Origin of the sequence: Dysgonomonas sp. Marseille-P4677, from assembly GCF_016652235.1 — a bacterium.
Taxonomy (GTDB): Bacteria; Bacteroidota; Bacteroidia; order Bacteroidales; family Dysgonomonadaceae; genus Dysgonomonas.
The window spans coordinates 1-82,332 of record NZ_JAEPKU010000004.1; the positions used below are offsets into that span (position 1 = coordinate 1).

General features: G+C 37.7%; 60 protein-coding genes. 23 read left to right on the forward strand and 37 right to left on the reverse strand.

Annotated features, from left to right (window positions below; translation table 11 throughout):
• Nucleotides 1-116 precede the first annotated feature (116 nt).
• From JGH11_RS01885 to JGH11_RS01905, 5 genes are all read left to right on the forward strand, one after another.
• Nucleotides 117-3,185, forward strand: coding sequence for a glycoside hydrolase family 3 N-terminal domain-containing protein (locus tag JGH11_RS01885; protein WP_201109869.1), 3,069 nt, complete (start codon nt 117-119; stop codon nt 3,183-3,185).
• Entirely contained in the window at nt 3,157-3,996 is an 840-nt protein-coding gene (locus JGH11_RS01890; RefSeq protein ID WP_201109870.1) for a hypothetical protein, read from the forward strand. Before JGH11_RS01885 ends, JGH11_RS01890 begins: the two co-directional genes overlap by 29 nt.
• Nucleotides 3,986-4,663, forward strand: a complete 678-nt coding sequence (locus JGH11_RS01895; protein WP_201109871.1) for a M15 family metallopeptidase — start codon at nt 3,986-3,988, stop codon at nt 4,661-4,663. The genes JGH11_RS01890 and JGH11_RS01895 overlap by 11 nt, the downstream gene beginning before the upstream one ends.
• A gap of 85 nt (nt 4,664-4,748) precedes the next feature.
• The gene (locus JGH11_RS01900; RefSeq protein WP_201109872.1) at nt 4,749-5,465 is read left to right on the forward strand and encodes a hypothetical protein; all 717 of its coding nucleotides are present in this window, start codon (nt 4,749-4,751) and stop codon (nt 5,463-5,465) included.
• A 347-nt stretch (nt 5,466-5,812) separates the two neighbouring features.
• Nucleotides 5,813-6,052 carry a winged helix-turn-helix domain-containing protein gene (locus JGH11_RS01905; protein WP_201109873.1) on the forward strand — a complete coding sequence of 80 codons (240 nt, stop codon included), beginning with the start codon at nt 5,813-5,815 and terminating at the stop codon, nt 6,050-6,052.
• 85 nt (nt 6,053-6,137) lie between these two features.
• On the opposite strand, the gene JGH11_RS01910 is transcribed toward JGH11_RS01905, so the two are convergent.
• Nucleotides 6,138-7,160: an FKBP-type peptidyl-prolyl cis-trans isomerase gene (locus JGH11_RS01910; protein ID WP_201109874.1), complete on the reverse strand. Its 1,023-nt coding sequence runs from the start codon at nt 7,158-7,160 to the stop codon at nt 6,138-6,140.
• Nucleotides 7,161-7,419: 259 nt separating this feature from the next.
• On the opposite strand from JGH11_RS01910, the gene JGH11_RS01915 reads away from it, so the two are divergent.
• From JGH11_RS01915 to mutL, 11 genes are all read left to right on the forward strand, one after another.
• Nucleotides 7,420-9,252, forward strand: coding sequence for a DEAD/DEAH box helicase (locus tag JGH11_RS01915; protein ID WP_201109875.1), 1,833 nt, complete (start codon nt 7,420-7,422; stop codon nt 9,250-9,252).
• Between the two features lie 182 nt (nt 9,253-9,434).
• A complete protein-coding gene (gene dxs, locus JGH11_RS01920) occupies nt 9,435-11,381 on the forward strand; it encodes a 1-deoxy-D-xylulose-5-phosphate synthase (protein ID WP_201109876.1) in 1,947 nt (648 codons plus the stop codon).
• A gap of 11 nt (nt 11,382-11,392) precedes the next feature.
• Complete coding sequence (gene trkA / locus JGH11_RS01925) at nt 11,393-12,730, forward strand: Trk system potassium transporter TrkA (RefSeq protein WP_201109877.1); 1,338 nt, start codon at nt 11,393-11,395, stop codon at nt 12,728-12,730.
• 12 nt (nt 12,731-12,742) lie between these two features.
• On the forward strand, nt 12,743-14,200 hold the full coding sequence (locus JGH11_RS01930) for a TrkH family potassium uptake protein (protein ID WP_201109878.1): 1,458 nt from the start codon (nt 12,743-12,745) through the stop codon (nt 14,198-14,200).
• 15 nt (nt 14,201-14,215) lie between these two features.
• On the forward strand, nt 14,216-15,301 hold the full coding sequence (locus JGH11_RS01935; RefSeq protein ID WP_201109879.1) for a CapA family protein: 1,086 nt from the start codon (nt 14,216-14,218) through the stop codon (nt 15,299-15,301).
• 113 nt (nt 15,302-15,414) lie between these two features.
• Nucleotides 15,415-16,890, forward strand: a complete 1,476-nt coding sequence (gene guaB / locus JGH11_RS01940) for an IMP dehydrogenase (protein ID WP_201109880.1) — start codon at nt 15,415-15,417, stop codon at nt 16,888-16,890.
• Between the two features lie 136 nt (nt 16,891-17,026).
• Nucleotides 17,027-19,039, forward strand: a complete 2,013-nt coding sequence (locus tag JGH11_RS01945; protein ID WP_201109881.1) for a peptidylprolyl isomerase — start codon at nt 17,027-17,029, stop codon at nt 19,037-19,039.
• Entirely contained in the window at nt 19,036-19,902 is an 867-nt protein-coding gene (locus tag JGH11_RS01950) for a peptidyl-prolyl cis-trans isomerase (RefSeq protein ID WP_201109882.1), read from the forward strand. Before JGH11_RS01945 ends, JGH11_RS01950 begins: the two co-directional genes overlap by 4 nt.
• An 81-nt stretch (nt 19,903-19,983) precedes the next feature.
• The gene (locus JGH11_RS01955) at nt 19,984-21,363 is read left to right on the forward strand and encodes a peptidylprolyl isomerase (protein ID WP_201109883.1); all 1,380 of its coding nucleotides are present in this window, start codon (nt 19,984-19,986) and stop codon (nt 21,361-21,363) included.
• A 43-nt stretch (nt 21,364-21,406) separates the two neighbouring features.
• On the forward strand, nt 21,407-23,275 hold the full coding sequence (locus tag JGH11_RS01960) for an OstA-like protein (RefSeq protein ID WP_201109884.1): 1,869 nt from the start codon (nt 21,407-21,409) through the stop codon (nt 23,273-23,275).
• Between the two features lie 13 nt (nt 23,276-23,288).
• A complete protein-coding gene (mutL, locus tag JGH11_RS01965; RefSeq protein WP_201109885.1) occupies nt 23,289-25,127 on the forward strand; it encodes a DNA mismatch repair endonuclease MutL in 1,839 nt (612 codons plus the stop codon).
• A gap of 15 nt (nt 25,128-25,142) precedes the next feature.
• On the opposite strand, the gene JGH11_RS01970 is transcribed toward mutL, so the two are convergent.
• From JGH11_RS01970 to JGH11_RS02065, 20 genes are all read right to left on the reverse strand, one after another.
• Nucleotides 25,143-25,880, reverse strand: a complete 738-nt coding sequence (locus JGH11_RS01970) for a hypothetical protein (protein ID WP_201109886.1) — start codon at nt 25,878-25,880, stop codon at nt 25,143-25,145.
• Nucleotides 25,881-25,882: 2 nt separating this feature from the next.
• The gene (locus JGH11_RS01975) at nt 25,883-26,350 is read right to left on the reverse strand and encodes a DUF5034 domain-containing protein (RefSeq protein ID WP_201109887.1); all 468 of its coding nucleotides are present in this window, start codon (nt 26,348-26,350) and stop codon (nt 25,883-25,885) included.
• A 113-nt stretch (nt 26,351-26,463) separates the two neighbouring features.
• Nucleotides 26,464-26,916, reverse strand: coding sequence for a GatB/YqeY domain-containing protein (locus tag JGH11_RS01980; protein ID WP_201109888.1), 453 nt, complete (start codon nt 26,914-26,916; stop codon nt 26,464-26,466).
• Nucleotides 26,917-26,936: 20 nt separating this feature from the next.
• Nucleotides 26,937-28,235, reverse strand: a complete 1,299-nt coding sequence (gene ftsZ, locus JGH11_RS01985; RefSeq protein ID WP_201109889.1) for a cell division protein FtsZ — start codon at nt 28,233-28,235, stop codon at nt 26,937-26,939.
• 46 nt (nt 28,236-28,281) lie between these two features.
• The gene (gene ftsA / locus JGH11_RS01990) at nt 28,282-29,625 is read right to left on the reverse strand and encodes a cell division protein FtsA (RefSeq protein ID WP_201109890.1); all 1,344 of its coding nucleotides are present in this window, start codon (nt 29,623-29,625) and stop codon (nt 28,282-28,284) included.
• A gap of 56 nt (nt 29,626-29,681) precedes the next feature.
• A complete protein-coding gene (locus JGH11_RS01995) occupies nt 29,682-30,416 on the reverse strand; it encodes a cell division protein FtsQ/DivIB (RefSeq protein ID WP_201109891.1) in 735 nt (244 codons plus the stop codon).
• Nucleotides 30,413-31,783: a UDP-N-acetylmuramate--L-alanine ligase gene (murC, locus tag JGH11_RS02000; RefSeq protein ID WP_201109892.1), complete on the reverse strand. Its 1,371-nt coding sequence runs from the start codon at nt 31,781-31,783 to the stop codon at nt 30,413-30,415. Before murC ends, JGH11_RS01995 begins: the two co-directional genes overlap by 4 nt.
• Nucleotides 31,776-32,891 (reverse strand): undecaprenyldiphospho-muramoylpentapeptide beta-N-acetylglucosaminyltransferase, encoded by a 1,116-nt coding sequence (gene murG, locus JGH11_RS02005; RefSeq protein ID WP_201109893.1) that lies wholly within the window; start codon nt 32,889-32,891, stop codon nt 31,776-31,778. The genes murC and murG overlap by 8 nt, the downstream gene beginning before the upstream one ends.
• A complete protein-coding gene (locus JGH11_RS02010; RefSeq protein WP_201109894.1) occupies nt 32,888-34,135 on the reverse strand; it encodes an FtsW/RodA/SpoVE family cell cycle protein in 1,248 nt (415 codons plus the stop codon). The genes murG and JGH11_RS02010 overlap by 4 nt, the downstream gene beginning before the upstream one ends.
• Nucleotides 34,136-34,141: 6 nt before the next feature.
• Nucleotides 34,142-35,476, reverse strand: coding sequence for a UDP-N-acetylmuramoyl-L-alanine--D-glutamate ligase (gene murD, locus JGH11_RS02015; protein WP_201109928.1), 1,335 nt, complete (start codon nt 35,474-35,476; stop codon nt 34,142-34,144).
• 16 nt (nt 35,477-35,492) lie between these two features.
• A complete protein-coding gene (gene mraY, locus JGH11_RS02020; RefSeq protein ID WP_201109895.1) occupies nt 35,493-36,755 on the reverse strand; it encodes a phospho-N-acetylmuramoyl-pentapeptide-transferase in 1,263 nt (420 codons plus the stop codon).
• Between the two features lie 10 nt (nt 36,756-36,765).
• On the reverse strand, nt 36,766-38,217 hold the full coding sequence (locus JGH11_RS02025; RefSeq protein WP_201109896.1) for a UDP-N-acetylmuramoyl-L-alanyl-D-glutamate--2,6-diaminopimelate ligase: 1,452 nt from the start codon (nt 38,215-38,217) through the stop codon (nt 36,766-36,768).
• Between the two features lie 15 nt (nt 38,218-38,232).
• A complete protein-coding gene (locus tag JGH11_RS02030; protein ID WP_201109897.1) occupies nt 38,233-40,437 on the reverse strand; it encodes a penicillin-binding transpeptidase domain-containing protein in 2,205 nt (734 codons plus the stop codon).
• Between the two features lie 29 nt (nt 40,438-40,466).
• Nucleotides 40,467-40,793 (reverse strand): FtsL-like putative cell division protein, encoded by a 327-nt coding sequence (locus JGH11_RS02035; protein ID WP_201109898.1) that lies wholly within the window; start codon nt 40,791-40,793, stop codon nt 40,467-40,469.
• Nucleotides 40,794-40,816: 23 nt separating this feature from the next.
• Nucleotides 40,817-41,728 carry a 16S rRNA (cytosine(1402)-N(4))-methyltransferase RsmH gene (gene rsmH, locus JGH11_RS02040; RefSeq protein WP_201109899.1) on the reverse strand — a complete coding sequence of 304 codons (912 nt, stop codon included), beginning with the start codon at nt 41,726-41,728 and terminating at the stop codon, nt 40,817-40,819.
• A 2-nt stretch (nt 41,729-41,730) separates the two neighbouring features.
• Nucleotides 41,731-42,192, reverse strand: a complete 462-nt coding sequence (locus JGH11_RS02045) for a division/cell wall cluster transcriptional repressor MraZ (RefSeq protein WP_201109900.1) — start codon at nt 42,190-42,192, stop codon at nt 41,731-41,733.
• Nucleotides 42,193-42,505: 313 nt separating this feature from the next.
• Nucleotides 42,506-43,276, reverse strand: coding sequence for a 3'-5' exonuclease (locus JGH11_RS02050; protein ID WP_201109901.1), 771 nt, complete (start codon nt 43,274-43,276; stop codon nt 42,506-42,508).
• Between the two features lie 91 nt (nt 43,277-43,367).
• The gene (dnaN, locus tag JGH11_RS02055; protein WP_201109902.1) at nt 43,368-44,492 is read right to left on the reverse strand and encodes a DNA polymerase III subunit beta; all 1,125 of its coding nucleotides are present in this window, start codon (nt 44,490-44,492) and stop codon (nt 43,368-43,370) included.
• 178 nt (nt 44,493-44,670) lie between these two features.
• The gene (locus JGH11_RS02060) at nt 44,671-45,894 is read right to left on the reverse strand and encodes an isocitrate dehydrogenase (NADP(+)) (protein ID WP_201109903.1); all 1,224 of its coding nucleotides are present in this window, start codon (nt 45,892-45,894) and stop codon (nt 44,671-44,673) included.
• 17 nt (nt 45,895-45,911) lie between these two features.
• Complete coding sequence (locus JGH11_RS02065; protein ID WP_201109904.1) at nt 45,912-46,796, reverse strand: alpha/beta hydrolase; 885 nt, start codon at nt 46,794-46,796, stop codon at nt 45,912-45,914.
• 225 nt (nt 46,797-47,021) lie between these two features.
• On the opposite strand from JGH11_RS02065, the gene trpS reads away from it, so the two are divergent.
• The 4 genes from trpS to JGH11_RS02085 all read left to right on the forward strand — a co-directional run bounded on the left by trpS (nt 47,022) and on the right by JGH11_RS02085 (nt 51,288).
• A complete protein-coding gene (trpS, locus tag JGH11_RS02070; RefSeq protein WP_201109905.1) occupies nt 47,022-48,011 on the forward strand; it encodes a tryptophan--tRNA ligase in 990 nt (329 codons plus the stop codon).
• A 160-nt stretch (nt 48,012-48,171) separates the two neighbouring features.
• The gene (locus JGH11_RS02075) at nt 48,172-49,521 is read left to right on the forward strand and encodes a DUF4026 domain-containing protein (protein WP_201109906.1); all 1,350 of its coding nucleotides are present in this window, start codon (nt 48,172-48,174) and stop codon (nt 49,519-49,521) included.
• Between the two features lie 43 nt (nt 49,522-49,564).
• Complete coding sequence (locus tag JGH11_RS02080) at nt 49,565-50,503, forward strand: glycosyltransferase family 2 protein (RefSeq protein ID WP_201109907.1); 939 nt, start codon at nt 49,565-49,567, stop codon at nt 50,501-50,503.
• The gene (locus tag JGH11_RS02085) at nt 50,500-51,288 is read left to right on the forward strand and encodes a polysaccharide deacetylase family protein (RefSeq protein WP_201109908.1); all 789 of its coding nucleotides are present in this window, start codon (nt 50,500-50,502) and stop codon (nt 51,286-51,288) included. The genes JGH11_RS02080 and JGH11_RS02085 overlap by 4 nt, the downstream gene beginning before the upstream one ends.
• A 10-nt stretch (nt 51,289-51,298) precedes the next feature.
• Here the strand turns inward: JGH11_RS02085 and JGH11_RS02090 are convergent, their stop codons facing one another.
• From JGH11_RS02090 to JGH11_RS02125, 8 genes are all read right to left on the reverse strand, one after another.
• Entirely contained in the window at nt 51,299-51,532 is a 234-nt protein-coding gene (locus JGH11_RS02090) for a DUF4834 family protein (protein WP_201109909.1), read from the reverse strand.
• 123 nt (nt 51,533-51,655) lie between these two features.
• Nucleotides 51,656-52,471: a DUF4249 domain-containing protein gene (locus JGH11_RS02095; protein ID WP_201109910.1), complete on the reverse strand. Its 816-nt coding sequence runs from the start codon at nt 52,469-52,471 to the stop codon at nt 51,656-51,658.
• A gap of 5 nt (nt 52,472-52,476) precedes the next feature.
• A complete protein-coding gene (locus tag JGH11_RS02100) occupies nt 52,477-54,789 on the reverse strand; it encodes a TonB-dependent receptor (protein WP_201109911.1) in 2,313 nt (770 codons plus the stop codon).
• Nucleotides 54,790-55,032: 243 nt separating this feature from the next.
• Nucleotides 55,033-57,888: a sugar-binding domain-containing protein gene (locus JGH11_RS02105; RefSeq protein WP_201109912.1), complete on the reverse strand. Its 2,856-nt coding sequence runs from the start codon at nt 57,886-57,888 to the stop codon at nt 55,033-55,035.
• 169 nt (nt 57,889-58,057) lie between these two features.
• Nucleotides 58,058-59,173 (reverse strand): PepSY domain-containing protein, encoded by a 1,116-nt coding sequence (locus JGH11_RS02110; RefSeq protein ID WP_201109913.1) that lies wholly within the window; start codon nt 59,171-59,173, stop codon nt 58,058-58,060.
• Between the two features lie 229 nt (nt 59,174-59,402).
• Nucleotides 59,403-61,769 (reverse strand): TonB-dependent receptor, encoded by a 2,367-nt coding sequence (locus JGH11_RS02115; protein ID WP_236263828.1) that lies wholly within the window; start codon nt 61,767-61,769, stop codon nt 59,403-59,405.
• 241 nt (nt 61,770-62,010) lie between these two features.
• Nucleotides 62,011-64,929 (reverse strand): calcium-translocating P-type ATPase, PMCA-type, encoded by a 2,919-nt coding sequence (locus JGH11_RS02120; RefSeq protein ID WP_201109915.1) that lies wholly within the window; start codon nt 64,927-64,929, stop codon nt 62,011-62,013.
• 200 nt (nt 64,930-65,129) lie between these two features.
• Nucleotides 65,130-66,977, reverse strand: a complete 1,848-nt coding sequence (locus JGH11_RS02125) for a 4-hydroxy-3-methylbut-2-en-1-yl diphosphate synthase (protein ID WP_201109916.1) — start codon at nt 66,975-66,977, stop codon at nt 65,130-65,132.
• 454 nt (nt 66,978-67,431) lie between these two features.
• Between JGH11_RS02125 and JGH11_RS02130 the strand changes: the two genes are divergently transcribed.
• Entirely contained in the window at nt 67,432-69,375 is a 1,944-nt protein-coding gene (locus tag JGH11_RS02130; protein WP_201109917.1) for a sialate O-acetylesterase, read from the forward strand.
• Nucleotides 69,376-69,444: 69 nt separating this feature from the next.
• On the opposite strand, the gene JGH11_RS02135 is transcribed toward JGH11_RS02130, so the two are convergent.
• Both JGH11_RS02135 and xerD read right to left on the reverse strand, forming a co-directional pair.
• Nucleotides 69,445-69,990 carry a DUF3332 domain-containing protein gene (locus tag JGH11_RS02135; RefSeq protein ID WP_201109918.1) on the reverse strand — a complete coding sequence of 182 codons (546 nt, stop codon included), beginning with the start codon at nt 69,988-69,990 and terminating at the stop codon, nt 69,445-69,447.
• Between the two features lie 75 nt (nt 69,991-70,065).
• The gene (gene xerD, locus JGH11_RS02140) at nt 70,066-70,965 is read right to left on the reverse strand and encodes a site-specific tyrosine recombinase XerD (protein ID WP_201109919.1); all 900 of its coding nucleotides are present in this window, start codon (nt 70,963-70,965) and stop codon (nt 70,066-70,068) included.
• 82 nt (nt 70,966-71,047) lie between these two features.
• Here xerD and JGH11_RS02145 point away from each other — a divergent pair, with 82 nt between their 5' ends.
• Both JGH11_RS02145 and JGH11_RS02150 read left to right on the forward strand, forming a co-directional pair.
• Entirely contained in the window at nt 71,048-71,350 is a 303-nt protein-coding gene (locus tag JGH11_RS02145; protein WP_201109920.1) for a septum formation initiator family protein, read from the forward strand.
• Nucleotides 71,351-71,359: 9 nt separating this feature from the next.
• Nucleotides 71,360-71,719, forward strand: coding sequence for a hypothetical protein (locus JGH11_RS02150; RefSeq protein ID WP_201109921.1), 360 nt, complete (start codon nt 71,360-71,362; stop codon nt 71,717-71,719).
• Between the two features lie 107 nt (nt 71,720-71,826).
• Here JGH11_RS02150 and JGH11_RS02155 read toward each other — a convergent pair whose 3' ends face one another.
• The 6 genes from JGH11_RS02155 to JGH11_RS02180 all read right to left on the reverse strand — a co-directional run bounded on the left by JGH11_RS02155 (nt 71,827) and on the right by JGH11_RS02180 (nt 82,184).
• A complete protein-coding gene (locus JGH11_RS02155; RefSeq protein ID WP_201109922.1) occupies nt 71,827-73,074 on the reverse strand; it encodes a glycoside hydrolase family 5 protein in 1,248 nt (415 codons plus the stop codon).
• A gap of 106 nt (nt 73,075-73,180) precedes the next feature.
• Nucleotides 73,181-75,571 (reverse strand): beta-glucosidase BglX, encoded by a 2,391-nt coding sequence (bglX, locus tag JGH11_RS02160; protein ID WP_201109923.1) that lies wholly within the window; start codon nt 75,569-75,571, stop codon nt 73,181-73,183.
• Nucleotides 75,572-75,604: 33 nt separating this feature from the next.
• Nucleotides 75,605-76,432, reverse strand: a complete 828-nt coding sequence (locus JGH11_RS02165; protein WP_201109924.1) for a family 16 glycosylhydrolase — start codon at nt 76,430-76,432, stop codon at nt 75,605-75,607.
• A gap of 80 nt (nt 76,433-76,512) precedes the next feature.
• A complete protein-coding gene (locus JGH11_RS02170) occupies nt 76,513-77,403 on the reverse strand; it encodes a PKD domain-containing protein (protein ID WP_201109925.1) in 891 nt (296 codons plus the stop codon).
• A 22-nt stretch (nt 77,404-77,425) separates the two neighbouring features.
• On the reverse strand, nt 77,426-78,961 hold the full coding sequence (locus JGH11_RS02175) for a RagB/SusD family nutrient uptake outer membrane protein (protein ID WP_201109926.1): 1,536 nt from the start codon (nt 78,959-78,961) through the stop codon (nt 77,426-77,428).
• A gap of 22 nt (nt 78,962-78,983) precedes the next feature.
• Nucleotides 78,984-82,184, reverse strand: coding sequence for a TonB-dependent receptor (locus JGH11_RS02180; RefSeq protein WP_201109927.1), 3,201 nt, complete (start codon nt 82,182-82,184; stop codon nt 78,984-78,986).
• Between the last annotated feature and the right edge of the window lie 148 nt (nt 82,185-82,332).

The window sequence follows — 82,332 nt, forward strand, 5'->3', positions numbered from 1 at the left end:
TATCACATGTTAATCTATGTTTATTAATTTGTTTGTTTTTTCAATTAAAGTATATTCCTTATATTTTTGCTAAGAAAAACAGATGTAGATCTGTAAAATACTTTATATTAGCATACATGAAATTTAAATATATACCGGCAATCATTGTAATGTCCGCAACTGTTTGCCTGCAAGGAATAGCCTTAGAAAAAAAGAAAGTTACGCCCGGCATATACAAAACTGCAAATACTACAGAAATGAATCACTGGGTTGATTCAGTATTTAATCAGATGTCTGTCGATGAACGTATCGGACAATTATTTATGCCTGTAGTCGCAGGAGACAATACGGATGCAAATAAAAATAGGATACTTTCTTTTTTAAGTAATCAACATATAGGCGGAATCCTATTTTCGAAAGGAACACCAATTGATCAGGCTGAGTTGACCAATATGGCTCAGAATGCATCAAAAGTCCCATTAATGATTTCATTGGATGGTGAATGGGGCTTATCGATGCGCTTGGCTAACACAACCCGTTTTCCACGCAACATGATGCTTGGCGCTATACAAAATGATTCTCTTCTATATTATTATGGAAAAGAAGTAGCCCGTCAATGCAAACTAATGGGAATCCATGTCAATTTCGCCCCTACTCTGGATGTAAATAGCAATCCGAGCAATCCCGTGATAGGCAATCGCTCGTTTGGTGAAGATCCTGAAAAAGTTGCCAAGCTTGGCATCATGTATTCTAAAGGACTGGAAGCCGGGGGTATTATGGCCGTTGCGAAACATTTTCCCGGACATGGCGATACATCGACCGACTCTCATAAGGTTTTGCCAACCATCGCTCACCACAGGGATAGGTTAGACGAAATAGAATTAAAACCGTTTAATGAATATATAAAAAATGGCCTTTCGGGAATGATGATAGCACATCTCTATATTCCTACTTTGGATGAAAAGAAACAACCCAGCTCTCTCTCCGAAGCGGTAACTACAACCCTCTTACAAAAAGAACTAGGCTTTTCCGGGCTGATCTTCACAGATGGGCTTCAAATGAAAGGTGTATCGCAAGAAAGCGATTATTGCATAAGGGCTTTACAGGCCGGCAACGACATATTACTAGGACCTTTGAACACAATAAAGGAATATGAATCTGTAAAAAAAGCTGTTCAGGACAGCATTTTGAGTGAATCTCTTATAAATGAAAAATGCAAAAAAGTTCTTGCCTACAAGTATATTTTAGGAGTAAATAAGACAACCCCAATAGACACAAAAGAACTGACACATCTACTTAATACATCACAAAGTGAATGGATCAACAGAGAATTACATAAGAATGCTATAACAGTATTAAAAGATGATCAGAAAATAATACCGCTAAAAGAACTCGATAAACGAAAGATCGCTGCTATATCTGTTGGTGAATCATCCAACAATACGTTCCAAAACACGCTGAAAATGTATGCAGACATTACATGCTTCAATGTTTCTAATGGAGATGAATTGCTTAAAATAAAAAAAGTTTTGGAACCTTTCAACACCATTATTGTATCAGTACATAGTAATAAGGGAAACGCTAATGCCGCTATCCAAAATATAGGTCAAGGAAAAGAAGTTATTATGGCCTTCTTTATAGTACCATATCGAATGTCTTCATATTCCGCATCAATAAAAACAGCGGATGGAGTAGTATTAGCCTATGAAAATTCGGAGTTAGCCCAGGACTATACAGCCCAGGCTATCTTTGGAGGATACAAAACAGACGGAAAGATACCGGTAACCATAAAAGGACTGTTTAAAGAGGGCAAAGGCATTGAAACAAAGAAAACAAGACTGAGCTATGAAATGCCGGAAACAGTAGATATATCATCAGGCAGATTGAATAATATAGATACAATTGCAGAAGAAGGTATAAAAGCTGAGGCATATCCGGGATGCCAGATATTGATAGCAAAAGATGGTATTGTTATCTATAATCGCTCGTTTGGGACATATGAATATAAGGGAAATCAAAAGGTCACAAATTCTGATATTTATGACCTTGCCTCTATGACTAAAGCTACATCTACAGTTCCTGCCATAATGAAATTATATGACGAGGAGAAGCTTAGATTGAGTACCCCTATAAGTTCCTATGTATCCCCTCTGAAAGGCACTCCCAAATCACAAATCACAGTGCGTGAAGCTCTTTTACACGAAACAGGGTTACCGTCTTTCATTCCCTACTATATGGATGCCATAGACAAATCAAGTTACGACGGCAAGTTGTTCAATGGCTATGAAACGAGTCTTTATTCAGCACAATTCGACGATAATACATGGGCACGTACCGATTTTAAATACAAACCGAATCTTGTATCTAATACGGCAAAAGCAGGTTTCATACCTCTGGCAGACGGGTTATATATAAACAAATCTTATAACGATACGATTATCTCTGCTATAGCCAATTCAAAACTACGAAAGAGAAAAATATACCTATATAGCTGCCTCAACTTCATGCTCTTAAAGGAAGTGGTAGAGAAAGTATCAAAAGAAGACTTAAACTCTTTTGTTCAAGAAAACTTTTTCAACAAATTAGGAGCAGTAACAACAACATACAATCCATTAAAGAAATTTGATAAATCACGGATAGTTCCTACCGAAAAAGACGATTTTCTACGTAAACAACTTTTACAGGGATATGTCCATGATGAGGGTGCAGCTTTCATGGGTGGCATATCGGGCAATGCTGGCTTATTTTCAAATGCAAATGATTTGGCTAAGTTGTATCAGATGTGGTTGAACAAAGGCACTTATGGGGGAGAAGAATATTTATCGAACAAAACTTGCCAATTATTTTTTAATACAAAAAGTGCGACTTCCCGACGCGGACTAGGATTTGATAAGCCAGAGATGCGCACAAATAAATCAAGTCCAACCTCAGCAAGCGCCCCGGCAAGTGTATTTGGACATACAGGGTTTACAGGAACTTGTTTCTGGATAGACCCGGATAATAATTTAATTTTTATATTTTTGTCTAATAGGATTAATGATAAGCGAACACATAAAACATTAATGAGCCTCAATATACGCTCAAGAATACAAGAAGAGATATATAAGGCTATGCGTAAAGGTGATGCGCTACAATCCGAATCTACAAATATCAATGCAAATATTAATATAGATACCGATGATGACGACCAAACTGAAATTGAATGACGAAATAAAATCTTTCTTCGAAACAGATGATAAACAAATATGGGATCTAATTGCGCAGAATAGTATAGATGATCTGATTACAATCTTACCTCGTGAAGATGATACTACTTTAGACCTTATTATCAAAGAATTGATTTTATCCGGAAAAAGTGAGATACTGAATTTGTACAATTTTGCATCAACAAAAGAAGAAGATATTATTCTTCTCCGAAATCTCATACGTCTCATCTTCGCCCTAGACATAAATGACAACTATGAGGAAGTTCGCCTGGCAATCGCAGACAAATTATTCGACATTATACCCGATATGGTAGAGATTATTCAGAAAGAAACGGGTGGAAGGATAGATGAATCTACTTTGAACAGAGGTGCAATGCTTCGCACCTCCCTTATGAACCTGATCTATTATTATCACCAGAAAGACGATATAGAAGCTCTACATTTTGTTATCATCATGCGTTCGAAAATCACACTGGCTATCATGGGCAACTATAAGAATGTGCTGGGGCATGACATGATAGAATCGGCAAAAATAAAAGAAAAGATAGGAGATACTGGAGCCGCTCTGGGATTTTACAATTTGGTAAAAGACAGATTAAAGGGAGAATTACACTGGTTTGTAGAAAGCCCTGAGATGGGAGCAAATGAAGAAGATACGGTTATGCTACAATCTTTGAAAGAAGCGTTTGCATCGATAGACAGACTCAACAAAACATCAGAATTTGAGAAAGCATGTACAATAATTGATGAAATACTAAGCAGAGAATACGAAGAATTCAATTTTGAGGACGAAGAGGAGGATGAAGAATAAAATTAAGCTTTGTATCTTACTACTCTTTTCCCTATCAATATCTGCACAAAAGAGCAATAAGCCATCGACATTCGAAAGATATTTGCAAACAAAGGAACTTGTAAATGTTCAATTGATAGATTCGTCTATTCGCGCCGATCTTAAATATGCTACGACTGATAACTTTGCAAAAACAATTCTTTACGATACTTTGTTTAATATATATGCACATCCTGTAGCTGCAGAGAAACTTGCAAAAGCCCAAAAGTATCTGAAAGAGCTAAACCCGGAGTTAAGCCTACTCGTTTATGATGCTGTTCGTCCATTAAGTGTACAAAAGAAAATGTACAAAGTAGTGCAGAATACAAAATATGCTGCTTATGTAGCAAACCCATCCCGAACAGGATTACATAATTACGGTATGGCTATAGATCTGACAATCTGCGACAACAAAGGTCAGCCTCTTGATATGGGTACTTCTTTTGATTTTTTTGGCAGAGCTGCCGGAATAAACAAGGAGGCGGAACTTGTTGCAGAAGGTATCTTAACAAAACAACAAGTAAAAAACAGAAACCTACTAAGAAAGGTTATGACACGTGCAGGCTTTTTAACAATACGAGGAGAATGGTGGCATTTTAATGCTGTTTCTCTTAGTGAAGCAAAAAGATTATATAAAATAATAGAATAACAAATTCAGTATTTCAGGCATTCTATAACCCAAAAAACACCAGATTACTGTTTTGAAAATAATGCTATTTTAAACGATATTTGGTATGAAAAGAACTTACATTACATTACTGGTAACATTCTTATTCGCCTCGTTAGCAACTGATTCTTACGCACAATTTGTAGTTGCTCAGGATACAATCAGGGGCCAAATCTATTTCAGTCAACGCCCGGGCGATTTTAATAATTCAATCATTGTACCTAACGATTCTGTTTTCTATATGTTTCCACCCGATAAGGAAATTGATCCGTGGCGTTATGTCGACTTTTATTTACCATCACGTACTACAAAAAGAGGTTATATACAAGAGACACGGCTAATGCGAGTAGATGATTATGAGATAGTGGAAGTAGAAAGGCTGTCCTCGCATGGCTCTGTTTCATTCAAGAACGATGACGTTAGAATACAGATCACCGTTGCTAATATATCTGATAAAGATCCCTCAATCAAAAAACACACCGACGGAGGATATGTAGTAAATGGAAAACAGGCAAAAGGAGTTAACAAATGGCAAGTTCCAAAGCTGCGTTACCAATCCATATCAGTCACAATTAAAGGAAAAGTAATAATTTTCCCTAAACGGGTTTATGAACATCTGCTAAACCCCGAGTTAGAAAATATGGTAGTATACTACAATCCTGAGAAAGGGATCATTTACATCAATGCAAATAATGGTGGCATGAGTGCACCATACAATGTTTTATGGGCTGTTTCACAGAAAGGAGTTAGTAGTCCGTACATATTCGATATTTCTACAAAATAGTAATATTGTTTAGCGGCAACAACTTTTCTTAAAACAAGAAAATATAATCATTTATATATAAATACGTTAAATACATCTGCATCTATTATATACTTTTTTAATAGAACTTTCTCTCCTTCTTATTTGTTAAAATAAAATAGGACTAAAGATATATCTGACTTTGCGTACCCAATAGTTTAGCAGGTATACTAATCGAAAAATAGCCATACAAGTTTCTCCTTTACAAAGGAACTTATTAAGTATTTAGGATCAGCCAGATTCCATCTGCTGTATTCTAAAATATGACCAGATACAGCAAAAAGGATCTAGTTAATGAAATTGTCTAATTTTTTTAAATAAATTGTTTTATGGTAAAAAATGATGTTGTAAACAACGCCGGTAATATTTTTAAGCTACTTACCGACAAAGGAGACCTATCTATTAGAGAGATAGGTGACCTCACTCACAGTAAAGACAAAGTTATTTTTATGGCTTTAGGTTGGTTATTGAACGAGAATAAAGTTCGATTATTTGACAAGAATGGGTCATTATGCGCCAAAGCTAATAATCCCGAACTAACCTCTTCCCTCAGCGAAATTTATTATTAATAATCAAACACTTCACATACTAAAGAAAGCCCGAAACCTATTTGATAGGTTTCGGGCTTTCTTTGAAATATAATCTCTATATAGTTTATTTTTCGATATCGATCAATTCAACTTCAAATATAAGATTAGAAAATGGTTTAATAACTCCTTGATCTCTACTTCCATATGCCAGATCGTAAGGGATATACAATATCCATTTAGAACCCACAGGCATAAGAAGTAAAGCCTCGGTCCATCCTTTAATCACCTGACTTACTCCAAATGTAGCAGGCTCACCCCTATCGATACTACTATCAAATGTAGTACCATCAATCATTGTTCCTTTATAATGTACAGTCACTCTATCTGAGACTGTTGGTTTCGCTCCTGTACCTTCTGTTATCACCTTATATTGTAATCCACTAGGCAAAGTTATCACATCTGCTTTTGCCTTATTCTCAGCCATAAACTTATCTCCCTCTGCGATTTGGGCAGCGTACTGAGCCTTAGCCTCTTCTGCCTGAGCAGCCTCTTTTTCAGCTTGTCCTCTTTGAACAGCCTCTTGAACAATCTCTTCGGCATTATCAAGTATCAACTTATCTCCTTTTAGGCTATTTGAAAAAGCATCAACAAAAGCATCAACATTAAATCGTCCTTCTCCTCCTAATACTTCTTTAGAAAAATTCTCAGTCATAGTCGACAACTGGCTGCCAATGGCAACACCCGAATTAAACGCTGATTTACTTTTATCTTGTTTTATTGTTTGAGAAAATCCAATCAGAAACTCTGTTAGATTTACCGTATTGGCAGCAATTAGAGAATCTAATTTAGAATTAAGCTCTTTACTAAGTTTACTTTTCTTTGTTACATCTGCCTCTTTTTCTATTTGGGTAGTATAATCTGCTCTTACTGCCGCTGTATCTGCAATTACACCCATCTGAGTTAGATAGGGCGTTAGTCCGTTTTGAACCATATTCACACCAAGTGCATATGATACCGTATCAGCTTGCGTTTTCAAAACAGGTTGAGCAGGAACAATCTTAGCCGATGCTGCTTTCTTCTGTGCCGATAAAGCCAAAGGACTTAATAATGCACATGCTGTAAAAGAGAAAAGTAATAATTTCTTCATCTGGTATTCTTTGTTTTATTGATATTCTGTTTTATAGTTTCTATGAATGTGCCAGTACATATGGATGCAAAAATAATATTTTTTATCATTCTATTTCAATACTGAAGCAAAGTTATTGTGAAATGTTGTGAAAACTAGAAAACTAATCACTACCTTTGCGCATCCTTATTGGCTGACTCTCTTATGTCGAATGATTTTTTGGGGTGGGAGTATGCCTATAAAGGCTTATTTTACTACAAAAGATATTTGAAAATTTTTAATGAAAACATTTGAAGAGTTAGGGGTTGCCACGAATATTCGTAAGGCGATCGAAGAGATGGGATATGAAAATCCCATGCCAGTACAGGAAGAAGTGATTCCATACCTGCTAGGCGAAACAAGCGATATTATAGCATTAGCTCAAACAGGAACAGGTAAAACTGCTGCTTTTGGCTTACCAGTATTACAACAAATTAATGTAAAAGAGAATGTGCCTCAGGCATTGATTCTTTGTCCTACCCGCGAACTATGTTTGCAAATTGCAGGTGATTTAGCCGATTATTCCAAATACATAGATCATTTGAGAGTTCTTCCTGTTTATGGAGGTTCTAGTATTGAGAGCCAAATCAAATCTCTGAAGAGAGGAGTTCAGATTATCGTCGCTACTCCCGGACGATTGATAGACCTTATCAATCGTAAGACTGTAGATCTTACCAATGTAAGATATGTAGTTCTTGACGAAGCCGACGAAATGCTAAACATGGGCTTTACCGAAAGTATAGACGAAATTCTATCGAAAGTGCCGGCAGAAAGAAAGATGCTTCTTTTCTCAGCTACTATGCCAAAGGAAATAGCCAAGATTACAAAAAAATACATGCAAAATCCGAAAGAAATTACGATTGGCCGTAAGAATGAAGGATCAAACAATGTAAAGCATGTATATTACATGGTTCATGCCAAGGATAAATATCTTGCATTGAAACGTATTGCTGACTATTATCCTAATATATATGGTATTGTTTTCTGCCGCACTCGTCGTGAGACACAGGAAATTGCAGATAAACTGATACAGGACGGATATAATGCAGACTCCCTACATGGAGATCTGTCACAAGCACAACGTGACTACGTAATGCAGAAATTCCGTATCCACAATATACAACTACTTGTCGCTACAGACGTAGCAGCACGTGGTTTAGACGTAGATAGTCTTACTCATGTCATCAATTATGGATTACCTGACGATATCGAATCATATACTCACCGTAGTGGACGTACGGGCCGTGCGGGTAAAACTGGTACATCGATAGCAATTGTCCACGTTAAGGAAAAAAGCAAAATCAGGGAAATAGAAAAGATTATCAATAAAAAGTTTGAGCAAGGAGTTATTCCATCCGGTGAGGCTATTTGTGAAAAACAATTATTTAATCTGGTTGACAGGATTGAGAAAGTAAAAGTAAATGAAGATGAAATTTCAAATATCCTGCCTTCTGTATACAGAAAACTTGATTGGCTCGAAAAAGAAGATATCATCAAACGTGTTGTTGCACTTGAGTTTAACCGATTGATCGATTATTATCGCGAAGCTCAAGAAATAGAATCACCTTCAGATCGCTATACCCGAGAAGAAAGTTTCCCTCGCCGTAGAGATCGTGAACGTTCAGACCGTTCTTCAGGAGGTTCTCGTGGAGCAGAACGCGGATATTCCCGCCTATTTATCAATATCGGACGTACCGATAATGTAAATCCTGCAACATTGATGGGTCTAGTAAATGATTTCGTTCCGGAAAAAGTAAACATTGGACGCATAGATATCCTGCAAAACTTCTCTTTCTTCGAAGTTCCGGAAAAAGACGCTCAAAAAGTAATCAGTTCTATGAGCCGTCAGGAACAAAACGGACGACGCATCTCTGTAGAGGTTGCTCAAGGTGGGTCCGGCGGTGGAGATCGCTCCGGCCGCGACCGTGGAGGTTTCAGTTCACAACGTTCGGACAGGGACAGAGGCCCAAGGAAGAGCTCAGATTATAAATCATCCTCTTCTCGTTCATCAAAACCTTCCGATAAAAGTGGACATCGTAAAGGAGAAAGTGGCAGAAGACCAAAGTTCTCCTGATAAAAAGCTATATTATAAAGTATTAAATACGACAAGAAGCCTGTTGGTGTTTTATCAACGGGCTTTTTCTGTATGTTAAACATAGAATTTTAGCTAAATATCACCTATTAAATAGCTTTTGTTTTATATATTTGCTTGTTTATTACGCCAATAAACGGCAGTCTTGATTTGAAAAAACTATTATGGACGAACAAAGCAATATACCAATATTAGATAAAATAAACTATCCATCAGATATGAAAAATCTGAGTATTGAGGAGTTAGAAGCCCTCTGCTCCGATTTACGGAATTTTATCATTGATCAACTAAGTAACAATCCCGGACATTTTGGATCTAGTCTAGGTACTGTAGAGCTTACGGTTGCACTTCATTACGTCTACAATACACCTTATGATCGCATAGTATGGGATGTCGGACACCAGGCATATAGCCATAAAATACTCACTGGAAGAAAGGATAGATTTCATACCAATCGTCAATTTGGAGGTTTGGCCGGATTCCCCAACCCTACTGAAAGTGAATATGATGCATTCATTGCCGGACATGCTTCTAATTCTATTTCAGCAGCATTAGGTATGGCTGTAGCCTCTGAACTTAAAAAGGAGAACAGACATGTTGTAGCTGTAATTGGAGACGGCTCAATGACCGGAGGATTAGCTTTCGAAGCACTCAACAATGCCAATTCTCAGCCAAACGATATTTTAATTATCTTAAATGATAATGATATGGCCATCGACGACAATGTAGGTGGAATCAGAGATTATCTAGTAAAGATGACAACATCCCCAGCTTACAACAGGGTAAGAAATGATGTTTACCAAAAATTTAAGAAAGGTAACCTCATTACAGAAAAAGGTAAAAACTTTATACTAAGATTCAACAATAGCTTAAAGTCATTACTGACTAAACAACAAAATCTGTTTGAAGGCTTCAACATCCGGTATTTCGGGCCTGTAGACGGACATGATTTACGTAGCCTCGTACGTATATTGCAAAACATCAAAGATCTGAAAGGCCCTAAGATGTTGCACATACATACGATCAAAGGGAAAGGTTTCAAACCGGCTGAGGTATCGGCAACAGTATGGCACGCTCCCGGAAAATTTGATAAAGAAACAGGAGAACGCATTGTAGTAAAAAAGAAAGACCAGCCTCAGCTATATCAGGATGTGTTTGGTCACACTTTAGTCGAACTGGCAGAAAAGGATTCCAAAATTGTAGGTATAACTCCTGCCATGCCTACCGGCTGTTCCATGACTTACATGATGAAAGACTTTCCCGAAAGAGCTTTTGACGTAGGTATTGCAGAAGCACATGCTGTTACCTACTCAGCAGGATTGGCAAAAGAAGGCTTAATACCATTCTGTAATATTTATTCTTCGTTTATGCAACGTGCATACGATCAAGTAATTCATGATGTTGCTTTACAGAAGTTACACGTTATTATGTGTCTCGACAGAGCAGGATTAGTTGGAGAAGACGGACCAACACATCATGGCGCATTCGACCTCGCTTATATGCGATGCATCCCAAATCTTACTATTGCATCCCCTTACAACGAGCATTACCTACGTCATCTGATGTATACAGCTACATATAGCAATGAAGGACCGTTTGTGATCCGTTACCCTAGAGGGCAGGGAGAATTACACGATTGGGAATGTGAAATGAAAATGCTGGAAATAGGAAAAGGTAGAAAATTGAAAGATGGTAAAGATCTGGCAGTACTCACAATAGGGCCTATCGGTAATACCGCTCGCGAAGCGATTGAAACCGTTGAAGCGCAAGGATTCTCTATTGCCCATTATGATATGATATTCTTAAAACCACTGGACACTAACCTACTGAAAGAAGTTGCTACAAATTTTGACAATGTAATGACCATTGAGAATGGGGTAATAAGCGGAGGATTAGGAAGTGCCGTTTTGGAATATTTTGCCGAAAAGAATTATAAAAATATAAAAGTTACTCGTGTCGGTTTACCAGACGAGTTTGTCACTCATGGATCTATAAAAGAGTTAAACAAATTATGTGAAATAGACGCTCCCGGTCTGGTAAAACATATCGAAGCAGTACTAAGTAAAAAAAACATTGTCCAGCCAACACTGGAAGAAAAAGTATATAAATAGAAAAGGCATAAATGAGAATTGTAATAGCAGGGGCAGGAGCCGTAGGAACGCATTTAGCTAAACTATTATCTATAGAGAATCAGGATATCATTCTCATGGACCCTGATAAAGAGAAGCTAAATTTTCCCGGTAGCAATCTGGAAATGATAACAATGACCGGTTCATGCACATCATTAAAAGATCTCACAGAGGTAGGTATAAGAGACACCGATCTTTTTATTGCTGTCACTCCTGAAGAATCTGTCAATATTACAGCCTGTATGCTTGCCGCCAACATGGGTGCGAAAAAAACTTTCGCACGTATCGATAACTATGAATATCTATTACCAAAAAATAAAGATTTTTTCGAAAAGCTAGGTATTGGATCAATGGTCTATCCCGAAATGTTGGCCGCTAAAGAAATAGTTTCAGCATTGAAACGCCCATGGGTACGACAATGGATAGAACTATGCGGTGGAGCTATCATTCTTGTGGGTGTAAAAGTAAGAGAGAACTCGGAATTAGTTAATAAGTATCTTTACGACTTAGGCCGAGAGGATAAAAAATTCCATATAGTGGCCATCAAACGTAAGAATGATACCATTATACCTAAGGGAAGCGATCAGGTATTAGCCGGAGACATAGTCTTTTTTACAACAACTAAAGACTATGTGGAAGAACTACCAAGAATAACAGGAAAGGCTAGCTTCGATGTTAAGAATGTAATGATAATGGGAGGAAGTCGCATAGCCATCCGTACTTGCCAATATTTACCAGACAATACGAATATAAAATTATTAGAATCGGACAAAGAAAAATCATACCAGCTGCTTGAAAAGCTTCCCAAGAACGTTACTGTATATCATAATGATGGACGTAATGCCGAATTCCTTGTACAGGAAGGTATAAAAGATATGGATGCCTTCGTTGCTGTCACCGGAAATTCGGAAGCCAATATCCTCGCTTGTATGGCAGCAAAACGCTTTGGTGTAAGAAAAACAGTAGCTGAAGTTGAGAATATGGACTATATATCAATGGCTGAAAATCTGGATATAGGATCGATTATTAATAAAAGACTCATAACTGTCAGCAATATATACCGCTTTTTATTAAGTGCCGATATATCTAATGTTAAATCGCTAACCGTAGCTAATGCCGATGTTGCCGAAATAATAGCACGTCCGAACTCACGCATAACAAAAAAAGAAGTAAAAAAAATTACATTGCCTAAAAATGTAACATTAGGAGGGCTTATCCGCAATGGAGAGCCTATGATGATTGATGGCGAAACAATGATAGAACCCTATGATCATGTTGTAGTATTTTGTCTCGAAGATACATTGCGAGAAGCAGAAACCCTTTTCCATTAAATAAAATACAAGATGAGCAATTTCAATTATCGTTTCGTATTGAAGACAATGGGTTTTTTGCTTATCATAGAATCTCTATTCATGATGGCCTCAACCGTTGTGGCATTCTATTTTAAAGAGATGGTGGGTGATGCCATGCTCATAAGTGCTACAATAACTTTCTTCGCCGGTATTTTTTCTCGCCTTATAGGAACAGATAATTATCCAAAACCGATAGGTAAACGCGAAAGTTTCTTCATGGTAGCCATATCATGGATTATCCTTTCAGCTTTTGGCATGCTCCCTTTTTACTTTGGTGGAGCGATCGCAAATATAACCGATGCTTACTTCGAAACAATATCCGGGCTAACAGCAACCGGTGCCACTATACTAACCGATGTTGAACGTATGCCAAAAGCCCTGCTCTTCTGGCGTAGCGTCACACAATGGATGGGTGGACTCGGAATCGTAGTCTTTGTTGCTACCATATTACCAATGGGAGGTAATGCTTCTGTACTATACGATACCGAAGTCACCGGAATCGGCTACGACCGTTTTCGTCCGCGTATATCTCAGATAGCAAAACGACTATGGCTCGTATATGCTTTTCTTACTGCCATTCTCATCTTCTTGTTATGGGCCGGGCCAATGAATCTTTTCGATTCCGTTTGCCATGCTTTCACAACTATTTCTACAGCTGGTTTTTCCACAAAGCAGAATAGCATCGCTTATTGGGATTCGGCTTATATAGAATATGTAATCACTGTATTTATGTTTATTGGAGGAATCAACTTTCCTTTGATATATTTCTTTATGCAGGGAGATCCTAAAAAACTCGTCCAGAATGAAGAATTTAAATGGTATGTAGCCATAATTATTTTATCTGTTGCCATCATAGGAATTGCGCTCTATGTTTCAGGGCAAATGACCGGAATAGAAAAAACATTCCGAACATCTCTTTTTCAAGTTGTATCCGTATTGACGACAACATGCCACTCTACGGCCAATTTTATGAATTGGGGACCATTCTTTCAATTTATGGTTGTCATATTCATGCTTTTTGGAGCTTGTGCAGGATCAACGTCAGGAGGGATAAAAATAGTACGTATCATCATTCTGTTTAAAAACTCAATCAATGAATTTAAGCGACAAGTACATCCAAATGCAATTTTACCAATTCGTCTTAACGGGAGGGTTATCTCTATAGACATAGTAACCAAGGTCTTGGCTTTTATATTCCTATATCTGACTATTCTTATCGCTAGTTGCCTAGTACTTGCCCTTTCAGGAATGGGATTCGAAAACTCGCTTGGAGCCGCCGTATCCTGCCTTGGTAATGTAGGTGGAGGACTTGCCGAAATTGGAAATAATGGGCATTTTTACGATGTTCCAACCTCTTCCAAATGGTTTCTTAGCTTTTTAATGCTTACTGGTCGTCTCGAATTATTTACAGTATTATCTCTATTCATGCCAGCCTTCTGGAAAAGATAAACCTCTAATCCTATAATGAAAAAATACCTCACATTTCTTATTACTACACTACTTATTTCAACCTCCTTAGCCCAAGAGCAAAAAATCAGTTTTTTGTTTGCCGGAGATGCTATGCAGCACAAATCTCAATTGGATGTAGCCAAAACACCGGAAGGTTATGACTATTCCGCTTACTTCAAGCATGTAGCAGATGAAATAAAACGAGCAGATATTGCAGTTGTAAATATGGAAGTTACCCTTCCTGGAATCAATTATACAGGTTATCCTCGTTTCGGCTCACCTGACGAATATGCTTTTGCCCTCAAAGAAGCAGGATTCGATATTTTCCTGATAGCAAACAATCATATACTCGACAAAGGAAAAAAGGGATTAGAACGTACCATTACAATTCTCGACTCGATGAAAGTAAAGCATACAGGTGCATTTATTAATGCAGAGAAAAGAGATCTTTATTATCCACTTATGATGATCAAAAACGGGATTCGTATTGCGATGATAAACTATACTTATGATACTAACGGATATACAGTAACAAAACCAAATATTGTAAACTATATAGATAAAAAACAGATATTAAGAGACATAGATGCAGCTAAAACGATGAAGGCCGACATCATTATCGCCAATATGCACTGGGGAATCGAATATGTGTTAAAACAAAACAAGGAGCAGGAAGATCTGGCAAACTTTCTCATCAAAAATGGAGTCCATCTTGTTATAGGCGGACATCCACATGTAGTGCAACCAATAGATATAAGAAAAGAAAATGAAGAAATAAAAAATATAGTTGTTTACTCTATGGGGAATCTTATTTCGGGCATGAAACCCGTAAACACAACAGGTGGAATGATCGTAAAAATAGATATAAGTAAAAATGGGGATCAACCTATTAAAATAGATTCTCTTTCTTATTCACTTGTATGGGTTAATAAACTGATAAAAGATAAGGATACTCCTTCCTTTTTTGAATTATTACCCGTAGCTGAATTCAATAACGAAAAAGGGAAAGAAAAACTAGGTGAAGAATCATTTGTTAAAATGCAAACTTTCGCCACAAATGCAAAAAATGCCATAGAAAGCTTATGGAGAAAAGAAGAATAAATCCCTAACAACTTAATTATGTTTTATTATCATTAAAATAAAGAATAATCACTCTATATTCGCGAAAAAATAACTATATTTGCACGCAATAAATTTCAAAAGCTCTTTTATATATGTCTTTTATTGCAGATAAAGTAGTCATGGACGGATTGACATTCGATGATGTATTGTTGATCCCCGCTTATTCAGAAGTTCTCCCCCGCGAAGTCGATCTCTCGACAAGTTTCTCACGCAATATCAAATTAAATATCCCAATCGTTTCGGCCGCCATGGACACAGTCACAGAGGCTCAACTAGCTATTGCTATAGCACGAGAAGGAGGAATTGGTGTTATCCACAAAAACATGTCAATAGAGGCACAAGCCCAACAAGTAAGATTCGTAAAACGCGCTGAAAATGGAATGATCTCAAACCCGGTTAGCATACTACGAGATAAAACTGTTGGTCAGGCTCTTAAAATGATGGCTGAATATAAAATAGGTGGCATACCTGTAGTAGATACAGAAAATCGCTTAGTCGGCATCGTAACAAACCGCGACTTACGTTTTCGTCGCGATATGGCTGAATTAATCGATGACGTAATGACTAAAGATAGGATTATTACCACCAGACAATCTACAGACCTAGAGGCAGCGGCTGATATTTTACAACAACACAAAATAGAAAAATTACCAGTCGTAGATTCTGATAACAAGTTAATAGGACTGATCACATATAAGGATATAACAAAGGCGAAGGACAAACCTTTTGCGTGCAAAGATGAACGTGGACGCTTGCGGGTTGCAGCCGGAGTTGGAGTCACATCCGATACTCTGGAACGTGTTGATGCACTTGTCGAAGCCGGTGTTGATGCAATCGTTATCGATACTGCCCATGGACACTCGAAAGGTGTGGCCGATATGCTTAAGAAAGTAAAAGCTGCTTATCCTCAAATAGATATTGTCGTAGGAAATGTCGCTACAGGCGAGGCTGCCAAGTATTTGGTTGACGCCGGAGCCGACGGGGTAAAAGTAGGAATTGGCCCTGGATCTATTTGTACTACTCGTGTCGTAGCGGGCATAGGTGTTCCTCAATTAACCGCAATATATGATGTTGCAAAAGCGCTGAAAGGAACTGGTGTCCCATTAATTGCAGATGGAGGCTTACGTTATTCGGGAGATATAGTAAAGGCATTGGCTGCCGGAGGAAATTCTGTAATGATGGGATCATTATTAGCTGGTGTAGAGGAATCACCGGGTGAAACCATTATTTTCAATGGACGTAAGTTTAAATCTTATCGTGGAATGGGCTCACTTGAGGCGATGGAAAAAGGTTCGAAAGATCGTTATTTCCAAGATATGGAAGCCGATATCAAGAAACTCGTACCGGAAGGTATTGCTGCCCGCGTACCATTTAAAGGTACGCTATATGAAGTTGTATTTCAGATGAAAGGAGGGTTACGTGCAGGCATGGGCTATTGCGGAGCAAAAAATATAGAAGCATTGCATAATGCCAAATTTACCCGCATCACCAATGCCGGGGTGGCAGAGAGCCATCCTCACGATGTAGCAATCACTAGCGAGGCTCCAAACTACAGTCGGGGAGAATAAATAGACATAAATAATTTTATAATATACTCTGCATGTTCGATAAAACGTGCAGAGTATTTATTTTAGAATATTTTAAAACAAAATAAACCTATATTCGTGTATCTTTGCCTTTGGTTTATTTTAACTATTTAATTATATGAGTAAAAGGCTATTTATTTCATTTTTCACATTCCTTACTACACTTTGCATATTTGCACAGCAGAACGACCCTGTTGTTTTTAAAATTAACGGCACACCTGTATATAAATCCGAGGTAGAGAAAGCATATAAAAAAGGCGGCCCGGAAAATAATGAAACTATCAATGAGTTCGTAGAAAGATACATAAATTTCAAACTAAATGTAGCCGAAGCAAAGGCCGAACGTCTAGACACTACAGCAAGATATCAGCGACAATTCACTACCTACAGATCGCAATTAGCAATACCATATCTTCAGGACACAAAGTATGAAGATGAATATATCGCACAAATATACAATCGGATGCTGGAGAATGTGGAAATAAACCATGTTATGTTTCCTTTCGAAAGAGCAGAAATTGTTTTGCCGGCCGATACATTAGCCGCCTACAAAAAGGCGATGGAAGGCAGAGCTAAAATTCTTGAGAAAGGATTTGCCAATGCAGGATTTAATACTGAAAGATCCGGTGCCCGTTTTCTTCCGAAAGCCGAGTCCAGGAATGGATATATGGGATGGATTTCCCCATTCATGCTGGCTTCTAATGTTGAGGATGCAATATACAATCTTCCTGAAATGGAAGTGAGTATGCCAATACGTGCAGCCAGAGGGTATCACATTGTACAAGTATTAAAGAAACGTCCAGCTATGGGTTCAGCTGAGATAGAGCAAGTTATTTTCAACTTCACTCAAATACCACCAATGCTAAACCAAATAGATAGTGTAGGGAAGGTTGCATGGAGAGAATACAAAAACATCAAATCGGGCAAAGAAACTTTCGATGCTCTATGTGAAGAATTTACAAGAGTACATCAAACAGATAAGAAAAATTGTTATTTTGGAGTTGTCGGATTAGACTCTAACCTTCCTCTCGACTTCACAACAGCTGCTCTCAATCTGAAAGACCCTGGAGAAATAAGCGAACCAGTTATGTCAGACTATGGATTTCACATTATAAAGTTACTAAAAAGAATTCCCATAGCCAGCCTAGATGAAATAAAACCTCAATTAAGAGAAAAGATAATACGAAGCGATAAGGTTCAAAACCTAAGCAATGAAAAAAGACGTCTACAAAAGAGTAATTTCAACGTGAGAATCAACAATGATGCTTATGCAAAATTGATAGAAATAGCACAAGAAATATCTCCAAGAGATTCCGTTTTTCTTACACGAATCAAAAACCAAAATGAAATTATTATAGACATAGATGGAAAAAGAGGTTATCCAGTAAGCGAATTCGAAAAGTATATCCGTAACAGACAAATAAGCCAAAAGAAGAACATTGATGAACCTACGCTATCTCAAATAGAGGAAGCATCCCCGTATAGTCTATCCACTGACATACTAAAGGAATACCTCGAAAGTTTTACAAGCTTTTTACTCTCTGCATATGAAGATGATACTCTGGAGAAAAGATCTCCCAAATTTGCTCAAATTATAAACGCCATCTCAGAGGATCTCCTTTTATTTGAAGTAAAAGATAAAAATGTTTGGAAACGCTCCATGACAGACGAAAAAGGTTTAACAGAATATTTTTCTCAAAATAAAGCGAACTATTCATTAAATGATACAAAATATAAAGGATTAGTAATATATGCTCAAAATCAGTCGCTACTGAAAAAAGCAAAATCTATTGTTGATAAAACAAAGAAGCATGATCTTATTATTGAGAAAATTAAAAGCACTCTAAATAAAGATTCAATAACTGTAAAGATAGAACCGGGGTTATGGAGCAAAGGCGAGAATCCATATGTAGATAATAAAATATTTAATGGGGATGAACCTGCGCCATACAATGGCTATCCATATTTCTTTGTAACCGGAAAATTAATAGATACACCCGAAGATTTTACAGATGTAAGAAATAAGGTAGAACAAGATTATCAGGAACAGCTTGAGAAAGACTGGGCTACCTACCTCAAAAATAAATACACAGTTGAAATTAATCAATCTGTATTAAATACGATAAGATGAGAAAAATAATTTTCTACATATTTCCTATCTTCATGATCACTACATTGGGATCGTGTAGCAAAAACGGGACTGCAGAAGCCGATCAATCACAACAACCGATTGTCACAGTCAGAGACAAAACATTGTACCAGTCTGATCTGAATGAATTCATGCCTTCAGGTTTAACAGGAGAAGATAGTATTGCCACAGCAAAAGCTTTTATCGACATGTGGATTAACGAACAGTTGATATACGATAAGGCAAAGCAAAATATTGTAAATAGAGAAGACATTGAGGCTCTTGTAGAAAGCTATAGAAGGTCATTAATTACAAATACCTATCAGGAACAATTGTTGAAAGAACGCTTCTCTGGAGCAGCATCCGACAGTGAGATAAAGAATTATTATGAACAAAATAAAGATAAATTCAAATTAGAAAATAATATAATCAAAGGTTTATATCTCAAAATACCAGTAGATTCAAAACAATTGAGCAATTTTCAGAAATGGTACAAGCAAGGAACTGAAGCTTCTATCGAAAATATAGAAAAGAATACTTTGCAAAATGCTGTAGGATATGAATACTTTTATGACAGGTGGGTAGGATTGCAAGATGTTTTGGAAAATATGCCTCCTGCTGTTACCGATGCCAAAATATTTTTACAAAGAAATAAAAATCTGGAATTACGCGACTCTTCTTTTGTTTATCTACTAAATATAAAAGAGTATAAACTAGAAGGAAGTGAAGCCCCATATGATTATATAAAAGGGCAGCTTTCAGATATATATATTGAACAAAGAAGAGATGATTATATCAAACAAGTACGAAAAGATCTATATGATAAGGCTATTTCGAATGATGAAATTAAGTTTTATAAAAAATAGAATATAACTTCTTTTTTTACGTTAAGACAAAAAGTAATACATTATCACTATATTTACGGGATTTTTTAATTAAACAGACAAATGGTAAGAGAAGCCGGAAAATTTATTTTATTAGTCGTACTATTATGCTCAGGACTTTTGGTAAAAGCTCAGGATAATATTATTGACCAAATAATCTGGGTAGTAGGAGACGAAGCTATCCTAAAATCGGACGTAGAAAAAGCACGGGCAATGATATTATCCAGAGGCGAACGTATCGATGGAGATCCGTATTGCCTCATCCCCGAACAGCTTGCTGTGCAAAAGCTATTTCTCGATCAAGCTAAAATAGACAGTATCGATGTTCCTGCAGCCGAAGTTTCCAGAGGTGTTACCCGTCAGGAAAATATGGTGATTTCGAATCTGGGATCAAAAGAAAAAGCAGAGGAATATTTACAGGCTCCTATGAGTCAGCTTCGTGAAGAGTGGCGCGAGGAAATCCGCAACAACTATCTGGTATCAGAGGTAAAGAAGAACCTCGTTGGAAAAAAAAGCAAACTTACCCCATCTGAAGTAAGACGATATTACGCTCAATTGCCACAAGATAGCTTGCCATATATACCTACAACAGTCGAAGTACAAATAATAACCAACGAACCAGTTGTCCCTTTAGAAGAGATAGACAAGGTAAAAGAACGGCTAAGAGATTTTACAAACAGAATAAATGCCGGTGAAAGTTTCGCCACATTAGCAATAATGTACTCAGAAGATGGATCGGCTCAGAATGGTGGTGAGCTTGGCTTCAGTGGCCGTGCAAACTGGGTTACTGAGTTCTCGAATATGGCTTTTTCCCTCAATGATCCGAAGAAGGTTTCAAATATTGTAGAAACAGAATACGGCTTCCATATCATGCAGCTTATCGAACGCAGAGGGGATCTTATAAATGTACGCCATATACTATTAAAACCTAAAGTACCTGATGTTGAATTCAATAAAGTGATTGCCAAAATGGACTCCATCACTCAGGATATAAAACAAGGTAAGTTTACATTCGAAGATGCGACAGTACTTTCATTTGATAAGAACACTCGTAAAAACAACGGCTTAATGGTAAACCGCAGAGAAAGTTCAAACTATGGTACTCCGCGCTTCTTGAAAGAAGAACTACCTCCTGCTGTGGCAATTGCTGTAGAAAAACTAAAGGTAGGAGAAGTTTCATCTCCATTTAGGATGAAAGGGGATGATGGTAAAGAAGTAGTTGCAATAGTAAAACTTAAGAGCCGAATCGAAGGTCATATTGCAAATGTATCTGACGACTATCAAGCCTTGAAAGAAATAGTAGAAGAAAAGAAACATGAAGAAATATTAAGAAAGTGGCTCCAAAATAAGATAAAGGATACTTACGTTCTGATAGATGAAAATTGGAGAAATTGTGACTTCCAATACTCCGGATGGATAAAAGAAGAAGGCTTGAAAAAATAAAACAGATAACAGACACGTGCTTAATAAGACCATAAAATATTTGATGCAAAGGCATAGGATTCCTCTAGTGAGTGTTCTATGCCTCATTGCTCTTTATGCTTCGGCTCAAACGATGCTTTCACCTCAGCTGAATGTTGATATAACTCAAGTGCCTCAAAAACCGCAAGAGCCAAAGAAACAACAATCCTCCACGAAGGGAAATACAAAAGTTATCGAGATTGTCAATGCCAACAGATATCTACATCGCTCTAATTTCGATGCAGACATACTGAAAGATAGTGTTATATTTCTACATGATGGAGCATACCTTTACTGCGATAGCGCATATTACAACCAAAAACAAAATACATTCGAAGCATTCAGCAACGTCCGTATGGAGCAAGGAGACACCCTTTTCTTATATGGAAAATATATGCATTATGATGGTAACACGAAATTGGTGAAAGTTCGCGAAAATGTAAGTCTGGAACACTCTCCAAAAAGTAAAAGAAATCCAATTACTCTATTCACCGATAGTCTCAATTACGACCGTGCAATGAATCTTGGATATTACTTCGATGGCGGAATGCTTGTCGATTCCCTAAACGAACTTACTTCGTATTGGGGACAGTACGAACCCAACATACGCATTGCAACATTCAGGGACAGCGTAATTCTGAAGAACCCTAACTTTACATTGTATTCTGATAAACTTAAATACAATACAAATAATAAAACCGCCATTTTTACCACTCCTACGCAAATTGTATCTGATAGTGGCGTAATACATACAAGTAACGGGTGGTACAATACCGATACAGAAGAGTCTCTTTTACTCGACCAATCTACTATTATAAATAAAGAAGGAAACCAATTCCTGCGTGGCGATTCTATTTTCTACTATAAGTCATTAGGGTATGGTGAAGTATTTGGCAATATGTTTCTACAAGATACAGCCAAACAAGTCATCCTGATAGGCAACTATGGTTACTATAATCAGATAGAAAATTCGGCTTTGGCCACAGACTCTGCTTATGCTATAGAATATTCGCAGGGTGACAGTCTCTACATACATGCCGATACCTTACGATTAATTACAGTAACAGATACGCTTAAAACTAAACCGAATAAGTCCTTGTCAAAAATCGTACCTGAAGTTACTGACTCCACACTGGTAGACTCTGTGCATATAGAGCCAATACTGGGGGATACTTCGTTTTATGACAGACGCCGATTAACGGGTGATACATTACCTGTTTTTACTCCGGCATCTCCCCAACTAGATAGCGACACCGCAAAAAATAGTTATAGACTAATAAAGGCATATTACGGAGTCAGATTTTATCGTTCAGATATGCAAGGAGTGTGTGACTCTCTGCAATTCAGTGGCAAAGACTCTATTATTCATATGTATCGAGATCCTATATTATGGAATACGAATAGACAGCTGACAGGAGATACAATCGACATATTTATGAATGATAGCACTATCGATTATATGCATGTAAAACGATATGCTTTTTCAATAGAGGAAAAGGATTCTATTCATTATAATCAATTAAAAAGCAGATCCTTGAAAGTTTTCTTCGAAAACAAAAAGGCAAAACGAGTACTTGCTGAAGGCAATGTGGAGACAATTTCTTACCCTGAAGAACGAGATGGATCGCTAAATGGAGTATTAAATTGGCTTGAAAGTAGTTATCTCCAAATATTTATGGATGACGGAAAGTTCAAGAAGTTAGTAACCTGGCCCAAATCGACAGGAAAAACAACCCCTTTTAAGCTGGTGACTCCAACACAATTAAAACTAACAGATTTCTATTGGTATGATTATTTAAGGCCGGTAGACAGATTCGATATATTCCGTAAAGCATCGAAAAAAGCAACGGACATGAAGCCTAAGCGCTCCTCCATTTTCGATAGAGAAGAATAACTAGCAAGAACAAATGAGCGATATAATACATCTTTTACCCGATTCCATAGCCAATCAGATAGCTGCAGGAGAGGTTATCCAACGCCCCTCATCTGTAGTAAAGGAACTAGTGGAAAATGCCATTGATGCAGGAGCCGACAGCATACAAATTATAATTAAAGATGCCGGACGCACACTAATTCAGGTTATTGATAATGGTAAAGGGATGTCTGCCACAGACTCGCGTATGGCATTTGAACGACATGCAACATCGAAAATAAAATCAGCAGATGATTTGTTTGCCTTACGTACAATGGGCTTTAGAGGAGAAGCTCTGCCTTCTATTGCTGCTATCGCTCAGATAGATTTGCGTACCCGCACAAAGGAAGACGAACTAGGTACATCACTTCAGATATCCGGATCGAGAGTCGAGTCTCAGGAATATATCGCATGCCCTATTGGGAGTAACTTTTCTGTCAAAAATATATTCTTCAATGTTCCTGCCCGACGTAAGTTTCTTAAATCGAACGATACCGAACGCAGGAATATATTAACCGAACTAGAGCGCATTGTACTGGTTAATCCTGAAATAGAGTTCTCGTTTATAGATAATGATATAGAAGTTCTCAGATATCCGGTGAGCAACCTTCGCCAACGTATTGTAAATGTTGTAGGAAAGAACTTTAACCAACAACTTATAACGCTTGATATAGAAACATCGCTAGCAAAAATAAAAGGATTTGTAGGAAAGCCTGAATCGGCGCGTAAAACAAGAGCTTTACAATATTTTTTCGTTAATGGACGGTACATGCGACATCCTTATTTCAATAAGGCTGTAACTTCTGCATTCGATCCTTTGATACCATCAGGAGAAAGTCCCAACTATTTTATATATTTTGAAGTTGAGCCGGATACAATCGATGTAAATATCCATCCGACTAAGACTGAAATCAAGTTCGAGAACGAACAGCCTATCTGGCAAATATTATCGGCTGCGGTAAAAGAAGCCTTAGGTAAGTTTAACGAGGTTCCTACTATCGATTTCGATACTGCCGATGCTATTGACATCCCTATTCACGACCCATCTAAAAACGTAGGACAGCCCAGAGTAAATATTAACCCGTCTTACAATCCATTTAAGGGTCCTACATCAGGAACAAATTATCAGCGTCCGAACCATGACTGGGAACAATTCTACAAAGGTTTTGAGAAAGATAAGGGTAGCTTGGATGTAACAGAAAAACATGAAGATATAAGTCTTTTTAATCAGCCTGAAACTCTGGAGCAGCAGCAACCTTCTACTGTAACCGACATGGTTATACATTATCAGTACAAAAACAAATATATTCTCACTTCTGTAAAATCAGGCCTCATGCTTATAGATCAGCATAGAGCACACGTCCGTATATTATTTGACCAATTTCTAAATCAAATAAGACAAAAACGTGGAATATCTCAGCGAGCCTTATTTCCGGAAATAATCGAGTTATCCCCATCAGAAGCATCAATGATCCCGTATCTTATGGAGGATTTAGAGGCTGTAGGTTTTGACCTAAGTAATTTAGGGAACAACGCCTATGCAATAAATGGAACTCCGTCAGAAATCACGAATGTAAACCCAGTGCAACTTGTCCACAATATGATCAGTAAGAGTGTGGAAACCGGTAGCGATGTAAAAGATGAAATACAAGAGTCATTAGCTTTATCAATGGCGAATGCAGCAGCGATCCGATATGGACACCGTCTGTCAGATGAGGAGATGAACAAGATTGTAGATCAGTTATTTGCATCTCCTGCCCATAAACATACTCCTGATGGTAGGACAATTATCTCTCTATTGGAAGATGATGTTATAGAAAAGATGTTCAGATAAGACAAAAGATGTCTTTTATCTCCCCCAACCAAAAGATACACCTAGACTTACACCTATAGTAGATGTATTATTGCCTTTTATATGTATATCATTAATAAGGGATCTATCGTAATAATCATAAGCCATTGACTTAAACTCAGGTTTTGAAAAGCGATAGCGATAACTTAGTCCAAAGATTAAACTGGTTATTCTCGATATTCTATAAGATGATGATAGTTCTAAAGAAGCGAATTGAAGGGGAGTATCCTTAATATCCCAATCATAAGAAATTGTATACATATCATTGCTTCCCTTCTTCTTCAATATATTACTTGCTGATGTAGTAATTAAACTTTCAAAACCAATTCCTAAACGGGGAATCAAATCTATTTTTTTTAATTGAAACTTATAAAATAAGCCGAAAGACATTTTTGTACAAACATCTTCTCCTCCCCATGAATAAACGTCTCTTATATAGTAATTACTTAATTCGAACTCATTAAGAATATCTGTAGGATTATATCTGTTTTCTCCATGATATGCAGCTATGGACAAATCTGAATAGATCCCTATATTTTGGTAGCATCGCCAACTGAACCGAGCTTTTAGATCAGTAGAGCTGGCATATCCCATGCCTTTATTAATCTCAGTATTATCGAACCAATTGTTAAGTCTGAAATTTTGTTCAACCTCTGCATCCAACCATACTCTTTTATTCTGAGCCTGAGAGCCCAAACATACACAAAGTGTAGCTAATAAAAATATCTTCCTCATATTTAATAAAGATCTATTGGTGTAGTTTGAGACTCAAAAACCTGATTTGCCGTCGTTACAATAACTTTGAAAGAATAGGTTCCGGCAGGAATCTCCTTTCGCAACACATACGAATATGTAAGATCATGAGGCTTGTAGCTGGTTCTTATAAAGAAATCTGTAATATCACTTCCGGCAGGATGTTCATGATCGATATCTATATCACATGATATTGTTTTTGTCTCTATCTGTTCTACAAGCTGATAATAGCGGGGCTCATCCCCATCGGTCAATTGCTTCACTCCTATCATATAAGCTTCTTTCTTTATAGGTTCATCAGATATAATTGGATACTGCCCTTCATTATTAACATTATATATCTCTAAACCAATAAGATTTACATTTATAGGATCTGAATAATCCTCATCACATTTCATTGCTGTATTCAATATAAGGATAACCGAAAGTAATAAACTAATAATAAGTCTCATAGTATTGATTAATTTTGTGTTTAATAAATCTCTTAGAAATAGAAGGTTATAGTATAAAAACGAAAAAGCAAGATAATTATTATATCTTGCTTTTGTATATATTTTCAGAAAATTTACTTGCTCAGTAGCTTCTTTACAGTTTCGGAAATAGCTTTCCCAGCTGCAAGTCCGGCAAGAGCTTTAGTTGCAACTCCCATTACCTTACCCATATCAGCAGGAGAAGAGGCACCCACTTGCGCTATAATATCTGCGATCTTAACATCCAGTTCGTCTTGCGATAATTGCTTTGGTAAATAAGTCTCAATCACTGCCAATTCGGCTAATTCCTTCTCTGCCAAATCCGGACGATTTTGTCCTGTGTATATTTCAGCACTGTCGCGACGCTGTTTGGCCATCTTTTGAAGGATTTGAATCGCAGCCTCATCCGAAAGCTCATCATTCGCTCCTTTCGCAGTTTTAGCCTCAATAAACTCTTTCTTCATACCACGCAATGCTTCTAATTTCACCTTGTCTTTCGCACGCATTGCGTCCTTAATATCTTCACTAACTTTATCAAATAAGTTCATAATTTATATAATAAATTTGTTTATTCGTTAAAAAGGCCTCCTGGCTTCTTAGCCTCCGGCTTATATTCACTTGGATTAAACTTCTCGTCACGCTTAAATACAGGAGTATTCTCAAGTGCATCTACAATCTTATCATCATCCAGTTCATCAGTAGAAAGGATTATTGGCTTAGGGCTAAAGAAGGAGGTTTTTACGGCCATTGTTTGCACACCGTCTTTACCGTAATGCTTTTCTATCATTTCGTTAATACGGCGTTTCTCCTCTTCCTCTTTTCGTAATCGTTCTTCTTCCAGATACTCTTCCTCTTCGGTAAGCTCACGATAATGTTCATCGATACCGGGAATACTCGACATGCCAAAACCTGTTGCAAGAAGAGTAATCTTCACTTTATCAGTAAGTTTTTTGTCAGTTGCCGTACCCCATATAACTTCTATTTCCGGGCCAAATCGTTTCATAAAATTGGCAACAGCTTCCATTTCTTCCACAATAAGAGGGTTCTCCTCACTGGAATAGATATTGAATAAGATTTTCTTAGCGTCGAATACGTCGTTATTATTCAGTAATGGCGAATGTAATGCATTAACAATTGCATCTTCCACTCTATTTTCACCTTCTCCGTATCCGCTACTCATAATGGCTACACCACCATCTTTGAGTATTGTTTTCACATCGGCAAAGTCCAGATTTATATGTCCATGTACAGTTATTATCTCTGCTATTCCTTTTGCTGCAATAGTCAATGTATCATCAGCTTTAGCAAAAGCATTTGGAATGGTAAGATCGGCGTAAATATCAATTAGCCTTTCATTATTAATAACAAGTAAAGCATCTACATTCTTTGCTATATCTTCTACTCCTCGCAGAGCTTGAATAATCTTTTTTCGTCCTTCAAATACGAACGGAATAGTAACAATACCAACTGTCAGAATACCCAAATCTTTTGCTATGCGGGCAACAACAGGTGCAGCTCCGGTTCCGGTTCCACCACCCATACCAGCCGTTATGAATACCATACGAGTACCATCGCTAAGTAGTTTCTCTAGGTCTTCTCTGCTTTCTTCTGCAGCAGCCGAAGCTACTTCGGGACGGTTGCCTGCTCCAAGACCTTCAGTTGTCTTTCGCCCCAATTGAACACGGGTTTCGACCGGAGATTCACAAAGAGCCTGATTATCGGTATTACACAAAGCAAACGACACATCGTGAATTCCTTCATTGTACATATGATTCACGGCATTACCACCACCGCCTCCTACGCCAATTACTTTTATAATTGTTTGGGTCTTTCTGGGAAATTGGAAATCCAATATTTTTTCGTCCATATTTTAGGTTGTTTGTTTGTACATTTAAAAGAGGAAAATCAAGGAATTATTCTTCATCATTGAACATCGTTCCTCCAAAATTCTGAATTTTTTCAAAAAAGCCAAACAAAGTAGTTTGTTTACCGTCTTTATGCTTCTTTTCCTTTTTATGTTTTTTAGTTTCTCTTTCTTCCTCTTCTTCGGATTCCGGCTGTATTGGTTGAGCGACAGGTGGCGGTGTAGGCGCAACATAAACCGGCTCAACAATAGGAGCTATTACTTCTTTTCGTTCGCAATTTTCGTTCGCAAACAAAAGAAGGCTTAATGCTTGGGTATAAAATGGATTTTGGAGCAATTCTGCAGCATTGTTTATATACACACGTTTTGCTACAGCACGTTTTACAGGAAGTTGAGATTTCTCAGCCAAATGATCAACTAGCCCACTCATCTGAGATGCTCCACCTATCATAATAATACCTGCATCCAATTGGTCGCCATACCCCGACTCTTTTATCTGATTTATTACATTCAGTATTATTTCATCCTGACGAAGCTGGATTACTTTGTTTAACTCTCTAAGATCTACATCAGGAGACACCTCACCTGCTGCTTTATTCTTATCCTTGCCAAGCTTTCCATAACGGATTTTATAAGCTTCGGCCGAATCAAACACAAAACCAAGCTCCTGTACATCTTTTGTTATAGTACGGCCTCCAAAAGGGATTACTGACATATAGCGCAACAATCCTCCTTTGTATATAGACAATGTGGTGGTTCCGGCTCCAAAGTCGATAAGTGCGCAACCAGCCTGCCTATCATTCTCGTCTAAGACTAACGCTCCTGCGGCTACAGGCCCAACAATAAATCCGGCAATCTCCACGTGCGACTTATCTGCTATGCTTTTAGTCAGATTAGCTTTTATATTAGGACGCCCTATAACCAAACGATAACGCCCTTCGATAGAGGACGCAGTTTTATCAATAGGATCTTCTTCATACTTTCCATCCAGATAGTATTCGGGAGCAAGGACACTATAATTGGTAAAGAAATCCGGTTTATTCAACTTTGCTTGTTGCTCCATATTATCAAGAACGGCGAAAGTAATAGGAGTAAATCCATCCAGAAGTTTTACTTCAGCATGTTCTACCGCACGAAGTGATTTACCTGCAACAGAAACATAAGCTTTTCCTATTTTTTTCCCTGTTTTATTTTCAAGGAGACTTATAAGTTTCTTTATCTTACCAGCCGCCTCATCTATATTGTAAATTACACCGTATTTCACACACGAATCGGAAGATATAATTTCCGATGCAAGGATGGAAATTACACCCTGTTCATTTTTACGACCGAGTACTCCTACTATATTGGAAGTACCGAGATCGATACCTACTATAAAACCTGATTGCTCCATATATCTTTACCTTTATAAATCGATTCGGAGTGAACCAATTAAATCCCTACTCTTATCTAACGTTTTGTACAAACAACTTGTTTGTCAAATTTCAAATTTATAATGGAATACTTATTCCACCCTGTTTCATTAAGCCCATTCTCGTAGAAAGCTAATAATTTATCCAGTCTCTCTTTATATCCATTGAGTTTACCTAATACAATGCGATGCTCTCCCACACGTGGTATCAACTCTATATCCTGGCCGGGCAAAACTATAATTTGTTCAATTTGTGCATTCCAGAATTTATCACTATGCAAAAATAGTGCAAATTTGTATAAATCCGTCTTTGCAAAGTCTTCTTTTATCGCACCTGTTGCCACAGGCAAATAGGCGGTAAAATACTTAGATAGAGGCATTTTATTACCTTCATCGTCTATATAATAATTTCCTCCAGTACTGCTAATAATTCTTAATACAGGTTTACGCTCTTCAATAGATACTCTGATAGCGTTATTATTTGTAACAAATACATTGGCTTTCTTTACCAGCTGGTTCGTTAAAATAGCCTCCTCTATTTCGTTCGTGTTTATGTCTTTAATCTGCTTGCCTGTAGGATCCAATCCTTTCTCTTTTACATACTTTGCAATGTCTTCCGTATCTACAAACTGCTCATCAGTCGTTCCGTTCTTCACTTCAACCTCAAAGCTAGTACATATGCCATCTTTGGGTTTTCCCTGAAAATAGAAAACCGAAAAAATCAGATATCCTGCAATCAGACATATCCCGGTGATGACTAATACTTTTTTCATAATCTTTGCTCCAATATCTCTTTTATCGGTTCAAGTAGCTGATCTATATCTCCGGCCCCTATGGTCAACAGAACCTCAATATCATTTGTCTTTTCCAATAAAGGTAATAAATCTTCCTTGTTACACAATATTTTAGGACAAGTTACCTTATCGAATATTATTTTTGATGTAACCCCTTCGATCGGCTTCTCTCTTGCAGGATAAATATCCAACAGAATAAGCTGGTCAAGCAATGAAAGGCTTTGAGCAAATTCAGATGCAAAATCTTTAGTCCTACTATATAAATGAGGCTGAAATACACCGGTCACTTTACGATCAGGATATAATTCTTTTACAGATGTTATGCTAGCAGCCAATTCCTGTGGATGATGCGCATAGTCATCGATCATAACCACCTTATCTGACTTTAACAAAAAGTCGAAACGCCTCTTTGCCCCCAGAAATGTAGACATAGCACGACGTAGTTCTTCTGCTGTGGCTCCGTTTAGCCAAGCTAGGGCCATAGAGCCAATTCCGTTTTCAATATTTATTTTTATAGGAACACCAAGCTGTATATTGTCAATTCTTTCTTTTGGCGTTATAAAATCGAAACGAATTTCACCATTGCCTATTTTAATATTTTCAGCATGGAAGTCTCCTTTATCGATCGAATAGGTATATACTCTCACTCCATTTGAGACTTTAGGAGATAACTTAATATTATGCTTCACGACCAAGGCCCCACCCGGTTGAATAAGACTCGTAAATTTCTCAAAACTTCTCAAATACTCCTCTTCTGTCCCATAAATGTCCAAATGATCGGGATCGACAGAAGTAATCAATGCCATATATGGATGTAACCAATGGAAGGAGCGATCGTACTCGTCTGCTTCAATAACAGTAAATTCACTCTTATCGGAAAGCATAAGATTACTATTGTAGTTTTTCAATATTCCTCCAAGAAAAGCATTACAATCTAAATGAGATTGTTTTAGTATATGCGCCAACATGCTTGACGTAGTAGTTTTACCATGTGTTCCGGCACAACAAAGAGCTTTGCTTGATTGGGTTATAGTGCCTAACACCTGAGCTCTCTTCTGAATATCAAAATTGCGTTCATGAAAAAATTTTACTTCTTCATTACTAGAAGGTACAGCCGGAGTATACACAACCATTGTGTTAGCTTTATCTTTACAATAATCCGGAATAAGACTAACATCATCTGTATAATGGATATCAGCTCCTTCTTTTACCAATTGTTTGGTAAGAGGAGTCTCTGTACGATCATAACCCGCTACTTTTTTACCTTTCAGCATGAAATAGCGTGCTAAGTTACTCATTCCTATCCCACCTATTCCAATAAAATATATTGACTGTATATTATTCATCCTTTTTTATGATCAATTTCATTACCTCATCTACAATCCTATTTGCAGAATTGAGTTGAGCCATTTTTAGTATATTTTCGGATAGACTATTCAATTTCTCACTATCCTTGATGATTCCCAGTGCTGTTGGCACTAATTTGCTAACAGCCTCATTATCCTTTATTAATATAGCAGCATCCTTATTTACAAGGGCCATTGCATTTTTAGTCTGATGATCCTCCGAAACATTAGGAGAAGGCACTAGAATAACAGGCTTACCTAGCAGGCTAAGCTCTGATATAGAGCTCGCTCCTGCACGCGAAATAACCAAATCTGCGGCTTTGTATGCTAAATCCATTCTAGAAATAAATTCAAACACATGAATATCTTTAGGATTCCCTTTCGCAGCCAAATCCATATTCAATTCAAAAGAATATAATTTACCACATTGCCATATCAATTGTATATTTTGCTGATTAATAGATTCGATATGGTTAAGTATACTTTTGTTTAGAGTTGCAGATCCTAAGCTACCTCCAATTAGTAGAATTGTTTTTTTTGACGGATCCAGACCAAATTCTGTATATGCTTCCTCTTTTGTTATAGAAGACGATAATAATTCTTCGCGGCAAGGATTACCTGTAATTACAATTTTTTCCTTTGGGAAGAAACGTTCCATCCCTTCATAAGCAACGCATATTTTAGAAGCTTTCTTTCCAAGAAATTTATTGGTAATACCTGCATAAGAGTTTTGTTCTTGTATCAAAGTAGGTACACCCATTAAACTGGCTTTATATAACACAGAGCCACTAACATATCCTCCTACACCAATTACAATATCAGGGGTGAAATCTTTGAGTATCTTTTTTGCTTTGCTCAGACTCTTCTTAAATTTCCAGATTGTAGATATATTCTTAAACGGATTTTTTCGGTTCAGCCCGGCTACTTGAAGCCCAATAATTTTATAGCCGGCAGCCGGTACTTTTTCCATTTCCATACGTCCCTCCGCACCTACAAAAAGAATATCAGACTCGGGGTATCGTCTCTTTATAGCATCGGCAATAGCTACTGCCGGAAATATATGTCCGCCTGTACCTCCTCCACTTATAATTACTTTCAGCTTTTTCATTCTTGAGTTATTCCATCAAATGTTTCAAAATCCACATTAGCTATACTTTCATCCACATCTTCATGATCCGAGTCATTAAGTTTGGAGGAACAAGCCAAAATAATACCAAAGTAAGCGCAAGTAATGATCGTCGATGTTCCTCCACGGCTAACCAAAGGTAAGGGTTGTCCTGTTACAGGGATTAGATTCACAGCTACAGCCATATTTGCAATAGCCTGTATAGTAAGAATAAGTCCTGCTCCTAGAATAAGATAACGAGGAAATTTTTTCTCACACTTCGAGGCTAAAACTCCACACCTAATCATTAATGCAACGTATAACAACAATACAAAAAGACCTCCTAATAGACCCATTTCCTCCAGAATTATAGCAAAAATAAAGTCTGAATAAGCTTGTGGCAAGAAATCTCTTTCTGTTCCACTGCCAGGAAGCCCTATTACTCCCCCATTTGCAATCGCGATTTTAGCATGAGATACCTGATAGTTCTCATCCGTTATCTTATACGCAATTGAGCCGTCTTCTTTTTTATCAAATATTGAAGCTTGATCTTCATCCGAGTGCCTTTCTATACGATTCTTCCATGTAGTCAGGCGATCAGGTAAATATTCTTTCGCGAAGGAGTCAGGTAATAGAGTTAAGCTTCCAAACAAAAGAAGAATTGCCCCTATACCAACAAGAGCAAGCATACCTAGTTTCTTAAGGCTTACCTGCCCAATAAACATCATCAGGAAACAAACCCCAAACAGGAGACATGCTGTAGATAAATTTTCAGGAGCAATTAGAATACAAAGCCCTCCTATCCCTATTATTAATAACTTAAAAATAAAGTTTTCATTCTCCGGCTTCATTTTACTTAAGAAGAATGCGACGAAGCCAATAGCCGAAATTTTAGCAAATTCGGATGGCTGTATTGTAAAAGCACCTATTCCTAGCCAGCGCTGTGCACCATTTACATCTTCTCCCATAAACATCGTTATTACTAGTAGTATTGCAGAGATTGGCAATCCGAGCAATAGTACTGAGAAGAAACGACTGGGTATTCGTTGCAAAAACATAACAACTGCAAATCCGATCAACAAGAATGCTGCATGGCGTAATATAGGCGCCCAATGGCTATGCTGACGATAAGCAATAGTACTTGTGGCACTAAAGACCTCAAGCAAGGAGATAATACATAGTGCTATAAATATGCACCATATAACTTTATCGCCCTTAAATGCCCTTCCTAAAAAATTGAATTCCATATCTGATTACAATTTTCTGACACATTCTTTAAATTGATTGCCTCTATCTTCATAATTTTTGAAGAGATCGAAGCTTGCACAACAAGGAGAAAGTAATACCGTATCTCCTTCTTCAGCCAATTCATATGCTTTCTCTACGGCATCTTTCATAGATTGCACATCTTCTATCTTAGCTATTTTACCATCAAAGAATTTATGAAGCTTGCTGTTATCTACTCCAAGAAATACCAAAGCACGTACCTTATCTTTCACCAACTGCTCTATTTCAGTATAATCATTTCCCTTGTCTGTTCCACCAAGGATAAGAACTACTTTCGTTTTTACACTTTGCAGAGCATACCAACATGAGTTTACATTCGTTGCCTTAGAGTCGTTTATAAACTGTATCCCCCTTACCTTAGCTACCTTTTCCAGACGATGTTCTACCCCCTGAAAATCGCTCAACGAATGGCGAAGATTTTCATCTGTTATATCCAACAACTTAGCAGCTATTCCTGATGCTAACGAATTATATAGGTTATGTAAACCTTCGAGAGCCAATAAATCCTGTTCCATAATAAATGCAGAATTAGGCGTATTAATATCTATTTCATGATCATTAAGATAAGCAATCGCATTACCTACCTTGTGTTCGGCAAATGTATATTGTTTTCCCTTCGATACCAGTTTCTTTATCTCTTTACTTACAATAGGATCCTCTTCCCAGAAAATGAAAGCGTCTGATTCTGTCTGATTCTGAGCTATACGCATTTTCGCATCTATATACTTCTGTATATCATGATCATACCTATCCAGATGATCTGGTGTAATGTTCAAAAGGATCGCAATATCAGCTTTGAATGAATACATATTTTCGAGCTGAAAACTACTCAGTTCGAGAACATAATAGTCGTAATTATTCTCAGCTACCTGACGAGCAAAACTCTTACCTATATTACCTCCAAGCCCCACATTTAAACCAGCCGATTTCAGTATATGATATATTAAACTAGTAGTTGTAGTCTTTCCGTTACTCCCCGTGATACAAATCATCTTGGCAGAAGTATACCTTTTCGCAAATTCCATCTCGGATAACACAGGAATTCCCTTCTCCATTGCCTGATGAACAAGAGGTGCATAGTTGGGTATTCCCGGACTTTTTACTATTTCGGATGCAGCTAAAACAAGGTCCTCAGTATGTCCTCCCTCTTCGAAAGGAATACCATACTGATTGAGCTCGGCCTTATACTTATCCTGCAAGGTTCCGCTATCCGATAAAAAAACATCGAATCCTTTAGCTTGTGCAAGTATAGCTGAGCCGACACCGCTTTCGCCTCCTCCTAAAATAATTATCTTGTTCATCATATATAAATTCGTTTTATCGCATTTTCAAAGTTGCCAATGTGACTACTGCCAGTATAATACCAATAATCCAAAAACGTACAACTATTTTGGACTCGGGTATAGCTCTCATCGGATTCTGAAATAAAGCTTGTATCCCAGAGTTTCCTGCTTTCTGGAAATGATGATGCAAAGGAGTCATTTTGAAAACACGACGACCCTCTCCATATTTCTTCTTAGTTACCTTAAAGTAGAATACCTGTATCATAACAGAAAGACTTTCTACGAAAAATATTCCACATAATATAGGCAATAATAATTCTTTATGAATAATAACAGCGAATACGCCAATAATACCTCCCAATGTTAAACTCCCTGTATCGCCCATAAATACTTGGGCCGGAAATGCGTTATACCATAAGAATCCGACTGTTGCTCCAATAAAAGCAGAGGCAAATATAACAAGCTCCTGACTACCAGGTATAAACATAATATTAAGATAGGATGCAAATTCCATATGTCCTGACACATACGCTAATATACCTAATGTGACACCTATTATGGCAGAACTTCCGGCCGCAAGTCCGTCAAGTCCATCAGTCAGATTTGCTCCATTTGAAACTGCAGTTACAATAAATATCACTATCATAACAAATAATATCCATGCTGCCGGTTCGGCATAATCGCCCATGAAAGAAACAAGATCTTCATAATCGAGGTTGTTATTTTTCATAAAAGGGATAGTTGTCTGAGTCGATTTTACCCCCTCGGCAACATAACTTACACGTTCTATTATATCGTCAGAATTACGAAATTCGATATTCTCACGAATAATAACATCCGGGCTCAAATAAAGAGTCATCCCTACAATAAGACCCAATCCAATCTGTGCAATTATCTTGAACTTACCATGCAATCCCTCTTTATCTTTTTTAAAGACTTTAATATAATCGTCCAAAAAGCCCAAAACTCCTAACCAAACAGTAGTAATGAGCATCAAAATAATATATACATTATCCAACCGGGCCAGAAGCAAAACAGGAACAAGAATGGATATAATAATGATAATTCCACCCATTGTAGGAGTTCCCTTTTTACTAAGCTGTCCTTCCAATCCTAAATTTCTTACAACTTCTCCAATTTGTAACTTTTGTAATTTGTCGATAATACGGCGCCCTATTATGGTTGAAATAAGTAAAGACAAAACTAATGCTATTGCAGCACGAAAAGACACATATCTGAACATCCCCGCTCCGGGAAAATCTAACTGATCTAAATAGTCGAATAGATAATACAACATCTCTTTTTTTTTATTCTCCAAAAATACTTCTTACAATCTCGCGATCATCGAAATGATGCTTAACCCCTTTTACATCCTGATAGTCTTCATGTCCTTTACCGGCAATAAGAATCACATCTCCCTCCTTAGCCAAAGTACAAGCCGTTTTAATAGCCTGCTCACGCTCAACTATGAGTAACGTTTTCTTCATTTGCTGACTGTTCAGGCCATCAGCCATATCATTGATAATAGCCTGAGGTTCCTCGAACCGTGGATTATCTGAGGTCAGTATAACCTGATCGCTCAAACGTACGGCTTCACGAGCCATAATAGGTCGTTTTGTCTTATCTCTGTTACCTCCACATCCTACAACTGTAATAACTCTGCCATTTCCATCGAGTACTTCATGTATAGCTTCAAGCACATTAGTCAACGCATCGGGAGTATGGGCATAATCTACAATAGCCGTAACATTCTCGGTAGAGCGTATTGTTTCGAAACGGCCGGATACAGGTTTCAGGGTACTAAGGATAAGTAAAGCCTCATCCGAATCCTGCCCTAAAAGAACTGTCGCAGCATATACTGCAAGCAGGTTATAAACATTAAATACTCCAACGAATTGAACTTGTAATTCTTTGCCGTTAATGTCTATAGCAGTACCATCGAAATGTTTTTCGATAATTTTTGCTTTAAAATCGGCTAATGTGCGTACCGAATAAGTCTTTTGCTTAGCCTTTGTGTTTTGTAGCATCACAAGCCCATTTTTATCATCTACATTGGTAAGGGCAAAAGCTGCCGCTGGCAGATTATCGAAAAATATTTTCTTGGCTTTGAGATATTCAGCCATCGTTTTATGATAATCTAGATGGTCTTGAGTTAGATTGGTAAATATCCCTCCTTCAAACTTCAGCCCACTAATCCGCTTCTGATGAATAGCGTGAGAACTAACCTCCATAAAAGCGAATTCACACCCTTCGTCCACCATTTTGGATAGCATCTCATTCAATGCAAGTGGATCGGGAGTCGTGTGTGTTGCATGATAAACAACCCCATCTATATAATTAGCCACAGTAGATAATAATCCAACCTTATAACCTAATTTACGGAACATCTCATAAAGTAGTGTCGCTGTAGTTGTTTTTCCATTGGTTCCGGTCACTCCCACCAATTTTAATTTGGCTGAAGGATCTCCATACCACTGTGTAGCAACTTTACCGGCAGCATCTGCACTATCTTTTACTTTTACATAAGTCACCCCTTCTTTTGATACATCTATTTTATCCTGAAAGATAATAACCTTTGCACCTAAATCAAGAGCATTGTTTATATATTGATGACCATCTACTTGCACTCCTCTAAGAGCTATAAAAGCAGAGCCTGGAATAGCTTTTCGCGAATCGGTGAAGATACCTGTCACATCTACATTTTCTTCACCTTTTATTTCAATTACATCTATGTTTTTTAGTAAATCCCTTAACTTCATATCTGTATTCTTTAATTAATTTAATTCTATTGTAATTGTAGAGCCTCTTACTATACGGCTTCCCGCCAAGATAGATTGTAGCTTCACTTTACCCGATCCAATGAGATTTACTCTCAATCCTGCATTTTCAAGCAGATAAATAGCATCACGAGCACCCATCCCTATAACACTTGGTACAAGACCTTGTTGTACAGTAGTATTACTTTCTAACACAATATTAGAAACTGAATCCGTCCTTGCCTTTATCCAATCTATCTTACCTCCTGAAAAAGTAAAAGATTGATCCAATTTTTTCAACACTATCTCTGTATTTCTTAACAATCCGTTTTTCACATTCGGGATTAATGAATTTACAGTATCTTTCGGTGCTGCAACTGGAGTAGACACTAAATTTTTAGTATAAATACCTTCCGCTATATTTTTAAATACAGCTCCCGGCATTAAGCCTCCCGATGGTGATCCTACCGGTCTGCGTATTCCGACGAAACATGTATATTGTGGCTTGTCGGAAGGGAAATATCCACAGAATGAGACATAATAACCTTCATAAGTTCCACGCGCGGCGATCATCGCTGTACCCGTCTTTCCCGATATAGGGAATAGTTCTGAATCAACAGCTTTTCCGGTACCATCTGTAACAACGCCCCTTAATATATCCCTGACCTCATTCAATGTTTTTTCTGAACACAATTGAGGATTAATTACTTCGGTTTCAAACTCCTCCTCTATTTTGCCATCTTTCATAAATGCCTTTGTAATAAATGGCTTTATCATCTTTCCATTGTTTGCTATACCATTGTAAAACATCAGCATATAAATAGGTGGAACCTGAGTTTCATAACCAAAAGACATCCAAGGCAGTGTTGTTTTAGACCAAGGATTGCTCTTATCATCAGGGAAGCGTATAACAGATGTACCTTCTTTTCCTTTCAATGGTACATCCCATTCTATCTTTTTAGTCAATCCCAAATCGTGAATACGCTGTACGTATTTTTGAGGATCATTCTCGTATCCTTTTAATATCATCTTTGCAATAGCCACATTCAATGATGAATACATCCCTCTGGCTATCGTAACACGACCTTTATCCTGTCCTTTTCTCCAGTCATGGTCACGCACCACTTTGCCTTTATATTCAAATAGTCCGTTTCCAACAAAGACCGAGTCATTAGGTGTAACAATACCATCTTCGAGAGCAACCATAAGAGATACGGTTTTGAATGTAGATCCGGGCTCCGACATGTATGAGAAAGCATTGGGATTTCCTTCTGCATAAACACCTTCCGATACTCTATCAAGGTTGGTGATCGCTTTTATCTCACCTGTAGCAACTTCCATTACAATAGCAACTCCCGATTCGGCTTTAGTCTCAACCAACTTGTTGTACAGAGACTTCTCTGCCATATCCTGAATATCAACATTGAGAGTCGTCTTTATATCCCATCCATCAACTGGCTCTTCCAATACAATATCTATCCATCTTCCTTGCACACGCTGACGGGTTTTAAGACCGGGGAGACCCTTTAGAATCGAATCATATTTCAGTTCCAGTCCACTTGTACCTCCAGCCTCGAAATCTTTGAAAATAGAACCGACTGTGCGACCAGCTAAACGTCCAAAAGGCTTTAACCGCATCGTCTTTTCTTCAGTAAATAAGCCACTCCTGTTACTACGTTGATTGAAGAAAGGAAATGTCTTAAGCTCTTTGAGGTCTACATAGTTAATATCGGGTCTGACTATACGTACATAACGACTTCGAACCTTTACCTTTTTGTTCGACCCGTTCTGTCTATTACGCTCTATCTCTTTTATTTCTTTACGGCTAAGCTCCCATCCATCAAGTATAACCCGCTTGTATTGAGCTGCGCTTCTGTCCGGAAATTTTCTTGCCAACTCCTGAGAAAGCGGAGTTACGTATTTCATTAATGTATCGCCCTTTATACCTTCAGACATAAAGTCTACATATACACCATATAAAGGTTCACTTGTGGCCAGCAAACGGCCATCATCTGCATAAATATTACCACGGTTCGGACGTATTTCCCTATCTTTCTTTACGGTTTCCTGTTTCCCTAGTTCACGCCATATTTGTCCTTCTGCATACTTGATCTTAAAGATACAGACAATAATCGCTATAAATATAAAAGACAAAAGAAAGACAATCCAGCCATATCGGCTGACCGCTACGTTCTTCGTTGTCCCTTCAGATTTCTTTGCCATGCTCTATTTTACCTCAGTTCAAGTATTATCTATTTTTTAATTTTATATATTGGATCTTTTGTGTGCTGAAGATCGACTCCGTTTTTTTGGACCAAATCCTCTACGACTGATTCCCTGCTCACCCCGATCAACTTTGCGGAAATTGTCTGCGATTCGTATTTAGCATCCTTAAGCTCATGTTGTAAGGATTCTATCTTCGCTTTCTTCTCTATACAGCTATATCTATTGCTGATATAAAAAACCAAGATTACAAAAACAGTGATAATGAAGCGCGCATTTTTCCAGAAAAAGTCCTCGGTAAGGACTGTTCCGCCTAAGATATACATCACTTTCTTTTTTATATCTTTCGCTTTCATATACTAATTTTGTGCTTTTAAAATTATTTTTTCTCTGCAATCCTCAATTTCGCACTTCTTGATCGTGGATTCCGTTCTTCTTCCTCACGCGAAGGAACAATCACTTTATTATTTATCAACTTAAAAGGCGTTTCGAAATTTCCAAAAAAATCTTTCTCTATTTTTCCTTCAAAATTTCCCGTTTTAAAGAAATTCTTAACCAATCTGTCCTCAAGCGAATGGTATGTGATAACAACAAAACGCCCGCCGGGTTTCAGTATCTCTAATCCTTGATTAAGCATTTCTTTTAGCGTTTCCATTTCTTCATTCACCTCAATACGTAAGGCTTGAAATGCCTGAGCCAATATTTTCTTTTCTTTTTCTCCTCTTCCCAAAAACGGAGTAAGCGTATCAAGTAAATCACTTATTTTTTTGTATGGCTTTTCTTTTCTTATTTTTACAATCTCAGAAGCAATCCGACGAGATTGCTTCAGCTCTCCGTATAAATAAAAAATATCGGCCAATTGTTGTTCTGTATACGTATTCAATATATCAGAGGCCGTTTTACCTCCTTCTCTATTCATGCGCATATCGAGCGAACTATCCTGAAAGCGGAATGAAAATCCCCTATCTTCAGCATCGAAATGGTGAGACGAAACACCCAAATCAGCTAAGATAGCATCCACTTCATTCACCCCATGATATTTAATGAAATTTTTAAGATAGCAGAAATTACTCCGTACAAAAGTAAATTTATCATCCTTTGGAATGTTGTTTACAGCATCGGCATCTTGGTCGAATGCGTACAAGTGGCCTTTACGGCCAAGTCGAGAAAGTATTTCCTTTGAATGTCCTCCACCTCCAAAAGTAACATCTACACAGATGCTGTCTGTATGGATATTCATGCCATCCACACTCTCGTGAAGCAGCGCCGGTATGTGATATACGTCAGCCATGATTAACCGTTTTGCGAATCGTTATCCATCAATGTTTGTATACGGGCGCTGAAATCTTCTGCCGAAACAAGTGTTCTCTCTAAAGCTTCATTGGCCCATATCTCAATTGTATTGTCTATTCCTAAGAGCCGTACCTCAGAAGTAATACCTACCATTTGGCAATAACGTTTCGAAATAAGAATACGTCCATTCGCATCCATCTCCATGCGTTCTGCATCAACAACAAACTGACGAAATAAAGCTTGTTCTTCTTTATTCCATCGGTTCAATCGAGATCGCAACTTTGCCACTTCTTCCTCCCATACATCCAATGGGTAAAGTACAAGGCATTCCTGAAATATATCTTTCCTGAGTATCAATGTATTTTGAGAGGAAGATTGTAATATCTTCCTAAAAGCAGCCGGAACAAAGACTCTCCCCTTTGTATCGATTTTAGCTTCTATATTGCCCAAAAACTGCAACATTAATACTTTGAATTTTAACTATATACATTATGCGACGTAAAGGTAGGAAAATTATACACTTTTCCCCACTTTTCCCCACTTAAAATTGACTAAAAAGTTATTAACATGCATATTAACAAGTTATTAACAAATCAATTGCCTGATAATACGCCAGTTATATAACTACCAGCTATTTTATTAACAGTATAAAAGCTTAGTTTTCAACTATGTAAAATCATAAAAATAGCAACATTCAAAAAAGACAAAAGACCATCTTCTTTAAAAAGGATGGTCTTTCTATTTTTTTACCAGAAATATAACAAACGGATAATTCTTATTTTTGCATTTCTCTCAGTTTAATTTTCGTCAATACTTGCTTTGTATTTAACGGGAAATCTGCATCCATCATCCAGGCGTAAAAGCTAGGTTCTTTTTTCAATACCTCGACCACCGACTTGCCTTTATGTTTTCCGAAATTAAATATCTCTATTCCATTCTCATCTCTGATAATACGTCCGGCGAGATCCACATTGTTATTAAAAAATGAAAACTCCTCTGCCAGCTTTTCCATATCATTTACCAGATCAGGGTACTTATCCAATTGAGCTTTCAGCACCTCATAGGTCGCTAGTGTATCCGCTTCGGCAGAGTGCGCATCTGTAAGTTCTTTTCCACAGTAAAATTTATAAGCGGCTTCAAGTGTCCGTTGCTCTTTTTTGTGGAAAATAATTTGCACATCAATCATCTTCCTTCTGCTAAAATCAATATCTACCCCGGCACGCAGAAATTCTTCTGCTAAAAGTGGAATATCGAAACGACTTGAATTAAATCCAGCCAAATCACAGCCTTCCATTTGGTCTGCCAAAGACTTTGCTATTTGCTTAAATGTAGGACAATCCTTAACATCATCGTCTGATATACCATGTACGGCAGTCGCACCCGCAGGAATAGGCATCTCTGGATTTAAACGCTTCGTTTTTACCTCTTCCTTTCCGTTCGGATATACTTTCACATAAGATATTTCCACTATACGGTCTTTAACCGTATCTGTACCTGTTGTTTCGAGATCAAAGAATATAAGTGGATTTCGTAAATTCAGTTCCATAAGCTTTAAGAAAAAACTTTATCACTCCTCTATTTTCATACCAGAAGAATGATAAAGTTTATAATATGTTTAATAATTAAATATCGCCAGATTAATCGTTAAGCATCATTGGCATTAACAGCATCAATAGATCTTCGTTCTCTTCATTCTCGGCAGGAATAATAAGGCCTGCACGCGAAGGATCGGACAATTCTAAAGAAATTTCTGTTGACGGCACATTATTCAGTATCTCAATCAAGAAACTGGATTTGAAACCAATATTCATTGGCGCACCGGTGTACTCGCAGGCAATAGTTTCTTCGGCAGCTGTAGAAAAATCGATATCCTGAGCTGTAATAACTATATTTCTATCCGACAATTGGAGTTTCACCAAGTTACTAGCCTGATTAGAGAAGACTGACACACGCTTCAATGCATTCAAAAAAGCCAAACGATCTAAAACAACCTTATTCGTATTGTTCTGAGGAATTACAGAATTATAATTAGGATAACGTCCTTCAATAAAACGACAAGTCATTGTATAGCTGGACATTTTAATATATGCGTTATTCTCATCAAACTTTATCTCTACTGTCTCAGCCTCTTTAGGAAGAATAGCTTTCAACAAATTGGCCGGTTTCTTTGGCAATATAAAAGAAGCACGTTCTGCCCCTTTAGCCGCCAATGTTTTGCAACGCACCAATTTATGCCCGTCAGATGCAACAAAAGTCAAATCATCGGTTGTTATATCGAAAAATACACCATTCATCACAGGACGAAGTTCATCGTCAGCACTTGCAAATAGAGTACGATTGATCCCGGAAAATAATATTTGAGGCTCAATAACAAGACTTACAGCTGAATCTTTCAATTCCTTAGGCTGAGGATAATCATCGCCACTCTGTCCGATAAAATTATATTTACCATTATGAAAGAATATAAATGTTTCCAGATTATCATTGTTTATCTCAAATGTAAGCGGTTGCTCAGGAAGTTCCTTCAACGGATCAAGCAGGTTCTTTGCATTTACAGCAAACTTTCCGCTACCGTCAGCATCATTTACTTCGAGGGAAGTAACCAAACGTGTTTCTGAATCGGCCGCAGTAAGTGTAAGTACAGAACCACTCAACTCTAATAAGAAACAATCCAAAATGGGCAATGTATTTTTTGAGTTGATCACTTTGCTTATAGCCTGTAAGTGGCTTAGAAGTGCAGTACTGGAAACAACAAATTTCATATTTTCAGAGTGTTTTAAATTTTATTTTTCGCATTATATTAATAGAGCAAATATAAGAATTTTTCAGTTATTACAAGAGTCTTTTATATGATATAACTTATATTTTTTGAAGACAAATATCCGAAATAGGGAAAGCCTATGGAACAAGCTTCCTTATAAGCATACCCATGTCTTATTTTTAATTCAATTTCATTTGTAATCCCTGATTAATTGCTTCTAAGAAGTCTTCTGTGTTTAAATAGTGAGAACGCTGCATCCCATCCCCATGCACTAACATTGCAAGGTCTTTAGTCATTTTTCCTTGTTCCACTACTTCTATACAAGTTTCTTCCAACTTATTGGCAAAGTCAATCAAAGGCTGATTATTATCCAGTTTACCTCGATGAGCCAATCCTCTTGTCCATGCAAAAATAGAAGCGATCGGATTTGTCGAAGTCTCTTTTCCTTGTTGGTGTTGACGATAATGGCGTGTTACTGTTCCATGTGCGGCCTCAGCTTCCATTGTCTGTCCATCGGGAGTCAACAGTACTGAAGTCATTAGTCCCAACGATCCAAATCCTTGAGCAACAGTATCGGACTGCACATCACCATCATAATTTTTACACGCCCAAACAAAACCTCCATTCCATTTCAATGCGGAAGCAACCATATCGTCTATCAGGCGATGCTCGTATGTAATCCCCGCCTTATCATAATCGGCCTTATAATCTCTCTCATACACCTCTTGAAAGATATCCTTGAAACGACCATCATAGGCCTTTAGTATTGTATTTTTAGTAGATAAGTATAGCGGATATTTCTTTTGCAAAGCAAGTCGGAAGCATGAGTGCGCAAAGCCATAGATAGACTCGTCCGTATTGTACATTCCCATAGCAACTCCCCCCCCCTCAAAGTCATAAACAGTATGAGTCTGCGGTTCTCCATTCTCTGGCGTAAAAGTAATAGTTAACTTACCTTTGCCCTTAGTAACGAAATCTGTTGCTTTATACTGATCGGCATTCGCATGACGCCCGATAACAATCGGTTGCGTCCATGTATTTACTAAACGAGGTATATTACTAATAATGATTGGTTCACGAAAGACTGTTCCACCAATAATATTTCGGATTGTTCCATTTGGAGACTTCCACATTTTCTTAAGTCCAAATTCTGCCACTCGAGCTTCATCAGGAGTAATTGTCGCACATTTTACGGCTACATGGTATTTTTTTGTGGCCTCGGCACTGTCAATAGTTACCTGATCGTTTGTCGCATCACGATTCTGAATACTTAAATCATAATATTTCAGATCTACATCTACATATGGGAGTATGAGTTTATCTTTGATATATTGCCAGATAATACGAGTCATTTCATCACCATCCATCTCAACGACAGGATTAGCTACCTTTATTTTTTGCATATTATTTTAAATTAAAATTATAGTTTATTCTGTAGATCTTTCACCCACATCTGCAATAATGCCTGCATCTGTGTGTGATATTTAAAGTTCTTTCTCATACCCCATCCATGTCCGCCTTCGGGGAAAATATACATTGTTGCGGGCACTCTGTTTCTTTTCAGAGCATTGTAATACAATATACTATTTTCAGGAGCAACAGACTCATCGTCGTCACTCAAAAGTAAAATAGTGGGCGGAGTATTTACATTTACCTGCTTCTCATTCGAAAATGTATAAACATCTACCGATGAAGGATTGTCTCCCAGCAAATTCATTTTTGAACCTCCATGTGTAGCAACCTCCATTGTGACAACAGGGTAGAACAAAATAGAAAAATCGGGGCGTGTACTTATACCCGATGTTGCATAATGTGTAGAAACGGTAGAGGCAAGATGCCCTCCGGCAGAAAATCCTGCAATTCCTATTTTATTTACATCAATGCCTAATTCTCCGGCATTAGTCCGTACATACCTCATTGCTTGCTGAGCATCATCTAACGGTATTTCTTTATGCTTATTCGGCATACGATATTTTAGGATAACGGCGGCAATACCTTGCTCGTTCAGCCATGTTGCAAACTGAGTCCCTTCATGTTCGAATGCAAGACCTGCATACCCTCCTCCGGGGCAAATAATCACAGCCATCCTTGTATTTTTGGATTTGTCCGGCAAATAAATAGATAATTCAGGAACCGAAACATCAGTAATCCAACCACTTGTTTTATCATATTTTTCAGGCTGTTTGATTTCATTATCAATAGGAGGATTACCGTCCCATAACTTAACAACTTTTTGAGCCTTCATTTCCACGGAAGTTAGTAACATAAAAATGCCTAATAATAAAGATAAATTCGTTTTCATCATCTGAGTGAAGTTTAGATACCTGAATTTTCAAAGATAGATATTTTAGGATTTAAATCAAAGATTAGAAAGCAGAGCTATCTATTATTTTTTCATTGTAACCAGTGTGTATTGTGCTGAAATACACAAACAGTACTTCCTAAGACTTACAGTCAATAAGATATACGATTCTTTTCCAGATTTTGACTATATTTGTATCTCAAAAAAGAATAATATAAAACTTATAATATGGAAACAGTATTAAGTGGTATCCGATCTACTGGAAATCTACACTTAGGAAATTACTACGGGGCTTTAAGGAATTTCACCAGAATGCAACATGAAAACAGATGCTTCTTTTTCATAGCAGACTACCATTCATTAACGACACATCCTGATCCTAAAATATTACACAGTAATGTAAAAAATGTTCTTACAGAGTATCTTGCAGCAGGTATTGATCCCGAAGTATCTACGATATATGTACAAAGCGATGTTCCGGAAGTTTGTGAATTGTATTTGTTGCTAAACATGCATGCATATATGGGCGAATTATCAAAGACCGCTTCATTTAAAGATAAAGCACGCAAACAACCCGAAAATGTAAATGCAGCCTTACTTACATATCCAACCCTGATGGCTGCTGATATTCTGATGCATAATGCAGATAAAGTTCCTGTAGGTAAAGATCAGGAGCAACATCTGGAGATGACTCGAAAATTTGCGCGTCGTTTCAATAATTTTTATGGAGTAGAATACTTCAAAGAACCTGTAGCCTACAACTTTGGTCAGCAACTGATAAAGATACCGGGACTTGACGGAAGCGGGAAAATGGGAAAATCGGAAGGAAATTGCATTTACCTTGCAGAAGATGCTAAAAGCATAGAGAAAAAAGTAAAACGAGCTTTGACAGACGAAGGCCCGAAAGAACCTAACTCGGTAAAACCTGAGTATATAGAGAATCTGTTTACAATACTAAAAGTCGTTTCGACAGAAGAAGTAGTCTCTCATTTTGAAGATAAATGGAACGCCTGCGAAATACGTTATGGAGATCTTAAAAAACAATTGGCAGAAGACATAATAAATGTAACTACTCCTATACGTGAACGTATACTCGAAATACAGAACGATGAAGCATATTTACATAAAGTAACTGTAGAGGGTGCTGCTAAAGCACGTGAAAGTGCGAGTAAGACACTCCGAGAAGTTCGCGAAATAATGGGTTTTAAAAAATTCTAAGACACTATACGAAAGTGAGAGCCCTGGCAAATTTCGTCAGGGCTTTTTATATTATTCATCAGCATATATTTTGCCTAAATCCACAATAACTAATGATATTTTCATTAAGTTTGTGACATCAATATACGAATAATTCTATAACACATCTTATCATTAGCACATGAATAACGACGAAAAATATGACTTACTGGCAGAAGGAAAAACAGGCCTTGCCTCAGGAATGGGTGTTTATCCCAGGAAGAAAGATTTTAAGTTTGAAGCTCCTCACATAGAAAAGGCTCTTTCGTCGCGAAAAGATTTCAGCCTAATTTCGTTCAATAAGGTAGAAGTCGACAGTGAATTCTCAATAATGAGCTTTGCTGTCGAAATAGAATATAAAGAAACAAGATTCAATGTAGATTTGTATGTATGTGAAACAAAAAACATTAATCTTAATGATTATGGATTTGCCAATTCTATAGACGAAGAATCGCTACAAATAGCAACAGAACAAGCATACTTCCTCGAAACATCCTTATATTTTGAGTTAGATCCTTTAAGTTCATTTCACTTACAATTGAAGATAATGGATGCCATCGTTCCCGACGCAAGTCTGGCTGTCGATTTTATGTCGTATCGTCTTCTATCTGCTAAGTGGCTCAGTATGACAGCTAAGTCATCCATCCCCCCTTCGCCCGATTATCTGTATACACTACATGGAGTATATGACGATAGTGGAGAAAATGGAAACCGTAGATACTGGTTTCATACACATGGGTTGCACCGTTGTGGTTCGGTAGAACTTGAAATGCTCAACTTCAATCAAGGAGCTGAGCAGATGAATACTCTAATAAATATGACTGTCAAAAAGTTCTTGTCACATCCTGCAAAGGAAAAGGAACGGTTCACCATTGGGTATGATGGTATGGGAATCAATCTTTGTTGGTTGAGATGGGAAGAAGCGTTGAAAGATCTTCCTGAAAATATACTTGGTGGAGCCAGTGACCGTGATGAAGTTGATAATGTACATGCGGAACCGTCGGGAATTCTTTTCGCGGTAGAAGATGGTAATATGATTTCCCCTGAGATATATGCATCTACATTAGCTGAAAATCCTATTTACTATATTACTAACGAGGAAACCGAGCGAATGAGCGCTCTGGCAAAAGAGCGTTTTCCCCTATTCGAAAAAGTATTCAAAAAGAAGTATAAGAAGCCGGAAAAAAAATCTTTCTTAAAAAACATGTTCGGTTCTAAAAAAGAAGAGGAACCGGGATGGACATTTTTAACAAAACTAGGTCTTACCGTAGATAATCCTGAAGCAGGAAGTGAGAAAGAACATTTATGGTATGAAGTACAGTCCATAGAAAATGGAAAAATAGAAGGAAAGCTCCTCAATCAACCATATTGGATATCAGGCCTTAATGAAGGCGACATCAAATCTTATCCTTTTGAGCTATTGACCGACTGGATTATCTACTCACCGAACGACAGTTTTACTACCGATTCGATATATATGCTCGAAAACTAATATTAATACATTGCAATTTATCTTTGCATAACAAAGAAATGAAATGGCATTAACCAAAAAAGTTTCAATCGTGATTTGCTGTTATAATGAAGAGTCTAATCTACCTACAGTTATAAAAGCAATTCATGAGAATATGGTAAAAACGGGATACAGATACGAAATAATAGCAGTGAATGATGGTAGTAACGACGAAAGCCAGTCCCTTCTGGAAAAACTATGCGCTGAAGACCCTCAACTTTTTTACATTGAATTTTCTCGGAACTTTGGGCATCAAAACGCACTGAAAGCAGGCTTAGATAATGCCACAGGAGACTGTATTATATCAATGGATGCAGATATGCAACATCCTCCACGTATGCTGCCGGACTTCATAAAGAAATGGGAAGAAGGCTACGATATTGTCTATACCAAAAGAATGGAAGACACATCCCTGCCCAAACGAAAACGTAAAAGTTCCAATATATTCTATAAGGTACTTAATCTTGTATCAGATATTGAACTCGAACCAGGGGTGGCAGATTTTCGGCTTATGGCCAGAAATGCTGCAAATATCCTGATAAATATTAAAGGAGGGGACTTATTTATCAGAGGCATTGTACACTGGATGGGTTTCAAACAATATGCAATAGATTACATGCCGGATAAACGCCTGTCGGGACAAACGAAATATACTTTCAAAAAGATGCGCCACCTAGCTATGCAAGGAATACTTTCCTTTAGCACAAAGCCACTCCATCTGGCTCTTTATCTAGGGTTTAGCATCGCTTTACTATCTTTACTCCTTGTACCATATGCCATCATCAGCTTATGGTCAGGACACGTTATGGCAGGATGGGTATCACAGATAATTACAATCGGCTTTCTGGGAGGACTGCAATTATTTATATTAGGAATAATAGGGCTATATATAGGCCGTATATTTACACAGACTAAAGGTTTTCCTCCATATATTATACGAAGTACAAATATTAAAGAGAGATGAGTGCAAAAATACTTTTAAGTTTCGACATCGAAGAATTCGAGATGCCTCGGGAATATGGCGATCCGATACCGTTCGATTTACAGATAAAAGTTTCGTGGGAAGGTACAACCCGTATACTTAATTTGCTGGCAAAACATAATGTAAAGGCGACATTCTATACGACTGCCAATTTTGCCAGTCATGCTAAAGACATCGTGAAACGTATTGTAGATGAAGGGCATGAATTGGCTTCACACGGATATGTACATGATCACTTCGAACCACCTCATCTGAAAATGTCTAAAGATATATTGGAAGAAATAGGAGGGGTAACAGTACATGGCTATCGTATGGCTCGTATGGCTCCTGTACCCGAGGAAGAGGTTTTTAAAGCGGGATATATATATAATTCGTCTATCAATCCAACTCTACTACCAGGTAGATATAATAAACTGAATGAACCGCGCACTTATTTCAAGAGAGAAGGTGTTTGGCAATTACCGGCTTCGGTAACTCCAATATTCCGGGTTCCACTATTTTGGATATCATTCCACAATCTGCCATTAGGCATATATTGCAAATTGTCGAACAGAGTTCTGAAAAAAGACGGTTATCTGAATGTCTATTTCCATCCATGGGAGTTTATGGATATAGGCCCTAAAAAGAAGTATAATTTTCCTTTCTATGTAACAAAAAATACGGATACGAAAATGATCGAGAGATTTGATAAATTCATCTCTTGGGGAAAAGATAAAGGATATGAGTTTGCCCGTACATGGGACCTTATAGAGTCAATCAAAGAGTAATGCTGAAGCCCTATTCGTCATCCTTTACTTCTTCATAACTAATATATTCTCCTTCATTTTTTGAGAATTTCTTTTGAGAAGAAGTCGGCGATTCTGATTGCTTTGCTTTATTATTAGTACGTCTGCTATTGTTGCGCCGCTTATCTTCAGGCCTTAAAAAGCGTATAGCACGGCCAAGGAGTACTCCGACCACAAGAAAACCAAAGAGACCTAGAAGTATTAAAAATCCGAGAAACTTAAACATAGTATAACTTCATTTCTTATATTAAGGTCACAGACCTACTTATTTTACTTGGGTAAGGATAATGATCTGTTCCGGGAATCGGTTATCAGTATCCGTTATCTAAACAGGCAACAAATATACAGATTAATTTCCAGGATAGATAATATCACCACTCACATTATATTCGATAAAGCTCGTATTAAATGCCTTGAAGCAACCCAGAACATTTCTCGAAAAATTTGTCAATGGATTTGTACCTCCATCCGCCGCAACGGAAAATAGAGATTTATAGTAAGTATACATTCCTTTATCCAGAGACTGAAATTCTATTTTTATATTATCTCCTGTCTCCAAATCGTTATCATGATTATCACTTCTGTTAAAGAACAGTATTTTATGTATACGTAGTCCATCTCTGAATTCATCGCTGTCTAAATATATCGATTTCATAGGATTCCCGTTCACATACAAAATAGTATAATAATAGTTGGCTATACCTTCCGGGTCTTGAAAAATAAAAGAAGGTGAGTACCACGAGCCGCTACCAGCCTTTATTTCATAAATATATGCCTCTTCAATATGTATTACTTCAGGAATAGTTGCAGAAGCCTCATATACATCGTCCCCTACTTTAACCTTTAGAAAATATTTCTTATTAGCTACTCCTTGCACAAGTGAAGTATATGCTCCAGGATTACCCCTACTCTCCTTTAGTATTTCTGTATACCCGTCTTCATCGCTGAGCTCAATTACTGCTCCTGATATTTTCTCACTTGGACCATTATCTCTAAATGCCTGAGTTTTGGTAAGAAGTACTACACACGGGCTAAACTCTGTAATGGAGGCATCTATAACAAGCCTAGGCTCGATAGATCTCAGATCAATATCTACAATCTTTTCACACGAGAATAACGACATGAAGAATATAGATAATAAGAGTAATTTACATATAATTCTCATATTGTTCAGAATTTAAAATTCCACGAGATAGATGGTATCACACTAAATAAATATATCATATACGACTCGGATTTCGATTTGTCATACTCGTTCTGCCTGAACCCAAACATGTATGGGTTCTTGCGCCCATAAGCATTATAAACACTAAATGCCAATTCCGAGGTGTATTTTTTCGTTTTTTTCAATGTACATATTGCTCCCAGGTCAAGACGATGGAATGATGGCGCACGATATTTATTACGTCCTTCATAATAATAAATAGCATGTCCGTCTACTACATATTTTCCTGAGGGGAAAGTCATAGGATTTCCTGTCGCAAAAACCCATGTAGCCGACAGAGTCCATTTCTTATTCAGATCGTATATACCTACAACCGACAAATCGTGTGTACGATCCTGGTTAGCAACATACCACTTATTGTCATTTATATTATCAATCTGTTTCTCGGTGCGGGATAGTGTATATCCGACCCAACCATTAAAACGCCCGAAACGCTTCTTTAAAAATAATTCTAATCCATATGCACGCCCTTTACCAAAAAGCAATTCTGTTTCTATTATTTCCTTAGCCCTTACATCTGCACCATCTTTATAATCTATCTGATTTCGAAGATCTTTATAATACAATTCGGCACTAAATTCGAACATATTATTTGAAAAATTACGGAAATAACCAACCGAAACCTGATTCGCAATTTCGGGTTTAATATAGTTAGTACTTGCGATCCACCTATCTGTAGGACTCGATAGATTTGACGTAGACAATAGGTGCAGATTCTGAGTGGTACGGGTATAAGCAGCTTTGAGTGACGAAACATCGTTCAACTGATAAGCAAACGAAACACGAGGCTCTACACTCCAATACGTTTTCAGAAATTGTCCGTTACGGGTCTGTATTGTATCGGTTATGGCATTATCTGCAAAATTATAGTAATCACCACCGCCTAGAACGCTAAAAGAGGAAAGACGGACCCCATAACTCAACTCTGCTCTGTCATGTAATTTCATGTCATTAGCTGCAAAGATTGCATTATCCCATGAGTAACGATGTGTGTACGGCGTTATCTTCAATTGCGTTGGGTCTTTGCTGCTAAGGTCTCCGGGAACAACAGCCCGGTATATGGATGTAAAACCCGCCTTTATCGTATTCCTCTCATTAGGGTAAAAACTAAATTCCTGATTCAGGTTGAAGTCTTTTATATGAGATACCACTTTCAACCCGGTAGTAAGATCGACACTCACATTATAGGTATAGTCTGTAAAAGAGAATGATGTAGCTGAAGCTGCTTTAGGAGTGAAAATATGGTTCCATTTCAGACTGGCTATAGTATTACCCCAATCTATCATTACTACTTTATCCAATCCCAATTTATCTTTCCCGTAGTAAGCCGAGAAGGTAAGTTTATCTTTATTAGATAACACATAGCTCAGTTTTGCATTCAGATCGAAGAAATACAACTTAGAACCCTTTACTTGCTCTACTCCCACCAAACGGGCTAAAGCATCGGCATAAGTCCTCCGAGCAGAAACTATAAAAGAAGAACGCTCTTTTTGTATCGGGCCTTCGAAAGTAACATTAGACGAAATAAGGCCTATACCTCCAGTTGCATGATAGTTCTTCAAATCTCCATCCTTCATATTTACATCGAGAGTTGAAGATAAACGCCCTCCATATTGAGCAGGCATAGACCCTTTATAAATTGACATGTTGTCTACGGCATTGGAATTGAAAGTAGAGAAGAAACCAAACAAATGGGACGGATTATAAACAACAGCATTGTCTACTAATATCAGATTCTGATCGTTACTGCCACCCCGCACATAAAAACCCGTATTTCCTTCACCCGCGCTCTGTACACCGGGAAGCAATTGTAATGTTTTAAGAATATCCCTTTCTCCTAAAAGTACGGGAATTTTATTCATTGTCTCTATTTCAAGCTTATCTACGCCGGACTGTACATTCTTCACATTCTCGTCTGCTCTGCGAGCAGTTATTTCAACGGCCTCAAGAGACACTACTTCTGCCTCTAGTTCTATATTGTATGTTTTATCTTTGTCTAATTTTAATTTAACCTCCTTTATATTATAGCCCAGCAGCTTAAATATTAGACTATATTCACCGGTAGGCAGTGTAATACTATAGTTACCAGCCGCATCACTAAAACTCCCTTGTTGCGGTAACTCTTTTACTCCAACTGACACACCTACAAGTACTTCTCCATTTTCAGACCCTTTTATCTTACCCTTAACAATATATTTGTTCTGAGCAAAAAGAGACGACGCTACTAAAAAGAAAAATACAATAAAAAGATGCTTCATATTAGATTGTTTAAAGCCGTTACCAGTCTTTCCCTATTTTAACGGAGATTTCTATGTTTTATTAGCATAGTACTGGCTTTTGAACTCATACAAAGATAGAATATATTTATAATTATTTGACAAGAAGCATAATTAGTAATGAGAAACACAAAGAAACGTAACATCTTCTTTAAAAACAGAAAAGCAGCATTCGACGAATGCTGCTTTTCTGTTTTTATTTCAAAATGCACTTATTCACACATATTATTTTGTATTATAGCCCTCTGCTATTACAATATAATTTTTCGAGATATTTTCGGGCATAGTCAATTCTACAATTCTCTTTTCTCCGGCTAATAAATTAATATATCCATCAGAAAAATAAGCAGGCAATAGAACTTCTTTTGTTATTTTATCTACTGCATTTAATTTCACTGCCGCCACAAGATTTTTGGAAGGATTAGATACCTCAACCAACACTTTACCTTTGGCATGTGTTGTCTTTATATTTATATTCACAGCAGGTAAAGTATTCATCGCCATGTATGACTCATTCTTTCCGTCAGTCATCCAATAATCGTTTGTTGATACAACCCTGCCTTTAGTATCTTTTAGCTCCAGCCGTGCTAAATATAAAGTTTCATCTATTTTATCAGGTGTAAAGCAATTAGTAGCTACATTTGCCTTCACATCTATTTTTATATTCTTTTTATAAAGCTCTTTTCCTTGCAAACTTATATAGCGAATACCAGCCGTCATCGATTTATAGTCATTCAATGTTGTATTGATAATCGTAATATCATTACCGGGAAGATTCATTTGTATATGTACAGGTTCACAAGCTTTTTTGGCTCCAAAATATGAACCCGGAGTTTCATAATCGTAGGTATATGTTTGCCAAATCATACTAGGCCATGCCGGATGGCTCATCCATAACACAAGGCCGGTAGTATTATTCCACATCTTACTATTCCATGCCTCAAGCATATTTCGCCACGCGTCGTATGTTACGAATTGGGATTTACGTACAAAATCCTCCATACTATCAGGTTTGCCATAACGTTCCACAGCATTCATAAAATCGCCGAAATTTTGAGTTGTATGATGCAGGTCATGGTATGCCCATACATCGTTTATCGGCCATTGATCTTCTTTTGCGATAAACTTACGAATAGTATTTGCAGTAGGTATGGCATAGCTACCCATTTCAGTGTTAAACCCTTTAGCATTTTGAGTATAGTATAATGAAGGATCTTTGAAATAACCCCAAGGACCGCTTGTTCCCATATTAAGGAAACGCGATTGCCCGTGATAATGGCGAGTAGGATCTTCTTTTGCTACCATCTCAGACAACTTAATTCCCATCCCCTTAGGAGCAAATCCTTCATTACGAGGACACCATACAGCAATAGAAGGATGGTTACGATAACGACGCACAACATCTGTTGCATTTTTCACAAACAGTTCAAAATCACTTGGCTCTACCGTATCGTCTGTCGTAATCCAGAAATCGTTCCAGACAAGCATTCCATATTCATCACACAATGAATAAAACACTTCCTCTGTAGACTCACCAGTCCAGTTACGGATAATATTGAAATTAGCCTCTTTATGTAATTTAACATATGGTTCAATACGCTCTCTCGACACACGTTTCATCCCATCATCCATACCCCAGTTGCCACCACGGCAGAATATACGTACGCCATTTACCCTAATAGCAAAGAAAGACCCTACAGGATCGTCATTCGATAGTTTTTGCAGCCCTGATACATCTGCACCTTCAGCAATGGTAGGAAGTTGATTGTCTTTTGTAAAGAATACACGTTTTTCATAATCAAATACAGGCTTACCCTTTTTCTCTGTCGAATTTGGAGTATAAAGTATTCTGTTATTGTTGTCGCCTCCTTCATTTACCATCAACTCGTAAGACATCTCACGAATACCAAAACGCACCTTCTTAGTATCTGAAGCATTATTATTTACTTGTGCGCTCAAATGCAAATCATACAGTTCGGGATTACCATAACCATTGGGCCACCACAAACGAGGATTGGTCATATTCAGTTCTTTGAACTTATCGGGATCGAAAGAAATTACTTTTTCCTCATTAGGCGCTAAGGTATAAGACTGAAAGATATTTATATTTTCAATTTTTGCAGATAATGTTCCGTTTATTGTTTTAGATGTTATATTCTTAACGGGCGTTTCAATTGTTATTCTTGCCTGCGTAGTATCAGGAAGTAATATATCTGTAGTTACTAACGGATCGCCAATAAGCACATCCCCGCTTGCTCTTAGCCTTACATCTTGCCAGATACCAGTATTACGGTCACGAATGCCGGGAATCCAATCCCAGCCGATGGAGGATATGAAGGTTGGCCCGTCTGTACTCAAAACTCCACCGTTCAATCCTTGTCCGGCGATCATAGATTGTTCGTGAGGAATACCCGGATTATTCGGAGGAAAGATATGTACTGCCAGAATATTTTCTCCGTTTTTATTTACTAAATCAGATATATTATATTCTCCTCGTATAAAAGCACCTTTAATATTACCAAGTCTTTTACTATTAAGATAGATTTCTGCCTGATAGTTAATCCCATTAAATAAGAGATGCAGTTGCTTATCCGAAATATTTTGCGGGATAGTAAATTTGCATCTGTACCACCAGTCGGTACGGCTCAACGACTCCGGGATATCCATATTATTCAATCCAAAGAAAGGATCGGCATATACACCTTGATCTACAAGAGTAGTGAGCACTGTTCCCGGTACTGTTGCATTATACCATGTTGTGGTATTTAATTGAGGATCAAAAATAGATTTCCCAGATTCAATTACTGTTGCCCCGTCTGTCATTTCCCATCCCTGTGAGATAATCCATTCTCCTGTCTCTGTGGCAATTAATTTAGTCGGTAAATTTTGTTTTTCAACCCTTTGCGATTTTTGAAAAGGAGCGTTTCCTTTAGGTAGTTCCGATTGAGGCTGAGGTTGTCTAAGTCCTGTCCACAACTGCCCCGGAATAAAATCCTGCGCATTAATCCCGATTGATGATACAGCCAATAGCAAAACCATCAAACTTCTTACATACAAGCTTTTTTGTCTTTTGTTAATCATGGTAAGATATTATCTTTGTTTTAAGGTCATAGACCTATTTATTAATTTTTCGTAAGTATAACTGCTATTGCATGTTATGATTCAAAAAAATGAATCTTTAAGATACTTACTCCTACTTATTAATTAAAACAAAGATAATACTTTTTACACATCTATCACGAGGCAAATGTTAATTAACTATTCTATTGCCTTTCCTTGCTTTTACCCTTGCTTTCTCAGCTCTTTTATTAAAGAAAATATAATACCCTGTTATAGGCAAGCTTGCACCTACCAAAGAGAAAAAACAAGTAAATATCTTTGACCAGATACCCCAATAGTCTCCTACATGCAATGAGTATACCCATGCCCATACCCTGGTAGTTCCTTCCTGATCTTTGAACAATGTTGTACGTGTTATTTCTCCATTTACTTTATCGAAATCATATTTATCAGTGGCTCTCGATGTAATAGAAGATTTAAGATGAACAGTTGCTGAACCGTCTTGGATACGAATATATTCATAATCGGGATTAGATGATTTCAATGCATTCAGTACTCCCTGCCAAGCAAGGATATTAAGTTCTTCTTTTTTAGGCTTCCCTTTTCCTTGACGTCCGCCTCCATGCCCTTGCTCTTGTTTTGTTTCTACCCCGAATATTTTAAAAACAGTATTACGATACCAATCAAAAGACCAAACCATTCCTGTAAGGGCACAAATCAATAGTACCAGACAAGCATAAGCCCCTAATACATTATGCAGATCATAAAGCATGCGTTTCTTTCCTTTACGCAATTGAATCTTAAATCGGCTCCTTTTCATTCTGCGTGGCATCCAGATTATAAACCCACTAACAAGAATAACCACAAATAACAAAGTAGATATACCTACTGTATATTTTCCCCAAGTACGACTACCATCCATTAACCAGCGATGCAATGACATGATAGTAAAAAAAGGACTTTCACGAAATTCATATATTCCTGTAACTTTTCCTGTATACTGATCCACAAATGCAGAAATACGAAATCCTTCGCTCAGGGTCATTCTATAGGTACGCTTCGGATCGTGTGAAACCTGCACATTAGCGACAGTATTACTATCCAGCTGGGCATTGACCATAGGAATCAACTCATCCATAGGAATTGGCGCATCTTTTATATTATCTACAAAGTAATGGGAAGGATTAGATAATTCCAGTATTTCATCTTGAAATACAAGGATTGCACCGGTTAAACAAATAATTGTTATCATGATTCCAACAGGAATCGAAAGCCATTTGTGCAATTGTTTTAAAAACTTTCTCATGCAGGGGTTAAAACTTAAAAAAAGTTCCGATGAATTGAGTAACAAACAATACATCGGAACAAATTATCATCAAAGTTAAGTAATCTTGTTAATTTCTATTTAAATAGGCATCGACTACCGGATTAAACTAAAACTATCATCAATGCAAAATTGAAATTTATTACCGACTCTCGCAATCGCAATTAATAGTGATATTTATACTCCTAAATCACCATAAATAGTGATTGGATTAGAAGCGATATGAAACTGAGGCGGCAAAATTGCGAGGATCGATCTGATTGATGTAGCCTCCACGATAATAAGAGTTATATCCCAATTCGTCAAAGATGTTATTGAAGAACACACGGGTAGTAACACGTCCTATACCATATGCCAATTGTACATTAACAGTAGTATATGCGGGCATATCGAAAGGCTTAGTACCTACTAGAGTACCTTCATGTCCATTCGGTTTTAAGCTGTAGTCATCAACAGGTCTTTTTCCTACATAATAAGCTCCAACTCCTACAGATAATCCTTTCAAAGGACTTCTGTCTAAAGTATAATAAACCCATCCATTTGCGGTATGCTTAGCTGCATTTATCGGAGCAGAGTCTTCTTGATACGAAGGACTGTTTTTATATTTTGCATTAGTATATGAATAACCTAGCATTACTTGAAGATTAGTCAGTATACGTCCGCTCAATTCTACTTCCACTCCATTTCTTTTCAAATCTCCGGCTTTATAATAATAACCTGTTGTAACCTGAGTTCCGGTCTTCTCATCATATTCATATTCTGAATTAGTAAGATTATCTGTAAGTATATCAAAATATGTAAAATTGAAACGAAGTCTTTCATTCAACCAATCCGACTTGATACCGAATTCCCATTGTTTAGTTGTAGCCGGCCCAGCGAGAGTTACTCTGTCGGTAAGTATATTAGCTGCATTTCTAAGATTTGTACTTGTCGTATATGAGCCGAATACATTCACATTCTTAAGCGGTGTCAACATAATTCCGGCCATAGGATTCCAAGCATCTTCGGTAGTGACTCCCCCTCCAACATTATTTGTAGAAATAGAACTATAGCGTAATCCCAAAATAGCTTTTACATATTCATTGATAGTCATCACTTCCTGAGCCATAATACCATATGTAGAGTAATATGTATTGACCGGATCTGCAAGCTTTACATATTTATTTATAGAATCCTGACTTACCCAATTAGGGATAACTGATGAATTTACAATATCTATATTTCCTAATGCATATGAAGAAGAGCTTCTGGTAGAAACATCAGCAGTTCTATAGTCAAATCCCAGTTGAAATGTATGTTTGATACTTCCTGTATATACATCTTTACCAACCAAGTCTAATTGGAAAGTAGAATTCTTATCATCTCTTAAACTTCTGGATAAAGATCTCGCACGAACATTGTACTGATCTTTGATAGCTTTGGTTCCAATAGAAGTGCTGAGATTATCAAATTTGTAAGACGAGCCGAAATAAGCAGCTCTTACACTGATTTTATCTGCTATCTGCCTTGTGATACGGGCAGCATATGTAGTCATCTTGGTATTGATGTTATCGGCAGTAGTCCCTAAGAATTTATCATGAGGTATTTCATACATTGCCTCAGTAGACATATCAGCAAGGTTTATTGCACTCGAAACAGGTGTTCTGTTATCATTCATATAGTCCATTTCGAGAGTGATGGTTGTCTTCTCGTCAGGACGCCATTCTAATGAAGGATTAATATATACTTTATCTAATGAAACAATCGGACGATAATTGTCTGAACGCTCATATGCCCCATTTAATCTGAATGCAATGGTTTTTTCCTTATCCAACACAGACTGAACATCGAATGTAGGACGGAATTGGCCCCAACTACCAGTACGAATACCAACCTCTCCCCCATTTACAAACTTAGGAGTTTTAGTCACAACATTAATAATTCCCCCGGCATTACCTATATCTGTTATGACACCTTGAGTAATAGCGGCAGATCCTTTGATCATCTGTATACTTTCCACACCCTGCATATCGGTAAGAATAGACGCCGTTTGAAGTTGAGAGTCTGTTCTTACTCCATTCTTCAAAACAGGAATCCCGCGAAAACCACGACTAGAGAAGCTTTCTTTAACGCCTCCGTAAGACCCGAAAAGAATAACTCCGGGTACATTGCGTACAGCATCTGTCACGGTTAATGCACCTTGTTCGGAAATTACCTTATCGGAAATTACTGATATACTTTGTATCTGCTCACTAGGTCGTAATGGCATACGTGTAATCGCATCAAGTTTTTCCGGTTGTTTGTAGCGTTCGCCGAACACTTCAACTTCACTCAGATTAGTATTAGGCTCCAAATCAAATTGTAAATAAGCTTCATTATCATTTGATAAGTTCACCTTCTTTACACAGTTTTTATAACCGACAAAACTAACCTCTACCGTCATTTCCGCCTGAGGCAGTCTTATGAATCTGAACTTACCATCTTCATCTGTAGATACTCCTTTTTGTAACTCTTGAACAACAACAGTCGCCGAAGCTAAAGGCTGACCTTTATCATCATAGACTCTACCTTTTATTGTTTGGGCAGCAATAAAAGACATATTAAGAATAAGAGCTAAGAATAGAAAACCAAATCGTCTCATTTATCTTTATTTATTTAGAATAGATTAAAATAATCGAGCGCAAAGATCTCTATATTCAGTTTTTTTCACAATCACAACAAATAATGAAATTTATGTCTACTTATCACTATAAATTGGTATCCGATGCAAAGAGATACAAAAAAAGACAGCAAGTTTTAACACTTGCTGTCCTTCATATATCTATTCTTTACTAAGATCGTTATCTCCTTTTCACTAATCTTATAATTTCGCCTATCCAAAGTACGACAGAAGTTCCTCCTATAATAATACCCCAGTCTTGTATAGTCAAAGGCATTGTGCGGAAAACCTCACCTCCGAAAGTAACAATAATTATTTGTCCGGCTAAGATTATTAATGCTACAAGTTCAAAGCCTGCACTTTCTTTTAACCCCGAAAACGCTGATTTTCCAGTAGCATACGCTTTTGCATTAAACATATTCCAGAACTGAAGCAAAACAAAGACAGTAAAGAAATACGACAGGAAGTATCCTTCACGATCTGCCTCATCTATATAGCTAAAGAATGAATTCAAATGTTCTGGAGCTGAAAAATAATACATCATGCTCAAAAGCAGGATAACAAAAAGGATTCCTGTAATAAGAATATGTTTTGCGATAGACTTTGTAATAATAAAGTCAGTATTCTTTCTTGGCTTACTATTCATCACATTCGGATCAGGCGGCAGAGAGGCCAGCGCACCAGCAGCGAATGTATCCATTATTAGGTTTACCCAAAGCATCTGTGTCACTGTAAGGGGCAACTCATGACCGAATATAGACCCTAAAAACACGATTAACAAGGCTGCTACATTTATCGTCAACTGAAATAGTATAAACCGTTGAATATTCTTGTATAGTGACCGTCCCCACATTACGGCTGTAGCTATGCTGCTGAATGAGTCATCGAGAAGTGTAATGTCACTCGCTTCTTTAGCAACTGATGTCCCTGAACCCATTGACAAACCAACATCGGCATAGTTAAGAGCCGGAGCATCATTCGTTCCATCTCCTGTAACTGCCACAATTTCGCCTCGTTGTTTTAACAAATGAACAAGGCGCTGTTTATCGGTCGGACGAGCTCGACACATTATCTTAAGATCTTTTACTCTGCTCAATGCCTCTTCGTCGGAAAGAGCTTCGAAATCAACTCCTCCTATAATATTTAAATCGGTATCTTCATCATCACTCCATATCCCTATTTGACGACCGATTTCTTTAGCCGTTCCAAACGTATCTCCTGTTACAATTTTGACACCTACTCCTGCATTCAAGCAGCGTTTCACAGCATCGGGAACATCAGGACGCACAGGATCGGATATACCTGCGATACCCAAAAATATCAAATCATCAGAGACTAATTCTTCTACTGAAGAGTCTCCTTCATCGTCGATATATTTGTATGCAAAGCCAAGTGTACGCATAGCCTGGTTTTGATATTGCAGCAGCTGATCGTTCACTCTTTCCTTAAATTGATCAGCAGAGATGTTTCCTTCCTCTGTAGCAACAACCTTGCATTTACTGAAAACAACTTCAGGCGCACCCTTTACATATAATACTTTTCTCTTAAGCTTCGGCGAATCGACTAGCGTAGCCATAAATTTCCGTTCCGTAGAGAATGGTAGTTGATCTAGTAATTCTTCTTTACCACGAATATTACTATAAAGAATTTTATTTTTATTTAGCCAAAGCAATAGTGCTCCTTCAGTCGGATTACCTAAAGACTCTACTTTCTCAGGATGCGATAAATCAAGAAAAGCCGTTGAATTTACTGAAATATTACCTATTACCAAGCGACTAATTTCGCTATCTGTCAGGATTTGATCTTCAATCCCGTAAAAATTAGTACTAGCCACCTGCATTTGGTTCTGGGTCAATGTACCAGTCTTATCGGTACAAATAACTGTAGTGGCACCCATTGTTTCCACAGCGTGCATTTTCCGCACCAGATTATTCATTTTCAGCATGCGACGCATACTCAAAGCTAAACTCAATGTCACACTCATCGGCAAACCTTCGGGAACTGCAACTACAACCAATGTCACAGCCACCATAAAGGCCTGCAGTATACTTGCTGCAATATCTATGCTTATCCACGAATTTACATCGAAAGGATTGACTCCAAAAATAAATCCAGAAGAGGCCAAAACTACTGCTACCAAAGAACCTATAAGAAACCATTTCAACCAGCTTCCATTTTTTACAGACTTAGGGAGCTTGATGTCTTTTCCGGTGAGCTCGATACCATCATAGATTATTGGCAACCATACTTTTACCATTGCTATTGCCAAGCCTATCATCACCGCACCCAACAGTCCTAACTGACCCAATGTAACAGAAACATCCGGATTTAAAAATGTATCTTTTACAAATAGAACAGAAAATGTAAGTATAGCCAAAATCAGACCGATAACTCCGATAAATTTCGCAAGAGAATCTAGCTGACGGTTTAAGGGTGTTTCACCTTCTACTTTTTCTGTGGCCTTTTCTGCTACTTTACCAAACTCGGAGGCATCGCCTACACGGGCAACTTCAAAAACACCATGTCCATTTATCACTTTAGTTCCACGCAGAACCCAGTTTGAAGGATAAGTCACTCCTTCTTCAAAATGATCGGGGTCTATTGTCTTGTCAATGCTAAGCTCTCCGGTAAGGCATGACTCATCTATTTGCATAGAAACTGCATCGAGAAGCTCTCCATCGGCCGGAACCTCATTCCCCATTTCGAGAAAAACGACATCGCCAACTACAATATCTTTTTTCGGTACTTGCTTGATATTACCGTTACGCATCACGGTAACCATGTCTTCATCGTTAACTTGATTCAGTATATCAAATTTCTTATTGGCGTCCATCTCAAACCAGAAAGAAACTCCGGTTGCAAGTAAAATTGCACAAAATATACCGATGGTTTCTATATATTCGTTGTGTATAATCGATATACCGAGAGACAGAAATGCTGCGATAAGCAATATACGAATAATAGGATCATCAAACTTTTTTAGAAATAGCTTCCATAGAGGTTCCTTTTTTGGTGGAGTAAGGACATTCTGTCCATACTTCTTCCTACTTTCTTTTACCTGACTGTCGGTAAGTCCCGAATAATTTTTCTTTCCTTCCATTATTTTATTAATAAGTATATTCCTTTAACAATAACGAGTTAATCCTTGTTTAAAAAAGAGACAAAGTTATCCTTATTGAAATAAAAATATAATAGCCTCAAGTTAATTTATTGTTACATTATATGAGAATACTCTACCAAACAATAAAGGAGTAGATCATTACAAATTCTACTCCTTATACTTATAAATTATTAATTATTTCAATTTTCGGGTTCAACCCAATCGCCGTTATCTTTTATTAATTGGACTAAACGTTCTACAGCTTCTTCCGATGATATATTCTTCTCTATCAGATTCTTCTTTTTATATAAAGATATTTTACCCTTCTCAGCCCCTACATAACCATAGTCGGCGTCTGCCATTTCTCCGGGCCCATTCACAATACAACCCATGACCCCAATTTTGAGATGCGTCAGATGTGAAGTCGCTCCTTTTACCAGAGCTACCGTTGTTTGCAAGTCGAAGAGTGTACGACCACAGCTAGGACATGATATATACTCTGTCTTACTAGTACGTATACGGGATGCCTGCAAAATACCGAACATATAGGCATCTATATTTTTCTTTGAAATATCTCCTTCATTTTGAAGCATAATCCCATTTCCAAAACCATCGAGATAAAGTGTACCGAAATCAGTCGCAGCTTTTATTTGCAGATCTTCAGATTCATTTTCATTATACTGACGATTGGGAATGATCGGAGTATCGCAATCATTATTCATCAATGTATGTATAAATGCACGTTGTTCTCCTATACCATTGATATGGTTTGTAGTAAGAATAACGACTATAGATTTACTCCCTTTTAATAAAGTAATTATATCATCATTAAGTTCCGGATATGATAATCGCAGGAATTTGATAGCTGCGTCATTCTCTTCTATTTTTTCCCAATTAGATTTATCGAACAATGGATATGTATTTTTATCACCTTTCCATCCTGTAACATCTATAATAGACGGAATTGCACGCGGAGCAGCAACAGGCAGTTCTTTTCCCACATATATGTAATCGGGCAAGAAATGACTATTAAATTCAAAATTCCCTTGCGAGCGATCTGAAATAACTACTGGTAAATTATCTCCTCCTATATTTCCTACAGCATAGGTTTCTCTTCTATCTGTAGAAAATGGCGAAAATTTATCACTTACCTTAGCAATTATTTCGGGATGATTTTCCTTTTCTCCGATATAAGCTACTAGTTTGCGAGCAACAGGCACTTCAAATTCAGGATCTTCGCTTAGCGATACACGAATAGTATCCCCTATTCCATCAGATAGAAGCGAGCCAATCCCTACAGCCGATTTTATACGTCCGTCTTCCCCGTCTCCCGCTTCGGTTACACCCAAATGAAGAGGAAAGTTCAGCCCCTCTTTCTCCATACGGGCAATAAGGAGTCGTACAGCTTTCGACATGACAACGGTATTGGAAGTCTTCATCGATATAACAATATCATGAAATCCTTCATCGATGCAAATGTGTAGAAATTCCATGCAAGATTCGACCATCCCCTCAGGGGTATCTCCATAGCGGCTCATAATACGATCTGACAAAGAGCCATGATTGACTCCTATACGAATAGCCGTCTTATGCTCTTTACATATATTTAATAGAGGTATAAATTTTGCCTTTATTTTTTCTATCTCCTGGGCATACTCCTCATCTGTATATTCAAATGTTTCAAATGTTTTTACACGATCTACAAAGTTTCCGGGATTGATACGCACTTTTTCGACAACTTTGGCGGCCGCTTCTGCCGCACGTGGGTTGAAGTGTATATCGGCAATCAAAGGTGTCTTATATCCCTGTCCCCTGACCACATCTTTTATGTTTCGCAGGTTCTCTGCTTCGCGTACACCTTGTGCTGTAAGTCTGACATAGTCAGCTCCGGCTTTTACAATTCTTATTACTTGTTCGCCACTGGCTTCCGTATCGTTTGTGTTTGTATTCGTCATCGACTGAATACGTATAGGGTTCGAGCCTCCCATGGGAGTATCGCCAATCCTTGTTTCGGAGGATAGCCGTCTCTTATAATTAAAGTAATTCATATATGAATTTTTTAGTTGTATCCAGAAAATAAGGTGATAGCCCTATTTAATCTTCTGTTAGTTATAACAAAGATAGAGTTTTTTTGTTTTGGCAAGTAACAGTGTTGTGAAAACTGGATTTCATTGATCTAAAAACATCTTAAATACATATAGATATTTCCTGTCAATTACTTTATCTATATGGAAAAATATTAAAAAAAGGGGATATTGCAATGTTGAGAAAAAGCATTAAATCTGTACACTTTTGTCACTTTTTAGTTAAAAATAGAGTTAAAAAAATAAAATATTAGACCCGACAGTCGCTCTTTTTGTTTAAACATCTGATAATAATTAAAGAATAACATCGAAAACCTCAAAAAGAGTACAACTTTGTCACTTTTTAGTTAAAATATAATATTTGGCAAATCGAACTTTTAATGTTTATTTTACATAATCTAATATCAAAAATCACATCATGAAAAGGAAATTAAGCACTCTGTTAATTTGTTGTTTTAGCCTTGCCATTTCTGCTCTTTATGCAGAAGTACAATTACCTCGGATTTTTTCAGACAATATGGTACTGCAACGGGACAAGCCTATAAAAGTATGGGGTTGGGCAGACAAGAATGAAACCGTAGAAGTCCGTTTTATCGATCAGGTAAAAAAAGTAAAAGCCGACAAGAATGGAAATTGGCAATTGCAATTGGCCCCAGTAGCATACGGCGGCCCTTACTCTATGGAAATAAAAGGTAAGCTCAACAGCATTACTTTCAAAAACATCCTCGTGGGTGAAGTATGGCTTTGTTCGGGACAGTCGAATATGGAATGGACAGTAAGTAATGTAAACAATGCCACTACCGAAATAGCAAACGCCAACTATCCGGAAATAAGATCGTTTAATGTTATAAAAGATCTGAGTATAAAACCTAAAACGGATTTAGAGGGAACATGGCAATTGTGTTCGCCCGAAACTGTAGCCAATTTCTCGGCTGTAGCTTACTTTTTTGCCCGTAAATTGAATAAGGAACTAAATATTCCTATTGGTATCATCAATTCTTCATGGGGAGGTACGGATATAGAAACATGGACAAGTCCTGATTCTTTCAACAAATTACCCGAAGCCTTTAGTGAAAGGTATAAAAATATTCAAATTACCGATTTCGATAAGTTCGTAAAAGAAAACGGAGAAAACAAAGAGGCATATCTTAAAGCCCTTCAGAACGATCCGGGAATAACCGAAGAATGGTTTGCTCCGTCTTATAATTCAGACTCATGGAAGAAAATGCAAATCCCTCAATTGTGGGAAAATATATTACCAGAGGCTGATGGTATTATTTGGTTCAAATATACGCTAAATCTACCGTCTAATGTAGAAGGTAAAGCTGCTACATTACAACTTGGGGCAATAGACGACAATGATATAACATGGATAAATGGGGTCAAGGTAGGTGAAACGGAAGGCTACTCTGTGAACAGAATCTATAAACTTCCGGCAAACATTCTCAAAGCAGGCTCAAATGTCATTACAGTTAAAGTTACGGATAATACCGGTGGCGGAGGCCTTTATGGAGAACAAGAAGATTTATGGATGGAAGTTGACGGTAAAAAATATTCTCTAGCAGGAGAGTGGTCGTATCAAACAGCGGTTATAAACAAAGATTTTAATTATATCGACTTGTCTCCCAATATGTATCCCTCTCTGTTATACAATGCGATGATAAATCCCATTGTCAATTTCGAGATTAAGGGGACTATTTGGTATCAGGGTGAGAATAATGCTTCTCAGGCATATAACTACCGTACGTTATTCCCTAACATGATAAATAACTGGAGAACGAAGTGGGGCTATGAATTCCCTTTTTATTGGGTACAATTAGCCAATTTTATGGCCAAAGATATAACCCCTGTAGAAAGCGAATGGGCCGAGCTAAGAGAAGCACAAACTATGACTTTGTCTCTTCCTAAAACAGGTGAAGCAGTGATTACAGACATAGGTGAAGCAAACGATATACATCCTCGCAATAAGCAAGATGTAGGTCTTCGTTTGGCTCTGAATGCGCTAAATAAAGATTATGGAAGAACAGATATTATATATTCAGGACCTACTTTCAAATCGATGGATATAGATGGGAACAAGGCTATTATCCATTTCGATAATATAGGGAAAGGACTATATACAACTAATAAATATGGATATGTAGAAGGGTTTGCCATTGCCGGAGCAGATGATAAGTTTGAATGGGCTAAAGCATATATCGAAGGTGATAAGGTGATTGTTTATTCAAACAACATATTAACTCCTGTATCGGTACGTTACAGTTGGTCTAACAATCCGGATGTAAACTTATTTAATATGAACGGCTTACCAGCGGCTCCTTTTAGAACTGATACACTAAAAGGAATTACACAAAAGAAATAAGTAAATAATAAAAAGAATCGCCCTGCTATCTGATGGATAGCAGGGCGATTGATATAACTTATAGGTTGATTATTTAGCAGCAAAAAACACTGAATTCTCAACCGATTGACGGAAAGCCAGAACTCCATTATTAGATAGCTCTACAACTCTTTCCTCGCCGTTAGGTAGATAAACGATCGCTTTGCCGTCCTCTTCCATTTTGATAATTTTCGTAGAATCTCCGTTTGCTACAGCACTCCATGTGTTAGAATCCTTATCGTAAACAAGATCAACTTGTTGGCCGGTCTCGTTCTCGATTTGATACCCGTTTTCCAAAGTTTCAACAGTATAGATACCATTTTCACCCTGAACTTTTTTTACGATACCTGCTTCTACAGGGTTCTCTCCAGACCAAAACTCGATAGAGTTGAGCACCAATATATCCGCAGCCATACAGACTTCGTATACAGGAACAATCCATAGAGCGACAAATACAACTTCATTAACGAACTTGTTGTCGATAGTCTGATTCCAAGCCAAAACTTTCTTAGATAGATTGAAAGAACCGATACATGAACTAAACATAAATGCGCCTGCCAGGGCAACTGCAGCCACTGAAAAAATTCTTTTCTTCATAAATTTACGATTACGATTACATTAAACATCTTAGCAAAGATAAAATAAAATATATAATATAATAATCACGAAACCTTATCTTTTATTGCGAGGATGATGTTCTATTATCTCCTGACGCAAATACTCTCTATCCATATGAGTATATATTTCGGTTGTTGTTATTTTTTCATGCCCCAACATCAATTGTATCGCACGTATATTAGCACCGCCCTCAAGCAGATGAGTAGCAAATGAGTGACGAAAAGTATGAGGGCTAACCGTCTTTTTTATACCGGCCTGTTCTACATATTGCTTTATAAAATGGAAGACCATAATACGGGATATGGCTGTACCCCTATTACTTAGAAACAATACATCTTCATGCCCTTTCTTTATATCCATCTCTTTCCTATAAAACAAATATTTCTCTATTTCATTAATAGCAGTATGAGAGATAGGGACCAACCTCTGTTTACTCCCTTTACCATCAACCTTGATAAAGCCCTCGTCAAAAAACAGATTGGAGAATTTTAATTTGATAAGCTCTGATATTCGAAGTCCACAACTATACAAAACCTCAAGGATAGCACGATTGCGTTGCCCTTCTTTTGTTGAGAGATCAATAACCGACATCAATTGTTCTATCTCTTCTAAAGAGAGAACTGTGGGGAGCTTTAGCCCTATCTTAGGTGTATCCAGCAGTTCTGTCGGATCTGTATGTATATAACCGTCGAGCACAAGAAAATTATAGAATGACTTTATTCCCGATATAATACGAGCTACTGAACGTGCGTTTATTCCCAAATCGTAAAGCTGAGCGATGAACTGCTGCAAATTGTCTAATTTTACATCCTCAGCTTTCAATCCTTCATTATCTAAAAATCCGGCCAGCTTATCCACATCGGTCATATATGCATCTATCGAATTAGGTGACAATGACTTTTCCAGTAGAAGGTAATTCCTATATTTCTTTATTATATTATCTTTTGTTGCCATCGGTATTTGAATATGAGTACAAATATATATCTTTGTATGATGAGTTTAATCAGTTAGAATTGACTTAATCTCTTTCTTTGTTATGAATATATTCAAATCAGCATTCAATTATCTTATTACCAGATATACGAAAATACAATTACTGATTATTCTGGTTATCATCGTTTTCGCATTCTTTATCAGCGAAAGCAATATATTCTCACGTTTCGGTTATGATGCTAAGATTATAGAACTCAACAGCCAGATAGAATATTACCAAAACAAGACTATTGAAGATAAACAGAAACTTCAGGAACTTCAATCAGACAAAGACCGTATAGAGAAATTTGCCCGTGAAAATTATCTGATGAAGAAACCGGACGAAGATGTTTTTATTGTAGAATAACACCAAATAATGAAAAAAAGCCATAAGCTAAAGAATACGTTTTTTCAAATATCGGCAATACTTATCCTTCTTGCTGCCATTGTATATTATTTCGACACTACAATAGCTAAGTATATTATGGTTGTAGGTGTTGCAGGCTTTGCGGCAACCACATTTACAACACCTTACCCGGGAAAAAGTCTTAGGGGAAAACGTCTTTTCAATATTCAGATATTTGCAGTACTGCTCATGGCTGTCTCGTCCTTCCTAATGTTCAAGAATATGAGCGAATGGGTTGTTACACTACTTATTGCAGCCATACTTACCTTGTACGCGACTGTTGCCTTATCGATGGCATACAAGAAAGAGCAAGAGGAAAAAAATAAATAGCAAATTTGATCTATCTCTAAACAAAAAGGATTGCCTTATCACTAAGACAATCCCTCCCCAATCTTCATTAACAAAGAACCCTCCACTTAATGGGAGTCTTTATGCCTTTAAGGCTTCATACCCATTGCCAGTATATAACCTTCATTTTTAACGCAGTTATTGAATTTCATATTTTCCAACAAATCAGACATAGCTTTCTTTACTAAACTTTGGTTTGGTCTCGTCTTCCGTATCTTCTCGAAAGTTGCTCTATCCTGTTTTGTATACTCCACAATCAAATCCCAGTTTTCAGGCTTAGGAATAGTAACCATACAGCTATTAGGTACCATTTTTTTATAAGGCCAATAATGCCATCCTATATTATTTCGCTCCATCAGGCGCGTCCAACCTGCAATCCATTCATTTGTATTCTCTCCTGTCTCTCCCATATATATCGGTAGATTGACACTGTCTCTAAATTGAACAAAATCCTGAATATTAGCCTGTAATGTATCGCACCAATAACGATGGCATGTATACATTAATTTAGAATCAAATTTAGAATCTTTAAATACTTTGAAATTCCCATTCCATTGTGCCCCACCCAACAATACGATATGGTTCTTATCTACGGTGCGAATAGCTTCCACACATCTTTTATATAAGGACTCTAAAGAATCGTTCAGATGAGCATCGGCTTCCAGAAAGTAATGTGCGATAGGTTCATTTAATAAATCATAACCCAATACAATTGTGTCGTTTGCATAATGTGAAGCCACATTTTTCCATATATCGCAAAACATCGCTTTACTACCCTCATCGGTCATCAACCACGGGAAGCCATAGCTATCATCTATATTATCTCCGGTTTGTCCACCGGGAGCATCGTGCATATCTAATATGACATATAAGTCTTGTTGGCGGCACCATTCTATAACCTGATCGATAAGTTCGAACCCGTCATGAGAAGAATCCAATCCCATATAATCTTCATTGGTAAACTGTTTATAATGAAAAGGTATTCTGATAGAATTCATACCTGTCGATTTGATATATTTGATATCATCTTCTGTTATATAATTCTTCTTGAATTCTCTCCAAAATTGATTTGTAAAGTCAGGGCCAACCATCTCACAGAAGGCTTCATTGATCTTTCTATAAGAAGCGGCTTCCCCTCCAAAGAAGAACATATATCCTTCGGGATTAAGCCAATTTCCAAGATTGATCCCTTGTATAAAGAATTTTTCGCCATCCGGCTTCACCAAGTTTGGGCCGTCTATCCGAATAAACCGACCGCCATTATCAGTTACAGCCTCCTTAGGCTGACATCCAATAAAGACAATGGGTAATAATAGTAAGTAAATTAGTTTTCTCATTATTAAAGTCTCTTGCTTAATTTATTATAGTAGTACCGGAAACAACTGGAAGAGAGGCATAGGGATTATGAAAATTTAGTGTTTCCTATGCCTTTCATCATCTGCCTTATTCTGTCAAGGAAAAAGAACTTTTTAGCGTAGCGTTGCTACTACCGCCAACCCATATATTGAAGTCTCCGACTTCGGCTTTCTTAATTAAATCGTGACCATAGAAAGCTAAGTCATCCGCAGTCAATCTAAACTCAACAGTTTTGCTTTCTCCTGCTTTTAAAGCTATACGTTCGAAACCTTTCAGTTCTTTAACCGGACGCACAATAGAGCCTACTATGTCTTGAATATAAAGTTGAACCACTTCTGTACCATCTACCTTACTTGTGTTCTTAAGGGTTACCTTTACGGTCAATGTACCATCCATAGGAATAGATGTTGAAGACAGACTCAAATCTGAATATTCAAATGTACTGTACGACAAGCCATATCCGAAAGGATAAAGAGGATCCTTACCCGAATCCAGATAAAATGAAGTATTCCCTAGCGACGTCTGCCCCGCTTCGAGTTCAATTTGATCAAGAGTCATCACTTTTTCAGGAGCAGGACGGCCCGTATTATTATGATTGTAGTACATAGGAATCTGTCCTACTTCACGTACAAATGTCGTAGGAAGCTTGCCACTTGGATTTGCTTTTCCAAAAAGGAGATCAAGAATAGCAGGTCCCCCCATTGTTCCCGGATGGAAGTTAAAAAGCACAGCATCCGCATAAGGAAGATCGCGTTCGATAGTAAGAGGTCTTCCTGCCATAATTACCAAAACGACAGGTTTACCTGCACTTTTTACTGCTTTCAATAATTCAGATTGTGCCCCTATCAGGTTGATATTCGACAAAGAATGTGCTTCTCCCGACAAGATAGCCTCTTCCCCTAAGAAAACAATTGCAACATCAGCCGATGCAGCAGCCTGTTTCGCTTTCTCAAAATTAACCGTACTCTTATCTCGTGAGTAACCTAAAGCCGGTTCGTAAACATAATTGATGTGTTTATAATCTCCCTTCAATGCGCCAATAGGTGTTATCGTATAATTTTTATCACCATCGAATACCCATGTTCCCATCTGATCGTGAGGAGCATCGGCTAAAGGCCCGATAATAGCTATCTTCTTATTCTCAGAAAGTGGTAATGTATTATTATCATTCTTTAAGAGAATAGCGGATTCGACAACCGCTTGTCGAGCTGCTTTGAGATGATCGGTAGCATAAAGTACTGAAGGCTTGCTAGTATCTGTATAAGGATTTTCAAATAATCCCATTCTAAATTTTACACGAAGTATATTACGAACTGCGTTATCAATAACAGATATAGATACCTTACCTCCTCTTACCAACTCAGGCAAATATTTAAGATATGCACCACTTACCATCTCCATATCGACACCTGCATGGGCTGAAATGTCTGCTACCTGCTTATTATCTTTGGCAAAGCCATGAGCAATCATTTCTGCCATCGATGCCCAATCGGACACTACAAAACCATCGAATTTCCACTCATCACGTAGAATATTCTTCAAAATATAACTATTTCCTGATGCGGGGATCCCATCATTATCATTAAATGAAGTCATCAATGTAGCAGCCCCCGCTTTTATGGCACTATGAAAAGGAGGTAGGTATACATTACGCATAAGATGGGGAGGGATATTTGTAGTATTATAATCCCGTCCTCCTTCAGCAGCTCCATAGCCAATGAAATGTTTTACACACGCAGCAATAGCATTAGGATCTTTAAGATCTCCATTACCCTGAAAACCTTTTACCATAGCTGCTCCAAGTTGAGCACCTAAATATGGGTCTTCGCCCAAACTTTCGGCAATACGCCCCCATCGTGCATCGCGAGATATATCAAGCATAGGCGCAAACGTCCAGTTTACACCAGTAGAACGTGCTTCTATAGCAGCAATACGAGCTCCATCTTCGACCAACTGGCGATTGAATGACGCAGCTTGTCCAAGAGGAATAGGAAAGATAGTTTTGAATCCATGGATAACATCCCGTCCAATAATCATTGGTATTCCCAGACGACTTTCTTTCATAGCTGCCTCTTGCAACTTATTCACCATTACAGGGTCTACTATATTGAGTAAAGATCCTATTTGCCCTTTTTTTATCGGATTAACAATATTGTCGTTCAACATCTTGTCAGCAGCTTGTTTGATAAGTGCCACTTTCTCACTCTTAGTCATTTCGGATGGCTTCTTTTGTCCTTGTCCTCCGGCAATACCCATTCTGATAAGGAACGTATCCATATCATCATCACTGTATTGGGCTATTGCCTTATCATCAACAGCGAAAAAACTAACTTGATTCATCTGCCCGATCTTCTCGTCCAAGGTCATCTTCGACAACAGTTCCTCTACTCTACTATCAACATCTTGTTGCGCATATCCTGTCGAAAATAGCCCCGACAAAATAAATATGCCCAATAATCCTAGCTTTTTTATTTCCATCTATTTATATATTTATAAAAGTCTCTGACTTATTCATTGTTTTTGATATACCCTTACATAATCTATTACATAACGGGCAGGAAAAATATCAGGGTCTATGCCTCTAGTTCCACCCCAATTCCCTCCTATTGCAAGATTCAGTTTTAAATAAAAAGGTACATTGAAAGGCCATGTCTTTTTATCCATCTTCTTATCATTCTCGAAATAGAAAAATTCTACTCCATCAACATATCCTTTTATATAATCCTCTGTCCATTCCACAGCATAGATGTGAAATTCGTTCTCTATTCCTGCAACCTTTTTTGTAGCCGTTTTCTCTGTATGTTGAACATGATTGTATGCTGCTGTATGTACCGATGTATGTGTTGTATCAGGTTTGTAACCGACATATTCCATAATATCTATCTCTCCGTCAAGAGGCCAATCGTTAAAATCTTGGGGAAGCATCCAAAAAGCCGCCCATGTACCTTTCCCGCCGGGAACCTTAGCTCGCATCTCGAAATAGCCATATTTCCATGATTGTTTTGTATTCATGCGGGCCGATATAATATCGGAACCCTGATAAGGTTTATCCAATTTCAAGGCGGTAATAACAAGGTTGCCATTTTCTATTTTGGCAACAGTATCATTACCCTGTACCCTATCCACATAGTTCTGGGGTTCGTTATTCCCCCAGCCATGATTCCCCGTTTCGAACCACCATTCATTGTCTGGTAATAAAAGCTTCGAGTCATTGAATTCATCCTGCCATACCAATTTGTATCCTTGAGGAATACTTTCGGTCGTATTATCCTGACTACAAGCAGTACTAATAGGAATAAAAAGAAGAATGATAACAGATAAGAAAAAATTTAATTTCATGCTTTTATAAAAAATGAAGGTTGCCTGAAAAAGGCTCTTTTTCGGGCAACCTTCTTAAAATTATATTATTATTCTATAAATTATTTTTTAGGAACAAGCCTATACCACCATCCATTACCGGATTCTACTGTACTCACAACTTTCAGATACAATACATTTTCATTCAGATCAAGAATGTCATATGAGTGACTTCCCGTATAATGACCAAAAAATGCACCATCTCCTAATACCAACGATTTCGCAGCTTCGTTCATTGTAAAAGTATATGATGCCGCAGGAGTATACTCTACATCCCAATCTCCTGCAGGTGGCTGAGTTGCATTAGTATAACCTTTCTTAGCCAGATCATCTTTTCCCGCACCGTTTGTATAAATTTTCCCTTCGTTCTTCCATACTAGTTTCAACCCGGTTGTTTTAGACATAGAAAAAGTAAATTCTTGTTTATACAGACTTGATTCGGCTTTTCCCCCAGCCGGACAACTCCACCAAGAAGGTTTACTATCGGCCGCAGGTCCAACTCCAAAATGTCCATCTTTTTCACTATCGTAGATCCAGGTTTTACCATCAGTATCGTCAAATCCTCCTGTCAAATCACGATATATTTGAGTATCGAGTAAGGCGAAATCATCATCTGCAATAGTTATTGTTTTCGAAATAGAAGTAGATCCTCCTGATGTATATAAGGTCATTGTTATTGTATATTCTCCTTTGAAAGGATACTGACCTTCAACTTCAGCACCTTTACCTTTACTATAATTTCCCAAATCCCAAACAGGAATGCCAGCTCTAGGAGATGTATTCTTTATAATCAGAACATTCGGTGTTTCTGCTGATGGAGTCACACTAAAAGCCAGCTCTCCTGGTGTCGGATCAGAACCCAATTTATAATCGTCGCTTTCTTGAGGATTACAAGATGTCAGAATATAGAATGACATCAATGCAAAGATTCCATATTTTATTATATTTTTCATCTTTATATACTTTTATTGAGGTTTATTTCCATTGACCATTTTGTTTCAATTCAAATTCCGTTCCTTTAGTACTTTCCATATCGGACTGAGGTATAGGAAGATATTTCATCCAATCTTGGAATGTACGTACAGAATTATGAGCTGCATCATTTTCTGTCAATACTGTAGGAGCATCACCCCAACGGACCAAATCCCAGAAACGCATGCCTTCTCCTAGAAATTCGCGGCGACGCTCAAGTTTTATATTCTCTACTGTGGCAGGAATAGACTTATCTTTTCCGAATGCACGCTTGCGGATCCTGTCTAAACAGCTTTGTGCAGAAACGCCCTGCTCGGCTTGTCCGTGCATTTTAACTAATTCGGCATAGTTCAGCAATGTTTCAGCAAAACGAAATATACGAAGGTTGTTTGCAAAGTTCAAGTCCTGATCTCCCGGTAAATCATTATATCCTACACGAGCAGCATATTTACGTTGAAATAGGCCTGTATCTTGAAAACGTTTTGTATATGCAGCTCCCGTCCAATCATTGATAGAGCCATCGCGACGAGTATCTTCCTGACTTTCATATATATTATAGGCCGATTTACGAACAGGAGCAAATCCCCATCCCCCCTTGAATATACCATTAGGATCTTTCAATTCGTTAGGAGATATAAATGCTGGCAGATTGGTTCCGAATCCTTGCCATCCGGTAGACCAAGTCTTCCCTTCAGGAAGCTGATTACTTTCAAAAATAGATTCTATACAAAATTCGTTCTCATCATCCCACATTGCCCCAAAATCTTCAAAAAGATCAAATTTTTCACTCTTGATAATATCTGCCATATCTTTTGTAATTTCAGCATAACGTGATTCATCTTTTTGATACAAAACAACACGAGCCTTGAGCATTAGTGCCGCAGCCTTTGACACACGTCCTACATTGGCTCCAACCATATTCATTGGCAATCTATCTTCTGCGCAAGCAAAATCTATATCTGCCATAATTTTCTCATACACCTGATCGGCTGTAAGCTGTTTGGCCATATGAGGGGGATCGATCAGCGCCTGTTCAAAATATGGTATATTACCCCAGAACTTCCATAAAAGATGGGTGTAATAGGCTCGTAAGAAGTGGGCTTCTCCCTTATATTGTTCCAACTTTGTATCTTCTATACCAACAGCATTCTCGGCCAAATTGATAACATTGTTACAGCGACTCAATCCGGTAAAATAAATATTCCAAAGGCCTCCTACTGTCTCTGCTGCCGTAGAAGTAAATTGAGATAATTTATATAATTGTCCTTGGTCTCCGGCATCACCACCACCTTTGTAGATATCATCGGAACGCAGGTCTGACATTAATAGAACGGCATTATAGTTATTATCGGCATAGCTGTCGAATAAAAGAATTTGATAGGCCGAACCAAGATTAGCTAACAAGGCGAATTCGGTTACAGCAGTTCCTGTCTCCTGCTTTTCGGTTGGAGTAGCAGTCAAGAAATCGTCTCCACAGGAAGAAAAAGAAATACTCCCTGCCAGTGCTATTATAATTGGTAAAAATTTATATTTTTTCATGTTCGTATTATAATTTAAAAGATTAGAAAGTAATATTTGCTCCAACAGAAATAGTTCTGGATTGTGGATAGATACCACGGTCTACACCAATTCTATTATAATCGCCAGTAGCAACCTCAGGGTCGAAACCATCATAGCCTGTAAATGTAAGAAGGTTCTCGGCCGATACATAAACTCTTAATTTCTGGATCGTGGCCTTTCTGGTAATAAAAGATGGCAATGTATAGCCTATCTGTGCTGTCTTTAAACGTAGATATGAACCATCTTTTACATATAGGTCTGAAGATCTCCAGTTTTCGTTCGGATTAGCAGTAGTCATACGTGGGATTCTGTTAGAAGTCCCTTCTCCATGCCATCGTTCTAATATCCATGAAGGACGATTCATAGCCGGAATATCTCCACGTTGCGAAAAATCGAATATATCATTACCTGCTGTTCCCTGGAAGAATAGATTAAGGTCAAATCCTTTCCAATCGGCACCTATTGTAAAACCGAATGTCCAGTCGGGCATTCCTTTTCCTATATTTATTTTATCATTGTCGTCAATTACTCCATCTCCGTTTACATCAACAAAGCGTACATCACCAGGTTGTGCTTTCGGTTGCATCAATTGCCCGTTATTGTTCTTATAAGCACTTACTTCAGCCTCACTCTGGAATAATCCGTCAGTCTTGTAACCATAGAAGAATGGCCACACTTCACCATTTTGTCCTTTTATATAGCTACCTAGCCCAGAAGCACCCGCTGTTTCATAAATTGCTTCTCCGTTTGCATTACCCAGTTTGATAAGTTTATTCTTCATATACGATGCATTCGCAGAAATATGATAACTGAAATCACTAATATCTTGTTTCCAACCGAGTTCAAACTCTACTCCCGAATTCTCCATATCACCGACATTGGCCATAGGAGCTGCCTCGTGACCTACATAATTAGGGATCGGCTTTCTCATGAGCATACCGTTTGTTTTCTTCTTAAAATAATCGAAGCTAAAACTTAATGCGCTTCCTAAGAAACGGGCATCAAAGCCAAAGTCTGTCTGCTCGGATTCTTCCCACTTAATATCGGGATTTGCTATTGCCGATGGAGAAACTCCATATTGCATAACACCATCTTTCCCTTTATCGGCTATACTGTAACCTCCTCCATAATAGTAGTTTTGTCCGCCATCCATTAACGATGTATAGTAGAAATTACCAATATTTTCATTACCGTTTTTACCCCAGCTGAAACGGAATTTAAATGAATTGAACCAATCGGGAGTAACACCCTCCATATATGGTTCGTTCAACACATTCCATCCAACAGATACAGCAGGGAAAGTAGCCCATTTATTATTCGGTCCGAATCGGGAAGATCCATCACGGCGAATAGTAGCCTGAACCATATAACGTTCGGCATAGTTGTAGTCTACACGTCCGAAATATGAAGCCAGAGAATTGAAATTTGTTCCATCTGTTCCTCCAAAAACACGTTCATCGTCTCTATCGGCTGTTGCTGAATTTATATTAGCCTTATTAGGGTAAAGCTCCAATAAATCGTAATCGCTACCTCCTAATTGGCGACGTTTGTATTTTTGTGCTGATTGTCCTAAAACAACATTAACATTGTGTTTTCCTTCAAAAGTCTGATTATAGGTTAACACATTTTCTACCTGCCATTTATATCCACGATTCATTTCACTCCAGACAGAGCTTCTTTTTACATCTTTTCCCATAGTGGATGAAAAATAAGGGAATTCGTATCCATCAATACCCCAGAAAGCAAGGTCAAATCCATAGCTACTCTTAAATTTCAAGATTGGAAGGATATCTATTTCACCCCAAAATGTGCCTACAAATTTATCTTCATTATTTTTTTCTTTTCTCGGACGATTCAACATGGCCACCGGATTGGATATTTCCTGAAATCCTGCAGGAGGAATGGAGAATACTCTATCATCCTTATCCTTAACTGCATACGGATGATCTTTTAGTATCTGGTCTGCAGTTTCTTTATCCGCATATAGCGGTACATTAGGATTGAAAGCTAAAGCACTACCAAGTACGGAACCGTATTCGGAGTTGGCATCTATACTTGTAGACTTACCTCGTGCATACGATACATTAGCTCCTACCCGTACTTTATTTAGGAATGACCTATCCTGGGTTTCGAAGGCCGTATAAGTTGTATTGGAACGTACACTCCAACGATCATAGTTGGATTGGCCATAGTTGCCACCAACGATGCCTTCCTGATTAAAATATCCAAGCGAAAGAAAATACTGTACTTTATCGTTTCCTCCATTCAAACTTACCTGATGATTCTGAACAGGAGCATCGTAATTGAATGTTTCGTCCTGCCAATCCGTCCCTTTTCCTGCCGAACCAATTTGCTCGTTGGTATAGCGAGGAGCGTTTCCATCGTTTATCTGAGATTCGTTCATGATAATCATATATTCTTTAGCATCAAGAACCGATCTCTTCTTCCATGGATTTTGCCATCCGTAACTGAAATCGTAATTTACAGTTGTTTTGCCTATTGTTCCACTTTTGGTTGTTACCAATATTACCCCATTAGCAGCACGAGCTCCATAAATAGCTGCCGAAGCTGCATCTTTAAGTATTTCCACAGATTGAATGTCTACAGGATTCAGATAGCTTATACCTCCATCTACAGGCATACCGTCTACAATATAAAGCGGGTTACTATTATTTACTGTACCTATTCCACGAATACGAACTTTTGATTCAGCTCCCGGTTGTCCTGAACTTTGTGTAATCTGAACTCCCGAAACTTTACCTTTTAGGGCATCCTCAACTCTGGATGGTTTTGCAGCATTGAGTTCGCTTGCAGTTACCCGGCTGATCGCTGCAGTTACTACACTCTTTTTCTGTACACCATAACCAACAACGACGACTTCGTCAAGCATTTGTTGCGAAACGCTTAACGCAACATCAATTGTTGCTCCCTTTACACTATGTTCTTGTGTAATATATCCTACATATGTAAAAACAAGAGTTGCCCCCATAGGAGCTTTAATCGAATAGTGACCATCCAAATCAGTCATGGTTCCATTTGTCGTACCTTTTTCAGATACTGATACACCCACTAATGTTTCTCCTGTAGCTGCATCTGTAATGATTCCTTTTATTTCGGATGTTTGTCCGAATACAGCCAAGGAAGAAAAAAGAAATAAAGGAATAATAAATAAAATTTTCCAAAAGAAGGGTTCTCTCTTCATGATTGTTAATTTAAGGTTGATTAGAATTATGATATTTAGAAACTTTTAGGATTCTCTTGCAAACTTATTTGCTTCTCATGTGTTTTTAAAGAAAATTAATACATCAAAAACTCAAAAGCAGATACTAATAAATACTACATAAGTACTA

Coding starts and splice junctions, on each gene's coding strand:
- JGH11_RS02045 (WP_201109900.1), bottom strand. CDS start 42,192: ATGTTGCAGTTTTTGGGCAATATAGAAGCTAAAATCGATACAAAGGGG.
- JGH11_RS02080 (WP_201109907.1), top strand. CDS start 49,565: ATGGCATTAACCAAAAAAGTTTCAATCGTGATTTGCTGTTATAATGAA.
- JGH11_RS02180 (WP_201109927.1), bottom strand. CDS start 82,184: ATGAAGAGAGAACCCTTCTTTTGGAAAATTTTATTTATTATTCCTTTA.
- JGH11_RS02035 (WP_201109898.1), bottom strand. CDS start 40,793: ATGAAAGCGAAAGATATAAAAAAGAAAGTGATGTATATCTTAGGCGGA.
- murG (WP_201109893.1), bottom strand. CDS start 32,891: ATGAAAAAGCTGAAAGTAATTATAAGTGGAGGAGGTACAGGCGGACAT.
- JGH11_RS02175 (WP_201109926.1), bottom strand. CDS start 78,961: ATGAAAAAATATAAATTTTTACCAATTATAATAGCACTGGCAGGGAGT.
- dxs (WP_201109876.1), top strand. CDS start 9,435: ATGGACGAACAAAGCAATATACCAATATTAGATAAAATAAACTATCCA.
- JGH11_RS02170 (WP_201109925.1), bottom strand. CDS start 77,403: ATGAAAAATATAATAAAATATGGAATCTTTGCATTGATGTCATTCTAT.
- JGH11_RS01950 (WP_201109882.1), top strand. CDS start 19,036: ATGAGAAAAATAATTTTCTACATATTTCCTATCTTCATGATCACTACA.
- mraY (WP_201109895.1), bottom strand. CDS start 36,755: ATGTTGTATTATCTATTCGACTATTTAGATCAGTTAGATTTTCCCGGA.
- JGH11_RS02010 (WP_201109894.1), bottom strand. CDS start 34,135: ATGGAATTCAATTTTTTAGGAAGGGCATTTAAGGGCGATAAAGTTATA.
- xerD (WP_201109919.1), bottom strand. CDS start 70,965: ATGGCAACAAAAGATAATATAATAAAGAAATATAGGAATTACCTTCTA.
- JGH11_RS01890 (WP_201109870.1), top strand. CDS start 3,157: ATGATGACGACCAAACTGAAATTGAATGACGAAATAAAATCTTTCTTC.
- JGH11_RS02085 (WP_201109908.1), top strand. CDS start 50,500: ATGAGTGCAAAAATACTTTTAAGTTTCGACATCGAAGAATTCGAGATG.
- murD (WP_201109928.1), bottom strand. CDS start 35,476: ATGAACAAGATAATTATTTTAGGAGGAGGCGAAAGCGGTGTCGGCTCA.
- mutL (WP_201109885.1), top strand. CDS start 23,289: ATGAGCGATATAATACATCTTTTACCCGATTCCATAGCCAATCAGATA.
- JGH11_RS01930 (WP_201109878.1), top strand. CDS start 12,743: ATGAGCAATTTCAATTATCGTTTCGTATTGAAGACAATGGGTTTTTTG.
- guaB (WP_201109880.1), top strand. CDS start 15,415: ATGTCTTTTATTGCAGATAAAGTAGTCATGGACGGATTGACATTCGAT.
- JGH11_RS01900 (WP_201109872.1), top strand. CDS start 4,749: ATGAAAAGAACTTACATTACATTACTGGTAACATTCTTATTCGCCTCG.
- JGH11_RS02030 (WP_201109897.1), bottom strand. CDS start 40,437: ATGGCAAAGAAATCTGAAGGGACAACGAAGAACGTAGCGGTCAGCCGA.
- JGH11_RS02135 (WP_201109918.1), bottom strand. CDS start 69,990: ATGAAGAAAAGAATTTTTTCAGTGGCTGCAGTTGCCCTGGCAGGCGCA.
- JGH11_RS01975 (WP_201109887.1), bottom strand. CDS start 26,350: ATGAGACTTATTATTAGTTTATTACTTTCGGTTATCCTTATATTGAAT.
- murC (WP_201109892.1), bottom strand. CDS start 31,783: ATGAATAATATACAGTCAATATATTTTATTGGAATAGGTGGGATAGGA.
- JGH11_RS02100 (WP_201109911.1), bottom strand. CDS start 54,789: ATGAAGCATCTTTTTATTGTATTTTTCTTTTTAGTAGCGTCGTCTCTT.
- JGH11_RS02145 (WP_201109920.1), top strand. CDS start 71,048: ATGAATATATTCAAATCAGCATTCAATTATCTTATTACCAGATATACG.
- JGH11_RS02115 (WP_236263828.1), bottom strand. CDS start 61,769: ATGTCTTTTATTGCTGCCCAAACAATAAAAGGTAGAGTCTATGATGAT.
- JGH11_RS02110 (WP_201109913.1), bottom strand. CDS start 59,173: ATGAGAAAGTTTTTAAAACAATTGCACAAATGGCTTTCGATTCCTGTT.
- JGH11_RS01980 (WP_201109888.1), bottom strand. CDS start 26,916: ATGAACTTATTTGATAAAGTTAGTGAAGATATTAAGGACGCAATGCGT.
- JGH11_RS01895 (WP_201109871.1), top strand. CDS start 3,986: ATGAAGAATAAAATTAAGCTTTGTATCTTACTACTCTTTTCCCTATCA.
- JGH11_RS01935 (WP_201109879.1), top strand. CDS start 14,216: ATGAAAAAATACCTCACATTTCTTATTACTACACTACTTATTTCAACC.
- JGH11_RS01955 (WP_201109883.1), top strand. CDS start 19,984: ATGGTAAGAGAAGCCGGAAAATTTATTTTATTAGTCGTACTATTATGC.
- JGH11_RS02095 (WP_201109910.1), bottom strand. CDS start 52,471: ATGAGAATTATATGTAAATTACTCTTATTATCTATATTCTTCATGTCG.
- JGH11_RS02150 (WP_201109921.1), top strand. CDS start 71,360: ATGAAAAAAAGCCATAAGCTAAAGAATACGTTTTTTCAAATATCGGCA.
- JGH11_RS01970 (WP_201109886.1), bottom strand. CDS start 25,880: ATGAGGAAGATATTTTTATTAGCTACACTTTGTGTATGTTTGGGCTCT.
- ftsA (WP_201109890.1), bottom strand. CDS start 29,625: ATGGAGCAATCAGGTTTTATAGTAGGTATCGATCTCGGTACTTCCAAT.
- JGH11_RS02155 (WP_201109922.1), bottom strand. CDS start 73,074: ATGAGAAAACTAATTTACTTACTATTATTACCCATTGTCTTTATTGGA.
- JGH11_RS02025 (WP_201109896.1), bottom strand. CDS start 38,217: ATGAAGTTAAGGGATTTACTAAAAAACATAGATGTAATTGAAATAAAA.
- bglX (WP_201109923.1), bottom strand. CDS start 75,571: ATGGAAATAAAAAAGCTAGGATTATTGGGCATATTTATTTTGTCGGGG.
- JGH11_RS02105 (WP_201109912.1), bottom strand. CDS start 57,888: ATGATTAACAAAAGACAAAAAAGCTTGTATGTAAGAAGTTTGATGGTT.
- trkA (WP_201109877.1), top strand. CDS start 11,393: ATGAGAATTGTAATAGCAGGGGCAGGAGCCGTAGGAACGCATTTAGCT.
- JGH11_RS02165 (WP_201109924.1), bottom strand. CDS start 76,432: ATGAAATTAAATTTTTTCTTATCTGTTATCATTCTTCTTTTTATTCCT.
- JGH11_RS01905 (WP_201109873.1), top strand. CDS start 5,813: ATGGTAAAAAATGATGTTGTAAACAACGCCGGTAATATTTTTAAGCTA.
- JGH11_RS02120 (WP_201109915.1), bottom strand. CDS start 64,929: ATGGAAGGAAAGAAAAATTATTCGGGACTTACCGACAGTCAGGTAAAA.
- JGH11_RS01910 (WP_201109874.1), bottom strand. CDS start 7,160: ATGAAGAAATTATTACTTTTCTCTTTTACAGCATGTGCATTATTAAGT.
- dnaN (WP_201109902.1), bottom strand. CDS start 44,492: ATGAAATTTGTTGTTTCCAGTACTGCACTTCTAAGCCACTTACAGGCT.
- JGH11_RS01960 (WP_201109884.1), top strand. CDS start 21,407: ATGCAAAGGCATAGGATTCCTCTAGTGAGTGTTCTATGCCTCATTGCT.
- JGH11_RS02065 (WP_201109904.1), bottom strand. CDS start 46,796: ATGATGAAAACGAATTTATCTTTATTATTAGGCATTTTTATGTTACTA.
- JGH11_RS01885 (WP_201109869.1), top strand. CDS start 117: ATGAAATTTAAATATATACCGGCAATCATTGTAATGTCCGCAACTGTT.
- JGH11_RS02130 (WP_201109917.1), top strand. CDS start 67,432: ATGAAAAGGAAATTAAGCACTCTGTTAATTTGTTGTTTTAGCCTTGCC.
- JGH11_RS02060 (WP_201109903.1), bottom strand. CDS start 45,894: ATGCAAAAAATAAAGGTAGCTAATCCTGTCGTTGAGATGGATGGTGAT.
- JGH11_RS02075 (WP_201109906.1), top strand. CDS start 48,172: ATGAATAACGACGAAAAATATGACTTACTGGCAGAAGGAAAAACAGGC.
- JGH11_RS01945 (WP_201109881.1), top strand. CDS start 17,027: ATGAGTAAAAGGCTATTTATTTCATTTTTCACATTCCTTACTACACTT.
- ftsZ (WP_201109889.1), bottom strand. CDS start 28,235: ATGGACGAAAAAATATTGGATTTCCAATTTCCCAGAAAGACCCAAACA.
- JGH11_RS02050 (WP_201109901.1), bottom strand. CDS start 43,276: ATGGAACTGAATTTACGAAATCCACTTATATTCTTTGATCTCGAAACA.
- rsmH (WP_201109899.1), bottom strand. CDS start 41,728: ATGGCTGACGTATATCACATACCGGCGCTGCTTCACGAGAGTGTGGAT.
- JGH11_RS01995 (WP_201109891.1), bottom strand. CDS start 30,416: ATGAAAAAAGTATTAGTCATCACCGGGATATGTCTGATTGCAGGATAT.
- JGH11_RS01915 (WP_201109875.1), top strand. CDS start 7,420: ATGAAAACATTTGAAGAGTTAGGGGTTGCCACGAATATTCGTAAGGCG.
- trpS (WP_201109905.1), top strand. CDS start 47,022: ATGGAAACAGTATTAAGTGGTATCCGATCTACTGGAAATCTACACTTA.
- JGH11_RS02090 (WP_201109909.1), bottom strand. CDS start 51,532: ATGTTTAAGTTTCTCGGATTTTTAATACTTCTAGGTCTCTTTGGTTTT.
- JGH11_RS02125 (WP_201109916.1), bottom strand. CDS start 66,977: ATGAATTACTTTAATTATAAGAGACGGCTATCCTCCGAAACAAGGATT.